99 protein-coding genes, 1 tRNA gene and 1 other RNA gene (2 of these 101 cut by a window edge) are annotated in these 112624 nt (G+C 66.6%); 61 read left to right on the top strand and 40 right to left on the bottom strand.

Annotated features, from left to right (window positions below; genetic code table 11):
• The 14 genes from QOZ81_RS08635 to QOZ81_RS08700 form a co-directional block, all read left to right on the top strand.
• On the top strand, positions 1-1225 hold the 3' portion of the coding sequence (locus QOZ81_RS08635) for a two-component system sensor histidine kinase NtrB (protein ID WP_291198879.1). The gene continues 470 nt to the left of window position 1, outside the view; only the last 1225 of its 1695 coding nucleotides appear in the window; the start codon falls outside the window, past its left edge; its stop codon occupies positions 1223-1225.
• Positions 1226-1420: 195 nt separating this feature from the next.
• Positions 1421-1903, top strand: a complete 483-nt coding sequence (locus QOZ81_RS08640; protein WP_291198877.1) for an LSm family protein — start codon at positions 1421-1423, stop codon at positions 1901-1903.
• A 28-nt stretch (positions 1904-1931) separates the two neighbouring features.
• Positions 1932-3170, top strand: coding sequence for a PdxA family dehydrogenase (locus QOZ81_RS08645; RefSeq protein WP_300714405.1), 1239 nt, complete (start codon positions 1932-1934; stop codon positions 3168-3170).
• Positions 3167-3871, top strand: a complete 705-nt coding sequence (locus QOZ81_RS08650) for an aminotransferase class IV (RefSeq protein ID WP_291198871.1) — start codon at positions 3167-3169, stop codon at positions 3869-3871. Before QOZ81_RS08645 ends, QOZ81_RS08650 begins: the two co-directional genes overlap by 4 nt.
• A 58-nt stretch (positions 3872-3929) precedes the next feature.
• A complete protein-coding gene (gene glmU, locus QOZ81_RS08655) occupies positions 3930-5327 on the top strand; it encodes a bifunctional UDP-N-acetylglucosamine diphosphorylase/glucosamine-1-phosphate N-acetyltransferase GlmU (protein WP_291198869.1) in 1398 nt (465 codons plus the stop codon).
• Between the two features lie 20 nt (positions 5328-5347).
• Positions 5348-6124, top strand: a complete 777-nt coding sequence (locus QOZ81_RS08660; protein ID WP_291198867.1) for an MlaE family ABC transporter permease — start codon at positions 5348-5350, stop codon at positions 6122-6124.
• 4 nt (positions 6125-6128) lie between these two features.
• Positions 6129-6920 carry an ABC transporter ATP-binding protein gene (locus QOZ81_RS08665; RefSeq protein WP_291198865.1) on the top strand — a complete coding sequence of 264 codons (792 nt, stop codon included), beginning with the start codon at positions 6129-6131 and terminating at the stop codon, positions 6918-6920.
• A complete protein-coding gene (locus QOZ81_RS08670; RefSeq protein WP_291198863.1) occupies positions 6917-8383 on the top strand; it encodes an MlaD family protein in 1467 nt (488 codons plus the stop codon). Before QOZ81_RS08665 ends, QOZ81_RS08670 begins: the two co-directional genes overlap by 4 nt.
• On the top strand, positions 8380-9168 hold the full coding sequence (locus QOZ81_RS08675; protein WP_291198861.1) for a DUF116 domain-containing protein: 789 nt from the start codon (positions 8380-8382) through the stop codon (positions 9166-9168). The genes QOZ81_RS08670 and QOZ81_RS08675 overlap by 4 nt, the downstream gene beginning before the upstream one ends.
• Positions 9169-9266: 98 nt before the next feature.
• Entirely contained in the window at positions 9267-10061 is a 795-nt protein-coding gene (locus tag QOZ81_RS08680; protein WP_291198859.1) for a UbiA family prenyltransferase, read from the top strand.
• A gap of 74 nt (positions 10062-10135) precedes the next feature.
• Positions 10136-10975: a serine hydrolase gene (locus QOZ81_RS08685; protein WP_291198857.1), complete on the top strand. Its 840-nt coding sequence runs from the start codon at positions 10136-10138 to the stop codon at positions 10973-10975.
• Positions 10976-10982: 7 nt separating this feature from the next.
• The gene (locus tag QOZ81_RS08690) at positions 10983-11648 is read left to right on the top strand and encodes a polyphenol oxidase family protein (RefSeq protein ID WP_291198855.1); all 666 of its coding nucleotides are present in this window, start codon (positions 10983-10985) and stop codon (positions 11646-11648) included.
• 56 nt (positions 11649-11704) lie between these two features.
• Entirely contained in the window at positions 11705-12064 is a 360-nt protein-coding gene (locus QOZ81_RS08695) for a SpoVG family protein (protein WP_291198854.1), read from the top strand.
• A gap of 57 nt (positions 12065-12121) precedes the next feature.
• Positions 12122-12193, top strand: a tRNA-Gln gene (locus QOZ81_RS08700).
• A gap of 98 nt (positions 12194-12291) precedes the next feature.
• On the opposite strand, the gene QOZ81_RS08705 is transcribed toward QOZ81_RS08700, so the two are convergent.
• Complete coding sequence (locus QOZ81_RS08705) at positions 12292-14196, bottom strand: serine/threonine-protein kinase (RefSeq protein WP_291198853.1); 1905 nt, start codon at positions 14194-14196, stop codon at positions 12292-12294.
• A 126-nt stretch (positions 14197-14322) separates the two neighbouring features.
• Between QOZ81_RS08705 and QOZ81_RS08710 the strand changes: the two genes are divergently transcribed.
• Genes QOZ81_RS08710 through QOZ81_RS08735 form a run of 6 tightly spaced genes read left to right on the top strand, consistent with a single transcriptional unit; the run spans position 14323 to position 18849 of the window.
• Entirely contained in the window at positions 14323-15846 is a 1524-nt protein-coding gene (locus tag QOZ81_RS08710) for a cellulose synthase family protein (RefSeq protein WP_291198852.1), read from the top strand.
• A gap of 22 nt (positions 15847-15868) precedes the next feature.
• Positions 15869-16171, top strand: a complete 303-nt coding sequence (locus QOZ81_RS08715; protein WP_291198851.1) for an EscU/YscU/HrcU family type III secretion system export apparatus switch protein — start codon at positions 15869-15871, stop codon at positions 16169-16171.
• The gene (locus QOZ81_RS08720; protein WP_291198849.1) at positions 16168-17019 is read left to right on the top strand and encodes a PHP domain-containing protein; all 852 of its coding nucleotides are present in this window, start codon (positions 16168-16170) and stop codon (positions 17017-17019) included. The genes QOZ81_RS08715 and QOZ81_RS08720 overlap by 4 nt, the downstream gene beginning before the upstream one ends.
• A 31-nt stretch (positions 17020-17050) precedes the next feature.
• Positions 17051-17449: a response regulator gene (locus QOZ81_RS08725; protein WP_291198847.1), complete on the top strand. Its 399-nt coding sequence runs from the start codon at positions 17051-17053 to the stop codon at positions 17447-17449.
• Position 17450: 1 nt separating this feature from the next.
• Positions 17451-18281: a tRNA pseudouridine synthase A gene (locus QOZ81_RS08730; RefSeq protein ID WP_291198845.1), complete on the top strand. Its 831-nt coding sequence runs from the start codon at positions 17451-17453 to the stop codon at positions 18279-18281.
• Between the two features lie 10 nt (positions 18282-18291).
• Complete coding sequence (locus tag QOZ81_RS08735) at positions 18292-18849, top strand: HD domain-containing protein (RefSeq protein ID WP_291198844.1); 558 nt, start codon at positions 18292-18294, stop codon at positions 18847-18849.
• Here QOZ81_RS08735 and QOZ81_RS08740 read toward each other — a convergent pair.
• From QOZ81_RS08740 to sucC, 5 genes are all read right to left on the bottom strand, one after another.
• Positions 18846-20078 carry a CapA family protein gene (locus tag QOZ81_RS08740; RefSeq protein WP_291198842.1) on the bottom strand — a complete coding sequence of 411 codons (1233 nt, stop codon included), beginning with the start codon at positions 20076-20078 and terminating at the stop codon, positions 18846-18848. The genes QOZ81_RS08735 and QOZ81_RS08740 overlap by 4 nt on opposite strands.
• Positions 20069-20947 (bottom strand): radical SAM protein, encoded by an 879-nt coding sequence (locus QOZ81_RS08745; RefSeq protein WP_291198840.1) that lies wholly within the window; start codon positions 20945-20947, stop codon positions 20069-20071. Before QOZ81_RS08745 ends, QOZ81_RS08740 begins: the two co-directional genes overlap by 10 nt.
• Before the next feature lie 18 nt (positions 20948-20965).
• Positions 20966-21394, bottom strand: a complete 429-nt coding sequence (locus tag QOZ81_RS08750) for an acyl-CoA thioesterase (protein WP_291198838.1) — start codon at positions 21392-21394, stop codon at positions 20966-20968.
• Between the two features lie 88 nt (positions 21395-21482).
• Positions 21483-22355, bottom strand: a complete 873-nt coding sequence (sucD, locus tag QOZ81_RS08755; RefSeq protein WP_291198836.1) for a succinate--CoA ligase subunit alpha — start codon at positions 22353-22355, stop codon at positions 21483-21485.
• A 41-nt stretch (positions 22356-22396) separates the two neighbouring features.
• On the bottom strand, positions 22397-23554 hold the full coding sequence (gene sucC, locus QOZ81_RS08760; RefSeq protein ID WP_291198835.1) for an ADP-forming succinate--CoA ligase subunit beta: 1158 nt from the start codon (positions 23552-23554) through the stop codon (positions 22397-22399).
• Positions 23555-23659: 105 nt separating this feature from the next.
• On the opposite strand from sucC, the gene QOZ81_RS08765 reads away from it, so the two are divergent.
• Positions 23660-25222 carry a type IV pilus twitching motility protein PilT gene (locus tag QOZ81_RS08765; RefSeq protein ID WP_291198833.1) on the top strand — a complete coding sequence of 521 codons (1563 nt, stop codon included), beginning with the start codon at positions 23660-23662 and terminating at the stop codon, positions 25220-25222.
• 4 nt (positions 25223-25226) lie between these two features.
• Here QOZ81_RS08765 and QOZ81_RS08770 read toward each other — a convergent pair whose 3' ends face one another.
• The 6 genes from QOZ81_RS08770 to udk all read right to left on the bottom strand — a co-directional run bounded on the left by QOZ81_RS08770 (position 25227) and on the right by udk (position 29439).
• Positions 25227-26222, bottom strand: a complete 996-nt coding sequence (locus QOZ81_RS08770; RefSeq protein WP_291198831.1) for a polyprenyl synthetase family protein — start codon at positions 26220-26222, stop codon at positions 25227-25229.
• A 4-nt stretch (positions 26223-26226) separates the two neighbouring features.
• Positions 26227-26724: a YajQ family cyclic di-GMP-binding protein gene (locus QOZ81_RS08775; RefSeq protein WP_291198829.1), complete on the bottom strand. Its 498-nt coding sequence runs from the start codon at positions 26722-26724 to the stop codon at positions 26227-26229.
• A gap of 74 nt (positions 26725-26798) precedes the next feature.
• Positions 26799-27866, bottom strand: a complete 1068-nt coding sequence (locus QOZ81_RS08780) for a hypothetical protein (protein ID WP_291198827.1) — start codon at positions 27864-27866, stop codon at positions 26799-26801.
• A 1-nt stretch (position 27867) separates the two neighbouring features.
• A complete protein-coding gene (locus QOZ81_RS08785; protein ID WP_291198825.1) occupies positions 27868-28473 on the bottom strand; it encodes an NUDIX hydrolase in 606 nt (201 codons plus the stop codon).
• On the bottom strand, positions 28473-28793 hold the full coding sequence (locus QOZ81_RS08790) for a rhodanese-like domain-containing protein (protein WP_291198824.1): 321 nt from the start codon (positions 28791-28793) through the stop codon (positions 28473-28475). Before QOZ81_RS08790 ends, QOZ81_RS08785 begins: the two co-directional genes overlap by 1 nt.
• The gene (gene udk, locus QOZ81_RS08795) at positions 28786-29439 is read right to left on the bottom strand and encodes a uridine kinase (protein ID WP_291198822.1); all 654 of its coding nucleotides are present in this window, start codon (positions 29437-29439) and stop codon (positions 28786-28788) included. The genes QOZ81_RS08790 and udk overlap by 8 nt, the downstream gene beginning before the upstream one ends.
• Before the next feature lie 61 nt (positions 29440-29500).
• Here udk and QOZ81_RS08800 point away from each other — a divergent pair, with 61 nt between their 5' ends.
• On the top strand, positions 29501-30124 hold the full coding sequence (locus QOZ81_RS08800) for a hypothetical protein (RefSeq protein WP_291198820.1): 624 nt from the start codon (positions 29501-29503) through the stop codon (positions 30122-30124).
• A gap of 99 nt (positions 30125-30223) precedes the next feature.
• Here the strand turns inward: QOZ81_RS08800 and tdh are convergent, their stop codons facing one another.
• Positions 30224-31255 carry an L-threonine 3-dehydrogenase gene (gene tdh / locus QOZ81_RS08805; protein WP_291198818.1) on the bottom strand — a complete coding sequence of 344 codons (1032 nt, stop codon included), beginning with the start codon at positions 31253-31255 and terminating at the stop codon, positions 30224-30226.
• A 266-nt stretch (positions 31256-31521) separates the two neighbouring features.
• Between tdh and asnB the strand changes: the two genes are divergently transcribed.
• Genes asnB through QOZ81_RS08830 form a run of 5 tightly spaced genes read left to right on the top strand, consistent with a single transcriptional unit; the run spans position 31522 to position 35059 of the window.
• Positions 31522-33234, top strand: a complete 1713-nt coding sequence (gene asnB, locus QOZ81_RS08810; protein ID WP_291198816.1) for an asparagine synthase B — start codon at positions 31522-31524, stop codon at positions 33232-33234.
• 46 nt (positions 33235-33280) lie between these two features.
• Positions 33281-33676, top strand: coding sequence for a PilZ domain-containing protein (locus QOZ81_RS08815; RefSeq protein ID WP_291198814.1), 396 nt, complete (start codon positions 33281-33283; stop codon positions 33674-33676).
• A 23-nt stretch (positions 33677-33699) separates the two neighbouring features.
• Positions 33700-33945, top strand: a complete 246-nt coding sequence (locus QOZ81_RS08820) for a hypothetical protein (RefSeq protein ID WP_291198812.1) — start codon at positions 33700-33702, stop codon at positions 33943-33945.
• A gap of 17 nt (positions 33946-33962) precedes the next feature.
• Positions 33963-34604: a rhodanese-like domain-containing protein gene (locus QOZ81_RS08825; protein WP_291198810.1), complete on the top strand. Its 642-nt coding sequence runs from the start codon at positions 33963-33965 to the stop codon at positions 34602-34604.
• Positions 34601-35059 carry a MauE/DoxX family redox-associated membrane protein gene (locus tag QOZ81_RS08830; protein ID WP_291198808.1) on the top strand — a complete coding sequence of 153 codons (459 nt, stop codon included), beginning with the start codon at positions 34601-34603 and terminating at the stop codon, positions 35057-35059. Before QOZ81_RS08825 ends, QOZ81_RS08830 begins: the two co-directional genes overlap by 4 nt.
• A 40-nt stretch (positions 35060-35099) precedes the next feature.
• Here QOZ81_RS08830 and QOZ81_RS08835 read toward each other — a convergent pair whose 3' ends face one another.
• On the bottom strand, positions 35100-36293 hold the full coding sequence (locus QOZ81_RS08835) for a glycine C-acetyltransferase (protein WP_291198805.1): 1194 nt from the start codon (positions 36291-36293) through the stop codon (positions 35100-35102).
• Between the two features lie 97 nt (positions 36294-36390).
• Between QOZ81_RS08835 and QOZ81_RS08840 the strand changes: the two genes are divergently transcribed.
• Positions 36391-36939: a hypothetical protein gene (locus QOZ81_RS08840; protein ID WP_291198803.1), complete on the top strand. Its 549-nt coding sequence runs from the start codon at positions 36391-36393 to the stop codon at positions 36937-36939.
• Between the two features lie 69 nt (positions 36940-37008).
• The gene (locus tag QOZ81_RS08845) at positions 37009-38370 is read left to right on the top strand and encodes an MFS transporter (protein WP_291198801.1); all 1362 of its coding nucleotides are present in this window, start codon (positions 37009-37011) and stop codon (positions 38368-38370) included.
• 216 nt (positions 38371-38586) lie between these two features.
• On the opposite strand, the gene QOZ81_RS08850 is transcribed toward QOZ81_RS08845, so the two are convergent.
• Positions 38587-39576 carry a hypothetical protein gene (locus QOZ81_RS08850; protein WP_291198799.1) on the bottom strand — a complete coding sequence of 330 codons (990 nt, stop codon included), beginning with the start codon at positions 39574-39576 and terminating at the stop codon, positions 38587-38589.
• 285 nt (positions 39577-39861) lie between these two features.
• Here QOZ81_RS08850 and dnaG point away from each other — a divergent pair, with 285 nt between their 5' ends.
• The 6 genes from dnaG (at position 39862) to QOZ81_RS08880 (ending at position 50552) form a co-directional block, all read left to right on the top strand.
• The gene (gene dnaG / locus QOZ81_RS08855) at positions 39862-41589 is read left to right on the top strand and encodes a DNA primase (RefSeq protein ID WP_291198797.1); all 1728 of its coding nucleotides are present in this window, start codon (positions 39862-39864) and stop codon (positions 41587-41589) included.
• A gap of 136 nt (positions 41590-41725) precedes the next feature.
• A complete protein-coding gene (gene rpoD, locus QOZ81_RS08860; protein WP_291198795.1) occupies positions 41726-43450 on the top strand; it encodes an RNA polymerase sigma factor RpoD in 1725 nt (574 codons plus the stop codon).
• A gap of 100 nt (positions 43451-43550) precedes the next feature.
• Positions 43551-45170, top strand: coding sequence for an MFS transporter (locus QOZ81_RS08865; RefSeq protein ID WP_291198793.1), 1620 nt, complete (start codon positions 43551-43553; stop codon positions 45168-45170).
• A 71-nt stretch (positions 45171-45241) separates the two neighbouring features.
• Complete coding sequence (locus tag QOZ81_RS08870; protein WP_291198791.1) at positions 45242-46213, top strand: serine/threonine protein kinase; 972 nt, start codon at positions 45242-45244, stop codon at positions 46211-46213.
• Entirely contained in the window at positions 46213-50316 is a 4104-nt protein-coding gene (locus tag QOZ81_RS08875) for a translocation/assembly module TamB domain-containing protein (protein ID WP_291198789.1), read from the top strand. The genes QOZ81_RS08870 and QOZ81_RS08875 overlap by 1 nt, the downstream gene beginning before the upstream one ends.
• 14 nt (positions 50317-50330) lie before the next feature.
• Positions 50331-50552 (top strand): MoaD/ThiS family protein, encoded by a 222-nt coding sequence (locus tag QOZ81_RS08880; protein ID WP_291198787.1) that lies wholly within the window; start codon positions 50331-50333, stop codon positions 50550-50552.
• A 502-nt stretch (positions 50553-51054) separates the two neighbouring features.
• Here QOZ81_RS08880 and dnaX read toward each other — a convergent pair.
• The gene (gene dnaX / locus QOZ81_RS08885; protein ID WP_291198785.1) at positions 51055-52671 is read right to left on the bottom strand and encodes a DNA polymerase III subunit gamma/tau; all 1617 of its coding nucleotides are present in this window, start codon (positions 52669-52671) and stop codon (positions 51055-51057) included.
• Positions 52672-52778: 107 nt separating this feature from the next.
• On the opposite strand from dnaX, the gene gltB reads away from it, so the two are divergent.
• From gltB to QOZ81_RS08945, 13 genes are all read left to right on the top strand, one after another.
• The gene (gltB, locus tag QOZ81_RS08890; RefSeq protein WP_291198783.1) at positions 52779-57164 is read left to right on the top strand and encodes a glutamate synthase large subunit; all 4386 of its coding nucleotides are present in this window, start codon (positions 52779-52781) and stop codon (positions 57162-57164) included.
• A 2712-nt stretch (positions 57165-59876) separates the two neighbouring features.
• On the top strand, positions 59877-60176 hold the full coding sequence (locus tag QOZ81_RS08895; protein WP_300714407.1) for a hypothetical protein: 300 nt from the start codon (positions 59877-59879) through the stop codon (positions 60174-60176).
• A gap of 171 nt (positions 60177-60347) precedes the next feature.
• The gene (locus QOZ81_RS08900; RefSeq protein WP_291198781.1) at positions 60348-60779 is read left to right on the top strand and encodes a DUF5991 domain-containing protein; all 432 of its coding nucleotides are present in this window, start codon (positions 60348-60350) and stop codon (positions 60777-60779) included.
• Positions 60780-61734: 955 nt separating this feature from the next.
• The gene (locus tag QOZ81_RS08905; protein ID WP_300714409.1) at positions 61735-62715 is read left to right on the top strand and encodes a hypothetical protein; all 981 of its coding nucleotides are present in this window, start codon (positions 61735-61737) and stop codon (positions 62713-62715) included.
• A gap of 807 nt (positions 62716-63522) precedes the next feature.
• On the top strand, positions 63523-63921 hold the full coding sequence (locus tag QOZ81_RS08910) for a hypothetical protein (RefSeq protein ID WP_300714412.1): 399 nt from the start codon (positions 63523-63525) through the stop codon (positions 63919-63921).
• Positions 63922-64586: 665 nt separating this feature from the next.
• On the top strand, positions 64587-64922 hold the full coding sequence (locus QOZ81_RS16775) for a PF20097 family protein (protein WP_441316728.1): 336 nt from the start codon (positions 64587-64589) through the stop codon (positions 64920-64922).
• A 571-nt stretch (positions 64923-65493) separates the two neighbouring features.
• Entirely contained in the window at positions 65494-66021 is a 528-nt protein-coding gene (locus tag QOZ81_RS08915; protein WP_291198777.1) for a hypothetical protein, read from the top strand.
• A gap of 191 nt (positions 66022-66212) precedes the next feature.
• Positions 66213-66635, top strand: a complete 423-nt coding sequence (locus tag QOZ81_RS08920) for a hypothetical protein (RefSeq protein WP_291198775.1) — start codon at positions 66213-66215, stop codon at positions 66633-66635.
• Between the two features lie 135 nt (positions 66636-66770).
• On the top strand, positions 66771-67001 hold the full coding sequence (locus QOZ81_RS08925) for a hypothetical protein (RefSeq protein WP_291198772.1): 231 nt from the start codon (positions 66771-66773) through the stop codon (positions 66999-67001).
• Positions 67002-67194: 193 nt separating this feature from the next.
• Positions 67195-67986: an alpha/beta fold hydrolase gene (locus tag QOZ81_RS08930; RefSeq protein ID WP_291198770.1), complete on the top strand. Its 792-nt coding sequence runs from the start codon at positions 67195-67197 to the stop codon at positions 67984-67986.
• 682 nt (positions 67987-68668) lie between these two features.
• On the top strand, positions 68669-69148 hold the full coding sequence (locus tag QOZ81_RS08935; protein WP_291198768.1) for a hypothetical protein: 480 nt from the start codon (positions 68669-68671) through the stop codon (positions 69146-69148).
• A 98-nt stretch (positions 69149-69246) separates the two neighbouring features.
• Positions 69247-69894, top strand: coding sequence for a dihydrofolate reductase family protein (locus QOZ81_RS08940; RefSeq protein ID WP_291198766.1), 648 nt, complete (start codon positions 69247-69249; stop codon positions 69892-69894).
• Positions 69895-70065: 171 nt separating this feature from the next.
• Entirely contained in the window at positions 70066-70500 is a 435-nt protein-coding gene (locus QOZ81_RS08945; RefSeq protein ID WP_291198764.1) for a hypothetical protein, read from the top strand.
• A gap of 47 nt (positions 70501-70547) precedes the next feature.
• Here QOZ81_RS08945 and QOZ81_RS08950 read toward each other — a convergent pair whose 3' ends face one another.
• The 6 genes from QOZ81_RS08950 to hemH form a co-directional block, all read right to left on the bottom strand.
• Positions 70548-71378, bottom strand: coding sequence for a tyrosine-type recombinase/integrase (locus tag QOZ81_RS08950; RefSeq protein WP_291198762.1), 831 nt, complete (start codon positions 71376-71378; stop codon positions 70548-70550).
• Positions 71379-71426: 48 nt separating this feature from the next.
• Positions 71427-72317, bottom strand: coding sequence for an SPL family radical SAM protein (locus tag QOZ81_RS08955; RefSeq protein WP_291198760.1), 891 nt, complete (start codon positions 72315-72317; stop codon positions 71427-71429).
• 71 nt (positions 72318-72388) lie between these two features.
• On the bottom strand, positions 72389-72829 hold the full coding sequence (locus tag QOZ81_RS08960) for a hypothetical protein (RefSeq protein ID WP_291198758.1): 441 nt from the start codon (positions 72827-72829) through the stop codon (positions 72389-72391).
• Positions 72830-72856: 27 nt separating this feature from the next.
• Positions 72857-73243: a DUF2914 domain-containing protein gene (locus QOZ81_RS08965; protein ID WP_291198756.1), complete on the bottom strand. Its 387-nt coding sequence runs from the start codon at positions 73241-73243 to the stop codon at positions 72857-72859.
• An 86-nt stretch (positions 73244-73329) separates the two neighbouring features.
• Positions 73330-74586 carry a protoporphyrinogen/coproporphyrinogen oxidase gene (locus tag QOZ81_RS08970; RefSeq protein WP_291198754.1) on the bottom strand — a complete coding sequence of 419 codons (1257 nt, stop codon included), beginning with the start codon at positions 74584-74586 and terminating at the stop codon, positions 73330-73332.
• A complete protein-coding gene (gene hemH / locus QOZ81_RS08975; RefSeq protein ID WP_291198752.1) occupies positions 74583-75530 on the bottom strand; it encodes a ferrochelatase in 948 nt (315 codons plus the stop codon). The genes QOZ81_RS08970 and hemH overlap by 4 nt, the downstream gene beginning before the upstream one ends.
• Before the next feature lie 126 nt (positions 75531-75656).
• Here hemH and QOZ81_RS08980 point away from each other — a divergent pair, with 126 nt between their 5' ends.
• Complete coding sequence (locus tag QOZ81_RS08980) at positions 75657-76172, top strand: hypothetical protein (protein WP_291198750.1); 516 nt, start codon at positions 75657-75659, stop codon at positions 76170-76172.
• An 87-nt stretch (positions 76173-76259) separates the two neighbouring features.
• Here the strand turns inward: QOZ81_RS08980 and QOZ81_RS08985 are convergent, their stop codons facing one another.
• Positions 76260-76661, bottom strand: coding sequence for a hypothetical protein (locus tag QOZ81_RS08985; RefSeq protein WP_291198748.1), 402 nt, complete (start codon positions 76659-76661; stop codon positions 76260-76262).
• Positions 76662-76799: 138 nt separating this feature from the next.
• On the opposite strand from QOZ81_RS08985, the gene QOZ81_RS08990 reads away from it, so the two are divergent.
• Positions 76800-77648: a TIGR02757 family protein gene (locus QOZ81_RS08990; protein ID WP_291198746.1), complete on the top strand. Its 849-nt coding sequence runs from the start codon at positions 76800-76802 to the stop codon at positions 77646-77648.
• On the opposite strand, the gene QOZ81_RS08995 is transcribed toward QOZ81_RS08990, so the two are convergent.
• Entirely contained in the window at positions 77645-78106 is a 462-nt protein-coding gene (locus tag QOZ81_RS08995; RefSeq protein ID WP_291198744.1) for a VOC family protein, read from the bottom strand. The two genes, QOZ81_RS08990 and QOZ81_RS08995, sit on opposite strands and share 4 nt — an antisense overlap.
• 683 nt (positions 78107-78789) lie before the next feature.
• Positions 78790-78885, bottom strand: an RNA gene (ffs, locus tag QOZ81_RS09000) — signal recognition particle sRNA small type.
• A 284-nt stretch (positions 78886-79169) separates the two neighbouring features.
• Between ffs and QOZ81_RS09005 the strand changes: the two genes are divergently transcribed.
• Complete coding sequence (locus QOZ81_RS09005) at positions 79170-82568, top strand: adenosylcobalamin-dependent ribonucleoside-diphosphate reductase (RefSeq protein ID WP_291198742.1); 3399 nt, start codon at positions 79170-79172, stop codon at positions 82566-82568.
• A 187-nt stretch (positions 82569-82755) separates the two neighbouring features.
• On the opposite strand, the gene QOZ81_RS09010 is transcribed toward QOZ81_RS09005, so the two are convergent.
• The 7 genes from QOZ81_RS09010 to mtgA all read right to left on the bottom strand — a co-directional run bounded on the left by QOZ81_RS09010 (position 82756) and on the right by mtgA (position 90206).
• On the bottom strand, positions 82756-85815 hold the full coding sequence (locus QOZ81_RS09010; RefSeq protein WP_291198740.1) for a hypothetical protein: 3060 nt from the start codon (positions 85813-85815) through the stop codon (positions 82756-82758).
• 362 nt (positions 85816-86177) lie between these two features.
• Positions 86178-86444, bottom strand: coding sequence for a hypothetical protein (locus tag QOZ81_RS09015; RefSeq protein ID WP_291198738.1), 267 nt, complete (start codon positions 86442-86444; stop codon positions 86178-86180).
• A 69-nt stretch (positions 86445-86513) separates the two neighbouring features.
• On the bottom strand, positions 86514-87623 hold the full coding sequence (locus tag QOZ81_RS09020) for a WD40/YVTN/BNR-like repeat-containing protein (protein WP_291198736.1): 1110 nt from the start codon (positions 87621-87623) through the stop codon (positions 86514-86516).
• Between the two features lies 1 nt (position 87624).
• Positions 87625-87894 carry a MoaD/ThiS family protein gene (locus QOZ81_RS09025; RefSeq protein ID WP_291198734.1) on the bottom strand — a complete coding sequence of 90 codons (270 nt, stop codon included), beginning with the start codon at positions 87892-87894 and terminating at the stop codon, positions 87625-87627.
• Positions 87895-87960: 66 nt separating this feature from the next.
• Positions 87961-88176, bottom strand: a complete 216-nt coding sequence (locus QOZ81_RS09030) for a hypothetical protein (RefSeq protein ID WP_291198732.1) — start codon at positions 88174-88176, stop codon at positions 87961-87963.
• A gap of 211 nt (positions 88177-88387) precedes the next feature.
• Entirely contained in the window at positions 88388-89374 is a 987-nt protein-coding gene (locus QOZ81_RS09035; protein WP_291198730.1) for a malate dehydrogenase, read from the bottom strand.
• Positions 89375-89486: 112 nt separating this feature from the next.
• Positions 89487-90206 carry a monofunctional biosynthetic peptidoglycan transglycosylase gene (gene mtgA, locus QOZ81_RS09040; protein WP_291198728.1) on the bottom strand — a complete coding sequence of 240 codons (720 nt, stop codon included), beginning with the start codon at positions 90204-90206 and terminating at the stop codon, positions 89487-89489.
• Between the two features lie 112 nt (positions 90207-90318).
• On the opposite strand from mtgA, the gene QOZ81_RS09045 reads away from it, so the two are divergent.
• From QOZ81_RS09045 to QOZ81_RS09060, 4 genes are all read left to right on the top strand, one after another.
• Positions 90319-90693 (top strand): PilZ domain-containing protein, encoded by a 375-nt coding sequence (locus QOZ81_RS09045; protein WP_291198726.1) that lies wholly within the window; start codon positions 90319-90321, stop codon positions 90691-90693.
• Between the two features lie 37 nt (positions 90694-90730).
• Entirely contained in the window at positions 90731-92665 is a 1935-nt protein-coding gene (locus QOZ81_RS09050) for a HEAT repeat domain-containing protein (protein ID WP_291198724.1), read from the top strand.
• A 67-nt stretch (positions 92666-92732) separates the two neighbouring features.
• A complete protein-coding gene (locus QOZ81_RS09055; protein WP_291198722.1) occupies positions 92733-93881 on the top strand; it encodes a hypothetical protein in 1149 nt (382 codons plus the stop codon).
• Positions 93882-94138: 257 nt separating this feature from the next.
• Positions 94139-96073, top strand: coding sequence for a sensor histidine kinase (locus QOZ81_RS09060; protein ID WP_291198720.1), 1935 nt, complete (start codon positions 94139-94141; stop codon positions 96071-96073).
• 12 nt (positions 96074-96085) lie between these two features.
• On the opposite strand, the gene QOZ81_RS09065 is transcribed toward QOZ81_RS09060, so the two are convergent.
• Positions 96086-99301, bottom strand: coding sequence for a S41 family peptidase (locus tag QOZ81_RS09065; RefSeq protein WP_291198718.1), 3216 nt, complete (start codon positions 99299-99301; stop codon positions 96086-96088).
• Positions 99302-99572: 271 nt separating this feature from the next.
• On the opposite strand from QOZ81_RS09065, the gene ilvA reads away from it, so the two are divergent.
• The gene (gene ilvA / locus QOZ81_RS09070) at positions 99573-101108 is read left to right on the top strand and encodes a threonine ammonia-lyase, biosynthetic (RefSeq protein ID WP_291198716.1); all 1536 of its coding nucleotides are present in this window, start codon (positions 99573-99575) and stop codon (positions 101106-101108) included.
• Here ilvA and QOZ81_RS09075 read toward each other — a convergent pair.
• Genes QOZ81_RS09075 through QOZ81_RS09085 form a run of 3 tightly spaced genes read right to left on the bottom strand, consistent with a single transcriptional unit; the run spans position 101105 to position 102723 of the window.
• The gene (locus QOZ81_RS09075) at positions 101105-101812 is read right to left on the bottom strand and encodes a 16S rRNA (uracil(1498)-N(3))-methyltransferase (RefSeq protein WP_366082962.1); all 708 of its coding nucleotides are present in this window, start codon (positions 101810-101812) and stop codon (positions 101105-101107) included. The genes ilvA and QOZ81_RS09075 overlap by 4 nt on opposite strands.
• Positions 101809-102333: a GNAT family N-acetyltransferase gene (locus QOZ81_RS09080; protein ID WP_291198712.1), complete on the bottom strand. Its 525-nt coding sequence runs from the start codon at positions 102331-102333 to the stop codon at positions 101809-101811. The genes QOZ81_RS09075 and QOZ81_RS09080 overlap by 4 nt, the downstream gene beginning before the upstream one ends.
• 3 nt (positions 102334-102336) lie before the next feature.
• Positions 102337-102723 (bottom strand): TfoX/Sxy family protein, encoded by a 387-nt coding sequence (locus QOZ81_RS09085; RefSeq protein WP_291198710.1) that lies wholly within the window; start codon positions 102721-102723, stop codon positions 102337-102339.
• A gap of 52 nt (positions 102724-102775) precedes the next feature.
• Between QOZ81_RS09085 and QOZ81_RS09090 the strand changes: the two genes are divergently transcribed.
• The gene (locus QOZ81_RS09090) at positions 102776-103678 is read left to right on the top strand and encodes a phosphate acyltransferase (protein WP_291198707.1); all 903 of its coding nucleotides are present in this window, start codon (positions 102776-102778) and stop codon (positions 103676-103678) included.
• Here the strand turns inward: QOZ81_RS09090 and QOZ81_RS09095 are convergent, their stop codons facing one another.
• The 3 genes from QOZ81_RS09095 to QOZ81_RS09105 all read right to left on the bottom strand — a co-directional run bounded on the left by QOZ81_RS09095 (position 103679) and on the right by QOZ81_RS09105 (position 107527).
• Positions 103679-104503 (bottom strand): hypothetical protein, encoded by an 825-nt coding sequence (locus tag QOZ81_RS09095; RefSeq protein WP_291198704.1) that lies wholly within the window; start codon positions 104501-104503, stop codon positions 103679-103681.
• A gap of 105 nt (positions 104504-104608) precedes the next feature.
• Complete coding sequence (buk, locus tag QOZ81_RS09100) at positions 104609-106816, bottom strand: butyrate kinase (RefSeq protein WP_291198701.1); 2208 nt, start codon at positions 106814-106816, stop codon at positions 104609-104611.
• Between the two features lie 87 nt (positions 106817-106903).
• Positions 106904-107527, bottom strand: a complete 624-nt coding sequence (locus QOZ81_RS09105) for a hypothetical protein (protein WP_291198698.1) — start codon at positions 107525-107527, stop codon at positions 106904-106906.
• 225 nt (positions 107528-107752) lie between these two features.
• On the opposite strand from QOZ81_RS09105, the gene QOZ81_RS09110 reads away from it, so the two are divergent.
• Positions 107753-109789: an SPFH domain-containing protein gene (locus QOZ81_RS09110; protein ID WP_291198695.1), complete on the top strand. Its 2037-nt coding sequence runs from the start codon at positions 107753-107755 to the stop codon at positions 109787-109789.
• A gap of 66 nt (positions 109790-109855) precedes the next feature.
• Here QOZ81_RS09110 and QOZ81_RS09115 read toward each other — a convergent pair whose 3' ends face one another.
• Positions 109856-110230 carry a hypothetical protein gene (locus tag QOZ81_RS09115; protein ID WP_291198693.1) on the bottom strand — a complete coding sequence of 125 codons (375 nt, stop codon included), beginning with the start codon at positions 110228-110230 and terminating at the stop codon, positions 109856-109858.
• Positions 110231-110392: 162 nt separating this feature from the next.
• Here QOZ81_RS09115 and QOZ81_RS09120 point away from each other — a divergent pair, with 162 nt between their 5' ends.
• The 3 genes from QOZ81_RS09120 to mtnA form a co-directional block, all read left to right on the top strand.
• Entirely contained in the window at positions 110393-111250 is an 858-nt protein-coding gene (locus QOZ81_RS09120) for a tetratricopeptide repeat protein (protein ID WP_291198690.1), read from the top strand.
• 22 nt (positions 111251-111272) lie between these two features.
• Positions 111273-111920, top strand: coding sequence for a class II aldolase/adducin family protein (locus QOZ81_RS09125; protein ID WP_291198688.1), 648 nt, complete (start codon positions 111273-111275; stop codon positions 111918-111920).
• Positions 111921-112022: 102 nt separating this feature from the next.
• A protein-coding gene (mtnA, locus tag QOZ81_RS09130) for an S-methyl-5-thioribose-1-phosphate isomerase (RefSeq protein WP_291198685.1) crosses the window boundary here: on the top strand, positions 112023-112624 show its 5' portion. Its footprint extends 394 nt past the window's final position; 602 of the gene's 996 nt are visible here — the first part of the coding sequence; it begins with the start codon at positions 112023-112025; its stop codon lies off the right edge, out of view.

A 112624-nucleotide genomic window follows, 5' to 3' on the forward strand; every position in this document is an offset into this window, starting at 1 on the left:
CCCGCCCTTCGGTTTGTCCGGCGAACTCGTCGATCCCGACCCCAGTCGGCTCTCGTTCCTGCTTGGCACGGCCTCGTTGCAGGTCTTCGCGGCCACGCTCCTGGTGGTCCTGATCCGACGGAATCTCGACCGGCTCAGGACCGATCTCAGCGTCAGCGAGGCGGCCGTCGACGAGCTCTCGGCCCTCCATCAGCGGGTCGTCGAGTCCATGAACTCGGGGTTGATCACGCTGGATCTGAAGGGCAGGGTCACCTCCGCGAATCCAGCTGCCAGAGCCATCCTGGGCGTTCCCGTGGATCCCGGGATCGCGATCCAGGATCTGCTTCAGCTCGGAGATCCGCTGCCCTGGCGCCAGGGCCGGGAACATCGCTTCGAGGTGGTGCTGAGCGTCCCGGGCCGGGGCCGGCGCATCCTCGGCGGGCACCTGGCCTCGCTGCGCGGGGCCTCCGGCCGGGAATCCGGCCAGCTCCTGCTCTTCCAGGACCTCACGGACCTCAAGGCCCTGGAAGAACGCACGCGGATCAGTGAGCGGCTGGCTGCCATCGGTCAGCTCGCCGCTGGTCTCGCCCACGAGCTGCGGAACCCCCTGGCCTCCATCAGCGGCTGCGTGCAGCTGCTTCAGAAGGAGGGGGCGCCCGAAGACGTCCGTTCCCGGGTGCTGGGCATCCTGGAGCGGGAGACCCAGCGCGTGGGCGACATCGTGTCCGACTTCCTGGATTTCGCCCGACCGGAGCCGCCAAGCGGAGTGGCGTTGCTCCTTCCGAAAGTCATCGAGGAAGTCCGCTCGAGCTGGGAGATGGATCCACGGACCGCGGGCCTGGTCCTGATCACCGATCCCGTCCCGATGGTGAGCCTGCGGTCGGATCCCACCGACCTCCACCGGGCCCTGGTGAATCTCCTCAGCAATGCCCGCAAGGCCGTGAAGGACCGGCCCGATCCCTCTGTCCGGCTGTCCTGCCGCGTGTCGGAGGCCACGATCTGCCTGGCGATCTCGGACAACGGCTGCGGCATGGCCGCCGAGCAGTTGGAGCGACTTTTTGTCCCTTTCGCCGGGAGCTTTGAAGAGGGCTCCGGCCTCGGGATGAGCCTGGTGTACAAATTCATCGAGGCGATGGACTGGCGGATTGAAGTCGAGAGCGCTCCTGGAGCGGGTACCACCATCCGGATCCTCCTGCCCCTCCAACGAGGGGAAGAGTCCGTGGCGTCGCCCTCCGATCAGGCGTAAACTTTTCCCAGCTTTCAAGCATCCAACTCGGCATACACCCTTGCATGGTCCACTTGGCACCTGCCACAGTGGTTCATCCCCTTTCAACGCGTTCAGTCCGCCCCACTTGGGTCTGGCTCCACGGGTCTGAGCGGGGTTCGACTCATGGTCGATGCCTTTGACATCTTTGTACCGCCCGCTGGCCCAGGATTCTCCATGAACCGGAAGCTCATCCGACCGAACCTAAGTGAACTGAAGGACAAGCTAGGCATCCCTGCAAAAGGCGGCGGGGCGGAGGCCATGACTCCGGTGCCCCCGGCCATGACCGCCGGTGGTGAGCCCAACCCCGCGGTGAATCCCGCGGCGGCCACGGCCCCCCAGGGGCTGGGGAGCCCCCGGCGCAAGATCGCTCCGCCCGAGCAGACGAACGCCGAAAGCTTCTACTACCTCAAGCAGATGCAGTCCAAGACCCCGATGGTGATCGTGCTCCAGGACGACGAGAAGGTGCGTGGCGTCATCGAGTGGTATGACAAGCACTGCCTGAAGATCAACCGGGTGAAGGAGCCCAACGTCCTCGTCCCGAAGCACAACATCAAGTACATCTACAAGCAGGAAGAGGAACCCAGGATCCGCCGCAGCCGTGCCGCCAAGAAGGAAGAGACTCTGGCGGCCGAAGTCGAGATCCCGGTCTACGATTGAGCCCCGGCCAGCCAGCGCAGGGAGCCCCATGAGCCGCCGTCCCCACATCATCGTCAGTCTGGGGGACCCCTGCGGCATCGGGCCAGAGCTCCTGCTCGGAAGCCTTCCGGCCCTTCAGCCCTGGGCGGATGTCACCGTCGTGGGAAGCAAGGCGGGGGTGGACCTGCTTGAGGGGCGGCCAGGTGCCCCGGTCGCCTGGCGGTGGCTGGCGTCGACATCCGGCCCACCCACCCCCCCCCTTCCCTGCAAGGTCCACACGCTGCAGGTGCTGGCTCTGGGGGATGCTGCGCCGGAGGTGCTGGGCCAGGCCCTGTGGCTGGACCCCACCCCGGAGATCGGGGCCGATCAACTGCAGTTGGGCCGGGGCTCTGCAGCCTCCGGCCGGGCCACCGTGGAGGCCGTGAGGGCTGCCGCCCTGATGACCATGGGTGGTGCCGCGGATGCCCTGGTGACCTTGCCCATGGCCAAAGCTGCGGCCCACCTGGCCGGGTACGACATCCCTGGGCACACGGAGTTCCTCCGGGACCTCGCAGGAATCGCCATCACCCGCATGGCCTTCCTGAGCCCCCAGCTGAACGTGGTCCTGCACACGGTCCACCAGAGCCTGCGTTCCGTCGTGGAATCCCTTACGGCGGACGGGGTGGCCGATACGCTCATCTTCGCCGCTGACCGGTTCATCCAGCTCACGGGGAAGACCGACCTGCGCGTGGCGCTCTGCGCCCTGAACCCCCATGCCGGGGAGCAGGGGGCCTTCGGCGTGGAGGAGGAACTGCTGGAAGAGGCCATCATGCAGGCCGAGGCCGCCTTCCTGAGCTTCAGCAGCGATCCCACCCCTCCCCGGTCTGCCACGCCGCTCGAGCTTGACCCCTCCCGGCCGGCCGGGTCCCGGCAGCACCGTCCGGTGGGGCAGCGCGGGTTGGAGGTGCTCTCCACCAGCGGCCCCTCGGACGCGCACCCCGCACCGCTGTTCTTCGGGCCGCTCCCCTCCGACAGCGTCTTCCAGCGGGCCTCCAAGGGGGAATTCGATCTCGTGGTGGCCCTCTACCACGATCAGGGGCTGATTCCCGTCAAGCTCCTCGAGCCGACCAGGGCCGTGAACCTGACGCTGGGGCTCCCCTTCATCCGCACCAGCCCCGACCACGGAACGGCCTTCGACAAGGCGGGAAAGTGGATCGCGGATTCCCGCAATTTCCTGGAAGCCGCGGCACTGGCCGTGCGGCTGGCCGGTCGGTCGGGCCTGGGCCTGCCACCTCCCCCCGGCGCATGAAGACCGATCGGTGGTTCGGACCCGACCTGGGCCGCCCTTTCGATCCGCCCAGTCCGACCCAGGTGGCCCTGCCTAGGACGGCCCTACCCGTCCACCGCGGCCTGCCGTGCCACTTGGAAGCCCATCTGCTCCGACTTCAAGCCGGGGCCGCCGCCCTGGGCGCAGAGGTCCCGTGGCTGCCCGGGATCCAAGCAGAGCTTGAGGCCTGGCTGGGGGCAGATGGCCCTGCGGATGTGGCGCTGCGCCTCGTCCTCCACCCGGAGGCCGCCCGGCTCGCGGCCCGCCTGGAACCCCTTCCCACCGTCCTCCACCCCTACCGGCTGAGGGTCCTCCCCCATCCTCTGCAGGCCAGGCGGGGAGATGCCGCCATCGTGCACAAGGGGCTGGCGGGCCCCTGGAACCAGGCCGTGCTGTCCGCAGCCCGGGAGGCGGGTGCCGAGGATGCCCTGCTCCTCTGGAGCGACGGAACCCTGGCCGAAACGGCCATCGCCTCGGTGGCCCTCGAACGGGGGGAGTTCCTGATCGTCCCACCACCCCTGGGCCGGGTGGCAAGTCTGGCGGAGCGCCTGGACCTGCCGGACTGGGCGCGGGCGCGGGAACTCCGAATCGAAGTCGGCAGCCTGCCCCTCGCCTCGGCCCGGGAGGGACGCTTGTGGTGCATGAATGCCCTGCGCGGCATCTGGCCGGCAGTCCTGGCATGAGCGCCTCGTCCCCATGGACCGGACTCGGGGCTGTTGTAGGCTGGATGCGGGAGGTGGCATGTCCACGGTGGCGGTGATCCTGGCGGCGGGCCTCGGAACCCGCATGAAGTCGCGGCTCCCCAAAGTCCTCCATCCCATCCTCGGCGATCCCTCGCTGCTGTGGGTCCTCAGGACCCTTCCCGGGGACCTTGGCGGGGCCATCGTGGTGGTCCACCACGGGAAGGAGCTGGTTGAAGCGGCCCTGGAGGCATGGCAGAAGGCAGGGCTCCTGCCCTGCGCCATCACGACCGTGGACCAGGGAGAGCCTCTTGGCACCGGCCACGCCCTCCAGACCTGCATCCCCGAGCTCGACCGCCTCAAGGCCAGTCAGGTGGTCATCCTCTGCGGCGATGTCCCCCTCACCACCTCCGGCACGGTCTTCCAGCTCTGCGCTGCGGAGGCCCTGCTGCTGGCCATGGACCTGCCGGCGCCGGGGGCCTATGGCCGCGTCCTCCAACATCCAGATGGGCGGCTCGCCGGGCTGGTCGAGGCCAAGGACGCCACGCCCGAACAGCTGGCGGTGCAGCGGGTCAACGGCGGCGCCTACTCCCTGCCCTGGCCCGCCCTCCGCCGGGCGCTCCTGGGACTGACCAACGACAATGCCCAGCGGGAGTACTACTTGACGGATGCCGTGGTGGCGGTGGCCCGGGAAATGAGCGTGGCCGTGGAAGTCTGCGACCCCGAAGAGCTGGCGGGCATGAACTCGCGACACGACCAGGCGGCGCTCCAGGCCGCGGCCCAGCGCCACATCGAGCGGCACTGGATGGCGGAAGGCGTGACCTTCCTCCACGCGGGCAGCACCCTCGTGGGCCCCCGGGTCCAGCTGCAGCAGGACGTGCTCCTGGAACCCGGCGTCCGGCTGGAGGGAGCCGTCGTCGTGGGTGAAGGCACCCGCATCGGCCAGGGCACGGTGATCACGGATTCGACCCTGGGCCCGGGCGTGGAGGTCCGTCCCTACTGCGTCATCGAGCGGGCCCTCGTGGGCGAGGGTTCCAAGATCGGCCCCTTCGCGAGGCTGAGGGAAGGCACTGATCTGGCAGAGAAGGTCCACATCGGGAACTTCGTGGAGACCAAGAAGGCGAAGCTCCACCGTGGCGCCAAGGCCAACCATCTGGCCTACCTCGGGGACACGGAAGTGGGCGAGGGCACGAACATCGGCGCCGGTGTGATCACCTGCAACTACGATGGCGTGAACAAGCACCGCACCCTCATCGGGCGGAACGTCTTCGTCGGGTCGGACACGCAGCTGGTGGCGCCCCTGGTCATCGGAGACGGTGCCCTCATCGGCGCCGGCAGCACCATCACCAAGGACGTTCCCGCCGACGCCCTGGCCCTCAGCCGCACACCCCAGGCCTCCCGCGAGGGTGGCGCCTCGAAGCTCCGGGCCCGGCAGAAGAAGGGGACTGGGTTAAGCTAGTCCTTTAGGTTCGGAGTCCCATGGTCCTGACTTTATTCGACAAGGCCGGCGCAGGCGTGCTCAAGGCCACGGATACCTTCGGTGATTTCGCGGTCCTGGCCGGCCGGACCTTCGCCGCCATCTTCAAGCGCCCCTTCGATGGCAAGAACCTGCTGAACCAGTTCCAGTCCGTGGGGGTCAACTCGATCCCCGTGGTGGCCCTCACCAGCCTGGCCGTGAGCATGGTGTTCGCCGTACAGCTGGCCTACGGCTTCAAGCAGTTCCAGGCGGAGGGGCTGGCCTCCCAGGTGGAGGGACTGGCCATCATGCGGGAGCTCGCCCCCGTCATCACGGGCCTCATGCTGTCTGGCCGCATCGGCTCCGCCATGGCGGCGGAGCTGGGCACCATGCAGGTCACCGAGCAGATCGATGCCCTCGAGTGTCTGGCCACGGACCCGATCCACTACCTGTTCGTGCCACGGCTGCTGGCTTCCATGGTCATGGTGCCCATCCTCACGGTCGTGTCGATCTACATTGGATTCTGGGGCGGCTACCTGATCCTGGTGGGCGTCGAGGGACAGAGCGCCTTCGTCTACGGCAACGAGTTCTACAAGCTCCTGGCCTTCCGGGATCTCCGAATCGCCCTCTACAAGGCCTTCGTCTTCGGCATGATCATCGCGCTGGTGGGCTGCTGGAAGGGCTACCGCACGCAGGGAGGTGCCGAGGGCGTGGGCAACGCCCCCACCAGCAGCGTGGTGACCAGTTCGCTGTGGATCCTCATCTCCGACTTCTTTCTGACCAAACTGCTGCTGGTCTGACGACATGGCCGTGATTGACGTCGTCAACCTCTCCAAGGCCTTCGGGCCCAAGGTCGTGCTGTCCAACGTGAACCTCCAGGTGCAGGAGGGCGAGAGCCTCGTGGTGCTGGGCGGTTCCGGGACGGGCAAGACCGTCCTGCTCCGCAACATCATGGGCCTGCTCACGCCGGACTCGGGTCATGTGGCCGTCGAGGGCAAGATCATCGCGCAGCTCTCGCGCAGCGAGCTCTTCGAGGTCCGCCAGAGCATCGGCATGTGCTTCCAGATGGCGGCCCTCTTCGACTCCATGACCGTCTTCGAGAACGTGGCCTTCGGCCTCCGCCGCCACCACAAGATGTCGGAGGCCGACATCCGCGCCCGGGTGGAGGAGTGCCTGTCCATGGTCGGCATGAAGGAGACCGAAAAGCTGAAGCCGGCGGAACTCTCCGGCGGCATGAAACGACGCGTGGGCTTTGCCCGGGCCATCGCCCTCAAGCCCAAGATCCTGCTCTTCGACGAGCCCACCACGGGCCTCGACCCGGTGATGACCGACGTCATCGGGCGCATCATCCTCGACCTCAAGCACGAATTGGGCATCACCAGCATCACCATCACCCACGACCTCAAGTCCGCCTTCGAGATCGCCGATCGCATCGCCCTGATCTTCCGCGGGGAGTGCATCGCCTGCGAGGCTCCCGCAGACTTCAAGGTCAATCCGCACCCCGTCATCCAGCAGTTCCTCCGGGGCGACGCGGATGGTCCGTTCCTGCAGGACCCTCCCCCCCCCAAGCGAAAAATTCAGGAGGCCCGTTCATGAAGCTCGAAACCAAGGTCGGCCTCTTCTTCACCGGTGGCATCGTCCTCATGGCCGTGCTCATCTTCCGCACGGAAAAGCTGGAATTCGGCGGGAAGCGCAACCAGAACGAGCGCTTCACCTACTTCCAGCAGGTGGCGGGCCTCAACCTGCAGAGCGCCGTGCGCATTGCCGGCGTCAAGGTCGGGGACGTCCGCACCATCGCGCTGGAGGACGGCAAGGCCCGGGTGGTGCTGGGCCTCTCCAACGAAGTCCCAGTCTACGCCGATGCGGTCGTCTCCCTCGGTTCCATCGGCATCCTGGGCGAGAAGTTCATCGACCTCGATCCGGGCCACAGCGCCAAGGGTCCCTTCCCCGAAGGCAAGCCGCTTCCCAGCAAGGCCGGCGTCAGCCTCGACAACCTCATGGAGACCCTCTCCGAGATCGGCACCAACGTGAAGGGCGTCACCCAGGCCCTGAACCAGTCCATCGGTGGTGAGCAGGGCCGGCAGAAGCTCGATGAGATCGTGGACAACATCCGCGTGCTGACCGCCGAGTTCCGGTCCATGGCCCAGGAGAACCACGGGGCCATCAACCACACCATGGCGAACGTGGAGGCCCTCTCCTCCGACCTGCGGGACAAGCTGCCCAAGCTGGCCCAGCAGTTCGAGGCCGTGGGCAAGAACCTCAACGCCATCATCGAGGAGAACCGGCCCGAGCTGAAGGGCGTCGTGGGCGACGTGCGCAAGCTGGCCCAGAGCTTCCAGGGCACCGCCGAGAACCTCAAGATCCTCACGGACCGGGTCAACAAGGGCGAAGGCACCATCGGCAAGCTGCTGAACGATGAGACCACCATCAAGAAGATCAATGAGGCCGTGGACAACGTGAACGGCCTGCTGGGTGGCTTCAACAAGATGGACTTCCGCCTCGACATGAATGCGGCCCAGTGGGAGAAGCGCAAGGACAGCCGGGTGGGACTGGGGCTCGAGATCGTCCCCCGCCCCGACTACTGGTACTCCCTGGGCTTCGCCTCCACGCCCGATGGGAAGCTCAGCGAGAGCTCGCGCACCGTCACCCAGCTCGATCCGGTCACGGGCAAGCCCGTCACGGTGGTGGAACGGACCAAGACCGTGACCACGGACCAGACCTTCACGGCCTCGGCCCAGTTCGCCAAGCGTCTTGGACCCGCGATCTTCTCGGCCGGCATCGTCGAGAACAAGGGCGGCGGCGGCGTGGAGTTCCGAACCATGGATGATGACCGGCTCCGGTTCGGCTTCCTGGCCTATGACTTCACCAAGCGCGACGACAAGCCGAACCCCCGCTACCGCTTCACCAGCAGCTACCAGTTCTGGAAGGGCGCCTACATCCAGGCCGGCGTCCAGGACATCGGCAACAAGGATCTGCGCACGATCTTCTTCGGGGGCGGCCTGCGCTGGAAGGATGACGACCTGAAGAAGATGGTGGGCCTTGCCGGAGCCGCCAAGTGAAGGAACTCCGCGTCCCCGCTCTCTCCGGCCCCCTGCCGGACGAGCGGGGCCTGGCCTTCCTCCTGGTCCGCCGGGGAGTCCCCCTCGCATTGGCCGGGATCTCCTTCCTGGCCGCGGCGCTGCATGCCGCAGGCCGGGGGTGGTGGATGCTGGCGGGCGTCGGCGCCCTGGCGGCGGCCTGGCCCAGTTTCCTCCGCGGCCAGGCCTTCCTTCGGAATCGGGCGGCGATCATGCGCCAGGACAGCCTGTGGGCCAATGCGCTCGTGCCCCTGGCCCGGCGGCTGGGCCTGGAAGACGCCTGGATCCTGGCCTTCTGCGGGTACAACAATGAGCGGGTGCGGCAGGCCTTCGCCGGTCGCCGGGCCAAGCGCGCTCTGATCCTCCTGCCGCACTGCATCCAGATGTCCCGTTGCAAGGCGGGCATCCTCGACGACCTCCAGGCCTGCTACGACTGTGGCCTGTGCCCGGTGGGCGACTACATGAACGCGGCCCTGCTGAACCGCTGGGAGGGACGCATCACCAACCGCAGCCACAAGGCCTACCGCGAGGCCCGGGAATACCGGCCCGACCTGGTCGTGGCCGTGAGCTGCACCGATCGGCTGCTCAAGGGGCTCACCAAGATGCCCGAGATCCCCTGCTACGTCATCCCGCTCATCCTGCCCCACGGCATGTGCGTCGACACGGATTTCAGCGTGCCCCACCTCTTCGCGGCCATGGAGACCCTGGTGGAGGCCAGACGGCCCCCCGGGGATGTCCAGCCGCTCCGGCGGGAAGGCATCGCATGACGGGGAGTCGCTTCCCCATCCGGCGTTTTTTTGAAACGTGGATCGGCTCCGGGGCGATGCCCTACCTGCTGCACCTCCGCCCCCTGGAGTGGCCGATCATGTCCGCCCACTTTCTGCTGGGCACCCTCCTGGCCACGGGCTGGGCTCTGAGTGCTCGGCCCACCCTCCTGGGCTGGTTCATCTTCGTGGCGCTCATGAACGGCGGGACGCTGGCCATCAACAGCGCCTTCGACCAGGACGAGGGGGACATCGGCTACCTGAAGGCGCCTCCAAAGCCTCCTAAGCACCTGGCCGTCTTCTCTGCGCTGTTGCTGGGGATCTCGGCCCTCCTGGGATTCCTCCTCCCCCTGCCCTTCGCCCTCATCAACCTGGGCTGCGTGGTAATGAGCGTTCTCTACTCCGTGCCCCCGCCCCGCCTGAAGGCCAGGGCCGGCTGGGACCTCCTCATCAACTGCGTCGGATTCGGCCTGCTGACCCCCCTGGCCGGCTGGGCCCTGACCGGCCGACCCTTCAGCCGCCCCATCCTGCGGGCATCCGTCGGCTTCGCCTTCCTGTTCGCCACCCTTTACCCCATGACCCAGATCTACCAGGTCGCTGAGGACAGCCGTCGGGGCGACCGGACCCTGGTGATCCAGGTGGGAGTGGGGCGCAGCCTGGGCCTGGCTCTTGTCGCGGCCCTGATCGCCCACGGGTTCTTCCTGGCCGGGGTCCTGGCCAGGCACCGCCATCCGCTGTTCCTCCTCCCCTCGCTGTTGGCCTGGCTGGCCGTCCTCCTGCCCTGGCTGCACGGCTGGCGCACCTGGACCGACCAGCAGCATGAAGCAGGCATGTACTGGGGCCTGGCCGCCTGGGCCATCACCGATCTGAGCCTGCTGGCCCTGTTGTGGCCATGATCCCTTGAGTATTGGACCTCCAGATCCGATAGACTGGGAAGAAGTGATGACAATCGAAATCTTCTGGAGTCGGCATGGCGCTCGACGGAATCAAGGGATGGATGGCAGGCACGCTGGCCGTGATCGGGGTGGCGCTGGGCGCAGCCTCGCCTCAGGCCTCCACGCGTCTTTCCCTTAAATCCGCCTCGGCCCTCGTTCTCGACCAGAGCACGGGCCAGGCCCTAGTGGAGAAGCAGGCCGCAGCCGTGGTGCCCATCGCCTCCCTGACCAAGCTGATGACGGCCATGGTGCTGCTCGACGCCCACCTGGATCCCGCCGAGCTGCTCACCATCACCAGCGATGACAAGGACTCCCTCCGCCACAGCCGCTCACGGCTGCCCGTGGGCACCCGCCTCCCACGAGAGCAGGCGCTCCTGCTGGCCCTGCTGGCCTCGGAAAACCGGGCGGCCCATGCCCTGGGGCGCACCTACCCCGGCGGTCTGGCCAGCTTCGTCCAGGCCATGAATGCCAAGGCCCGGGAGCTCGGCCTCAGCGGCGCCCACTTCGAGGACCCTTCCGGGCTTTCCAGCGGCAACGTGGCCACGGCCTGGGATTTGGCGCGAATCATTCAGGCGGCCTACCGCTACCCGGAGATCCGGGACTTCAGCACCCGGCCTGAGACGACCCTCCAGGCGGGACGGCGCAACATCCAGTTCCCGAACACCAACGCCCTCGTGCGCAACCCCAGGTGGAACATCGGGTTGTCCAAGACCGGCTACATCGAGGAGGCCGGCCGCTGCCTCGTCATGCAGGCGATGCTGGCCAACCGGCCCGTGCTGGTCATCCTCCTGGATTCCTGGGGCAAGTACACCCGCCTGGGGGACGCCAACCGCATCAAGCAGTGGCTGGAAACCCGTTCGGGATCGAAGGGCTGACCTACCGGTGCTGACTCCGGGTGTCCCGACCCCCTTCCCGCTCCACTGGGGTTTTTCGACCCGCCAGGATCCGCCGGATTCTCTGCCGGAGCCGCGCCTGCACCAGGTGCATCGCTGTGGCGTGGTGGAGGCCCCCGATGCCGTGGTCGAGGCGGATGGCCTCTGGACTTCCCGGCCAGGCGTTCGCATCGGCGTGCGGGTGGCGGATTGCGTGCCGGTGCTGCTGGCCGGGCCGGTGGCCGGTGGCACGCCCTGGGTCGCCGCCCTTCACGCGGGTTGGCGTGGTGCCACCGGCCACGGAGATCCTGAGCCCGGGGGCGGCATCCTGCGCCGGGGCGTGGCCAGGTATCGCGCCCTGGGTGGAAATCCCCAAGACTTGGCCTGGGCCTGTGGACCCGCCATCCAGCGCTGCCACTTCGAGGTGGGAACCGAGGTCATCGAAGCCGCCCGCCAGGACCCGGCCTGGCGGGACGACCTGCAGTCCGCGGGACCCAGCGGCAAGGCCCATCTGGACCTGCATGGTTTGCTGAAAGCGCAGGCCCTGGATCTGGGCCTGAATCCAGCCAAGGACGGCAGCATGGGGCTCTGCACCGTCTGTCGGCCCGACCTGTTCCATTCCTACCGCCGGGGTGATGCCACCGGCCGCCAGTGGGGCTGGATCGAGATCGGCTAACCTGGAGCCTGAAGCCCTGAGGCCTGAAGCCCTAGGCCTGAAGCCTGAGGATTGACATGCTCAACATCACCGACATCCGGATCACCAAGGTGGAAGGCGACGACAAGCTGAAGGCCTTTGCCGCCCTGGTGATCGAGGACTGCTTCCTGGTGGGCGACCTCCGCGTGGTGGAGGGTGAGGACGGCTACTTCGTGGCCATGCCCAGCCGCCGCAAGCGCGACGGCAGCTTCAAGGACATCGCGTACCCTTTGAACAACACGCTGCGCGAAGTGATCGAGGAGAAGGTCCTGCTCGCCTACGAGGCGGCCACCGGCCACCGCGCCCTGAGCCGCATCGAGCGGGGTGAGGCCGTCCAAGTGCGTCCCGACCTGCTGGGCGTCGAGGAGTTCGGGTTCACACCGAAGACCAATGCCTGAGGCCTGATCCCGGGGCTTGGGCAGGACGCGAACCCGCGCTATGCTTGCCTTTCCGCCTGGGGAGTAGCCAAGTGGTAAGGCAGCAGGTTTTGATCCTGCGTACCGAGGGTTCGAATCCTTCCTCCCCAACGCAAAGGGCCGCCATCAGGCGGCCGTTTGCGTTGGGGAGCGCTTGAAGGATTCGAAGTCACAGAATCGCTGGCACGGTGCGCAGGTAGGGCTAGTCCTCAGAGCTGGAAACTCAGCAGCTTGTCACCCGTCATGTCCACGGTCTCCGTCTTGGTGCCCTTGGGGCCTCGGACGGTGATGGTGTGGCGGCCCAGGGCGACCTGGATGGGGCTGCTGCCATCGCTTTCGGTGCCGGTGTCCTGACCATCCACGAAGACCTTCCCGGATCCCGGGAAGGTGTTGACGGTGAGGTTGGCCAGTCCCGGTACGGTGAGGGTCACCGTCTGGCCTGCGGTCACCGTGACAGCCCGGACGTCCTTGTAGAAGTGACGGGCGCTGATCAACTCCAGCTGATGGGTGCCGGGAGGCAATGGCAGCTTGGCGCCCGGGCTCAGCTCGCCCAGATCCTTGCCGGCGGCCTTCACGCGGACGCTGAAGCCTCCGGACAGTTTGAGGGCCCCAGGTTCATGGGGATTCAGGGCGGGTTCCTGCCGGGTCTCGGCCGTGGTGGCCTCCTTGAGCTCGAAGACCCGGCCCCCGGGCACCTCGCCCGGCCCAAAATCCGACGCATGGCCCAGCTTGTCCTTGGTGAGGGTCAGGCGATGGGGCTGTCCCTGGTTCCACCGGACGGTGAGCGGCGTCACGCCTTCAAGCGGCTTCTCGTCCAGCACCACCGTCGCTCCCTTGGGGGTCGAGTCGATCAGTTCATCGGTGAGGACGGGTTGGAGGGGGAAGGCCCTTGGGGCTTCCCCGGCCTTGATCTCGTAGGTGACGGGTCGGTGCCCCTTCAGCTCGAGCCGCAGCTTGTCGCCGGTGACCAGGGCCTGGTTCATGGGCGTGGTGCCCACGGCCAGGTCGTTCACGAAGACCTTCGCTCCCGCGGGCTGGGAGTCGATCTGGAGCCGCGTGCCCTTGGGCCCCCGGAAGAAGAACCAGCTCAGCCCCACGGCGGCCACCAGCGTCAAAGCCGCGATCCACGGCCATCCGAGGGACTTTGATTCGGGCCGGGCCACGACCATGGTCTCGTCGAAGGAGGTGGAGACGATCTCAGGTAGCGGTGCCTCGCCGCTCATCCGCATGAGGCCGAGGATCTCCCGTCGATCCTCCTTGCCCAGTTCCACCACCGCATCCAGGAGTTCCCGGGTGAAGGCCGTGCAGGTGGGGTGCCGCTGCTCGGGTCGCTTGGCCAGCACCCGCTCGAACACCCGCCGCCAGCCGTCCGGCAGCATGCCCACCACCGGGGGATGGACTTCGACGGGCGGTTCATTGACGATGCGGTAGAGGATGGTGTTGATGGATGATCCCGGGAACGGCGACTGTCCGCTCATCAGCTCGAAGACCAGCACCCCGAAGCTGAAGATGTCGGATCGGTTGTCGACCGTGCCTTCCTTGATCTGCTCGGGGCTCGCGTAGCTCGGCGTGCCCAGGAAGGTGCCGGTCTGGGTGAGGCTGGCATCCTCCCGCTTGGCGATCCCGAAATCCATGAGCTTGGGCCGCCCGTCCTCACTGACCATCACGTTCCCGGGCTTCACGTCCCGGTGGACGATGGCCTTGGCGTGAGCGTGATCCAGGGCCTCGGCGAGCCCGACGATGATCTTGAACTTCTCCTTCATGGTCAGGGCGGGCCCGGCCTTCATGATCCCGTCCAGGGGGCGGCCCGCCACGTACTCCATGGCCAGGAAGGGGCCGTGGCCCTCCACCTCGCCCACGTCGTAGATGGCCACGATGCCGGGATGGTTGAGGAGGCCCGACACCTCCGCCTCGCGCTGGAACCGGGCCAGGTATTCATGCTGATCGGCCTCGGTCCGGACGGCGTCCAGCTTCATGAGCTTGATGGCCACCTTCCGCTTGATCCGGGGGTCCTCGGCCAGGACGACGCTCCCCATGGCCCCCGAACCGAGCAGGCGCAGGACCTGGTAGCGGCCGATCATTCTGGGGAAGTTGAGGTTGTCGAGGTCGCCCATGTCAGCATCCTACCGAACCCATCGGAGATGAGGCGGTAGATTGTTAGGTTTTTCATGGATTTTCCAAGATCCTGTGACACAATAAAGCAGGCCCACTGACCTGGGCTGTGGAGGGTCTGTTCCGTGATGGAAGTCGTCAAATCCGTCGTACTCGTCACCTACTTCACGTTGCTCACCATCCTGAGCATCTACGGGGCGCACCGCCTCTGGATGCTGCTGCTCTACTACCGCCACAAGAAGGACGTGCCCCAGCCCCAGGGCGATGAGAGCTACCTTCCCGTGGTCACGGTGCAGCTGGCCGTGTTCAACGAGATGAACGTCATCGAGCGGCTCATGGACTACGTCGTCAAGATGGACTGGCCCAAGGAGAAGCTCGAAATCCAGGTCCTGGACGACTCCACGGATGACACCGTCAAGGTGGCCAGCGCCGTGGTGGATCGATACAAAGCCCTGGGCTTTGACATCCACTACCTGCATCGGACGGACCGCACGGGCTTCAAGGCCGGCGCCCTGTCCGAAGGCCTCAAGGTCGCCAAGGGCGAGCTGGTGGCCATGTTCGACGCCGACTTCCTCCCCACGGTCGACTTCCTCCGCAAGGCCGTGCCCCACTTCGCGGATGGCAAGGTGGCGTTCGTGCAGGGCTGCTGGGCCCACCTCAACCGCGAGTTCTCCCTGCTGACCCAGGTGCAGGCCATCCTGCTCGACGGCCACTTCGTGTTCGAGCACACCGCCCGCAACCGCTCCAAGGCCTTCTTCAACTTCAGCGGCACCGCCGGCATGTGGCGCGTCTCGGCCATCGCAGACGCCGGTGGCTGGGAGCACGACACCATCACCGAGGATGCCGACCTGTCCTACCGCGCCCAGCTCAAGGGCTGGAAGGGCGTCTACCTCAAGGATCTGGTGGTCCCCGCCGAGCTGCCCGTCGAGGTCAACGCCTTCAAGAGCCAGCAGCACCGCTGGGCCAAGGGCAATGCCCAGGTCATCCGCAAGCTCATGAAGACCATCTGGAAGTCCAACGAGAGCCTGCACACCAAGCTGGAGTGCTGGTTCCACCTGACGGCCAACTGCAACTACATGCTGATGGTGGTGCTCTCCATCATCATGGTGCCCGCCATGATCTTCCGGGCCGGCACCCCCATCCACATCCTGCTGCTGACCGACGGCCCCTTCTTCCTCCTGAACGCCGTCAGCGTGGGTCTCTACTTCGGGCTCTCCCAGAAGGAGCTCACCGACAACACCGGCTGGACCCGCCGCCTGAAGTACATCCCCGGCCTCATGGGCCTGGGCATCGGCCTCGCCCTGAACCAGGCCAAGGCCGTGCTGGAAGGCTTCTTCACCGACGACAAGGAGTTCAAGCGCACCCCCAAGTACGGCGTGGACGCCAATGGCAACTCGGTCACCAAGCGGGCCTACAAGGTGCCCAAGAGCCTCATGACCTTCCTGGAGCTGGGCTTCGCCATCTACTACTTCGGCGCGGTGCTGGTGGCCATCTACATCCGCAAGTGGGCCTCCGTGCCCTTCCTCTGGCTGTTCTTCAGCGGCTTCTCGTACATGAGCATCCTGTCCCTGGCCGACGTGAAGCTGTTCCGCCGCCTGGCCATGGATGAACCCGCCGACGACGCGCAGAGCGCCTCGAACTTCGTCCAGTAGCCGAAGCGTCCGATAAGGGACCATGGCTCGTCCAGCGGCCCGCCCCGGATCCTCCCGCCCCCGTGCCGCCGCCCTGCGGTACCGGCCGGAGGTGCCGTTCCAGGATGCCGCGCCCCGGCTCGTCGCGAAGGGCCAGGGGCTCTTGGCCGAGCGCATCCTGGAGCTGGCAAAGCAGCACGGGGTGTCGATCACCAAGGATCCGGACCTGCTGGCGGCCCTCGAGCCCCTGGACCTGGACCGCCTCATCCCGCCTGACCTCTTCCAGGCCGTGGCCGTGCTGCTGGCTGCGCTGTACCGGGCCAATAAGGAGCTTTCCCCCAAGTGATTGATCTCCACTGCCACACCCTCCATTCCGATGGCACGGACACCCCGGAGGGCTTGGCTCTGCTCGGCGAGGCCGCACGCCTGTCGGCCCTCTGCCTCACCGACCACGACACCCTGGGGGGGATCCCCCGGTTCCTCGCCATGCAGCCCCAGGTGAAGGTGCGGCTCCTGGTGGGCACCGAGCTCAGCTGCCGCTTCCTGGGGCAGTCGCTGCACGTCCTGGGACTGCTGGTGGATCCGGAGGATGGAACGTTTCAATCCCGGCTGGTGGAGCTCCGCGGACGCCGCGAGGACCGGAACCGGCGCATGATCCTGCGCCTGGCGGAGCTGGGTTGCCCCATCACCCTCGAGGATGTCCAGGCCCAAGCGGACACCCCCCTGCTCTCCCGAGTCCATTTCGCCAAGGCCCTGGCCACCCGGGGCTTCGTCCGGCGGGCTCCGGAGGCCTTCGAGCGGCTCATCGGGGATGACTGCCCGGGCTTCGTGCCCCGGGAGGAGCTGAGCCCCAGCGAGGCGGCCCGGTGGATCCGCGAGGCCGGCGGCGTGCCCGTGGTGGCCCACCCCGGCCGCTTCATCGGAGGCGGTTTTCGTTGGGACGACGCCATGGCGGACCTGCAACGGCAGGGGCTCGAAGGCCTGGAAGGGTATTACGGCGAGTACCGCGGCTCCGAGCAGAAGTATTTCGTGACCCTGGCCGCCCGGCTGGGCATGGTCGTCACCGGTGGCAGCGACTACCACGGAGCCAACAAGCCGGGGCTGCGCCTAGGCCGCGGCCGCGGCGGCCTCCAGGTCCCCGATGACCTTCTCGATCGATTGGAAACCCAGCAAAGAATTGGCAGTTACCACTGACTGCCGATAGGCTGGGAAGGCCGAGGCGTTCATGTCCAAACGGATCCTCCTGGTGGAGGACGACCCCATCAATGTGAAGTTCATCCAGACGGTGCTCACCAAGAAGGGTGGGTACGAAGTCCTGGTATCGGAGGAAGTGGACGAGATCCTCCGCCTGGCCCGCGAAGCCGATCTCGCGGCCATCATCATGGACGTGAGCCTCTCCCGCTCCAGCTACGAAGGCCGCAAGGTGGACGGGATCTTCATCACGCAGCTGCTGAAGAAGGACGAGATCACGCGCCACATTCCGGTCCTGCTGGCCACGGCCCACGCCATGTTCGGCGACCGGGAGAAGTACCTCGAGCTGACCGGAGCCGAAGGCTACATCGCCAAGCCCATCCATGACCCTGCCACCCTGATCACGGCCGTCAAAGCCGTCATCGAGCCCTGACATGGCCCTGAAAGTCCCGCCCATCGCCGCCTTCCGGCTGCTGCTCGAATACGACGGAAGCCGCTTCCAGGGCTGGCAGAAGCAGGGCGCCAAACAATCGCGGGAGGGCGTCCGCACCGTGGCGGGAAGCCTCGAACACGCCATCCACGAGGTGGGCCTGCGCCTGGTGCATCTGGGCGGTGCCGGCCGCACGGACGCCGGCGTCCATGCCCTCGGCCAGGTCGCGCACCTCCACCTGGAGGCCAAAGGGGCGCCCCGCCCCGGTGAGCTGCGGCGCGCCCTGGACGCCGCGCTACCCCAGGACATCGCCCTCCGCGACGTGCGCACCTGTCCACCCCGGTTCCACGCCCGCCACGATGCCGTCGACCGCACCTATCTGTACCAGATCAGCCGCCGGCGCAGCGCCTTCGGCAAACCCTGGATCTGGTGGGTGAAACGCAACCTGGATCTCGATCGTCTCAGCCGGGCCTGGGCTGCCTTCGAAGGGGACCAGGACGTGTCCGCCTTCGCCGACCTGGACACGGAAGAGGACGGCCGGGCCCGCATCCTCCGCTGCGAGGTGGTCGAAGCGGGTTCTCTGGTCCTGCTCCGGGTCCGGGCCACGCACTTCTTCCGCCGGCAGGTGCGCCGCATGGTCGGTGCCTCCGTCGCCTGCGCCCTGGGCGAGGAGGAACCACGCCGGGTGCTGGAGGATCTGCGGAATCCCACTGAAGCCGCCAACCTCTACTGGGGCGCCAAGGCCGCGCCGTCCTCGGGCCTGTTCCTGGAGGCTGTCCGCTATTCCGGGGACCCCGAGCCCGGACCGCCGAGGCCCACCCTGTTCATCCCCTGAGGTCCCTCCAATGCTCACCCGCGACGAAGCCTGGCAGCTGCTCTGCGACTGGACGCCTTCCGAGAAACTGCGCACGCATGCCCGGGCCGTGGAGCTGGTGATGCGCGATCTTGCGGCGGGCCTGGGCCAGGACGTGGAGCGTTTCGGCCTGGCGGGTCTTCTGCATGATGCGGACTACGACTCGTGGCCGAGCGAGCATCCGAAGCGCATCGTCGCCTGGCTGCAGGAAAGGGGCGACGAGGACCTGGCCCACGCCATCAGCGCCCACTACACCCGCTGGAACGTCCCCTACGACAGCCTGCTGGACCAGGCCCTGCTGGCCTCGGATGAGATCACCGGCTTCGTCATGGCCTGCGCCCTGGTGCGCCCCACCCGCACCGAGGGGCTGGAGCCGAAGAGCGTGAAGAAGAAGCTCAAGGACAAGGCCTTCGCCGCAGGCGTGGACCGCCATGAAGTGGCCGAAGGGCTGCGCATGCTGATCGAGGCCGTAGGCGGCACCGAGGATGAGCACTTGGCCCGGATCATCGCCGTGCTGCACGGGCACCGGGTGGAGCTGGGCCTGGCCTAGGGCACGAAGGCCTCGCCCACGACCTCGGCCACCCGCCTCCGGCGCAGGATGAGCGTGCGGAGGTACTCCTGCTTTTCGAGGATGGCCTTTCGGCGCTGGGCCTCCTCCTGCGCCGACTTCGGAGCCTCCCCCACAGCGGAGAGCTGGCCCAGCTCGGCCCGGACCCTGGCCTCGGCAGCGGCCACCCGGATGACGCGGATCTCTCTGCGGCCGGAGGATGCACCCCAGTTGTTCTCGGTCCAGAGGGGCTCGACCGCAGCCTCGGCGAGCAGCACCCGCTCCCTGCCATCGGGGCCGGGCCTGCGTTCGAAGCGGACCCTCAGCGCGGCCCCGTCACGGCTGTCCCCCCCGGCCACGGGGAAGAGATCCGCCCGGTACATGCGGTCCTGGTTGCTGATGAAGTTGCCCAGCGAGTAGACCACCAGGGCCTTCCGGCCGCTGGATTCCAGCAGCTCCACGGGCTGGAGCACGTGCGGATGATGCCCCAGGATCAGGTCGCAACCAGCATCGACGAGGGCCCGGGCGATGTCCCTCTGCCGCTTCGTGGGGGTGTGCTGGTACTCGTTGCCCCAGTGCAGGCTGACCAGCACGAGGTCGGCCCGGCTCCGGGCCTCGCGGACCGCCTGGAGGGCCGGTTCGAGGTCCAGGGGGCGCACCCAGGGCTCGGTGGCCTTGCGGTTGAGGTCGAGGTTGAAGAGGTCGGTGAATCCGAGGCAGGCCACCCGGAGTCCCCGGCATTCGAGGATCGGCACGATCTCCGCCTGGACCCGGTCCTCACCGCTGCCGAGGGCCACCAGCCGCTCGGCCCGCAGGCGCTCCAGGGTCTCCCGGACGCCTTTGGGGCCCTGATCGAAAGCGTGGTTGTTCGCCGTGGCGAGCACGGTGAAACCACTGGCCCGGAGCGCGGCGGGCAGAGACTCCGGAGCGTTGAACTGGAAGGGCACGCCCGGCCTTCCGGTCCGCGGGGCGATGGGCGATTCCAGGTTGCCGAAGGAAAGGTCGGCCCCCTTGAACAGCGGGATCAGGTCGCCCCAGAGGGAGGGGAAGCCGTTGGGATCCACTTCGGCGGCCCGTTTTACATCCTGGTGCATGAGGATGTCGCCCACGGCCACCACCGTGAGGCTCGCCGGGGGCGCCGGTGGTGCGTCCACCTTACGCGAGCGGCAACCCACCAGGCCGAGCCCGAGCGCGAGCAGGGCCCGGAAGTGGCGCAGGCGCATCAGGCCCATTCCTCCGGGCCGTAGTACACCTCGACCGGCAGACCCGGGAGGCGACCGCGCAGGCTGGCCGCGATGGCATCCATCTCGAGGTGCCAGAGGGGCCTCGCATCCGGCTCCGGGGTGGGGCGGGCCACCGTATAGAGCTGGACGGCCTGCAGCTGTCCCCCGTGGTCGAGGATGTGCTCCAGCCTTCCGCAGTAGGCCTCGAGCTCGGCCTCGCTGGGGCCCTGTCCCTTCCAGTCGAGGAACAGGGTCTGGATCAGGATCGGCCAGCGGCGGGCCGTGGCCAGCAGGTTGTCGAGGATGCGCTGGAAGGGGATCTGGCTCCGGCAGATCTCCCGATAATAGGCCTCGGTCCCCGCATCCAGCTTGGCCCAGACTTCGCCCTCGTGGGCCATGAGGGTCTCCAGGCCCGTCACCACCTCGGGAGCCTGGAGCCGGCTGGAGTCCGTGATGAGCACCAGCTTCACCAGATCCAGACCCCGCTGGACCTTGAGACGGGCCACCCGGTCCACCACCGCGGCGAATTCCCGCGCCGTCGTGGGTTCGCCATCCCCGCTGAAGGCGATGTCGTTGAGGCGGCGCTGCTCCGGCCGCGCAGAGTCGAAGGGTGGGATCTGGTAGATCTCACCGCTGGTGGCCAGGTCGAGCAGCAGGCCCAGTTCCTCCACCAGCAGGTCCAGGTCCAGATCCTTCCGCTTGGGGGGCGTAAGGCGATCCACCTCGCAGTAGACGCAATCGAAATTGCAGACCTTGTCCGGGTTGAGGTTCACGCCCAGGCTGACCCCTCGGCTCCGGCGCGAGATCACGGGGTAGCAGTAGTCGAAATCCCGCCACACGCGCCGATGATCCAGGTGGGCCTTGATGAGATCCGTCATGCCACCAGCATACGCGAATCAGGACCTGTCCGCCCGCAACCCGGGGGGCCCATCGTGAGTCCCAGCCGCCGCCTGGACCATGTCCGGTTTCCAGAGAATGGGTTCCGGTCGAAGGGCCTCATCCACCGCCACCATGACGAATTCGCCACTGGTCACGTCGCGACGCAAGTCAGACACGGGCTCATAGACCTGCACGTTGATCTGCAGCGTCATGCTCGTGTTCCCCTGTCGGGCGATGGTCGCGAAGAACTCGATGATCTCCCCGGCCCGCACGGGGCTGTGGAAGCAGAGCTCGGATACCTTCAGCGTGAGGAAGCGCCGGTTGCGGGACATCAGCGACGCCGTGATGCCGGCCACCTTGTCCATGCGGGCCATCATGTCCCCGCCGAACATCGCCTCGTTCAGGGCGATGTCCATGTTCAGGACCATTTCGCGGGAGATCAGCATGGGGCGAGTACAACACGAACACCGCATCAGGACAGCAAAAAGGGCACCGGAAATGCACCGGTGCCCTTTTTGATCGGAAAGGACTTCGCTACTTCAGCCGCTCGGCCAGGGCCTTGCCCATGTCGGCGGGGCTCTGCACGACGGTGATGCCGGCGGCGGTGAGGGCCTTCATCTTCTCGGCGGCGGTGCCCTTGCCCCCGGAGATGATGGCGCCGGCGTGGCCCATGCGGCGGCCCGGAGGGGCCGTCTGGCCGGCGATGAAGGCCACCACGGGCTTGGTGACGTACTGCTTCACGAACTCCGCGGCCTCCTCCTCGGCGCTGCCGCCGATCTCGCCGATCATGATGATGGCGTGGGTGTCCGGATCGTCCTGGAACAGGCGCAGGGCATCGATGTGGCTGGTGCCGTTGACGGGGTCGCCGCCGATGCCGATGCAGGTGCTCTGGCCGATGCCCAGCGCCGTGAGCTGGCCCACGGCTTCATAGGTCAGGGTGCCGGAGCGGCTGACCACGCCCACGTGGCCCTGCTTGTGGATGCGGCCGGGCATGATGCCGATCTTGGCCAGGCCGGGGCTGATGATGCCCGGGCAGTTGGGGCCGATGAGGCGGCTCTTGGGGTAGTCGGGCAGGACGCGCTTCACCTTCACCATGTCGAGGACGGGAATGCCCTCGGTGATGCAGACGATGAGCTCGATGCCCGCTTCCAGGGCCTCCAGAATGGCGTCCGCCGCGCCCACGGGGGGCACGAAGATCATGGTGGCGTTGGCGCCGGTCTTGGCCACGGCGTCCTTCACGGTGTTGAAGACGGGGAAGCCCTCGATCTCGGTGCCGCCCTTGCCGGGAGTCACGCCGCCGACCACGTTGGTGCCGTAGTCGCGGGATCCCTTGGCGTGGAAGAGGCCTTCGCGGCCCGTGATGCCCTGGACGATGAGCTTGGTGTGGTTGCCCACGAGAACAGCCATGTCATACCTCTCTAGATTCGAATTCCGGTTCCGTGGATGGGCTACTTGATCGACGCCACGACTTTTTCGGCGGCATCCTTCAGGTCGGCGGCGACGATGAGGTTCAGGCCGCTCTCGGCCAGGATCTTCTTGCCCTCCTCGACGTTGGTGCCCTCGAGGCGCACCACCACCGGCACCTGGATGCCGATCTCCTTGGCGGCGTTGACGATGCCCGCGGCGACCACGTCACAGCGCATGATGCCGCCGAAGATGTTCACCAGCACGGCCTTCACGGCAGGATCCTGCAGGATGATCCGGAAGGCGTTCTTCACGGCATCCTCGGTGGCTCCACCGCCCACGTCCAGGAAGTTCGCAGGCGAGCCACCGTGGTACTTGATGATGTCCATGGTGCCCATGGCCAGGCCGGCGCCGTTCACCATGCAGCCGATCTGCCCGTCCAGCTTGATGAAGTTCAGGTTGAACTTGCTGGCCGCGATCTCCTCCTCGGCCTCTTCGTTGAGGTCCCGGAAGGCGAGCACGTCGGGGTGGCGGAACAGCGCGTTGTCGTCGAAGCCGATCTTGGCATCCAGCGCGGTGACCTCGCCGGTCTTGGTGATCACCAGGGGGTTGATCTCCACCATGGAGCAGTCCTTCTCCATGAAGAGCTTGTAGAGGTTCTGCAGGAACACCACGCCCTGCTTGAACGTGTCGCCTTCGAGGCCCAGGGCGAAGGCCACCTGGCGGGCCTGGAAGCCACTGAGGCCCAGGGCCGGGTCCACGGCCACCTTGACGATCTTCTCGGGGGTCTTCTCGGCGACCTCCTCGATCTCCACGCCACCCTCGGTGGAGGCCAGGATGGTTACGCGACTGGAGCCGCGGTCCACCAGGAAGCTCAGGTAGAGCTCCCGGGCGATGTCCACGGGTTTGGAGATGAACACCGTGTGGACCTTGCGCCCCTCGGCGCCGGTCTGCTTGGTGATGAGCTGCATGCCGAAGATGGCCTTGAACAGCTCGGCGGCCTTGTCGGGATCGTTCGCGAACTTCACACCCCCACCCTTGCCACGGCCCCCGGCATGGATCTGGGCCTTCACCACGCTGGCACCACCGTATTCCTTGGTGATCATGCGGGCCTCTTCCGCGTCCTGGGCGACCTTGCCGTCCGGCGTGGCCACTCTGTAGAGCCGAAGCAGTTCCTTGGCTTGGTATTCGTGGATGTTCATGCTCTCTCCAGGAAGGGTCGATCAACAGTTTACAGGCTGGATGCCCTAGCCCGAACCCCGAAGGCTGTGACCCGTGGCATCCTTTGAAGCTGGGGAAATACCGCCATGGCCCAATTGGATCGTCTGCTCACCCAGGTCATCACGAAAGCCGGCAGTCGCCTGGAACTGAAAGCCGACAAGAAGCCCCGCCTGGAACTGAAATCCGGCGAGGCCATCGATCTGCTGCCCAACCCCTTGCCCGCCGTGATGGTCGACGTGCTGGCTGGAGACGTGGTCCCTTCCGAACTCAAGGCCGCCTGGCAGAAGGACGGGCAGGCTGAGTTCGACCATGACCTGTCCGGGCAGTCCTTCCGGATCCGCCTCAGCCGGTACATGGACACGCCTCAGATCCAGGCGGAGTACCAGGGTCCCTCGCGCACTCCGGCCGCCCCGGCCCCCAAGCCCGCCGCAGCCATGGAGGTGGCGCCTGCCCCGAAGGCGCCTCCCGCGGTTGCTCCGGCCCCCACCGCAGCGCCCCGGCCCCAGGCCCCGAGAGTTGAGCCCATGTCCCGGAAAGCGCAGATTCACCCCCTGGCCGAGAAGCTCTTCGCGACCCTCCTGGAGAAGCAGGGCTCCGATCTGCACTGCACCACCCATGAGCCTCCCCTGGCCCGCATCCATGGCGACATGAAGGAGCTGGAGGGCTTCGGCAGGCTGGATTCCGCCACGCTCTTGGAGATGATGGAGGCCCTGGCCACGCCGGCCGTCTGGCAGCGTTTCGAGGAACACCACGATGCCGACTTCGCGTATGGCTACGAGGCAGGCGGCTGCCGGCTCCGGGTCAACTACTTCCACGACCGGGTTGGCCCCGGCCTGGTCTGCCGGGTCATCCCCAACCAGCTGCCGGACCCCGACAAGCTGGGCCTGTCAGACCCGGTGCGGCGCCTGGCCACCCTGTCCAAGGGACTCGTGCTGGTCACCGGCCCCACGGGCAGCGGCAAGTCGACCACCCTGGCGGCCATCGTGGATCTGGCCAACCAGAAGCGGAAGGACCACATCCTCACCATCGAGGATCCCATCGAGTTCGTCCATCCCCGCAAGGGCTGCCTGGTGAACCAGCGGGAAGTGGGCACCCACACGGACAGCTTCAAGAGCGGGCTGCGCGCGGCCCTCCGCGAAGATCCCGACGTGGTGCTGGTGGGCGAGATGCGCGACCTCGAGACCATCGCCATCGCCCTGGAGACGGCCGCCACCGGACATCTGGTCTTCGGCACCCTGCACACGAGCAGCGCCATCGGCACCATCGACCGCATCGTGGACCAGTTCCCCTCCGACCGGCAGCAGCAGATCCGCGTGATGCTTGCCGACGCGCTGAAGTGCGTGGTCAGCCAGGTCCTGCTGAAGAAGATCGGGGGCGGGCGGGTGGCGGCCCTGGAGACCCTCTTCGTCACCCCCGCCATCGCGAACCTCATGCGCGAGGGGAAGAATTTCCAGATCCCCAGTGCGATGCAGACGGGCCGCAGCTATGGCCAACGCCTCATGAACGACGCCCTGGTCGACCTGATCCAGGGGCGGAAGGTGGAGCCCATGGAGGCCTACCTCAAGTGCCCCGACAAGGAGACCTTCATCGCTGCCTGCAAGCGGGCCGGCATCCCCTTCGATTTGAGGCTCGGAGAGGTCGAGAGCTGAATCGCTACATGCTGCGCGAGAGCAGGGCCTCGGGGATCTCCCTCAACAATTCACCGGTGGCAGGTTCGCCCTGGACCCCCGTCACGTGGGCCACCGCATTGCCCGAGGCGCGCGTGGCCAGCTCCCGGGTCTCGGCCAGGGCGTCGTGCTTCTCGATGAGGGCGCGGAGCTTGATCTCCTCCACCTCGGGGATGGGCACCTCCTCGCCACGGTCCCAGATGGTGCGGATCAGGGGGCGCACCTCGTCCGGCGCCTTCTCCAGCAGGGTGAGCATGGGCAGGGTGAGCTTGCCTTCGCGCAGGTCGCTGAAGGCCGGCTTGCCCAGCTGGGCGCTGGTGGCCGTGTAGTCCAGCAGGTCGTCGATGAGCTGGAAGGCTCGCCCCACCTCCAATCCGTAGCCACGCATGGCCAGGCAGTCGGCCTCGCTGCGGCCCGTGAGGACCGCTCCGGTTTCGGTGCAGCCGCTGAAGAGCAGCGCGGTCTTCCGCTCCTGGATGTCGAAGTAGTCCTTGCGGCTGGTATCGAGCTTGAAGAGCACGTCGTTCTGGATGAGCTCGCCCTCGGTCATGCGCGTGGTGACCTGGGCCAGGATCTCCATCATCCGCCAGCTGCGGCAGGCGATGGCCTCGTCCATGGCCACCAGGTAGAGCAGGTCGCCGAAGAGCACGGTCAGCGTGTTGCCCCAGAGGCGGTTGAGGGTGGGCATGCCGCGGCGGAGCTGCGCGTGGTCGATGACGTCGTCGTGCACCAGGGTGGCCGTGTGGATCAGCTCGAAGACGGCTCCGAAGCGGACGTCATCGTCGCCCTGCGCGCCGCAGAACCGCGAGGAGAGCATCACCAGGGCCGGCCGCAGGCGCTTGCCCTGCCCGCCCCGCACGTGGTCCGCCAGCTTCTGGACCACCTCCACGTCGCTCTGCAGGATGCGCTGCAGCTCCGCCTCCACGCCCGCCAGCTTGGGGGCGATGGGCAGGAAGTAGCGGGAGAGGTCGAGCCGTGACATCAGGTCAGCCGCGGTAGTTGGTGAACTGCAGGTCCAGGCCCTGGTCGTCCTTCTTGAACAGGGCGATGACCTCCTGCAGGTCGTCGCGGCTCTTGCCGCTCACCCGCAGCTGGTCGCCCTGGATGCTGGCCTGCACCTTGATCTTCGAATCCTTGATGGCCTTGATGAGCCCCTTGGCCTTCTCCACCGGGATGCCCTGCTGGATGGTGACCTCCTGGCGGACGCTGCCCTTGGCCGCGGGCTCGAGCTTGCCGTAGGTCATGCTCCGGATGCTGACGCCACGCTTGTGCAGCTTGGTCTGCAGCACGTCGATCACGGCCTTCAGCTTCACCTCGTCGTCGCTGTTGAGGACGAGCACCTTGTCGTCCTTCAGCTCGATCTTCGAGACCGACCCCTTGAAGTCGTAGCGCTGGCCAATCTCCTTCATGGCCTGGGAGACGGCGTTCTTCACCTCGTCCAGGTCCACCTTGCACACGACATCGAAGGAACATTCACTGGCCATGGGGCGCTCCTCAACTGGATCCAGCACTCAGACTAGCGCCTCGGCTGTGTTTAGGAAAAGGCGGGGACGGGAACTCACGGCTTCGCCCCACCGCCGAGGCTCCGGAAGAAGGCCACGGTGCTGAGGCGGAAGCCCACCAGCATCACGGCCTCGTCCTTGCCGTGGGCGCCCTTGTTGACGGATCCCTCCATGTAGAAGTCGCCGCTGGCCCCCTGGGAGCCGAACTGCGTGAGCACCACCCGGCCCCTCATGTAGATCCGGTCCTGGTAACGGAACAGGGGATCGCGGAGGTAGGACCACTCCGCGAAGGAGCCCTTGAAGGCCCCCTCCTCCTGGCGCGTGGTGACGCCCACCTTGAAGCGGTTCCGGAACTCGTCCCGCGAGGTGGCATTGAGATCCGACTGGTTCACGGGCTGGCTGAAGCCCACCACGCCGGCGGAGCCCACCACGCCCCAGCTCACCCGCTCCGTCAGGGTCTTCATCCACCAGAGCCCGACCTCCCCATGGAAATGCCCGCTCGACGTGATGACGTTGAGGGTTTCCGACGTCTCGAAGCTGGAGGACTGGAAGGCCAGGGTGCTGAACACCTCCCACCAGGTGTCCTGGGCCGGCCGGCGGAAGGTCTGGCGGATGTCCAGGGCCACGAAGGGGCGGGACTTGGAGAAGAAGGAACCCTTCTGGTCCTGCTCGCTGAAGAGGCTGGAGAACTGGAAGCCGCCGTACAGATCCACCTTGAGCTCGTCGGCGTCGAGCTTCAGGGGGTCATCCTCCCAGCGCCTCCGGGCGATGACCTTGTCCATCTCGCGGAAGTCGGCCAGCATCCGGGCCTGGCCGTCCACCAGGGACTGGGCCTGGAGCAGGTTCGCGGAGCCTTCCCGTTCCAGCGTGTTCCGCAGGGACTGGGCCTGCTGGAGACCCCGCTCCACCTCGAAGATGCGCTGCTGCAGCTCCCGCTGCTTGGCGCGCAGGGACTTGAAGAAGGCCTTGCGATCCGGTCCGGCCAGCGCCCGGACCGCGGCATCCAGCTCGGCTTCGAACCGGGTGTTGGGAGCCCCCGCGATCTGGCATGGGGGAATGGCGGGCATGGGTGCCTGCGCCATCAGCAGCGTGGCCCCGAGGCCAAAGAGGGCGCGCCGGATCACGTCAGGCCTCCAGTCTTCGCAGCAGGTCGGGCCAGCCTTCCCAGAGGCTGAGGAACTGGAAGGCGCTCAAAACCAGGGCATGGTGGATCTCGCCGCGCCGCATGAGGGCCTGCCATTCCGGCCAGGAACAGGCCCAGACCTGGAGTTCCTCCGCCGGATCCAGCTCGAGATCCCCGGCCGGGTCGCAGTCCAGCGCCAGGAAGGTGTGGCAGCGGTTGTTCTGGGTGGCGGGATTGGGGGTGCAGGCGCCCAGGGCCACCCAGTGCTCCGAGGCGAAGCCCGTCTCCTCCCGGAGCTCGCGCCGCGCGGCCTCTCCCGGAGCCTCACCGGCATCGCAGCCACCGCCGGGGATCTCCAGGGTGGCCGCGTCGATGCCGTGCCGGAACTGCTCGACCACCAGGAGCTCACCCGCCCGCGTGAAGGCCACGACGTTGACCCAGTCAGGGCCCTGGAGCCGGTAGAAGGCATGCTCGCGGCCGGTGTGGGGGCTCCGCCGCTGGGCGACGATCTGGCGGAAGAGCCGGGAATCCTGGCGCACGCTCTCCGATTCCTGGACCCAGGGCACGGCCGGATCGAACCCCTCGGGATGGCGGTGCAGCAATTTCATCAGTACCTCGGCACCGTGGGATCCATCCGGCTGTAGGCATCGATGCCACCGGCGAGGTGCGCCAGATCCGCAAAGCCCACGCCCTTGAGGAAGCGCAGGGCCTGCAGGCTGCGCATGCCGTGGTGGCAGTAGGCGGCCAGGGGCCGGCCCGGATCCAGCTCCGCGACGCGATCCGCCAGCTCGCCCAGGGGGATGAGCAGCGCCCCGGGCAGGTGGGCCCGGTCGTACTCCCAGGGTTCCCGCACGTCGAGGATCTGCACGAGGGCGGGATCCAGGGCCTTGAAGGCGGCCGGGTCGAGGTGGGGGCCGGCCTCAAACACGGGAGAGCCCCTCCCGGTTCAGGACCCGGCTGCAGATGTGGTGGGTGATGATGTCCAGGGCCGTGCGGTTCTCCACGCCCGTGGGGACGATCAAGTCGGCCCACCGCTTGCTGGGCTCGACGAACTCGAGGTGCATGGGCCGCACGCTGTTCTCGTACTGGTCCATGACGCTCTCCAGGCTCCGTCCCCGCTCGCGGGTGTCCCGCCGGATGCGCCGCAGGATCCGGATGTCGGCGTCGGTGTCCACGAAGACCTTCACGTCCAGCAACTCCCGGAGTTCCTGCAGCGCGAAGAGTAGCAGGCCCTCCAGGATGACGACCTGGCCCGGCGGGATCGGTTCCTCCCAGCCGGTGCGGTCCGACAGGGTGAAGTCGTACCGGGGTTTGCGGATGGGTTCCCCCCGGTGTAGCGCGGACAGGTGGGCGGCCATCAGCTCCAGGTCGAAGGCGTGGGGGTGGTCCCAGTTCACGGGCCTGCCGTCGAAGCGGCCCTTCACCACCTCCAGCGGCGCGTAGTAGGCGTCCATGTCCTGCAGCATCGCGGCGACCCCCTGCTCCCGCAGCCGCTTCACCAGTTCCGCTGCCACGGAGGTCTTGCCGCTGCCGGACCCCCCAACGATGCCCACCAGCATCGGCCTGTCCGTCATGACGCCCCCCTTGTTCCCATCCTACTTCAAGCCGGGCCCGAGCTCTGCTATGGTTCGGACCATGCGCCATCGCCGCTTCGCCCCTGCCCTGGCCCTCCTGCTGCTGGCCACCGGGTGCAGCTCCGAGGATCCCAGGCTGCCGGCCAACCTCTACGAAGAGGCCCGGAAGCTCAACCTCGAAGGCCGGAGCCTCGAAGCCCGGGCCATGATGAAGCAGCTGGTCGAGCGCTACCCCGAATCCGAAGCCGCCCAGCAGGCCAAGCGGGACCTCTACCTCATCGAGGCCTTCGTGAACCGGGACATGGCCGACCGCCAGAAGCAGGTCCGCGCCGCCATGAAGCGCATCACCGATGCCCTGATCCGCTACCGTACCAAGCGCAGCGAGTACCCCCTGGCCCTGGGGGAGCTGGTGCCCGAATACCTCGACCAGCTGCCGGAGACCCCCTGGGGGCATCCGTTCCTCTACCGGCCCTACGTCACCCGCCCCATCGAGGAACTCCAGGTCAAGCGGGGGCCGGCGAAGCAGAAGTTCAACACCAAGCTCGACGGCTACTACCTGCTCTGTCTCGGCACCGACCTCCAGCCCGGCGGCGAGGGCATGGCCGCCGACATCCTCATCAAGGATGGGGCCCTCCTGAGCGAGAGCGCCTTCCCCCCCATCCCGCAGCCGCAGCCTATTCGCTGAGGTTCCAGTCAGCCATGAGACATGACTGCGCACTTTGTGCGCAGTTATCAAAATGCGGCCGATCGGCCGCATTTTGCAGGTGTTGCCCCGGCGTTGGGTCTACTTCACTCCCCAATCCAGGATCACCTTCCCGCTCTGCCCGCTGCGCATGGCATCGAAGCCCTTCTGGAAGTCGTCGATGCCGTAGTGGTGGGTGATGACGGGGGTGATGTCCAGGCCACTCTGGACCATGGCGGCCATCTTGTACCAGGTCTCGAACATCTCCCGGCCGTAGATGCCCTTCAGGATGAGCCCCTTGAAGATCACCTGGCTCCAGTCCACGGCGCAGTCACCGGGCAGGATGCCCAGCAGGGCGATGCGGCCCCCGTGGTGCATGGCCTCCAGCATGGATTCGAAGGCGTTGCGGTTGCCACTCATCTCCAGGCCCACATCGAAGCCCTCGGTCATGCCCAGGTCCTTCATGACCTCGGGGAGGCTCTTCTTGATGGGGTTCACGGCCACGGTGGCGCCCATCTTCCGGGCCAGGTCGAGCCGGTACTCGTTCACGTCCGTGATGACCACGTGCCGGGCGCCCACGTGCTTGGCGATGGCCACGGCCATGATGCCGATGGGACCGGCGCCGGTGATCAGCACGTCCTCGCCCACCAGGTCGAAGCTGAGGGCTGTGTGGGCGGCGTTGCCGTAGGGATCGAAGATGGCGGCCACGTCATCGGGCACGTTGTCCGGCACCTTGAAGACATTGAAGGCGGGGATGGAGAGGTACTCCGCGAAGGAGCCCGTGCGGTTCACGCCCACGCCGAAGGTGTTGCGGCAGAGGTGGCGCTTGCCCGCGCGGCAGTTGCGGCAGTGGCCGCAGGTGATGTGGCCCTCGCCGCTGACCCGGTCCCCGGGCTGGTAGCCCTCGACCTCGGCCCCCACCTGCTCGATGACGCCGACGTACTCGTGGCCCACCACCATGGGCACGGGAATGGTCTTCTGGGCCCATTCATCCCAGTTGTAGATGTGGACGTCCGTGCCGCAGATGGCGCTCTTGTGGACCCGGATCAGCACATCGTTGGGTCCCACCTCCGGCATGGGGGCCTCTCCCATCCAGATGCCTTCCTCGCGCTTGGTCTTCAACAGGGCTCGCATGCGGACCTCCAACCGGACCATTTCATCATCAAGATCAAGCCGGACCAACTTTTGCCATTCCAACCTTGACGATCCGTGAAAGTCGCCGATAAGGTTCTATCAGGCCATCCCATGACCCTTTCCCACCAGCGGTTCAACCGCAATACCAATCGGCTCCCTCGCGCGGATCGCGCGTGGGCCGGCAAGGGTCTCTCCTAAGATTCCTGACACCCCGGACCACCCCGATTCGCGAAGGCGGATCGGGGTTCTTTCTTTTTGGAGCCAAGATGTGCGGCATCGTCAGCATCCTCAACCTGGACCCCGTCAAGTCCCCCCTGGCCGACCTGCGCCGGCAGGCGCTGGCCATGGCCCGCAAGATCCGCCACCGGGGCCCGGACTGGAGCGGCATCTTCAGCGATGACCACGCGATCCTCGTCCACGAGCGCCTCTCCATCGTGGATGTGGAGCACGGGGCCCAGCCTCTCGTCGACACCCTCCAGGGCACGGTGCTGGCGGTCAACGGCGAGATCTACAACCACCAGGAGCTGCGGCACGGCCTGCGGGAGACCCACGACTTCCAGACCCTCTCGGACTGCGAGGTGATCCTCTACCTCTACGACGAGCTCAAGCCCCGCGACTTCCTCAACCGCATGAACGGGATCTTCGCCTTCGTGCTCTACGATCCCAAGCGCGAGACCTACCTCATCGCCCGGGATCCCATCGGCGTCATTCCCCTCTACGTGGGCTGGGACCGCCACGACCACCTCTACGTCGCCTCGGAGATGAAGGCCCTCGTGGGTCACTGCGAGCGCATCCGCGAGGTGCCGCCAGGCCACTACTTCCTGGGTCACGAGGCCGACAAGGGGTTCCAGCGCTACTACGAGCCCGACTGGGCGGCGCCGGGCCATGTCCCCTCGGAGCCCTACGACCCCGCTAAACTCCGCGCCGCCCTGGAGGCCGCCGTGCGGCGCCAGCTCATGTGCGACGTGCCCTACGGCGTGCTCATCTCCGGCGGCGTGGATTCGTCGCTCGTCTCGGCCATCGCCGCCCAGTACCGGGAAGGACGCGTGGAGGAGGGCGGCTCGGCCCCGGCCTGGTGGCCCCGGATCCACTCCTTCGCCATCGGCCTGAAGGGCGCGCCGGACCTGGCTCCCGCCCGGCTGGTGGCCGAGCACATCGGCGCCATCCACCACGAGATCCACTTCACCGTGCAGGAGGGCCTGGACGCCCTCTCTGACGTGATCCACCACGTCGAGACCTTCGACGTCACCACCATCCGGGCCTCGACGCCCATGTACCTCCTCATGCGGAAGATCCGCGCCATGGGCATCAAGATGGTGCTGTCCGGTGAAGGCGCGGACGAGATCTTCGGCGGCTACCTCTACTTCCACAAGGCGCCGGACGGACCGGAGCTCCATTTCGAGACGGTGCGCAAGCTCCAGAAGCTGCACCTCTACGACTGCGCCCGCGCCAACAAGTCCAGCGCCGCCTGGGGCGTGGAGGCACGCGTCCCCTTCCTGGACCGGGAGTTCCTGGACGTGGCCATGCGCATGGATCCCTCCGTGAAGCTGCCCCGGAACGCCGCCCGCCCCCGCCCCATCGAGAAGTTCCCCCTGCGCCAGGCCTTCGACGGCTTCATCCCCGACGAGGTGCTCTGGCGCCAGAAGGAACAGTTCTCCGATGGCGTGGGCTACGCCTGGATCAACGCCCTCAAGGCCACGGCCGAGCGGGAGATCAGCGACGGCATGATGGCCGGGGCCGCGGAGCGCTTCCCCGTGAAGACCCCCGAGACCAAGGAAGCCTACTTCTACCGCCAACTTTTCGAACATCACTTCCCCAGCGCCACCGCCGTGAACTGCGTGCCCTACGAGCGCAGCGTGGCCTGCAGCACGGAGACGGCCCTCCGCTGGGACGCCTCCTTCGCCAAGATGACCGATCCCTCCGGCCGGGCCGTCATGGACGTCCACGATCAGGGCTACCAGGAGTCCGGGAAGGCGTGAGGCAAGCGCGGAGCCGCGCTATCATGCCCCACACCGGATCGCACCCATGACCCATCCCCCCGAACAACGCCGCTACCGCCGCGTCCCCATCGCCTACGAAGTGAAGCTGATCGTCGAAGAACGCATGATCAGCTTCCCTTCTGCCATCGACCTCAGCCTGGGGGGCATCCTGGTGGACGGGCGCAGCCCGCTGCCCGTCGGCACCAACTGCGGCGTGGCCATCCTGCTCGGGGCCGGGAGCCCAGGGAAGCGGATCGTGACCCGGGGTATGGTGGTGAGGGCCGATGACCGGGGCATTGCCATCGCGTTCTCCAAGACCCTCGATCCCGGCAGCGTGGAATCGCTCAAGGCCCTGATCCATTCCCTGGACCCGGGTGCGGAGGAACCCTGCGGACCACCGGAACACCCCGCCCCACCCCGTCCCGGCCTGCGAAACCCGTAGGCGCACCGGCCATGGAGAAGAACATGCTGGCCCCTGAGATTTCGCTGGCCCACCTGCTGGACCGGATCAAGCCCGGCTCGTCCCGGCACGCCGACATCGTCGAAGGCTGGGAGCCCCCGGCCTTCGAGGACTACGAGGCCATCCGGCTCTGGCTGAGGGAATCCGTGATGAGCGCCACCCTGTTCGAGCGGTTCCCGGACGGGCGCTGGACCATCCAGCTGCTGCTGAAGGAGCAGAATCCCGGCACCTACCGGTACATCGTGCTCTGATCCGGATGATGCGACCCGTGCCCTCCAAGCTCAGCGCCACCTCGGCCCGCATGCTGGCCCTGGCCGGGTTTGCGGGCCTGGCGGCCCTGCTGTCCAATGCCCTGCAGCCGCCCTCCCGGCACCTGGCCTGGTCGGGGTTCCGTCCCCCCAGCCCGATTTCACCACCAGGAAACGTGGCCCCCCCCGAGCCGCCGGTGCCCGCCAAGGCGCCGACCCTGCCCCTGAGCCCGACCCCTCCCATCCGCCCTGCGGCGCTCCCCATTCCCAGACCAGGCGTCGAAGCAGCCCCACCACCCGCGGCCCCCTCGAGCCCCATCCAGGAGATCACCAGCCAGGAGGCCTGGAAAGCCTTCCAGGCCGGCCTGCCCTTCCTCGATGCCCGGCGGAGCGTGGACTACGCCGCCGGCCATGTCGCCGGAGCCTGGTGTTCCCCAGTCTGGGAATCGGATCTGGAGGACCGGCTCCTCGCCTTCAAGGCCGCCCGGCGGCCGGGTCCCGAGGATCCCATCGTCATCTACTGCAGCGGCGGGGACTGCCGGGATTCCCACCTCCTCGCAGAGCGACTCCTGGGCGAGGGCTACTTCCACCTGCTCATCTACCGGGATGGTTTCCCCGACTGGGTGGCCCAGAAGCACCCGGTGGAGAAGGGCCAGCCATGAGGGCCTGGCTGCGCCATCCCAGCGTGACCCTGGCCGCCCGCCTCATCCTCGGCCTGGTCTTCATCGCCGCCGCCCTGCCCAAGCTCGCGGATCCGCCGGCCTTCGCCAAGGCCATCTGGGGTTATGCCCTGTTCCCGGGCTGGAGCCTGAGTCCGCTGGCCCTCGTCCTGCCCTGGCTGGAGATGTTCTGCGGGCTGGCCCTCTGCCTGGGCATCTGGACCCGGGCAGCCGCCCTGTGGCTCGGGGCGCTGCTCCTGTCCTTCTGCCTGGCCCTCGGTTTCAACCTGGCACGCCGCCATCCGGTGGACTGCGGCTGCTTCGGCGGGGCCGCCCCCAAGACCGAGACCGAGCGCCTCGCCGACATGCGCTGGCTGATCCTGCGCGACGCGGCCCTGCTCCTGCTGGTCGCACACCTGCTCACGGCGACCCGGAATAGAAAAGGAATGGGGAATTAAGCGGAGAAACCTCCGCTTATCACATTCCTTTCCCCTCCAACTACGAGATGACGCCCAGTTCGCGGCCCACCTTGGTGAAGGCGGCAATGGCATGGTCCAGGTCGGCGCGGGTGTGGGCGGCGCTCATCTGGGCGCGGATGCGGGCCAGGCCCTTGGGCACCACGGGGAAGAAGAAGCCGATGACGTAGACGCCCTCGTCGAGCAGGCGCTTGGCGAACTCCTGGGCCAGGGGGGCCTCGTAGAGCATGACGGGCACGATGGGGTGCTCGCCGGGCAGCAGCTTGAAGCCGGCCTGCTCCATGCCAGCCCGGAAGTAGCGGGCGTTCTCGTGCACCTGCTTGATGAGGCCCTGGCTGTTCTTGAGCAGGTCCAGCACCTTCAGCGTGGCGGCCACGATGGTGGGGGCCACGGAGTTCGAGAACAGGTACGGACGGGCCTTCTGCCGCAGCCAGTCGATGGCCACCTGCCTGCCGGCGATGTAGCCGCCCGAGGCGCCGCCGAGGGCCTTGCCGAAGGTGCCCGTCATGAAGTCCACCCGGCCCATGACCCCGCAGTGTTCGTGCGTGCCGCGGCCATTGGCGCCCATGAAGCCCACGGCATGGCTGTCGTCCACCATCACCATGGCGCCGAATCGCTCGGCCAGGTCGCAGATCTCGCCCAGCTTGGCGATGTAGCCGTCCATGCTGAACACCCCATCGGTCACCACCAGCTTGAAGCGCGCGCCCGCCTCGTCGGCGGCCTTGAGCTGGGCTTCCAGGTCGGCCATGTCGGAGTTGGCGTAGCGGAAGCGCTTGGCCTTGCAGAGGCGGATGCCATCGATGATGGAGGCGTGGTTGAGGGCGTCGCTGATGATGGCGTCCTCCTCCCCCAGCAGGCCCTCGAAGATGGCGCCGTTGGCATCGAAGCAGCTGGAGTACAGCTGGGTGTCCTCGAAACCCAGGAAGGCGGCCAGCTTCTGCTCCAGCTCCCGGTGGATGTCCTGGGTGCCGCAGATGAAGCGCACCGAGGCCATGCCGAAGCCGTGGGCGTCCATGACCCCCCTGGCCGCCCGGATGACCTCGGGGTGGTTGGCCAGGCCCAGGTAGTTGTTGGCGCAGAGGCAGATGACGTCCCGCCCGTTGGCCTGCATCTGGGGCTGCTGGGGCGAGGTGATGACCCGCTCGGTCTTGTAGAGCCCGGCCTCCTTCAGCAGCTCGATCTCGCGGTTGAGGTGGGTCAGGTAGGCGGAATTCACGGGGATCTCCTATCATCAGAGGCTTGATAGGATACTGCGGGGTTGTGTGACGGCGAGGCCGTCGTCCCAACCTCTTTGCGAACTGGAAAGGAATCCCATGCGCCGCCTCGTGCTCCTCCCCGTCCTCCTGCTCACCCTCGCCTGCAGCTCCAAGCTGGAACGCAGCAAGGCCGAGGACCTGATCCGCAAGGACTATCCGGTGGTCGTTCCGGTGACGGTGCCGGAAAAGGCCACGGCTGAAAAGGGCTCCCCCGCCCACCTGCGGCTCACGACCCTGAAGGAGAACCTCGAGGCGAGCGGCTGGTTCACCTGCGAGCTCAGGACCGAGGGAGGCCAGGAGGTTTTCACCTTCCGGCTGAAGCCCGATGCCCCCAAGGCCATCAAGGCCGCGCCGAAGGGCGGGTTCATCATGCCGGCGGCCGAAGCCACCTTCGTCCGCGTCACCAAGATGGACCCCACCCGGGAAGGGGTCCGGGTCATGTACGAGATCCGCCTGGAGAAGCCCACGGCCCAGTTCTCCCTCTTCCAGGCCCTGCACCAGGACGTGAAGGTGGGCCAGACCAAGATCCGCTACGCCACCTTCGAGAAGAAGAAGGGCGCCTGGGAGCTCACGGGCACCGACGAGGTCTTCCGCAAGGCGGAGTGACCGGCGTTACAGCCTCGTGACTTGGGAGATCCCCTGGCCTCCAGTAGCCTTGAGACCATCGAGGTTCCTTTGGATCACAGTCCCGCCTTTCGTCTGCGCCGGTTTCTGAACTGGTTTCCCCTGGGGCTGACTTATGCGGCCATGTACATGGGCCGCTACAACTTCAACATCGTCAAGAACGACATCGGCGCCTGGTACCACCTGGACAAGGCGCAGATGGGCCTCATCGCCTCCGCGGGGTTCTGGACCTACGGCCTGGCCGTGGCCCTCAACGGCCCCATCGCCGACCGCATCGGCGGCCGCAAGGCCATCCTGGTGGGCTCCCTCGGCGCGGCCCTGCTGAACCTGCTCATCGGGTTCATGTTCCTGAACGGGGACGCGTCCAAGGTGCTGGTCAGCATGAGCCTGCTCTGGAGCCTGAACATGTACTTCCAGAGCTTCGGGGCCCTCTCCGTGGTCAAGGTGAACAGCACCTGGTTCCACGTGCAGGAGCGCGGGGTCTTCGGCGGCATCTTCGGCATCATGATCAGCTCGGGCTACTTCCTGGCCACCACCATCGGCGCCTGGCTCCTGGCCAGCTTCCGCAGCTGGACGGTCATCTGGTTTGTGCCCGCCGCCGCCATGACCACGATGTTCGTCATCGACTGGTTCCTGGTGCGCAACCGTCCCAGCCATGCCGGCCAGGCGGACTTCGACACCGGCGACGGCTCCAACGCCGCCTCCGCCGAGGACGCCCCCCTGCCCCTGGGCGACCTCTTCCGGAAGGTCTTCCACAACCCGGTGATCGTGGCCCTGATCTTCGCGGAGTTCTGCACGGGCTTCGTGCGGCAGGGGGTGATGCTCTACTTCACCGAGTACCTCCAGGAGGTCTACCACCTCGGCAAGAAGGACCACCTCTTCTGGTGGACCGGCATCGCCTTCATGGGCGGTGGCATCCTGGGCGGCCTGCTCTGCGGCTGGATGAGCGACAAGCTGTTCCAGTCCCGGCGCCCCCCCGTGGCCTTCCTCTTCTATCTGGTGCAGGTGGCCATGCTGGGTCTGCTGGGCATGACGCTGGGCCAGGGCAGCACGGGTGGCCAGGTCTGGGCCGTGATCCTGCTGGGCCTCACGGCCATGTTCATCTTCGGTGTCCACGGTATGCTCAGCGGCACCGCCAGCATGGACTTCGGCGGCCGCAAGGCGGCGGCCTCCGTGGCCGGCGCCCTGGACGGCATCCAGTACATCGGCTCGGGCCTCACGGGCTTCGGCCTGGGCTGGGTCCTCAAGACCTACGGCTGGGACGGGACACCTCTCCTCGCAGGGGCGGGCACCCACGGCCACCAGCCTGCGAATGCCTGGATCTGGGTGGGCTGCATCATCCCCTTCAGCCTCATCGGCGCCTTCATCATGACCCGCATCTGGAACGCCAAGGCCGGCGCCGGGGCGCACTGAAGCCAAATAATTAACCGCGAATGACGCGAATCTCCCTTCGGTCGCGCGAATGGCGAACCATCCTGCTTTCAACTCCGTTTAAGGGGCCACAGGCCCAGGCGGCCCATCCCCGCCGTTTTCGCGCCCATTCGCGCCATTCGCGGTTCCAATGCTTTCAGCCCGTGTGGTGCCCCGCTCCAGGGGCATGGATCCTGCGACTAATGGAAAAGGTTCAAATTACCTCGTCGCCAGCTGATCGAAGGCCGCCTTCAGCCCGCCATGGATGGCCTGCACGTCGGCGGGCTTCCACTGCTTCTGGTCTTCGCGGACGAAGGTGGTGAGGTCGCCGCGGTTGTCGAAGCGGGCCACGGGCAGGTGGTAGACCTTCGTCTCGTAGCGATCACCGGCCGGCACGATGCGCTCCACGCGGATGGTACCGGGGCGGTCGCTCTGCTCCATGAGCCAGGCCATGTCGTCGGTGCCGTACTGGCCCAGCATCACCTCCATGGGCACGCTGTGGTGCAGGATGCTGCCCTGGCCGTCGGGACGCCCCCGCTCGATGTTCTTGCGGCGGCTTTCCGTGGGATCCACCCAGACGTAGAGCACCGCCGCCTTCTCCAGGATGGCGGGCGAGAGCGTCTGGAAGGCCGTGTCGTAGCCGTGGGGCGGGCAGAGGGGGAAGGCGGAGCCATGGGCGCCGCCCCGGGCGGCCTCGATGACCAGGGTGCGCCCGGTCTTGTCCTGGGCGTTCTGGCGGTTCAGCACGTCCAGCTCGGCCCGGCACTCGGCCTCCAGGGCCTCGGCCATGCGCACCCGGATGCGATGCGGGATGTCCCCCAGGGGCTGGGACAGGCCCACCTTGGCATGCGCCGCATCCAGGCGGTCGAAGAGGTGCTGGGCGGCGCTGGACACTTCGACCTGGCGGCTGGCCATGAGGTTGGCGTAGTCCTCGTTCAGCAGCTCGATGAGCACGGCCCAGGTCCAGTTGTCGCGGAAGGGGCGGTTCGGCCCGTGGTAGTAGGCATAGCCCAGACCGTTCGCCTTCAGCTCGTCGTCGATGCGGTGCATGAGGTGCACATACGGGTAGTCATCCAGCTGCAGCGTGGGTCCCATGTGGAAGTCGTCCCGGCACTGGTCCGGCGTAAGGCTGGCCAGGTAGCGGCGCACCTCCGACTTGCCCGAGGCGGGCAGGCTGAAGAGCAGGATCGTATCGAGCAGCTGGGTCATGGGGCTCCACCGTGCGAATCCTCAAGCATGCCATGGCTCGAACGAACAGAAATCACGGAAGCAAGGAACCCGCGGAGAAGGTTGAGAGCGCAGAGAAAACCCCATGCTCTTTTAGCCTCCGCGATCTCCGCGTCTCCGCGTGAATTCCAGTGAGTTTTCTTTCACGCGGAGACGCGGAGGCCGCGGAGGAATGTTTCATGGGAAGGTATGCTGTTCGAAGGTATATGCCCTGCACCCAAGCCACCTCCGCGAGCGTGGTTTCTTTTTTTCAGGAATTCCCCACCCATGCGTGACCGCGAAATCGTCGAGCGCGTCCGGGACGCGACGGACCTGCTGGCCCTGGTGGGCTCGGCGGTGAAGCTGCGCAAGCAGGGCTCGGCCCACGTGGGCCTCTGCCCCTTCCACGCGGAGCGCAGCCCCAGCTTCCAGGTGGTGGCCAACCGGGGCTTCTACCACTGCTTCGGCTGCGGCAAGCACGGCGATGCCTTCGCCTGGCTCATGGAGCGCGAAGGCATGACCTTCCCCGAGGCCCTGGAGCAGCTGGCCCGGGCCGCGGGCATCGACCTGCCCCAGCGCCGCGAGCGGCCCTCGGCCGAAGTGGATCTGGAGACCCGCATGCGGTCCGCCCTGGACGCGGCCCAGACCTTCTTCGAGACCCAGCTCACCCGCCACGAGGGCGCCCGGACCTACCTCCGGGACCGCGGCTACGAGGGCCCCTTCCTGGCCGAGGCCGGTTTCGGCATGGCCCCGGACGCCTGGGACGCCCTGGTGAACCACCTGCGGGGGCTGAATTTTTCGGGGGAGCTGCTGGAGCAGGCGGGCCTGGCCAGCCGCAGCGAGCGGGGCACCCAGATCGACTTCCTGCGGAACCGCCTCACCATCCCCATCCACGACGCCCGGGGCCGCGTGGTGGCCTTCGGCGGCCGCATCATGGGCGAAGGGCAGCCGAAATACCTGAACACTCGGGACACGCCCCTCTTCCACAAGGGCGGCACCCTCTTCGGCTTCCACCGCGCCAAGGGCGCCATGAAGGACGGGGCCCTGGTGGTGGAAGGCTATTTCGACGTGCTGCAGCTGCATCAGCACGGCATCCACCAGGCAATCGCGCCCCTGGGCACGGCCCTTACTGACGAGCACCTCAAGGCCCTGGGCCGCTTCACGCGCCGGGTCATCCTCTGCTTCGACGGCGACTCGGCCGGGCGCCGGGCCATGGAGAAGAGCCTGCGCATGGCCCTGCCCCTGGGCTTCGAGGTGCGCCTGCTGGAGCTGCCCCAGGGCGAGGACCCCGACACCTGGTGCCTCAAGCTGGGCGGCGAGGCCTTCCGGGAGCTCCTGCGCGCCGCGCCGGACTGGACCGCCTTCATGGTGGACCGGGCCATGGAGGGCAAGGACCTGCGCCGCATCACGGACCGCATGGGGGCCTTCAAGGACCTGCTGGACTTCCTGCCCTACCTGCCCCGCACCACGGAAAGCCGCGATCTCTTCGCCAGCCTGGCCCACCAGCTGCAGGTGCCCCTGCAGGAGCTGGACCGCGCCGTGAAGGGCCGGGCCGTCCCCGCCCATCCCCAGGAGGCGGACGCCCCCCTCTCCCCGGGACTGCCGGAGCTGGACGACCTGATCCGCTCCCTGCTGCTGCTGAGCACCGCCGGTGAGTGGCGCCGGGTCCAGGAGGCCCCCCCCGCCTGGTGGGAGAGCCTGCAGGGCGCCCCCCTCCTCCAGGCCCTGCTGGATGCGGAAGGCGAGGTCAGCCTGCTTCCCGAGGGTGCCGTGGCGGCCCTGCGCCACCTGGAGGCCCAGGCCAGCCGGCAGGATGAGGCGGGCCGGGATGCCGATTCCCTCTTCGCCAGGCTCGAAGGGCGCTACGTGGACCGGGAGATCCAGGCCAACAACCGCCTGCTGCAGGATCCTGCCACCATGGTGGACGCGGCCCTGATGAACCGGGTCATGACCCGGCAGAACGATCTCCTGGCCCGCCAGAAGGAGCTTTCCCGCCGGCGCAGGGCCTCCCGCTGAACCCGGCCCTTGCCTGAATCCCTGGATTCCGTATACTGAAAAGTTCCGGATTCGGCCGGTACATTGGCCGAACTCTGCACAACCCTCGGCCACCGGGTCCCCCGGTCCGACGTTCGCAGCGCTCTTTGAGGTACGAATGGTTCCGACGCCGCACCTAGATACCTACTACACCCTGACCAAAGCCCTGATCTCCATCGGAAGGAAAAACGGATTCCTGCTGGTCGACCAGCTGAATGACTTCCTCCCCAACACCGCCTCCAGTCCCGTGGACCTGGAGACGGTCATGGCTCTGTTCGCTCGGTTGGGTGTGGGCATCGGTGCCACCGAGGAGGAGGCCCAGGCGGCCCGCGAGGCCATCGAGCCCGAATTCGTTCTCATCGAGGGCGGCGGCAAGGGCGACAAGGATCTCGAAGTCGAGATCGACAGCCCCGACAGCGACAAGTTCAACGACCCGGTCCGCATGTATCTCAAGGAGATGGGCACCGTGCCCCTCCTGAAGCGCGAGGACGAGGTCGAGATCGCCAAGCGCATCGAGGTGGGTGTCCGCAGCGTCATGCGCGCCCTTTCCCGGTCCCGCCTGGCCGCCAGCCTGCTCATCGACATCGGCCGCATGCTGAAGGAGAACCCCGGCAAGATCCGCGAGGTCGTGGGCCTCTCCGACGAGGTGGATGACGATGAGGATGCCGAGAGCACCTCGGCCACCCAGCACGTCCACCACCAGTTCGAGAAGCTGCTGGTCTTCGACCAGGCCCTGCAGGACCTGCTGGAGCTCAAGGTGCAGGTGGACGCCGGCACCAAGACCCTGCCCAAGCGCCGCAAGCTGGGCCGCGAGATCCTCCAGGCCCGCGGCCGCCTGTCGCGGCAGATCCGCAAGCTGGGCCTCAACAGCCTGGCCGTCACCCGCCTCATCGACCGCATCACCCACCAGCACAGCCAGGTGATGGCCGGCGAGCGCAAGTGCCGCGAGCTGCGGGACCGGCTCAAGAATCCCGCCTTCGCCAAGCTCAAGGACAAGTACAAGGACGAGCTGGCCCACATCGAGAAGACCCTGGCCGACTTCTTCATCAAGTACGAGACCACCAGCGAGCAGTTCCACAAGGACTTCAACGGGCTCAAGGGCGCTGAGAGCATCAGCCGCGCCGCCAAGGCGGAGCTGATCGAAGCCAACCTGCGCCTCGTGGTCAGCATCGCCAAGCGGTACACCAACCGCGGCCTGCAGTTCCTGGACCTCATCCAGGAGGGCAACATCGGGCTCATGAAGGCCGTGGACAAGTTCGAATACAGCCGCGGCTTCAAGTTCTCCACCTACGCCACCTGGTGGATCCGGCAGGCCATCACCCGCGCCATCGCGGACCAGGCCCGCACCATCCGCATCCCCGTGCACATGATCGAGACCATCAACAAGCTCATCCGCACTCAGCGCGAGCTGGTGCAGAAGCTGGGCCGGGAACCCTCCAGTGAGGAGATCGCCCACGCCATGGACATGCCCGTGGGCAAGGTCCGCAAGGTGATGAAGATCGCCCAGGAGCCCATCTCCCTCGAAACGCCCATCGGCGAGGAGGAGGATTCCCACCTTGGCGATTTCATCGAGGACAAGACCGTGGTCTCCCCCGTGGAGCAGGTCGTGCAGCAGCGCCTCAAGGAGACCGTCCGCAACGTCCTCAACACCCTCAGCGAGCGCGAAGAGCGCGTCCTCCGCATGCGCTTCGGCGTGGGCGACGACGGCTCGGAACACACGCTGGAGGAAGTGGGCAGTGAGTTCGCCGTCACCCGCGAGCGCATCCGGCAGATCGAGTCCAAGGCGCTGAGGAAGATTCGCCACCCCCGCTACTCGAAGACGCTGAAAGCGTTCCTGGGATAGTGACCAGCCACACCGAGGCCCGCACGGCATGCCGTTGCGGGCCTCGTCGCGTACGGTTCTGACGGTGTCCCTCTACCCCAAGTGCGGCTAGCCTGAGTCTGTGACCGATGCCAAAAGCCCCTTCGCCCCGCTCCGCAGCCACCTCTTCCTGGCGATCTGGATCGCGGCCATGGCTTCCAACGTGGGCACCTGGGTGCAGAGCGTGGGCGAGAAGTGGCTCATGGCTGAGATCACGCGCTCGCCGCTGCTCATGAGCCTCATCGAGACGGGCTCCACCTTGCCCATGCTGATCCTGTCCATGCCGGGCGGGGCCATCGCCGACATCGTCGACCGCCGGCGGCTGCTCCTGACGACGCAGGCCTGGATGCTCCTGGCGGCCTCCGCCATGGCCATCTTCTCGGCGCTGCACCTCGTGACGCCCGGGCTCCTCATCACCATGTCGCTCCTGCTGGGGGTCGGTGCGGCGCTCAACGCCCCGGCCTGGCAGGCCTCCGTGCCGGACCTGGTACCCAAGGACCAGATTGCCGCCGGCGTGGCCCTCAACAGCGCCGGCTTCAACGTCAGCCGCGCCGTGGGCCCGGCCCTGGGCGGCCTCGTGGTGGGCTGGCTGGGCCCCACCTGGGCCTTCGCGCTCAACGCCGTGTCCTTCGTCGGCGTCCTGGTGGTCCTCAAGGGCTGGAAGCGGCAGCCCGTCACCACGGATCTGCCGGCGGAGCGCTTCAGCGCGGCCATGAAGGTGGGTCTCCGCTACACCCGCCACCGGAAGGAGCTCCAGGTCATCCTGGTGCGCGGCGGAAGCTTCGTCTTCTTCGGGGGACCGATCTTCTCGCTCCTGCCCACCCTGGCCATCCATCACCTGAACCTGGGCTCTTCGGCGTTCGGATTGCTCCTGGGCTGCGTGGGCGTGGGCGCGGTCGCCTCCACCCTGGCGCTGCCCACCCTCCGGGCGAAGGTCACGCCCAACCAGCTCCTGGCCCTGGCCACGGCCATTTTCGCCACGGGCCTGCTGGTGCTTGCCTTCGTGGTCCGGGTCATCCCCGTGGCCCTGGTGCTGCTGGTCTGCGGTGGGGGCTGGCTCACGGTACTGAGCACCTGCAACACCGGCGTGCAGCTCTCGGTGCCCTCCTGGGTCCGGGCGCGCGCCCTGGGCGTCTACATCACCGTGTGGGGCGGTGCCATGGCCGGCGGCGCGGCCTTCTGGGGCTGGGTGGGCGAGCACTGGGGCATCCACACCGCCTTCGCCTGGGCCGGCGTCGGCATGTTCCTGATGCTCGCCCTCACCGCACGCCTGAAGATCCAGGCCCTGCACGAACCCATGGACCTGAGCCCCCACCGCCAGCAGGCCCATGCGCCCGAACCCATCCATCCGGACGAGGGGCCCATCCTCACGGTGCTGGAATACCGCGTGCCCGAGGAGCGCAAGGCCGCGTTCCAGGAGGCCATGCGCGAGGTGCGGCGCATCCGCATCCGGGACGGCGCCGTGCGGTGGTCGCTCTTCCACGACCTGGCCCCGCCGGAGCCTGGCCAGCTCCGCTTCGTCGAGAGCTTCCTCAGCTCCAGCTGGGGCGAGCATCTGCGGCAGCACCACCGCGCCACCGTGGAGGATCGCGCCGTCTTCCGGCGCGCCTACGCCCTCGGGATCGAAGCGAAGCCGAGGATCCGCCACCTGGTCGGCGCCTGGGAGGACCGCGACTCCCTCCTCGATCGCATCTTCGAGTAGGTGGCGCACGGAGGCTAGGAGGCGCGGGCGGTTTCGGTCATGCTGGAGCCATCGCATCGGAGCGGATTCGCGTGCTTTCCAAGGACCAGACGCTGGGCAAATACCAGATCCTGGACCGCCTGGGTTCGGGCGGCTTCGGAGCGGTCTACCTGGCCATGGACACCTGGGTGAACCGCAAGGTGGCCCTCAAGGTGCCGCACCAGCAGCAGGAGGAGATCGTCGACCTGCTGAAGGAGCCCCGCATCATGGCGGGCCTGAAGCACCCCAACATCGTCGAGCTCATCACCGTCGAGCGGAAGAACGGCATCTTCTTCATGGTGCTGGAATACGTGGAGGGCGAGGGCCTGGATCGCCTCATCCGCCGCGAGCGCGCCCTGCCGCCCACCCGCGCCCTGGAGATCGGACTCGACGTCTGCTGCGCCATCGCCTTCGCCCACGGCCACCAGATCCTCCACCGCGACCTGCGCCCCGCCAACATCCTGGTCAACCGGGACGGCGTGGCCAAGGTCACGGATTTCGGCACCTCCCGCGTGCTGGAGATGCAGCACGTGCCCTACGCGCCCACGCGCATCGGCTCCCCGCCCTACATGGCGCCCGAGCACTTCCGGGGCCGGGCCGTGTTCCAGTCCGACCTCTGGTCGCTGGGCATCACGCTCTACGAGATGCTGACGGGCACCGTGCCCTTCTATGACGCCGATCCCCTGAAGATCGCCCAGGCCTTCACCACCCAGCAGATCGTGGCGCCGCACCTGCGGAATCCCATCGTGCCCAAGGCCTTCTCCGAGGTGGTGATGAAGGCCCTGGCCGTGAACCTCGGCGAGCGCTACCTCTCCGCCCAGGCCCTCCTGGAGGCCCTCCGCCGGCTCAAGGAGAACGTGGCCCGGGAGACCCGGCCGCTGGGCAACGCCGTGCTCTCCACCTCCACCTCCGGCCCCCACCCCACCTTGCGGGCCGCCACGCAATCCCGGCTCTGCCGCTTCTGCTACCGGCAGTTGCCCCGCATGGCCATGGTGTGCCCCAACTGCGGCGAAAAGACCACCTGATGGACTGGCATCCCGCCAAGGACGCGGTGCGACGGCTCTGGCGCCGACGGTGGGTGCGCCGCGTCTCCTATGCCCTGGTGGGCGGCGCCACCCTCGCCACCGTGACGCCCTGGATCGCCTCCCGGCCGGCCGTCCTGCGCTGGGTGGTGGATCGCGCCGATGCGCTGGTCCGCGAGGAGACGGGACTCCCCCTGGCCATCGGCCGCATCGAACTCCATCCCATGCTGGGCTCCCTGGTGCTCCACGACGTCCAGCTGGGCGGCGACCTCCTGACCATCCGGCGGGTCGAATTGCGGGCTGACCTGTGGTCCCTCCTGGGACCGACGCGCCGCATCTACCGCGTCCAGGTGGAGCATCCCCACCTGCGCCTGACCGAGGCTGGCCTCGCGGCGATCAAGCTCAAGGAGCACCCGCCCCGGAAAGGGCCCCTCCCCCAGTTCCGCCTCGACAGCTTCAGCCTGACCGGCGGGGAGGTCGACGTGCCGGAGCCGGTGAGGGGGATCCCCGCCCTGCACTGGCTGTTCGAGGCCAAGGCCACGGGCCTGGGACCGAACCACCTGCGCATCGAGCTGGCCGGGGCCCAGCTGTCCGTGAAGGGCCCCCAGGGCTGGGAGAAGGGTCGCCTGGATCTGAACGGCGAAGTCTCCGAGCCCGCCCTGGTGGTCCATGAAGCCTACCTCCGGCTGGGCGACAGCCAAGCCCGCCTGATCGGCCGCTTCGAGCCCAAGACCCCCACCACTGCCGACCGGGTCGAGGCCCGGCTGTCGGGACTGCTGGACCTGGCCCAGGCCGGTCGCTGGGGTGGCGCCACCAAGCCCCCCCTGTCCGGCAGCCTGGACCTCCTCGCCACGCTCCGGGGCTCCCTGGCCCACCCCACCTGGACCTTCACGGCCGAAGGACAGGACCTGCGCCCCGGCCTGGCCACCTTCGTGCCCGGCAACCTGGACCTCAAAGGGAGCGGCAGCCTGGACCAGGCCCGGCTGGAGCACCTGCGCTGGGCCTCCCCCCAGGGCGACCTCGAGCTGCAGGGCAACTGGTCCCGCAGCGCCCCGGTCCAGCTTGACCTCCAAGGGAAGAACGTCGACCTGGACGCCCTCACCAGCATCCTGCGGCTCCAGGAGTTCCGCGGCACCCAGGCCAGCGTCCAGGCCAAGATCCAGGGCCCCCAGCCAGGCTCCCCGCTCGAACGCCCCGACCATTGGCAGGCCAGCCTCCAAGTGGGGATCGCCCAGAACGGCCGGGAGGCCGGTGGGTTGTCGGCCAGCCTCGACCGGGGACGGGCCACGCTGGATCAGCTGAAGCTGGATCTGGACACGCTGAAGCTCGACGGCACGGGTTGGGCCACCCTGGATGCCCGGGGCCTGGTCCAACTCGAAGGTGAAGGCCACACCGAGGTGGGCGCGGAACAGGTGGCCCGGGCCCTCCAGGCCTGGAAGATCGTCACCCTGGACATGGAGGGCCGGACCAGCGCCCAGGCCAAGGTGCGGTGGAGCCGGGCGAATGGCCTGGAGCTGGATGGGTCCGGCCAGGTGGACCACCCCCGCTGGCACGGGGCAAGGGCTGACCAGGTGCTGGCCAAGGTGGTCGAGATCAGGGGCTCCGACCTCCGGATCAGGAACATCGAGCTCACCAAGGACCAGGGCACCGGGGGCGGGGAGCTGTGGCTGACCTGGGCCAGGACCGCCCCCGGGCAACCCCAGATGGACATGTGCTACACCGCCCACCGGCTGCCAGTGGCCGAGGGCCTGCGGGCCGCCGACCTCAAGGACGAGGCCGGGAAGGACCTCCCCATCACCGGCATCGGCAGCGGCTGGGTGCGGCTCCATGGCCCCTACGCCAACCTTGCCATGTACGGATCAGCCCAAGCCGAGCAAGGTGAAGTTTACGGAATAAGAATTCCAGCGGCCTCTGCCGACTTTTCCATGGACATCGAGACCCTCCAGATGAAGCTGACGGGGGTCCGGGTGGCCGAGCGACCGGACCTGCTGGGTCACGGTGAGGTCCCCCCGGAGGGCGTCCTGGCCCTCCAGGGACAGGCCGACATGGACTTCCAGCGCTGGACCTGGTGGGTGGAGCTGGGCGGGCGCCTGGATTCCCAGCTGCTGACCCTGCCGGGGCCCCGGTTCCAGGCCCAGGTGGAGGCCCGGCTTCTCGGACCCATCACCCGCCCCTTTGGCGGCTACGACCTGCCCGAGGGACGGATCCAGCTGAGCCGGGGCCGGATCTTCTTCGGCGACCGCAGCGTGGAGGGGCTCCAGGGCCGGGCCACCCTGGACAGGGGCGCCCTGGAGGGCCAGCTCGGCATCGAAGGCATGGCCAGTCCCCTGCTGGATCTGCGCGTCCACCAGGAGGGTCCCGACCTGGCCGGTGACCTGAGCCTCAAGATCTCCCCCGAGAGCGCCCGCACCGAGCTGCTGGCCCGGGGCCTGACGGATGACCTGCTGGAGGACCTGGCCCTGTCCGCCACGGCCAAGGGCCGTTGGACGAACGGCCGGGACCTGGCCTGGAGCGGCTCCCTGGATCGGCTGGCGGCCCAGTTCGGCGCCTTCGAGCTGCACCAGACCGGTTCCTCCATGCTGCGGGGCAACGCGCTCGGCGCCACCGTGGACCTGAGCCTCGAAGGCGGCGCCCGCGGCCCGGTCAGCGGGGTGAATCCCCAGGCGGCTCACGTCCACCTGTCGGGCACGGTCCCCTTCTCCGGCTCGGCGCCCCTGGCGCTCAAGGTCCAGGGCTCGGCGGACCTGGCGCACATGAAGGCCATCCTCGACCGGTTCATGGAAGTGGACGACTACAGCCTGCTCTCCGAGCTGACCGTGCAGGGCACCAGCCGCTTCGACACCCTGGCCCATGGCACCTACCTGGAACCGCTCCTGGACGGGGTGGTCTCCCTGGACAAGGGGCGCATGAACCTCCGGGGCTACCAGGGCGCCGAGGACATCCAGGCCGAGGTGGTGCTGAAGGACCGGACCGTCACCATCGCCGAGGACCACCCCGTGCGCGGCACCCTGGCCCACGGCGAGCTCAGGGCCAGCGGCGCGATCACCTGGCGCCCGGGCGGGCTGGACACCTATGCCCTCAAGGCCCTGCTCACGAACTTCCAGCTGCGGGACGTGCCCGACGGCCTGGACCTCCAGGGCACCCTCGAGGCGAACCTCACGGGCACCGAGGAGGGCGGCCTCCTCAAGGGCCGGCTGCGGGCGGACCGCCTCAGCTACCAGAGCGAGGTGAAGCTGTCGGACCTGATCCTGCGCAGCGCCCTCAGCGACAGCGGCGGCCTCACGGGCCTGGACCTGGATGATCCCCTCGAGCGCATCCGCCTCGACCTGGAGCTGGACCTGCGGACGCCCTGGAGCTTCGACACCAACCTCCTGAAGCTCGAGGGCCGCACGGATGGACCCTTCCAGGTGCTCGGCACCCTGGGCCACCCGGTGCCCAAGGGCACCATGGTCTTCCAGGCCGGTGGCCGGGTCACCAACATCTTCCCCGCCGGCGACATGGTCGTGGACCGGGGCTCCCTGAGCTTCTCCGAGCTGCGGGCCCTGGATCCGATCATCAACATGCAGGGTAGCGTGAGCTCCATCCCCGGCTACACCGTGAACCTCGACATCCACGGCACGCTCAGCAACCTCACCATCCTGCCCAGCTCCACCCCCAGCCTGCGGCAGGACGAGATCGTGGCCATCCTGATCAACCCCGGCAACGTGGCCAACGTGGGCACGGCCGGAGGCTCCTCCGGGGCCACCCAGGGCGCGATCACCTCCGGGCTCGCGAGCGCCGGCTCCGGGCTCATCACCACCCTCGCTTTCGCGCCCTTCCAGGAACAGCTGCGCCGCACCCTGGGCCTGGACCGGGTGAACGTGGCCGTGCGCACTACGACCCTGGGCAGCACCGAGACCGAAGTCACCCTGGGCAAGAGCATCAGCCTGCTGGGCCAGCGCAGCGCCTTCGTCGTCTCCCACAAGAAGAGCGGCGAGCTGAGCATCACCTCCGGCCAGGTGGAGTGGCGCTTCGGCAACCTCATCCTCCAGCTCGGCGCCAGCAAGGGCGGAGGCACCGGGGTCAACCCCTCCGGCGAGATCCGACACACCTGGAGCCCCAAGTAGCAAAGGAGCTGCGCATGATCACGGTGAAGGCCTTCGCACGGTACCGGGCCCTGCTGGGCTTCAGCGAGCTGAGTCTCCCCGCGGCGCCCACCCTGGGCGACCTGCTGCTCGACCCGCGCCTGGCCCCCCTGCCCCAGGAGGCCCTGCTGGCCGTCAACCAGAGCTTCGCCGACCGCGCCACGCCGCTGCAGGATGGTGACGAAGTGGCCCTCATGCCGCCGGTGTCCGGGGGGTGAGCATCCGTGCTGGATTTGATGAAGGGAATTTCATAAGCGGAGGAGAGCTGAGGGGCGGAGGAGAGCGGAGAAAGACCACATGGCTATCGGCGAGGCTCAGCCTGAACGCTTCAAGATCAACAGCGGAAACCGCAGATGGCACAGATGGCCGCCGACACCATGCGCATGGGCCCGCCGCAGGCGGCCTCCGGCATGGCCGGAGGTCAGTGGGGGCGCCGCGTCCGAGCCCCCAAAAAGGCGCGGCTGCGGCGCCCCCACTGAAGCCCATGCTGGCGAAGCGATACCCCCCAAACAAACCTGCGAGTGTTTTTTCAATCTGTGTGAATCCGTGAAATCTCTGGACCGATGGCCTTTCCTGCGGCCATCTGCGACATCTGCGGTTTCAGTCTTTCAGGCTGAATCTCGCCGATGTCCAGGAAAGACGAACGGGAGTTCTTCTCAGCTTTCCTCAGCTCTTCCGCTTTCCTCCGCTTCTTTCCCCATTCCTTGACCCACAAGCCGCTCAGCCCTCGCGGCGGATCTCCAGGACTTCGCCGCCGCTGAGGCGCAGCAGCTCCTGGAAGGCGGGCTCGCGACGGAGGCGATCCTCCGGGCGCTCGGTCTGCGGGGCGCCGTCCTCCTCGAAGCGGACGTCGAGTTCCTTCAGCCCCGGGAACACCGCGCCCAGAGCCGCCAGCAGGTGGGGGTTGGCACGCTCGCGCTCGAGATCCTGGAGGGTCTGCCGCACGTTGCCAGGGAAGGCGAGACGGAGCACGGGCGGCTCCCAGTGCAGGTCCGTGGCCAGCTGGGGGGCGGTGCCCAGGGCCCGGAAACCCGGGACGCGACCCATCGCCTCCGCGCAGGCCTGGCGCCACTGGGAAGACGGAGGCGGCCCGCCCGCCGGGGAGGGGCGGAACGCGGGAGCTGGCGCGGGGGCGGGAGCCGGCCGCCTCGGCCCCTCAGGCGCCGGCGCGACCTGGGGGGCCTTGGGAGGGACCGGCGGCGGACCTGCGGGCGAAGCTGGGGGCGGACCCAGGGGCCGGGGCGACGCACCGGCCGTGGCCGTGCCGGAGACCAGGGCATCCAGCGGCGCCAGGTGGGGCAGCTGGGCGGCCGTCACCAGGGCCAGCTCCACCACCACGCGCGGGAGGCTGCTGTCGCGCAGGTCGCGCTCGCGGCTCAGCAGCAGGTTCAGCATCCGGGCCCAGCGCAGCAGGTCCTGGGGCCCACGGCCCGAACGGGCCTCCTGCTCCAGGCGGTCGCGGAAGGCCAGCACCAGCTCCCGCCAGAAGGTGGCCCAGTCGGCGCCCTGCTCCGCCAGCTCGCGGCAGGACTCCACCAGGGCCGCCGAATCGCCGATGGCCAGGGCCGACATCACGCCCTGCACCAGATGGGCGCTGACGATGCCCAGCTGCTCGCGGACGGCCTCCTCCTGGACCTTGCCGTCCCCCGCGGAGATGACGCGGTCGAGGATGGTGAGGGCGTCGCGCATGGAGCCCTGCCCCGCCTCGGCCACCAGGCGCAGGCTCTCGCCCTCGAAGGTCACGCCCTCCTGTTCGCAGACATGCTTCAGGCGGCCCTCGATGAGGCCCACGGGAATGAGGCGGAAGGGGAAGATCTGCACCCGGCTCTTGATGGTGTCGGGCACGTCCTGCAACTCAGTCGTGGCCAGCACGAAGATCGCGTGGGGCGGCGGCTCCTCGATGACCTTCAGCAGGGCGTTGAAGGCCTCGGTGCTGAGCATGTGCACTTCGTCGATGATGTAGACCCGGTAGCGGCAGAAGGCGGGGCGGGTCTGCACCTGCTCGCGCAGGGCCCGCGCGTCGGCCACGCTGGCGCGGCTGGCCGCGTCGATCTCGACGATATCCAGGCTGCTGTCCGGCTGCTCGGCGGCCCGGCAGGGGTCGCAGACGCCGCAGGGCGTGGCGGTGGGCCCCTCCGCGCAGTTCAGGGCCCGGGCCAGGATGCGGGCGGTGCTGGTCTTGCCCGTGCCGCGCACCCCCGCGAAGAGGTAGGCCTGGTGGATCTTGCCGCTCTCCTTGGCCCGCTTGAGGGCGTTGGCCAGGGCCTTCACGCTGCCCTCCTGCCCCACGAGGTCGGACAGGAGTCGGGGGCGGTATTTGAGGGCGAGGGTGGTCATGACGGAACCAGTCTCCCACAGGGCGGCAGCACCCGTCATAAGCAAGTCTTGGGATCCCATAGGCCGGGCTTTCGGGGTACTCTGCTCCTCATCCCGAAGGACATCCGATGCGCGGAGCAGCCCGGAACGAGCACGATGCGTGCGGGGTTGGCTTCATCGCCAGCCGCACCGGCGAGGCCTGCAACCAGATCCTCAAGGACGCCCTCCATGCGCTGAAGTGCGTCGAGCACCGGGGCGGCTGCGCCGCGGACCAGGTGTCCAGCGATGGCGCGGGCGTCATGACCGACATCCCCTTCGAGCTGCTGGGCTACAAGCCCGGCGAGATCGCCGTGGCCAGCCTGCTGGCCCCGCCGGACCTGCTGCGCCTCCAGGAGTCCCTCTCCATCTTCCGGTCCACCTTCGACTTCTTCGACCTCAAGGTGCTGGCCTTCCGCGAAGTGCCCGTCGCCCCCGCGGTGCTGGGCGAGGACGCCCGCCGCACCCTGCCCGCCCTGCGCCACGCCATCATCCGCCGCCCCGCCCACTGCCGCACGGACGCCTCCTTCGAGAAGCTGCTCTACAACGCCAAGCAGGTGCTGCGCACCAAGCTGTCCGAGGCGGGCATCAAGAACGAGTTCTTCTTCGCCTCGCTGTCGGCGCGGACCATCGTCTACAAGGCCCTCACGCGGTCCGCCGACCTCGACCGCTTCTACCTGGACCTGCAGGATCCCCGCTACGCCACCCGCTTCGCGCTGATCCACCGCCGCTTCAGCACCAACACGCGGACCTCCTGGGACAAGGCCCAGCCCTTCCGGCTCATCGCCCACAACGGCGAGATCAACACCATCGCCGGCAACCGCTCCCGCGCGATATCGCGCGAGATGTCCATCGGGCTCAAGGCCGACCAGCTCGTCACCCACGGCTCCATCAGCGACTCCGGCAGCCTCAACGAGATCGCCGAGGCCCTGCTCTACCGCAGCAGCATCCCGAACATGGAGGACATCCTCGCCATCATGATGCCGCCTGCGGAGGGGCAGAACGACTTCTACACCTTCTGGAGCCGGGCCATGGAGCCCTGGGACGGCCCGGCCATCATCATGTTCTCCGACGGCATCACCGTGGGCGCGCGGCTCGATCGCAACGGCTTCCGCCCCGCGCGGTGGACCCTCACCGACGACCGCTTCATCCTCGCCTCCGAGGCCGGCGCCTTCCCCGTGGACGAGGCCCGCGTCGAGAAGAAGGGCATCGTCTACGCCGGCACGGGCGTGAAGCTCACCCTGGCCACGGGCAAGGTGAACTTCCGCGACGCCAGCCAGTCCCGGGAGAACCGCTACGCGGCCTTCGATCCCCGCGCCACGCCCATCGGCTCCCTGCCCGACGAGCAGGCCCCGGAAGGCCCCGTCAGCGTCTTCCGGAAGACCCTCTTCACCTGCTCCCGGGAGGAGCTGGAGAAGATGATCTATCCCATGGTGGCCACGGGGAAGGAGGCCATCGGCTCCATGGGCGACACGGCCCGGCCCAACGTCTTCTCCTCGCAGCCCCGGCCCTTCTTCGACTACTTCTACCAGCACTTCGCCCAGGTCACGAACCCGCCCCTGGACTACCTCCGCGAGGGCAACATCACGGACCTGCGGGTGTTCCTGGGGCGGGCGCCGAACATCTTCTTCCCCAAGGACCTGGTGCCCCTGCGGGAGGCCCTGGAGCTGCCGCGCCCCATCCTCGACCTGGGGCAGATGCGCTTCCTGAACCGCATGCAGACGCTGCGGCCCTCGGAATCGCAGATCATCCCCCGCAGCTTCCCCATGCTGTTCCGGCGGGTGGACGGCATCCGGGGCTTCCACGCCGCCATCGAGCAGCTGGCCGCCGACGTGCGCCGGGCCGTGGAGACCGGCACCACCGTGATCATCCTGAGCGACCAGGATGCCACCGTGGAGCAGCCGCCCATCCCGGGCCTCATCGCCCTGCGGGCCGTGGTGCACACGCTCAACGAGTCGGGTCTGCGCCTCAACGCCTCCATCGTCATGCAGACCTCCGAGGCCCGCACCTCGCACCACGTGGCGGCCCTCATCAGCTTCGGCGCCTCGGCAGTCTGCCCCTCCCTGGCCCTGGAGATCGCCCGCCGGGACGAGCATCCCTCCTTCGCCCACCTCGCGCCGGACCAGCGCGAGCAGAACCTCATCGCCGCCCTGGAGTCGGGCCTGCTCAAGATCATGGCCAAGTGCGGCATCTCGGTGGTGCAGAGCTACATGAGCGCCAAGCTCTTCACGGCCGTGGGCCTGGGCCCCGAGCTGATGGAGATCTTCTTCCCCGGCCATGCCAGCCCCATCGGCGGCATCGGCTACGAGGAGCTGGCCGGCGACGTGCTGCTGAAGACCGGCTTCGCCGCCCAGTCCGGGTTCCAGGACAAGCTGCTCCACACCCACCAGTTCCGGGAATCCGGCAAGCCCGGCGAGGGCGAGAAGCACGGCATGACGTCGGCGCGGTCCCGCATCGTCCACCGGCTGGTGGGGCTGGACCCGGACCTGCCCGAAGCCGCCGAGATCTTCCGCGAGTACCTGGCCTCCCTCAAGGAGGATGAACCCATCAACCCCCGGCACCTGCTGGCCTTCCGCGAGGCGGCCGAGCCCCTGCCCCTGCCGGAGGTCGAGCCCCGCTCGGAGATCCTGGCCCGCTTCGGCGCGGGCGCCATGTCCTTCGGCGCCGTGAGCGCCGAGAGCCAGCGCGACCTCATCCTGGCCATGGAGGCCGCGGGCGGCCGCAGCAACAGCGGCGAGGGCGGCGAGAACCCCTACTACTGGACCGACGGCCTCACGGCCAGCACCAAGCAGGTGGCCTCGGCGCGCTTCGGCGTCACGGCCGAGTACCTGGTCTCGGGGCAGGAGATCCAGATCAAGGTGGCCCAGGGCGCCAAGCCCGGCGAGGGCGGCCAGCTCATGAAGGTGAAGGTGGACGCCACCATCGCCAAGGCCCGCTTCTCCCTGCCCGGCGTGGACCTCATCTCCCCGCCGCCCCTGCATGACATCTACAGCATCGAGGACCTGAAAGAGCTCATCTACGAGCTGAAGCAGGTGCACCCCGCCGCCAGGATCAGCGTGAAGCTGGTCTCGGGCACGGGCATCGGCACCATCGCCATGGGCGTCGCCAAGGCCGGCGCCGACATCATCTACATCGCCGGCGGCGATGGCGGCACCGGCGCCGCCACGCTGGGTTCCATGAAGCACGCGGGCCTGCCCTGGGAGTTCGGGCTCATGGAGGCCCACCGGGCCCTGCGCGAGAACCGCCTGCGCGACCAGGTGGAGCTGCGGGTGGACGGCGGCCTGCTCACGGGCAAGGACATCGTCACCGCCGCCATCCTGGGCGCCCAGGGCTTCGAGTTCGGCAAGCTGCTGCTGGTGGCCGAGGGCTGCATGATGGCCCGCATCTGCGAGAAGAACACCTGCCCCGCGGGCATCGCCACCCACGACCCCAAGTTCAAGGCCCGCTACACCGGCAGCCCCGAGGCCGTCCTGCGCATGCTGACCCACCTCGCCGAGGACGCGCGCCGGCACCTGGCCGTCCTGGGCCTCGGCAGCCTCGCCGAGCTGCAGGACCGCACGGACCTGCTGACCATCGCCCCCGCCCATGCCACCTTCGTGCATGACCGGAAGCTGGACCTCTCCGCCTTCCTGGAGGCGCCCGCCGCGGAGGCCGGCGACGCCATCGTGGTCGTCCCCGAGGGCGTGGGCCTGCTCAACCGGCAACTGGTGGAGGCCGCCCGGCCCTTCCTGGACCAGGGCGGCGAGCATGAGCTGGCCTTCCCCATCGGCACCGAGGACCGCGGCGTCCTGGCCACGCTCTCCGGCGAGATCGCCCAGGGCATCCGCGAGCGACGGCGCACCGGCGCCGATCCCGCCGTACCGGGCGGACTCCGGATCACCTTCCGCGGCAGCGCGGGCCAGGGCTTCGGGGCCTTCCTCACCGAGGGCCTGCACGTGAAGCTGCTGGGCGAGGCCAACGACTCCGTGGGCAAGTCCATGTCCGGCGGCACCCTCGTCCTGCGGCCCGGCCCGCTGTCCAAGTACCTCCCCGAGGAGAACGCCATCCTCGGCAACGGCGCCCTCTACGGGGCCACCGCGGGCCGCTTCTTCGCCCGGGGCCTCGCGGGCGACCGCTTCTGCGTGCGCAACAGCGGCGCCACCGCCGTGGTGGAGGGCGCGGGCCACCACGCCTGCGAGTACATGACCCGCGGCGCCGTGGCCATCCTGGGCCAGGTGCTGGCCAACGCCGGCGCCGGCATGACCGGCGGCGTCCTCTTCCTGCGCCGCGAGCACGAGGCCCGCGTGAACCGCGACTACCTGGCCGGCATCCCCTGGCGCGCCGAGGAGGAGGCCCAGTTCCGCAGCCTCCTCGAAGCCCACGCCCTCGAGACCGGCAGCACCACCGCCGCCACCCTCCTGGCCGACTGGAAGGGCACGCTGCAGACCTTCAGCCCCTTCGTGCCCGTGGCCGTGGCCGCCGACTTGACGACCCGCTAGGGCCTGTTCTCAACGTGGAGTACCGCCGGGCCAAGCGCAGGCCCCCTGCGGGACCTGCGATCCCCGGAGCCACACGCCCGCCATCGGCCACGCCGATGCGGCCCCATCCGCTTCGCAGCTGGGGAACGATGTCCTGCCTGGCCCCGTGGCCGGCGCCGCGGCTCACCCCCACCCTGGACCAGACCCCAGATCACCCACCTGCCCCCCGGCGGGCGGCCCCCAGGCACCGGCTCCCGTCCGTGCCGTACCGGTCTGCCTATCCTTTCGATACCCCCACGGCATTTTCAACACTTAGCTCCTGCGAGACCCTGATTAGGCGAACCACGAACCCTCTCGTACTGAACGCCTAATCCGGGCCGTCCCCCTCCCGGCCCTCCCTCCGGCACCCATCGGGCGACCTGCGCCAGGGCGCATGGCCCCGAAAGAACCGGCTGGAAGCCTGACACAGCGCGCCCTGGCCCCCCTCCACGCCCCACCCCGCATCCATTCGAACCACCCGCCAGGCCCCAGTTCACCCTAAAATTTAGTCCTGCATCGCCAGCCAAGGTATCGGTCCCCAAAAACCCCCGTCCGTCCGCCCATCACCGGTCTGCCTATTCAGGCCCAGTACTTCAATATCCCCGTGGTCGGTTCAACACTTACCTCATCCCCCTCCCCCGGATAGGCGTACCCACCCCCCCAAGCGGACGTCGTCCAATTACTAGTTAGGCAACATTTTGGAAGGCACCTAATGACTTCAGGATATTGGAAGAAGGTGGCAGCAACTGCCCTGATAATTAGTCTGGTGATCTGCAAGTCCTCTTGGGTATTCATGTTTCTTTCTTGGGGGAGCTTTTCTGACTCCTTCTATAATGCTCACATCAATGTTGTTAACTGGCCGAGTGTAAAACTTGGATTGCTTCCATATTTCACTGACGCCGTAGGCAATAAGGGCATTGATATGGGTGCTGCGTTAGTAGGGCCACGTTCAACCCTGGTTGATACATTGGCCTGGCTTCCGGTTGGATTTGCTGTGGCTCATTTATTTTTCAAATTCAAGTCAAGGAATGTTGCCTAACCTCTCGCTCTACTCGGGCCCCGCCTCTATTGGCTGTTCCAGTTCGAGCGGGGCTCAATTCAAGGCCCGTCACTGCCTAACCTCTCGCTCCACTCGGACCCCGCCTGCATTGCCCTTCGCTCTCTCTCAACTTCTCGCTTCCTCGGCTTCGTTCAGCGCCTCGGTGCAGGCGGTGCCGGTGAGCTTCTTTCGTTAGGCATCGCCTTCCCAAACCTCTTACTCGGTTCTTTTTCATCCGCTCCAGTACTCGGTTTCAGCCAGGTTTCGTCGGGGCTGTTTGGGCCAACCTTCTCAATTCGGCTCATACTGGGGCCTCTTGGCCAACCAGCATTTTGAACTTCACTTCCCAGGGGCTCGGCCTAACTTCCCGCTCAAGTCGGACCCCGCCTGCATTGCCTTCCGCTCTCTCTCAGCATCTCGCTATCTCGGCTCCGCTCAGCTCCTCGGTGCAGGCGTGGCCGCTTAGCTTCTTTCGTTAGGCCGCTCTATAAGATTTCGGGTTTCTGCTTCATTGCAGGTTTCTTTGAATCCCAGCGTCTTTCTCGGGCAGCTCGAAGGGCAGCCTGGTTCTTCGTGGCCCACCAGTTCACGGTCTGGTTGAGTTAGGCATGCTGGTACCCTGGGTTGGTCAACCAGCTGTTCTCATTGTCCAAGCCCGCAAGCTCAAACTTCCAAGTTCGCTGCCTAACCTCTCGCTCAAGTCGGACCCCGCCTGCATTGCCTTCCGCTCTCTCTCAACATTTCGCTACCTCGGCTCCGCCCATCGTCTCGGTGCAGGCGTGGCCGCTTAGCTTCTTTCGTTAGGCCTCTCGCATGAACTCGCGCTGGCGATTCCTCACACCATTGGTCCTCGGAGTTCTTACCGGGGTGGCCATTCATGCCTTCATTGAGGGGCCTTCTGTCTGGCGCTACACCTCAGGCGCGGAGCTTGGGTTTCCAACAATTCCAATCATGAAGTACAACCTCGTCACCCGAAGTGTATACATTCAGCGAAATGGTGGTTGGGTTCGGCTTTCCCCAAACCCTCCATTGCCGGGCGACCATGATTTCCACCCTGGCCAGTCTCAATCACTAGGTCAACCTGTAACTAAATGATCCTATTCATCGGCCTAACCCTGCGCTGCACTCGGACCCCGCTTGCATTGTCTTTCGCTCTCTCTCAGCTTCTCGCTTCCTCGGCTTCGTTCAGCGCCTCGGTGCAGGCGGGGCCGGTGAGCTTCTTTCGTTAGGGCGCCTACCCAATGCCAGAAGTCACCATCAGAGTGTTCCGGTGTGTGGATGACCAACGCGAATTGGTCCGTTCTCTGAGGGTCCAGACAGAGTCAGGGAAGAAAATGACCGCTTCCCGCGCTTTGAAGATCCTCCTTGCTCAGTTCCCTGAACTTGGTCATGTCCACCGTCTCCTCCCATCGCCGGAAGGGTGGTATTACTTTCGAGCCATCGAACCAAAGCCGAACTGCTCGTTTCACTACAAATGGGAACACTACTATGTCTCCCCGTCGCCCTAACCCTCCGCTCAACTCGGACCCAGCCGCAAGCGGCCAGGTCCTCCCGCCCTGGCAGTTCTTTCACCCGTTATCCGCCAATCGTTTCAGCCGCGGCTGGTCCGGTTAGCTTCATTCGTTAGGCGCCATCCACTCCCATGGAGAAATGCTATGAGTTCTGGTTCAGAAATTCCGCTTATTGCCGCAGCAGCAGCTGCCTCTTCGACCATGAATGCAATCAAAGCTTTTGGTGTCATTGTCCGAGTTGACGCAAACGATTTCGCTTCAATTCTCCGAAAACAGGAAGCCCCCTTGGTTGTTGTCTCGGGTTCCTTCTTCGGTCGGTCCAAATTTCTTTGCAGCTACAAAGGGTTGACCTTCTTCTGCAAGGCTAAATCGAATCAGAGCGTTGAATTTCCGCCTAACACTGAAATCATCAATAGTTCATCTATCTCCATGCCGTATCTCTAATCTATAGGTTAGTCCGAGCTACTACATGTAGGCCCTTCAGCCTAACCCTCGGCTCAACTCGGACCCCGCCTGCATTGCCTTCCGCTCTCTCTCAGCTTCCCGCTTACTCGGCTCCGTTCAGCGCCTCGGCGCAGGCGGGTCCGGTTAGCCTAATCCGTTAGGCGCCACACCATGAGAACTGCAATTCCCTTGATGCTCGCAGGTGCTGCCTTACTCGGGCAGGCTCCTAGTACTAAGCCAATTGAATGGGTTGGAACCTGGGAATTCCAAGAAACTTGGCCCGGTCCTCAGGAAACGACGAACTGCGTTGTCTACAAAATTCATATCATGCGCAGAGGTGTGGGACTCGGCGCTCAAATTGAATCAGATGGCTACATGACATTGGGCAGAGTCCTGGCGACAGCAAAACAAGAAGGCGGCACCATCCGTTTGTATTTCTTGAAAGCCCAAAGCGATGACCGTTCCCCACAATACAAGCCTGGTGAACTACTCCTTGAATTGTCTAAATCCAAAGGAAAGACCATCACGACTTGGCATGCCTTCCTGCCAACTCTCGACAAGTTCCAATCCCCAGGTGAATACTTCCAGCAAGCCCTCCCGTAGCGCCTAACCCTCCGCTCAACTCGGACCCCGCCTGCATTGCCTTCCGCTCTTTCTCTTCGTTCCGCTTCCTCGGCTTCGTTCAGCACCTCGGTGCAGGCGTGGCCGGTTAGCTGCTTTCGTTAGGGCCATCCCCATGCAAACGATAAAAGTCTTCATGGCCCTCCTGTTAGCCACTGGGACTTTGTCAGCGGAGAACGCTCCGAATCATCTAGAGCCACCGCCGCTGTTCTTTGCGAATGGCCTCTCTTCTGCAATCAAGGTGCTTCTTCCTGGGCGTTCCAGCGAACTATGGATGATTGGGGCTCCAGCATTCGGTCCTGACTACTCAATAAACATTGTTAATATTTCTATTGGTTACGAAAGGCCAGTTTTTGAACTTAGGTACCACCAAGCAACCAAAAGTTATCTCCTTCCCGCACCTCCGCCACCTCCTCCTCCACCTGGTGCTGAGAGTGAAACTGAACAATCAGAACCGGAATCACCCAAAGAAGTGGTAAGAACTGTTCCTCTGGAAACATCTTTCGTGAAGCCAATTTCAAAAATATGGCGCCGGGTTATCAGACGCACAAGGTACGGCGCGGACCAACCAATGCATATGGGTCACGATGGTTGCCTGTTTATATTTGGCTCAGGCTGGTACACAGGGGCAACTTGGTCGCCATCCCGACAGATCCCTGGCAAATTGGTTGAGCTTTCTGATTTGTTGGTCGAATTGAGCAAATCCACCCACCATCCTGATACCACCCTCCAGTCAAAAATCTTGGGTATCTGCAAAGAACTAGCCCACGCGTTAGATACGGAGCCTGCTCCCCGATGGCCCTAACCCCTCGCTCAAGTCGGACCCCGCCTGCATTGCCTTCCGCTCTCTCTCAGCATTTCGCTATCTCGGCTCCGCTCGCCGTCTCGGTGCAGGCGCGGCCGCTTAGCTTCATTCGTTGGGCGCCTGAAAGTAGATATGTTCACCCACCCAGATTTTGAAGTGATCCCTTTCGAAGAGGTCCCGCTGGATCGAGATGTGTTCTTGATGGGAGAACAATGGCTCAAGGATTACGAGTCCGCCATGATCTCCATGTTTGACGGAGGTGAATATCCGAATGTTGGATATATCGCATACGCGGCAGTGCGACGGGTCGGCGAGAGTGCCCTCGAGATTTCCTGGTACCCCAATATTCATGACAGATTTCATGAGGTCAGTGTTTTTCTCCCCCGTGATCAGGTTGTCGTTTCTGTCGAGTCATCACAATACGGAGAAAAGGTTCATATTTTTGTAAAAGATGAATGGCTTGATTCACTCTATTCAAGACCCTATTCACTATTTGCTTTGTTTGATGTGATCGGGGTAAAAAAAGCGATCAGGTCTGGTCAACTCTCAAATGAGCGTCTTGCCAACCTTCGTAACCGAATTGATGACTTAGCGAAGACTCACCCAGAAGTGGCATTCATAACTTATGCAGACAGTCTATTGATCAAAAGCCAGTGGAGAGCCGGCTTCTTCGAGAAAAAGGTAAAGTACCAATATGAGCCAGAGGCCTTGGTGCTCCTTTATCCAGAGATCGCATCGATTTATGGTGAAGTATTAGGCATGCCCATCTACGGAGTATTCGTTCAAGGCCAGAATGAATACTTCGATTCATCCTTGCTTCACATTTCCTCATCAGGAAACCATGTTTGCCTGAATAGTCTCGGCCTTCCCTTTGCTCAGTTAATGGCTATCGATTCCGCCGTCCGGAATGCATTAAAATCAGGCTCTCATCCAAAATGCGAACTCTACCTTGAAGAACACTTCTATCACTCAATTCGATTCCGCCATGAATTTGATAAAACAGGCCAGCCAACCGCCTTATACGAATCCCCGCTCACTGGGGACGACAGAGGTTATTACTACTGTTCCTTTGAATCTATCCTTTCTAATTTAACAACAGGTAATGGGTCATGATCACGGCACGCCGCCCAACCTCTCGCTCAAGTCGGACCCCGCCTGTATTGCCTTCCGTTCTCTCTCAACATTTCGCTATCTCGGCTCCGTTCAGCGTCTCGGTGCAGGCGTGGCCGCTTAGCTTCATCCGTTAGGCCTCCCGAATGCTCCCCGAATCCCACGTCTGGATATTTAACTTCGTTCGTTAGGGCTCCCCCATTGATCCCCATTCTCCGAGTGTTCCTCGTCGCTTCGGCAGTAACCATTGCCTGCGCTGCGGGAGAAGCCCCAATCAGAGAACAGCAGGCGGCACTTCTCAAGAGCCTCGAGTCCCTTTTCATCAGGCGTGACCTGGGCTCGCTTCACAACCCAGGGGGAAAGAAAGTTTCAATTCTGATTGTTCATTCACTGATTGAGCCGCCAAAGGGCATTGAACAAGCTAGGTTCCGTTCCTTCAAACAGATTGAACAATGGCTTCGGTCACATGAGCGATTCCACGACGAGTCAATCAATGAGCACCACCCATTCCGTGAAGTTCGAAAGGGGCAATTCTCAGGGCCGGACCGGTACGAGTACGACAACATGGGCATTAATCACAACACATGGTACTTAAGCCAGGTCGACTTCACCCAAACAAATGGTCGGGTCACTATCTCCAAGATCGTAATCTACGATGGTGATTGAATCGCTCGCCCTAACCTCTCGCTCAAGTCGGACCCCGCCTGCATTGCCTTCTGCTCTCTCTCAGCATTTCGCTATCCCGGCTTCGCTCATCGCCTCGGTGCAGGCGTGGCCGCTTAGCTTCATTCGTTAGGAGTCCCACCCGTCATGAGCCATGAAGAGGCGTTCGTGAAAGCATTCATCACGTCTGAAAAGCAGGCGCGATGGGCTCAATTCCTCTCAAGCTCTAAACGTCGAAAGGAAATTCTTGATCGTTTGAACCACAATCTTCCCTACATTCCCGCACTCGGCACCGAGGTTCCAGGCAACCAGGATTTCCCTGCTGAACTCGAGAAGTTGCTCAAGGCAAAAGGGGCAGGCCCCACCTGCCACGTGATCGTGGATGGATTGAAGATCGATGGTCAAGAACTCCCGCTCTCCGAGGCACTTACCCAGATTTGCATGCACGAATTCGGGGCAGTCCTTTCGTGCATCCCCGGGCGTCTCGCATACTACAAACCGGAGTCCCCAAACCGAGGCGTCATCCTCGAACGGCTCTCCCGATGACTCCTAACCCTCCGCTCAAGTCGGACCCCGCCTGCATTGCCTTCCGCTCTCTCTCAACTTGTCGCTATCTCGGCTCCGCTCAGCGTCTCGGTGCAGGCGTGGCCGCTTAGCTTCATCGTTAGGCCTCTCGCATGAACTCGCGCTGGCGATTCCTCACACCATTGGTCCTCGGAGTTCTTACCGGGGTGGCCATTCATGCCTTCATTGAGGGGCCTTCTGTCTGGCGCTACACCTCAGGCGCGGAGCTTGGGTTTCCAACAATTCCAATCATGAAGTACAACCTCGTCACCCGAAGTGTATACATTCAGCGAAATGGTGGTTGGGTTCGGCTTTCCCCAAACCCTCCATTGCCGGGCGACCATGATTTCCACCCTGGCCAGTCTCAATCACTAGGTCAACCTGTAACTAAATGATCCTATTCATCGGCCTAACCCTGCGCTGCACTCGGACCCCGCTTGCATTGTCTTTCGCTCTCTCTCAGCTTCTCGCTTCCTCGGCTTCGTTCAGCGCCTCGGTGCAGGCGGGGCCGGTGAGCTTCTTTCGTTAGGCCGCCGATGTCCACACCCGAAAGTGGCGATCCACAATCCCTTGCTGGCTCGCCAGCCATGTTGCCGTCCATCTCAGATTGTCCCTGGTGCAATTCCTTGTTAGATCCAGGCGTCATTATGTGGAAACTGACAAAACTGGTCTGGCACAAACCAAATGCATCATGGATTGCCAAGAACTGGCTCTTTTCTGGTGATTCCATTGCCTATGGCCAAAACCTGGTGAGGTGTCGCCAATGCTCGACCGTAGTGCTTGATGGAACAACCTCATCCTGCCCCAGATGTCATGGCAATTTTGAATCTGGTGCAATCTTTGGTAATAAGCTTGGGTGTTTTTGGAATTCAAAGGGCCAGAAGGCCTCAGTTTTTAAAGGCGAATACTTGGGCGTTGAGTTCTCGGCAAAGCACTGCCGGAGCTGTAAGCGCTATATTCTAGAAACGCCCAACCAGGCATGAACAACTCGGTCGGCCTAACCCTCCGCTCAAGTCGGACCCCGCCTGCATTGCCTTTCGCTCTCTCTCAACTTTTCGCTATCACGGCTCCGCTCATCGTCCCGGTGCAGGCGTGGCCGCTTAGCTTCTTCCGTTAGGCCGCCTCCGGAACACGCCGTATGCAACCACACTGGGTTCTAGCTGATTTCAATGGTCTCTTCGGCGATCTACTCTGCCTCTCACACGCCGACACTGTCACCAACCAAGCAGGGGAAGTAATTCAGTTGAAAGCCGGAATGGAAATCACAGCCTATGACCTGGATGCAGATGATGAAGGTAAACCAGACGACCTTTTCGCTACCGGTACGGTCGAACCATCTCCAGAATGGCTTCAATGCAACGGTTCCAAATGGGCCTTGCGCCTCAATTCAAATGGCTGCCGGCATGAGTCAGACATGCCGTCGGCCTAACCCTCCGCTCAAGTCGGACCCCGCCTGCATTGCCTTCCGCTCTCTCTCAACTTCTCGCTATCCAGGCTCCGCTCAGCGCCTCGATGCAGGCGTGGCCGCTTAGCTTCTTCCGTTAGGTGCATTCCATGCGGCCTACCCTACTTCTTCCCTCACTGCTGATCGCATGTTCGATCGCCTGTGAATCAACCAAAGTTGTTGAGTTGCCTCCAAATGCCCCACTGTTCCTAGAGGTAATTGGCCGCAAACATGTTGTCGGCCAGCCTGTTTTAGTTAAGATCACGCTCCAGAACACGAGCCAAACACCCATCATGTTTAACTCGCGCATGATCCTTAACTCAAAAAATGCCGCAGCCTATGCCCGTGAGTTATCTCTAGTCATCCTGAATTCAAAAGGGGTCGACGTCCCTTTTACGTCAAAACTCAATGTGCTCCTGTCTGAACCAAGCGACTACAAGACAATTTCACCCAAGGCCTCTTACGCTGTAACACACGAGATCGCGCAGGATTTCTCACTCTCAACTCCAGGCACTTATTCCATCAAGGCATACTACAAGGACGGATGTGATACCCCTCCAAAAGCACCCGCTGGTACAAAGTTACTAACTGAGGAACTAGAATCAAATATCGTCAAGCTCACCCTTCATTCCCAATAGAATTGCCAGTTCCGTCAACTGCATTGTTAATAAATTACTTAATGAATTTTCTCCAGATGCACCTAACCCTCCGCTGCACTCGGACCCCGCCTGCATTGCCTTTCGTTCTCTCTCAACTTCTTGCTACCTCGGCTTCGTTCAGCGCCTCGGCGCAGGCGGTGCCGGTGAGCTTCATTCGTTAGGCCAATCCCATGGGCTTCCTCTCAAAGCTGTTCACTAAATCCAACGACGATTCCGATCTCTCCTTTGAGGCTAGATTCGGCTCCTGGCTCGGTCGAATCTCATCAACGGAAGCCCCTAATCCACAGGTAATGGCTTTCAACATCGGTCTTTTCGAATCCGAATCAGGATTCCAAGCCTATTTGTGTGGCTCAACCCACTATTCAGTGGATGACAACGACTGGGCTTGCGAGGAGGCGTTCACTCCTTCAGAACGCTACTTCCCAATTCCTGCCGCATTCGCGTCCGGCAAAGATTGGCAAGAAATTCAATCAGCAGTCATCTCCGCGACTAAAGCGTATTTGGCTTCCTCGGGTGCCCGTGACTCATTCCTCAACAAAGCCAACGTCGTCACAGTAGGCTTTGACGAAGGCGATCTCGTCCGTGTCGCATGATTGGCCTAACCCTCCGCTCAAGTCGGACCCCGCCTGCATTGCCTTTCGTTCTCTCTCATCTTCCTGCTTTCTCGGCTCCGCTCAGCGCCTCGGTGAAGGCGTGGCCGCTTCGCTTCCTCCGTTAGGCGCCAACGCATGACCATCCTGAAATCCATCCTGTCTAATCGCTGGACAAAGATCGGACTGATTCTAGTGGCGCTGGGTTGGGGCCCACTCTTCGCAATCATCCTTCTTTCAAAATTTGGCATGTTGTCGGATCCAAACCCCAATCCGATTGGTTGTGGATTGCTTTTCGCCATCACGTTCTTCCCTGCCATGATTTGCCTTGCTATCGGTTCATTCCAATCTTTCCGGCGACGATCCTGATTAAGTCTGCGCCTGACCTCTCTCTCAACATCTTGCTATGTCATTTCGTTAGGCGGCGCGACATCTTCAACCTCCCCAAGATGAAAGGTCAATGATGAAGGCGACGGCTTTTCTCCTGACGATGCTTCTGCCAGCTGCCGTCGTGGCGCAGCAGCACCCAAGGACTGGTTACGCCCCAGTGAATGGACTCAAAATGTACTACGAAGTCCACGGTAGCGGCGATCCGGTGGTCCTGCTCCACGGCGCGTTCATGACGATCACCAACAACTGGACCGGATGGATCGGCGAGCTCTCCAAAACGCGGAAAGTGATTGCCGTCGAAATGCAGGGCCATGGGCGCACGGCGGACATCCCACGCGACATCACCGCCGAAAACCTCGCCGACGATGTGGCGGCGCTGCTCGATCACCTGAACATCCCACGCGCGGACCTCATCGGCTACAGCATGGGCGGCGGCGTGGCAATGCAGTGCGCGATCCGACATCCGGACAAAGTGCGAAAGGTGGTCGTCATTTCGTCCATGCTCCGCCGTGACGGCGTGGTCAAGGAAGGGCAGGACGCGCTCGCGACACTCACAGCGGACGCGTTCAAAGACTCGCCAATTGAAGCCGAGTACAAGAAGCTGAACCCGGCCCCGGATGACTTCCCGAAGTTCGTCAAGCGGCTCCTCGCCATGGATTCAAAAGGGCAAGACATCGGGGCCGATCAACTGAAGGCCAGCACGGCGCCGATGTTCTTCATCCACGGCGACTCGGATGGGATAAGGCTCGAGCACGTCGCGGAAATGTTCCGCCTGAAAGGCGGCGAAATCCACGGCGACATCAAGCCGCTCTCCACATCGCGATTGGCCATCTTGCCCGCCACGACGCACGTGACGCTGATGCAGCGCATGCCCGTCATTGTCCCGATGGTGAACGACTTTCTCGGCGCCAAGCCACCAAAGCCAAAAGGGAAGCCCACACCTCGAACCCCTCAGTCCAAATAGTCACCTTGATTCCATCTCGCAGCCTGACCTTGCGCTCACCTCGGACCCCGCTGGCATTGCCTTCTGCTCTCTCTCAACAATTCGCTACCTCGGCTCCGCTCGTCGCCTCGGTGCAGGCGTGGCCGCCTAGCTTCTTCCGTCAGGTGCCTTCCATGCGCTTCGGAATACCGCCTGTTGTTGCCCTTTCGCTCGGTCTATCACTCATTGCCTGCCGTAAGCCTCTGATACTGGCTCCAGTGGTTTCCGGCTCCCTCATCACCGAGGGGTCCGTCGGCCTGCGAAGATTAACCCAAGCCCAGGTCAAAGCACTTGAATCATGGTTTTACGCAAACAATGTTGGTTGGCACCAATCCCCGGCTTCATATCTACCTTCCGATCGATTCAGCCTTTTCCATAAAGGTGGTGGCGTGACTGAAGTAAACGTCCTCCCGAATGGGCTCGTCGTGGTGAACACGCCTTCAGGCCAGTTTGTCAGGCAATTTAACTCCAACGAGATTGCGCAACTCCTATCCATTGCAAGGTTCTAGCAGTGTCCCCCGGCGCCTAACCCTCCGCTCAAGTCGGCCCCCGCCTGCATGGCCTTCCGTTCTCTTCTTCCGTCAGGCGCCACGGTAGGGGCGGCATCAACCTTTGTTAAGCCAGACGGTTCTATACCAGTGAATGTCCAACCCTGGAGGAAGTCATGAAAGGCCCATTCATCGGCAGCTTCAAATCCATGATCGTCGGACTATCCTGCCTCGCTCTGTCAGGCCAACAAGCGCCTCTCCTGCCCCCGGCAGGGAATGCAAATCCGGCCGCAGACATCTATACCTCTAGATCAAAAGATCTGGCTGGGCACCCATTTCAGGTTGGAAATTGGGTCATCAACCTTGATATCAGCACTCCTTTAATTGGAAAAGGCGGGCGAGTAACGCTTCGAGTCCAGAATGCCTCGAATACCTTCCAAGAATTCAATCCGGCCAATCTGATTCTGGTAAACAGCTCAGGCCTGCAGATTCAGCTCCGGGAGGCTCAGCTGGGCGAATCCACGTCCTTCCTCCCCACTAGAATCGCGCCTCAGGCCTTTATCATTCGGAACCTATCAGCAGCCAACACAGAAAGTTTAAGCCCAACCCTTCGGGTCTACTTTGGCGATAGCCTCCTTGCCAAAATCACTGATTGACTATTTATCACAGCGCCTCACCCTCTGCTCATCGTCTCGGTGCCGGCGCAGCCGCTCAGCTCATTCCGTGGCGGCAGTTCTCAGTCAGGAGGAACTCAATGTCCAAGCTTCGCGTAGAGAGTTTCACCATTTCCCTGGATGGCTTCGGCGCCGGCCCCAGCCAGGATCTCAACAATCCGCTTGGCGTGGGAGGTACCGCCCTGCATGAATGGGCATTGGCCACGCAGACATTTCAACGGAAACTCTTCGGCGGCAGCGGGGGAGAGACCGGACTCGACGATGATTTCGCAGCGCGTGGGTTTCACAACGTCGGAGCCTGGATCCTGGGCAGGAACATGTTCGGCCCGGTCCGTGGGCCCTGGCCGGACGAGCGCTGGCGCGGATGGTGGGGCGAGAATCCGGTGTATCACGTCCCCGTATTCGTACTGACCAACCACGCACGCGCACCCCTTGTCATGGATGGCGGAACCACCTTCCACTTCGTGACGGAGGGCATCACCCTCGCACTTGAGCGCGCCCGTGAAGCCGCAGGAGGCAAGGATGTGCGACTGGGTGGCGGAGTCAATGTCATTCAGCAGTATCTTCGGCAGCGCCTCATCGACGAAATGCACGTTGCCATCGCGCCGGCCCTGCTTGGCTCGGGTGAGCGGCTCTTCCAGGGAATCGACCTTCCAGCCTTGGGCTACGCCTGCACGAAGCACGAAGCCTCGCCAAGGGCCACGCATGTGGTCATATCTCGTCAGTGACGAATCTGGCGCCCAGGCCCCCGCTTGACCCAGGCCCCGCCTTCGCTGCCTTCCGCTCTCTCTCATCCACCCGCTGTTTCCTCAACACCTCCATGCAGGCGTGGCCGGACAGGTCCATCCGCCAGGCTGACACTTCGTGCTCAGATCGACAAAATGGTCCGAGGAGAAGCGATGAACGTACAAGAGCAAATCAACGCGTATATCAGTAGCCAGCCTGAACCAAAATCCAGCGACATGCAGATGTTGCACCGCGTCATTCTGCATGTCATGCCAGCATGCAGATTGTGGTTCTTGGATGGCAAAAACAGTGAAGATAAAATTGTTTCCAATCCCAATATAGGATATGGATTTCAAACCATAGAATATGCTGACGGAAAAACCAGAGAGTTCTATCAGATTGGCATCAGTGCAAACAAAACCGGAATCTCTGTCTATATCCTTGGCATCAAGGACAAGAAATACCTAGCCCAGACGTATGGGGAAAAACTCGGGAAGGCGAGTGTGAGCGGATATTGCATCAAGTTCAAGACATTGAAAGATATAAATATTGACATACTTGAAGCGGCAATAAGATTTGGGGCTTCGGCTCAAAATCAAACAAGTTAAATCAAGAAAATCGCCAATAATAGAATGGTACTCAGCTGGCCATCCCTTCACTCGGGCATTTGATCCAGCGGGTTCGGGGCCTGGGCCATCAGCCGGGTGGAGACCTGCAGGTAGTGCTCGGTGGATCGGATGCTGGTGTGGCCCAGGAGGGCCTGGATGACGCGCAGGTCGGCGCCGGCCTCCAGCAGGAAGGTGGCGTAGGTGTGGCGCAGGGCGTGGGGCGTCGCCCGCCGGGCCAGGCCTGAGGCCTGGCAGGCGGCGCGGAAGACGCGGCGGGCGTGGTCGGGATCGAGGGGCCGGCCGAGCCGCCCGGTGAAGAGCCAGGGCGCCACGGGGCGTGCCTCGCGACAGTGCCGCCGGAGGGCCTTGAGCAGCTTCGGGGGCAGGGCCACCTGCCGCTCGGCCCCGCCCTTCCCCACGGTGCGGATCACGCCCCGGGCGGGGTCCAGATCGCAGATCCGCAGGCGGCAGGCCTCCCGGATGCGCAGGCCCGTGGCCACCATGGTGCGGAACAGCATCCGGTAGGTCTGGTGGGGCACGGCCTCCAGCAGCGCCGTGACCTCCTTCAGATCCAGCACCACGGGCAGCTTCCGGGGGATCTTGGGCCAGGCGAAAAAGGAGACGACCTCGGGCCGCCCCAGGGTCTTCCGGTAGAGGAAGGCCAGGCCCGAGAGGTGCTGCCGGAACCGCTGGGGGCTCATGGTCATTCCGCGCAGGTGGTCGACCCAGGCCCGCACCTCTGCCTGGCCCATGTCTTCGGGGTGGCGGCCATGGAAGGCCGCGAAGGCCCGCGCCGAGGACAGATACACCCGGGTCGTGAAGGGCGCGCGCCGCGCGAGGGCCAGATCCTGTTCCATCCACTGCCACAGCAGGTCCATGCCCGCCTCCCGATCCGCGGCGTCCGGCCGCCCGAACCAGGAGGCGCCCTACCCCACCCGATCGAACAGCCCCGGTTGCCGGGGCAGGACGGCCACGGCCATCGGCGCGGCCTTGGGCTTGGCTTCGCGGGTGCGCTTCCGCGCGGGGAAGGCCTCCTGGAAGGCGGCGCGGATGCCGTCCTTGTAGTCGGGGTCCAGCACCTTCAGCCAGCCGTGGTCGGCCAGCAGCTTGTAGAAGGGATCCTGCTGGAGCAGGCGCAGGCCACCCACCCAGGCGTTGGCGGCGCCGCTGGCCCGGGCGCGACGGGCGAAGGCCCTGGCGTCATGCACGGCCAGCAGGGGCGCCACGCCGATGGTGACGGCGATGCCCGCCGCCGCCAGGCGCTCGGCGGCGGCCCAGCGGCTGGGGATGGCGGGGGCGTGGGGCTCCACCACCTGGCGCACGGTGTCGTCGTCCGTGGGGATGGAGAGGCCCACGGAGAGCCGGTCGCCGAAGGCCTTCAGCAGCTCCAGGTCCTGCAGCACCAGGGGCGAGCGGGTATGCACGATCACCTCGGTGGTGGGACAGAGCAGCAGCACCTCCAGGCAGCGGCGGCTCAGCCGGTACTGCCGCTCGAGGGGCTGGTAGGGATCCGTGGCGGAGGCCATGAAGACCCGGGCATCGTGGAGCTTGTGCCGCTGGGACCAGAGCAGCTCCGGTGCGTTCAGCTTGGGCGCCACCCAGCCGCCCCAGTCCCCGGGCTGGTGGAGCGCGTTGGGATAGTCGCGCACATAGCAGTAGCGGCAGCCGTGGCCGCAGCCCCGGTACGGACTCAGCGCGAAGCCGAAGCCGTAGCGCTCATCCTTCTGGGGCCGCAGGATCGAGCGCGCCTCCTCCGGCTCCACGAGCAGCCCCTGGAAGAGCGGCGGGGGATCCGAAGGTGGTAGGAGGGGTGTCATCCTCCCAGTGTTCGCTTTTTATTCGTCTCGTCAAGCGCCTGCGATCCTTTTTGTGATCAGCGGGATCCGAATCAAGGCTTGGCGTCGTTTTTATAGTTTTCGATGAGTTTCTGAAGCAACGCATCCTGCGCTTCGAGGTGCTTCTGGATCTCGATCGCCTCATGCAGGATGGCTTCGGCATCCTTGTAGGTGTCATCGGCCCGGACATCGGCGGCCGCGCCCTCGACCTTCTGGCCGACCATGATGATGGACAGCAGCACCAGCTGCAGGAAGGTCTGCGCGATCCAGGATATGAGGGCGCTCTTGCCCGTGTGGATGGCCTCCGGAAGGCTGATGAAGGCGATCAGGGCGAAGGCGTAGGCGCACCACATGGTGCCCACGCTTCTCGTGATCCGCTCTCCCAGGAACGCGTTGAAGCGGGCCACCGAACCCCCGGGGACGGCCCTGGGCTTGGGGGCGCGCTTCTTCCGGGACTCCACGTGGGGGTGGGGAATGTGCTCGTAGATTTTCATCGTCGCGCCTTGGATCGGAGCCCGTGCCTACTGGAGCTCGACCTTGAAGGTGGCGCTTCCGAGCACCGCCTCCTGGTCGCCGATGAGCGTCACGGTCCACTCGCCCTCGTCGCCCTTGCGGAAGGTGCGGTAGGCATGGGTGCGGTAGGGCGAGCGGGGCACCTTCAGCGCCTGCTTCGAGGTCTTGTCGCCCTTGGTGAAGACGAAGGTCACGGTGGTGTCGGCGGCGCCCATGACCTTGGCCCAAACGAAGATCTTGGAGCCCGCGGCCACCTTGAAGGCGGCGCTCTCGCCGACGATCTCCATCTTCTCCACGGCGGTGCCGGTCTTCAGCTCGGCGTGGGGCCGGATGGGCGTGCCCTGGGCGAGGAGCAGGGTCGGGCACAGGAGGGTGGCGAGGAAGAGGCGGCGCATGGGATCTCCGGGGAAACTGGCCCCATTCTGGGCCGGATCCCGGCGGCTGTCACGATTCCCGCGAAGGAACCCGTCCTCCGGGGAGATCAGGTCCAGGCTTCGAGGCCTTCGAGGATGTCGCGCACGCCCGGCCCGAACCGAGCATTGCTCAGCCAGTCCACGCCGGTGGGCAGGCCTTCCAGCGCGGCCTTCACCCGGGCGCGGTGGCCCAGCTCGGGACGCGGGATGGCCCGCTCGGCACGCTCGTGGCGCACGGCGCTGGCCTCGCCGAGGGTGGGGATCCAGTGCTTCAGGCGGGCGGCGATGCCCTCCCAGGCGTCCAGGTCCGCGGGCTTGCCGAAGGCGCCGCCGATGAAGCTGCGCAGCTGCATGAGGCCATCGGGGGCGCTCTGGGGGTCCATCCAGGAGGGCACCAGGGAGCCGAGGTAGCCGCGGCCCTCCGGTGGATGGATGAGGAAGCCGAAGCTGTCCTTCAGGGCGGGCAGCGGCGCGTGGCGGCTGTGCCAGAGGTCCACCGAGGTGTAGGGGATGGCCGCCAGGGCCTCGGCGCTCTGGGGGGCCACCGCACCCAGCAGCAGCGCTGCCTCGAAGGCCGGGAGGGCCAGCACCACGCGGTCCGCCTCGCGCACCTCGCCGCCGCCACTGGCCCGCCAGCGGTTGCCGGGCAGGGCCTCCAGGCGCTCGGCGCGCAGGCCCGTGCGCACGGCCGGCAGCTTCGCGGCCAGCCGGATGGGCAGCTGGCCCATGCCGCCCTCGGGCACCACCATGTGGCTTACGCCGCTCTTGCGGATGCCGTTCACCAGGCTGCCCGTGGCTTCCCACTGGCGCAGCTTGGGGATGGCGTCCACCGAAAGGATCTCCGGCGGCGCCGCCAGCACGCCCGCCACCATGGCCGGCAGCAGCTCCGTGGCCACTCCTTGGCCGAGGCGGCGCGCGATGAAGGCGCTGAGGCCCTCCTCGGGTTCCGCGGCCCGCACGGGCTGGAAGGGCTCCAGCACCATGCGCAGCTTGGCGCCCAGCGACATCAGGGGCGAGAACATCAGGGCCGGCGGGGAGGCGGGCACGGGGATGAGACGCCCGCCCTTCCCCACCCAGCGGGCGCCGGTGCCCGGGGATTTGAACGGCAGCTCGATGGCGCTGAAGAGGCGATCGACCGCGGTGCCCTTCTGCCAGAGCACGCCCTGGGGGCCGGTCTCGACGTGGCCGCCCTCCCAGGGCAGCGTCTTCATCCAGCCGCCGACGCTGGCGCCGGCCTCCCACACTTCCACGGCTTCGCCGCGCTGCTGCAGGTGCCAGGCCGCGGCCAGGCCCGTGACGCCACCGCCGAGGATCAGGGTGCTCATGGGAGGATCTCCAGGACGCGCCGGGTGAGGCAGCGGATGTACGAAGGGTCGGTGCCCGGGGCGGCCACGCGGCGGTAGGTGCGGATGCCGGCCTGGTCGGCCACGTGGCGGTACTCGATGTCGAGCTCGTGGAGGGTCTCGATGTGCTCGGTGACGAAGCTGACGGGCACCACGATGACGTCCTTGCCGCCCATGGACTCCAGCACCGTCTTAAGGGGTGGCTCCAGCCAGCGCACGGGTCCCGTGCGGCTCTGGTAGGCCAGCAGGTACCCGCCGGGCAGCTCGCCGATGCGGGCCTGAAGCGCCTCGCAGGTGGCGTGGATCTCCTTCTCGTAGGGATCGCCGGCCTCGATCTGCCGCACGGGCAGGCTGTGGGCGCTGAAGATCACCGTGGCGCCCGGCAGCTCCTGGAGGGCCGCGCGCAGGGGCCGCTCCAGCGCATCCAGGTAGTCGGGATCCGTGGCGTAGTGGTCCACGCCCGGCAGCAGCTCCATGCCGACCTTCGCGGCCTCGACGGCCAGCTCGCGCAGGCTCGAGCCGGTGGTGGCGCGGCAGTCGTGGGGGTAGAGCGACACGGGCACCAGCTTCCGGATGCCCTGGCGCTTGAGGGCCTGCAGCAGGCCCTTGGCCCGGGGGGCGGTGCAGCGGAAGCAGAGCTTCACGGCCTCCTCGCGGCCCGCGGCGCGCAGGGCCGCCCGCAGCGCCGAGGCCTGGTAGGCGCTCTCCGCCAGCAGGGGCGAGCCGCCGCCGATCTCGGCGTAGCGGCCCTTGGCGCTGGGGGCCCGCAGGCGGGCGATGAGCCGGGCCAGGGGCGGCTGCAGCCAGGCCGGCCCCGGCAGCTTGATGAGGTCCCGGTCCCCGAAGAGGGCCGCCAGGAAAGGCTCCACCTGGCCCAGGTTCACGGGACCACCGAGGTTGAGGAGGAGAAGGGCCGTATCACGCATCGTCCTCCACCTTACGCGAGGGAGCCCGTCACTTTCGTCACGGAAGCCTGGACGCGGCGTGACAGAGGCGGGCATGGCCGCGGGACCGCCGGCATCCCATAGACTGTTCCGACACCTGGAGTGCCCATGCCCGTTTCTGCCGACCTGTCCGCCTTCGCCACCCTGCCCGATGAGGCCCGGCTCTGGCTGCTGGCCCTGACGCACGACACCGAGGCCTCGGTCCTGGCTCCGGAGGTGGAGGCCCTGCTGGGGCGCTGGCGGCACAAGGGGGTGCAGTACCAGGGTGCCTGGGCGCTCCTGGAGCGCCGCATCCTCGCCGTGGCGGAACCCACCCTCGCCGCCCAGCCTTCCGGCTGTGCCATCGACGGCATGCTGCGCGGCGTGAACCAGCTCACGGCAAAGCTGGGCTTGGCCCTCGAAGACCCCCAGGCCGTGATCGTGCGGCTGGCGGACGGGGTCCACGCCCTGCCCCGCACCGACCTCGAAGCGCGGCTGGGGGATGGCACCCTCGACGGCGCCACGCCGGTGCTCGACCTGGCCCTGCTGACCCTCGGCGACCTGCGCCAGGGCCGCTTCGAGCGGCCTCTCGCGGCCACCTGGATCGGGCGGAAGTACTTGAGGCCTGTCGGCAGTGGCCTGTAGCCGCGCGGGGCGTTCCGCCCCGCGTTAACAAAAACATGGCGGCCCGAGGCCGCCATGTTTTTGCTGTCGAAGCGTGGGGAGTAGAGCCTAGAAGATCGATTCACCGGGCTTGCGGCGCCAGGCCTCGGAGCGCTTCTGGCCTTCGGCCTTGGGCTTCGCGTCCTTGGCGGCGGCCAGGGTCTGCAGCAGGGAGCCGCCCAGCAGGGAGGCCACGTTCTTGGCCAGGGCCGGCGCGGCGGGCACCACGGGGGCGCTCACGGGGCCGGAGGCGGATTCCTCGGCGGGAGCGGCCTTCGCGGTGATCTCCTTCAGGCGCTTCTCGTACCAGACCTTCCGCTTGGGATCGATGACCCGGATGTTCCCGGCCTTCTCACCCTTCTTGAGAACCTTCGGCTTCGGCTTTTCACGGTCTTCCCGCAACACGGAATCAGGCTTTGCGGCTTCTTCGAGGATCTTCGCCAGGTTGCCAAGGCCACGCAGGTTCATCATGTGCGGTTGTTTCTCCAGAGGGGCCACGGGCCACCGCTCACCAGACTAACGGGAAGTGCTTCATCTACATAGTGATTTTAGGCACGAGGCGGGGTTTTTCCCGGGCCGTGACGCTGGCGATCCTGGGACACTGGCCCCATGGCGACCTCGACCACTGCCCTGAAGGCCCGCCTGGACGGCCTCTGCGTCCGCTACGACACCGCCGGGGCCCTCGGGAGCGACCCCCTCAGCGTCGTCCTCGCCTACGAGTCCCCCCTGGACCGGGAGGTGGCCGCCTTCGTGGCCGCCCACCTGGCCTATGGGCGGGTGGAGCCCATGATCCGGGCCGTGAAGGGCGTCCTGGCACCCCTGGGCGCCCGGCCAGCCGACTGGCTGCGGGAACGCAGCGTCACGGCCGCCCGGAAGGGGCTCACCCGCGCCCTGGCGGACTGGACCTGGCGCTTCCACACGGGCCCGGACCTGGCGGCCTGGCTGCTGGCATGGAAGCAGCTGGATGCGGAAACCGGGGCGGGCCTGGAGGCCCAGCTCCTGCCTCGCCCAGGGGAACAGCCGGACGAGGCCCTCTCCCGCCTGGTGCAGCGGCTCCGCGTGGAGCTACCGGCCTCGTACGGGGCCCGGTTCTCCCTGCCTGATCCCCTGGAAGGGGCCGCCTGCAAGCGCTGGCGCATGTTCCTGCGCTGGATGGTGCGCACCAGCTGGCCCGATCTCGGCCTCTGGACCCGCTACCCCGCCCACGGGCTGGTCATCCCCCTGGATACCCACGTGGCCCGCGTGTCGCGGTTCATCGGCCTCAGCCGTCGCGCCACCCCGGACGGGAAGATGGCCAAGGAGATCACCGAGGCCCTGCGCCGCCTCGATCCCGCCGATCCCCTGCGCTACGACTTCGCCCTCAGCCACCTGGGCATCCTGGGCGACTGCCCGGGCGTGCGCAAACGCAGCACCTGTGCAGCGTGTCCGTTGTATTCGGTGTGCCGGGCAGGCTCCTAGGCCTCCTCGTAGGCCTTCTCCAGCGCGGCCACGTCCAGCTTCACCATCTCCATCATCGCTGCCATGACCCCCTGGACCTTCCTGGGGTTCGGGTCGGCGATCAGCTCCATGAAGCGCCGGGGGACGATCTGCCAAGTGACACCGAAGGGATCGGTGATCCAGCCGCACTGGGACGGCGTGGCTCCCGCAGCGATGAGCCGGTCCCAGTACCGGTCGACCTCGGCCTGATCCTCGCAATCCACGAAGAGCGAGAAGCCCTGCGAGAACGTGAAGTACGGCCCGCCGTTGTAGCCCATGAAGGCCTGGCCGCCGACGACGAACTGGGCCGCGGTGACAGGACCGTCCGAACCCGCGCGGGACAGCTGCCGGACCTCTGAATCCGGGAAGGTGGCGGTGTAGAACGCGATCGCAGCCTCGAGCTGATCGTTGAACATCAGGAAGGGGGTCACCTTGGTCATCGTCGGCTCCTGTTCATTCCCAGCTCCGGCGGGGCGGTCGCGGCCACCCCGGTTTCCGGACTGAGGCAGGGAAGTCCACTCCGGGGCCAGGGGGCACCCAGAGCAGGTTGGTCGGAAGGGGGTGGTGCCAGGCCAATCGGGTCCATGACTGGAAGGCTAGGTGCACCATTCGCCCTGTCGAGCCCCCGCTGGGGTGGATTCTCGAATCCGCGGGCCAGGAATCGACACGATCGGCCGCTCCCTGCCGGGCGATCTCCTCAACCACGAATCCGCTGCGCGGCCTCGTGGGCTGCGGCCCTCCATGGATCGGCTCGCGGAGCGAGCCTCCCACTCGCTCCGCTCGTGGACATGGAGCCTCCCTTTTGCTGGCCAACGCTGCCCCGCAGCGTCGGCCACGCGCTACGCGCTCCATGCAAAAGAAGGGCCGGGCTGACCATGTGCGCGACCAAAGTGGGTCGCGGAGCAGAGCCCGGGGGGCTCTGCGGAGCGGGGACCCACTGGGAGCGCAGGCCAGTGCCGATTCGCCCAGCCAAGCCGAAGGCGCCGCGATCAGCCGCTCCCTGCCGGGCGATCTCCTCAACCACGAATCCGCTGCGCGGCCTCGTGGGCTGCGGCGATTCCTTTTACTGTCGAACGCGGCATTTAGCCGCGTCCGACTCGCGCTTCGCGCTTGACGTAAAAGGAGGGGCCGGGCTGACCACGGCACTCGGGGGAACGACTTAGGGCTGCTTCTTCCGACCTGACCCGGTTCATCGCACCCCGATGCATGGGGCCCGGCTTGAAATCAGCCTAGCCGCGATGACCCCGCGCACACCAGCGGAAGGGAATGGCGCAAGCGGGCATCCCTGCTCAAAGTCCCTGATTTCCGGGGTCTTTTTAAACGATGGAAAAATCCGGTTACCACCCCTTGACACCCCTACATCTTGGGGCCATCCTTTTCTCCCGGCACAACCCATAGAGGTTACCTCGAAGTCCCCCACCCCCCGGGGAGGGCTTTGTACGCCTCGCGGAAAAGCCATGTCTTTCGATCCGTCCTTCTCCACCCACTGCGCAGGACAGCCACATGAAGATTGCCCGCCATTTCACCAAGGCAGGTCACGATCCCCTGGAAGGAATTCCCTTCGTCCCGCGCACCAGCCGCATCTCCAAGCTCGACGGCACCGTGGTGTTCGAGGCCAAGGACGTGATGGTGCCCGAGACCTGGTCCCAGGTGGCCGTGGACATCCTGGCCCAGAAGTATTTCCGCCGGAAGGGCATCGACGCCCAGAACAATGGCGAGAAGGACGCGCGGCAGGTGTTCCACCGGCTGGCCGGCTGCTGGCGCCACTGGGGCGAGACGCACCACTACTTCGACACCACCGAGGACGCGCAGGCCTTCTGCGACGAGCTCACCTACATGCTCGCCAACCAGATGTGCGCGCCCAACTCGCCGCAGTGGTTCAACACGGGCCTGCACTACGCCTACGGCATCAGCGGACCGGCCCAGGGCCACAGCTTCGTCAATCCCGTCACCGGCGGGCTCGAGAAGTCCACCTCGGCCTATGAGCGCCCCCAGCCCCATGCCTGCTTCATCCAGAGCGTGGCCGACGACCTCGTGAATGAGGGCGGCATCATGGACCTGTGGACCCGCGAGGCGCGCATCTTCAAGTACGGCTCCGGCACGGGCACCAACTTCTCCAAGGTGCGCGGCTCCGAGGAACCGCTGTCGGGCGGCGGCCGCAGCTCGGGCCTCATGAGCTTCCTGGCCGTGGGCGACCGCGCCGCCGGCGCCATCAAGAGCGGCGGCACCACGCGCCGCGCCGCCAAGATGGTCTGCCTCGACCTGGACCACCCCGACATCGAGGCCTTCATCGACTGGAAGGTCACCGAGGAACGCAAGGTGGCCATGATGGCCGCCGGCAGCGCCGTGGTGCGCCGCCACTGGGATGCCATCTGCAAGTCCGTGGAGGGCTCCACCACCAAGGATGCCGATCCCAAGACCAACGAGGCCCTGCGCAAGGCCCTGGCCCGCGCCAAGCGCGAGGGCGTGCCCGCCGCATTCCTCACCCAGTGCCTGGGCCGCCTGGCCGAGGGCGACTTCGCCCGCGATCTCGAGGGCTACGACACCTCCTGGGATGGCGAAGGCTACCTCACCGTGGGCGGCATGAACTCCAACAACTCGGTGCGCGTGCCCGATCCCTTCATGCGCGCCCTGGAGATGGATGGCGACTGGGAGCTGAAGCGTCGCATCGACGGCAAGACCAGCAAAAAGCTCCGCGCCAAGGACCTCTGGGAGAAGGTGAACCGCGCCGCCTGGGCCTGCGCCGATCCCGGCATCCAGTTCAACACCACCATCAACGACTGGCACACCTGCCCCGAGGACGGCCCCATCAACGCGAGCAATCCCTGCTCCGAGTACATGTTCCTGGATGACACGGCCTGCAACCTGGCCTCCCTGAACCTGTGCACCTTCCTCACCGAGGACGGCGGCTTCGACCTGGTGGGCTACCGCCACGCCATCCGCCTCTGGACGGTGGTGCTCGAAGTCAGCGTGCTCATGGCCCAGTTCCCCAGCGAGGCCATCGCGCAGCTCAGCTACGACTTCCGCACCCTGGGCCTAGGCTACGCCAACCTGGGCGCCATGCTCATGCGCATGGGCATCCCCTACGACAGCGTCGAGGGCACCCAGTGGTGCGCGGCCCTCACCGCCATCCTCACGGGCGACGCCTACGCCGCCAGCGCCGAGATGGCGCGGGAGCTGGGGCCCTTCCCCGGCTACCAGCGCAACGCCGACCACATGCTGCGGGTCGTCCGCAACCACCGCCGCGCCGCCTACAACGCCCCGGCCTCGGAGTACGAGCAGCTCTCCATCCGCCCCCAGGGCCTGCATGGCGCCGGCGTGCCCAAGCGCATCGTCGAGGCCGCCCGCGAGAGCTGGGACACGGCGCTCACCTACGGCGAGCAGTGGGGCTTCCGCAACGCCCAGGTGACGGTGCTGGCCCCCACGGGCACCATCGGCCTGCTCATGGATTGCGACACCACCGGCGTCGAGCCCGACTTCGCCCTGGTGAAGTTCAAGAAGCTGGCCGGCGGCGGCTACTTCAAGCTGGTGAACCGCGCCATCCCCGAGGCCCTGGCGCGCCTGGGCTACAGCCCGAAGCAGATCCAGGAGATCGAGCGGCACGTGGTGGGCTGGCTGCAGATCACCGACGAGACGCCCGGCATCACCCGCAGCATGCTCAAGGGCAACGGCTGGGCCGACGAGGAGATCGCCCTGGTGGAGCAGAAGCTCCCCACCGCCTTCGATCCCGCCTATGCCATCGACGTGGATCGCCTGAAGAAGGACTTCAGCTCCGAGCAGGTGGAGGCCTTCCTGCTTGGCCTCAGCGGCTCCATGACCGTGGAGGGCGCGCCCCACCTCAAGGATGAGCACCTGCCCATCTTCGACTGCGCCAACCGCTGCGGCCGCACGGGCCGGCGCTACATCGCCCCCATGGGCCACCTGCGCATGATGGGCGCGGCCCAGCCCTTCCTCAGCGGCGCCATCAGCAAGACCATCAACCTGCCTGCGGAAGCCACCGTGAACGAGATCGGCGGCATCTACGAGGCCAGCTGGCAGCTCATGCTGAAGGCCGTGGCTCTCTACCGCGACGGCTCGAAGATGAGCCAGGCCATGGCCACCAACCTCGACCTGCTGGACGGTGCCGACACGCTCATGGACGACCAGGCCACCGCCGCGGAGAAGACGCCCGCCGTGGCCCAGGCCCTCACGAACCAGCTGGTGCGCACCTACCGGCGCCGCATGCCCAACCGCCGCGGCGGCTACACCCAGGCCGTGAGCGTGGGCGGCACCAAGATCTACCTCCGCACCGGCGAATACGAGGACGGCAGCCTCGGCGAGATCTTCCTCGACATCCACCGGGAAGGCGCCGCCCTGCGCGCCATCCTCAACTGCTTCGCCATCGCCGTGAGCATGGGCCTGCAGCACGGGGTGCCCCTGGAAGAGTTCTGTGATGCCTTCCTGTTCACCCGCTTCGAGCCGGGCGGCATGGTCATGGGCAGCGACACCATCAAGATGAGCACCAGCCTCATCGACTTCGTCTTCCGCGAGCTGGCCATCAGCTACCTGGGCCGCTACGACCTGGCCCACGTGGACGCCGACCAGGTGGTGAACCCCACCACGGGGCTGCGGCCCAGCAGCCAGGCCCCCGGCCTCGCCGCCGCCATGCCCAGCCTGCCCACGGGCACGCCCCTGCCCTTCCCCGAGACCACGGGCACCGGCGCCCCGTCCAGCCCCGCCCCGGCACTCGAGCCCGTGCTCGTCGCCGTCTCCGGCGCCAGGACCGCGGTCAGCGCCGCCCAGGCCGCCCGCGAGAAGGGCTACACCGGCGATCCCTGCCCCGAGTGCGGCCACCTCACCCTGGTGCGCAACGGCGCCTGCATGAAGTGCCAGACCTGCGGGGCCACCACGGGCTGCAGCTAGTCAACACACCCGACCCAAGGCAGAGGGCGGGAGCAATCCCGCCCTCTGTGTTTCAGCCTTGGGCATTCGCGTTTGCCCGTGGTCGCGCCAGCTTTCCCGCCGCAAGAGACCTTCATACCCGATCCTCTCGCCCCCGCCACCCTCGACCTGGCCGGGCGATTTCGTCCGGGTCAGCTGACCGCCCCCCTCAACACTGGATCTCCAACTTGCAGATCCGGAGCTCATGGTGGGAGTGCCCTTCGGTGTGGATCGTGAGCCGCAGCCCCTCCTTGCAGGCCCGGAGCACGATCGCCTCGACACCGCGGTGGCGGCAGTGGAAGGTCTGGCTGCCGCAGCAGTCGGCCAGCACGAATCCCTCGAAATCGCCGAAGCAGTCGAAGCACACTTTGCAGACCTTGCCGGTATAGGTGTGTTCGGTTTCCTTCCCCGGCTGCTTGACGGGAACGCCCGTGGGGGAGGGGAGCACGCCCTTGGAATCGCCACCGAGGCCATCCACGCGGGCCGAGATGTAGGTGATGTACCGTTCAAGCACCGGATACCAGCGACTGGACGGGGCCATCTGGAGGAGCCGCCACTTCATGATGGCCAGCGTGTTCTCCTCCGGGCGCAGCATGACTTCGGCGGTGGTGACGGGGATCTTCACGGAGAAGGTGCCCACCACGTAGCGCCAGCTGCGGGGCTGGACCGAATCCTGCCCAGGCTTCACCTCGGGGTGTCGGCCGGTCTTCAGCTTCGCGCCCTTGGCATCCTCCTCCAGGCTTGCGGGCATGGAGTGGGTCCGGAGGTTGATCTGGGGGTCTTCTCGGGTGGTGATCCTGCGCACCACCACATCGAATTCCTGCCCGGTCACCACCGTGGTCGGGAGGTCCACCGTGAACAATCCCGCGAAGTTTTCGGTTCCACCGGCCGGGATCGGCACGTAGGTCACGCCTCCCGTGACCTTGCATTGGAGGGTGTGGCTGTCCGAGGCGGAGAGCGTGTGCGTGCTGTACAGCTGGGCCGCGAGGGCCACCACGTCGGAGGCCTGGACCTGTGGCCAGTAGATGGAGGCTACACTGCCCACCGGGATGCCGCCCCAGTCGATCATCAGCTCGTCCGGCCGCGAGGCGAATCCCACGGCCCCGCTGGGACGCAAGTCGAAGGTCTGCGGGATGCGATGGGTCGAGGCGGGACCGGGGTTGTCGGAGCGCGTGACCTGGAGGTTCCGCTGGGCCAGCTTGTCCGTGTTCTCGGGGCTGGCGCCGGGGATGACCGGGGCATCGTCATCGGCGATCTGGGCGACGATGCAGTGGTGGGTGCCATTCAGCCAGGCCTGGAGCGGTTTCCCGTCGATCACGTAGCCGGTGTCGTAGAGGTTGAGGAAGCAGCCGTAGTAGGCCCAGACGCTGTCCTGCCCGGCGGGCACGGTCGGGATCTCGATGTCGCGGATGTTGGCGCCGCCCGTTCCGTAGTCGGTATTCGCGTTGAGGTTCCCACTGGCGAAGCAGGGAAGCGTGTGGTGGTCCGTGCCCACCAGGGGCGAACCCGGCAGGCCCTTGCCATCCGGCGTGAAGGGATAGGTGGAGCCGGTCTGGTAGTCCGTGTCGGCGGTCTCGGTGGACCAGAGCCGGAAGAAGACCCGCACCCCCGATGCCTTGCCCGTGGATCCCGCCGTGCCCCGCAGCCGCACCCGGGCCAGGGCGAAGTTGTAGTTGTTGTAGATCGAGAAAATGGGCGGGAAGCCACCCCCGAGTTCCACCGTGAGAGGGGTCACGGAGGAGTCGCCATCCAGCGCATTCCCCGGCTGGGGGATGACGCCGGAGGCGAACGGATCGTTCGAGCCATCCGTGAAGTGGTTGGCGGGATTGTTGAGCCAGGCCAACAGGTTCTGGATGTAGCTGTAGGCCCCCGCCACGCTGTCGGTGGCGAAGGTGGGCCCCCCGGCCACGGGGGTGGGGTTCTTGCCCGGGATGGCCGTGAAGACCCGCAGATCCTGGCTCAGGTAGAACACGTTGTTGTGGGCCGGGTCGATGTTGGTGAAGTAGGGATCCGCGCCGGCCAGCAGCTCGAACTGGGTCGAGGTGTTCGAGCCCGGGACCTTGGTTCCGCCCGCGGCAAGCCAGGCATCGAGTTCGAAGGTCAGGCTTCCCGTTCCCGGGAAGTGGGTCAGGGCCTGGCTGGTGAACTGGATGTCGAAGGGGATCCGGATGCGCTGGGGCGCCTGGGGATTGGCCGCGTTCTCGAAATCGATGTCCGGATTCTGCGAGATCGTAATGCCCGAGAGCCCGGCGAAGGGCCCAGTGGGTGCGGGGATGGCCACCCCCAGGGCATTGAAGGAGTTCTTGCTGAAGCCTTCCACCACCAGCCAGAAGGCCTTGGGCCAGTTCCCCCCGCTGGTGTTGATCACATCCTGGACCTCGTCCTTGCCGAAGGTGTTCTTGTTCATCCAGAAGGACAGCAGCCCGAGGGGGAAGGGATTGTCGACGACCGGACCGGGGATGGCCGCGGTGCCAGAGGAGGGATAGGTGTGCTCCAGCAGGGCCGAGAAGAAGGGATAGGGATCGCCGGCATCGCCCGTCAAGGTGCGATAGGTGGTCGCGAGGTTGGAAGCCCCGGCGGCGAGGATCTGGTTGATGCTGAAGCCCAGCTGCGTGTTCAGGTAGTAGATGAAGGCGAGGGCGCAGCCGAAGCTCGGGATGTCCGTGTCAGTGGCCTTGGTCTGGTTGACCCAGTCCTGGCGGGGCTGCTTGTTCAGCCACTGGTCCACCCATGAGCCGTAGTAGTTGTAGTGGCCGGTCTGGAAGCGCACGATGCCGCAGTACTGGGACAGGCCCTCGCCGCTGCTGTCGCCGGCATTCCATTTCCCGCTGGAGAGGGACATCAGGATCTCGACCCACTCGTTCATGAACACCATCTCGACGCGCCCAGCGGCGGCGCTCGCGGTGCCAGGAATGTTCTGCGCATCCAGGTTGATCGCGCTGCCGTAGCCACTGTTGTTCGCGCCCGGGAAACTGATGCCGGTGGGGGTCGTCGTGTCGCCCAGGTTGAGGTTCACCACCTGCCGGTGGCCCGTGCCGAATTTTCCTCCGGGCGTATTGAACCACCCGGTGGTGACGGTGAACTCGGTCTCGATGACCGAGAGCAGGGCGTTGGCATTGGCGATCACGGTCGCCTGGTTGGGCAGGGTGTCCTCGTACTGCACCAGGAAGTTGGTGGTTTTCCCGGCGCCCTGGCCGATGTCCGTGAGTCCGTCACTCTTCAGTGCCATGGTCGTGCCTCCCGTGGATTTCGTGTCTCGCGCCAGCCTTTCCTGGCACCGGTCCAGAAAACGCCGCTCCGGCCCCACGTGCAGGGCCAGAGTCACACGCTCCCAAACAAGTCCCATGCCATTCGAATGATGCTTTTAACTTATTTATTATAAATATTTAAAATTTTGCATTTTTAAAATCAAAGACTGTTTTTCCTTGTTTCATTTGCGAGACTCATTTGCAAACCATTGGTCGTCACGACCTTGGCCTCCGGCCGGCCCCCGGGGTCACGGCCGGGTCGGAATTCACTCATCTGGGGCAGAACCGACCCGTCATCGGTGCGGACCAGCAGCCCTTCCTCCGCGCCTGACTGCCTCTACGTCTAGTGGCGATCGTGGTCCTTGCGCTCACGTCCCTCGCGCCGGTCCCCATCCTCGTGCTTGCGCTGCCCCTTGTGCTTGCCGTTGTCGTGATGACCTTCGCGCCCGGGCTTCCGCTCGACGCGGCGGCCCTCCCGCTGACGGGGAGTTGGAGCCGGCTTCTTGGACAGGCCCAGGGGATCCGGCAGGTTCAGCGGATTGGGGAGCTGGGCCATCAGCAGCGAACCGCCGAACAGCATGGCCACGAGGGTGCGGGTGAAGCGGGTCATGGGGTCCTCCCTCGGCGGGGTCTGGCAGAGTGCCGAATCCCCGCCGCGATGAACCCTGATCCTACTCCCTCACACAAAAGTCACGGCATGCACCGGCGGCAGGTGCTCGGCCAGGGTGAGCCAGTCGTCGCCCTGGTTCTCGCTGATCCACACCGAGCCCGTGGTGGAGCCGAAGGCCAGGCGCTCGCCGCTGGCATCCAGATCCAGCGCATGGCGGTAGACCAGGTCGTAGGCCCAGCCCTGGGGCAGGCCCCGGTGCAGGGTCTCGAAGCTGCGGCCGCCGTCCCGGGTGCGGTTCACCACCACCCTGCCCTCCACGGGGATCCGCTTCTCGTCCTTGATGGCGGGCACGAACCAGGCCGTATCGGGATCCTTCGGATGCACCACCACGGGGAAGCCGAAGACCGAGGGCTGCACCTCCGTGATCTCGGTCCAGCTCATGGCGTCGTCCGTGCTGCGGAAGATGCCGTTGTGGTGCTGCACCCACCAGTGATCGGGCTGCGCGGGGCACTGCACCAGGCGGTGGGGATCCTGGGATTCCGGGGCCTCCACCAGCTCGGGCGGCGCGTAGTCCGCCCGCATGCCCTTGGTGTGCGCGGTCCAGGTCTGGCCGCGGTCCGTGGTGTGCCATACGCCGCCGCTGGAGACGGCCACCACCACGCGGTCGCCGTTCCGGGGATCCACGCAGACGGAGTGGATGCCCGGCACGTCGGCGCCGCCCCCGGCCCACTTGCGACGCTCGGGCATGGTCCAGAGCGATTCCACCATCTGCCAGGTGGCGCCCAGGTCCTCGCTCCAGAAGAGGCCGCCCGGCAGCGTCCCGGCCCAGAGCAGGCCCGGCTGCGAGGCGAGGCCTGGCGTGAGGCACCAGAAGCGGATGAGGCGCCAGGGGATCTCGCGGCCCAGGAAGTCCTTCTCCACGTGGCCTTCGGGCGGCGTGGGATAGGCGGGCACGCCGATCTCCTCCCAGGTGGCGCCGCGGTCCCGCGAGCGGTGCAGCTTCGCGCCGAAGTGGCCATGGTCCAGGGCCGCGTACCAGGCGCCATCGCGGGGATCCCGCATGCTGAGCGACACGTTGTCCCCCAGGAAGAAGGCCTCGTCCAGGGCCCAGCTCCCCTTTCCCTTGCGGCGGGCGGAGAAGAGTCCCTTGCGGGTGGACACGAGCAGCTGGTCGGACATCTCAACCTCCAGACAGGGCCTGCATGACGAAGATCTCGGCACCCTCGGGCACGGGGTCCGCAAGCCCCTTGCGGTCCGCGATGGGCACGCCATCCACGTAGATGGACATGTGGAACCTCAGCGCACCGTGCTCATCCAGCACGTAGCCCTGGAGCCTCGGGTAGAGGGCGAAGGCCGCCTCCAGGCTCTCGCGCACGGTCGCGCCCGCCACCGCGCAGGGCGGGCAGGCCACGTGGCGCTGGAGGTTGCGGGTGAACGCGACGCGGGGCATGGGGCTCCGGGAGGGCCCTGCCACTGTGTCTCCGGCAAACCTTCCTGTCAAGACAGGCTAGTCGGGCTAATCGAACCGGGTGGGATCGTCCCAGCGCTCCATGTGCGCCAGGATCTGCTGCTTCTCCCGCTCCCGCTGCCTCTGGGCCTCGAGGAAGTCCTCGTCCTCGAGCCGGGTGGGATCGGGAAGGGGGTGCCCGTCCAGGACATGCACCGGCGCGGCGCGCCGTTCCACCCCGACGATCCTGCTCCACGTCTGACGCCGTTCCACGGGACTCATCATGGTCCACCTCCGGCTGCTAACCCAGGATAGGTCGAGCCCGGGGCGACGCCACCCAGGCCTCCCCGGAGGCCTGACGGACCAGCCGAAGGTGGAGGACGCCGCCCAGCCAGGCACAGGGCAGGGCCGTGAGCACGAGGGCGATGGGGCTCACCGCGGCCAAAAAAAACGCAGGGGGTCGCCCCCCTGCGTGGTCCGGTCCGGCTGGATCGGCCTAGATGAGGCCCAGCTGCTTGACGGCCTGGCGCTCCTCGTCGAGCTCCTTGGCGGTGGCGTCCATCTTGGCGCGGCTGAAGGCGTTGATCTCCAGGCCCTTCACGATCTCCACCTGGCCGTTCTTCACGGTGACGGGGAAGCCGTAGACCAGGCCCTCGGGCACGCCGTAGCTGCCGTCGGAGACGAAGGCCATGCTGGTCCACTCGCCCTCGGGGGTGCCCATGGCCCAGCTGCGCATGTGGTCGATGGCGGCATTGGCGGCGCTGGCGGCGCTGCTGAGGCCGCGGGCCTCGATGATGGCGGCGCCGCGCTTGGCGACGGTGGGGATGTAGCTCGTATCGTACCAGGCGTGGTCATTGACCAGGTCGTAGGCGTTCTTGCCGTCCACGGTGGCGTGGTAGAGGTCGGGGAACTGGGTGACGCTGTGGTTGCCCCAGATGGTCATGTTCTTGATGGCGGTGACGGGCTTGCCGGTCTTCTCCGCCAGCTGCGAGATCGCGCGGTTGTGATCCAGGCGCACCATGGCGTGGAACTGGGTGGCCTTGAGCTTGGGGGCATTGGACAGGGCGATGAAGGCGTTCGTGTTGGCGGGGTTGCCCACCACCAGCACCTTCACGTTGCGGCTGGCCACTTCGCTGAGGGCGTTACCCTGGGGCTTGAAGATGCCGCCGTTGGCGTTCAGCAGGTCGGCGCGCTCCATGCCGGCCTTGCGCGGCAGGGCTCCCACCAGCAGGGCATAGTCGGCATCCTTGAAGGCCACCATGGGGTCGTCGGAGGTGACGATGCCGGCCAGCAGGGGGAAGGCACAGTCGTTCAGCTCCATGACGACGCCGTTGAGCGCCTTCAGGGCCGGGGTGATCTCCAGCAGCTGGAGGATCACGGGCTGGTCGTTGCCCAGCATCGCGCCGCTGGCGATGCGAAAGAGCAGGCTGTATCCGATCTGACCGGCAGCGCCGGTGACGGCCACGCGAACGGGGGTCTTCATACTCGATCCTCCTGGGAGATTTGGCTCATTCTATACCCCGCGCCAGATCTGGAAACCAGCGGGTCGGTAATCGTGACCAAGGTCCCTCCGGCACTCCAGTGGAGAGTCGCCCTCAGGCTTCAAGGTCCTTCACCACCTGATCGCCGCCCAGCTGGCGCATCTGGTTGAGGATCCAGCCCTGCCGTCCGCGAATGTACTCGCTGGGGGCGTTCGCCTTGAACTTGCGGGGGTTGGGGAGCACCGCCGCCAGGAGGGCCGCCTCCGAGGGCGTCAGCCGCCTGGCGGACTTGCCGAAGTAGGTGCGCGCGGCGGCCTCCGCCCCGTAGATGCCATCGCCGAACTCCACGATGTTCAGGTAGACCTCGAGGATCCGCTTCTTGGACCAGCCGGCCTCGATGAGCAGCGTGAACCAGGCCTCCAACCCCTTCCGCGTCCAGGAGCGGCTGTTCCACAGGAAGAGGTTCTTGGCCGTCTGCTGCGAGACCGTGGACGCGCCCCGCTTGCGGCGGCTCTTCTCGTTGTGCTGCACCGCCTTCTCAATGGCCTGCCAGTCGAAGCCGAAGTGGTCGGTGAAGTTCTGGTCCTCCGCCGCGATGACCGCCACGCCCAGGCTGGGGGCGATCTCCTCCAGGGGCACCCAGCGGTGACGCGAGGCATAAGGCTTGCCGCTGGACCAGGACTCCACCCGCCGCTGCACCATCAGCCCCGAGGTCGGCACCGGCACGAACCGGAACACCAGCACCAGGATGATGTTCAACGCAAGAAAAAGGCCCAGGGCCCAGGCCAGCCCCACCAGGATCCGCCGCTTCCACCCCCGCTTCTGCTTCGCCATGCCGTCCCATCCCATTCTTGCAATTCAGTCTGCCAGCCCCGGGGCCGATAGGTCTGCATCGGGCCCTGTGGAGCCACCCCTCCGCAGGGTCGGGGCCTGGAGATCCACCGGCATGACCATGGAGCAGGACAAGCGGAGGTACCCTCGGCTGAGCACCACCGGCGGCGAGTACGGCGTGCGGTTCAGGACGAAGGACGCCGACATCCTCGACGCGAACCTGGCCAACCTCAGCGCCGGCGGCTGCGGCCTGGAGGTGCAGCTCCACGAGGCGGCCCACCTGGACGTGGGGGACGCCATCGAGTTCCTGGTGCTCGACCATCCCGACCTGCCCTTCGTGCCCCTCACCGCCACCATCCTGCGGATGCTGGGCAAGGTGGCCGGAAAGACCACCGGCTACGTGCTCATCGGGGTCGAGTTCCAGGACATCACCCCCTTCGTCCGGGAGCTCATCGCGGGCCACGTCACCGCCGAACTGGCGCGGGAGTAGGCATGACCGTCGGCATGCTCAGCGGGAAGGCTCGGCCATGAGGCAGAACCCCTTCGAGATGTTCCTGGACCGCCTGGACCCGACCTGGCGCGGGGATCAGCTGGCCTTCTTCCGCACCCTCGCCGACGTGGGCCGCGGGGCCGTGCCCGAGCTGGCCGAGCGCGTCCTCAAGGCCTCCTGCCCGGCCGCCATGCGGCAGCTGGTGCTCGAGGCCAGCTTCTACCGCCCCTGGCCCGAGTGGATCCCCATCACCAGCCGCCTGCTGCGCCACGAGAAGGATCCGGCCATCTTCGAATCCGGCGCCCGGGCCCTGGGCCGGATGGGCACGCCGGAGGCCCTGGCGGCGCTGCGGGAGCTGGCCCAGACCCGGGCCACCCAACCTTTCCGCGACATCCTCGACCTCGTGCTCCGCGAGTCGGATCCCACCGAGGCCTTCCACCACCACTTCGCCCGCCTGCTCCAGGGCAGCGCCCAGCCCGCCGACGCCAACGAGGGCGCCCACCAGCTGGCGAAGCTGCTCAGCCCGGAGGCCCTGGAATCCATCCGCACCTTGGCCAGCCATCCGGATCTGCTGGTCTATCGCCACGCCCTCCGGCTGCTGGGGCAGATCCAGTCCCCGGAGGCCGCGGACTGCCTGCTCGAGCTGCTGGAGGAGGCCCACCAGGACGCCCTGGCGGACCGGGAGGTGCGCACCCAGCTCACGGCCTTCCGTTCCATGGCCCGGCCGGACGTGCAGGCCCAGGTCATCCAGCTGCTGGCCCAGCGCTGGGAGGCCAGGGATCCCGCCATCGCCGTGGACCTGGGCTCCGACCAACCCGATCGGGTCCAGAGTGCGATCCGCACGATCCGCGACGGGGAGCCCGGGCTCTTCGACACTTTCCTGCTGGACACCCTGGTGGCCTCGCAGGAGGAGAAGCCGGCCCACCTCGCCCGCCACCTGGGCCAGGCGGGCGAGCAGGCTGCCCAGCGCGCCCGGCGCCTGGAGTTCGCCCTGGATGCGACATCCCAGGGGCTGGCGGATCTCGCCGACCAGGGCTGCATCGATCCCCAGCGGCTGCTGAATCCCCTGGCCGAGTGTCTCCGAAGGAACACCGGTCGGGCCGGGGTCGCCTCGGCACTGGCGCGCCTGGTGCCGGTGACGTCGGAGGAGCTGCTCGACCTGCTCGTGCAGGAGCCGGACGGCGCCCTGCGGGTGGCGGCCCTGGAGGTGCTGGGCGAGCGGCGGGATCCCGCCCTGCGGGCCACGCTCCTGAAGCTGCGGCGGGATCCCATCTCGGACCTGGCCCAGCGGACCCTCTGGCACCTGGGCCAGCTGCCGGATCCCGAGGGCCTGGCCCTGGATCGCCTGGCCCTGGCCGATCCCGAAGAGGTCAAGGTGGGGCTGCGCTTCATCGCCATGCACCAGCTGGATGCGCTCGTGCCCAGGCTCCTTGACCTGGTCAGCTCCGAGCCCCAGGAGGTGATCCTGGTGGCCACCCTGGAGACCCTCGGCGCCCTGGGTTCCGCCCAGGCCGTGGATCCGCTCCTGACCCTGCTCCACTCCGGGCAGAGCGCCCGCGTCCAGGTGGCCCTGGCCCAGGCCCTGCGCGACCTGGGCGATCCCGCCGGGGCCATCGCTCTCTGTGGCAAGGCCGTTGAACTGAACTCGCCGGAGCTCCACACGCTGGCCGTGGAGGCCCTGGCCCGGGCCCACGCCACCGCCCAGCAGCCCCTGCCCCTGACCCAGACCCGCGCCCTGGATGGGGCGGTCCGCGCCGCCTGGAATGCCCGCAACCCCTCCTGGTCGCTGCGCCGCCGGCTCGGGGACGCCCTGGTGGCCCTGCAGCTGGAACACCGTCCCTCCTGGGTCGATTTCGCCAGCCTCATCCAGGAGACGCTGCACGAGAAGCGGCCCTCCGGTACCGTGCCCACCGAGGATCTCGCCCCCCTGCAGACCGCCGCCCGGGCCCTCGCCCAGAAGGCGAATGGCTGAGGGTTCCGCAGCCTGACGGCTCGACAGCCGGCACCGGTCCACGGCATCCTCCCGGTGGGAGGACGGCATGACGGAGCAGTTGAGCGGCATGGAACTGGTGGCCCTGGTACAGCGGGTGTTCCAACCCCAGCCGGGCGAACGGGCCCTGGCCATCCTGGTGGACCTGCCCGATGCCCGGGTGCCGGACGAACCGAGCTGGGCCGAGCGCCGCACCATCGCCGCCCAGTGGGTGGAGGAGCTCCAGGCCCACCGGTCCGAGCTGGGCCTGGACACACACCTGGTGGTCTATCCCAACGTCCACACCAACAACGGCGACCTGCCGGAGCGGGCCTGGCTCCACGGAGGCGGCCCCCTGCCCTCCACCGAGGCGCTGGATCCGGCGGCCTCCATCAGCTTCGCGGACCTCTATGCGACGCACCCCATCCTCATCGCCATCACCAAGTTCTCGGCCACGGCGCCCCTGAAGCTGGCCGCGAAGAAGCACCCCATCCGCGCCGCCACCATGCCCGGCTTCCGGGCCGACATGATCCCGGCCCTGCGCCTGGACTACACCGAGGTGAACCGCCGCGTGAACCTGCTGAAGGACCTGCTGGATCGCGCCGAGGGCGCGGACTTCCGCTTCGCCACCCCGGCGGGGCCCTGTGAGCTGCACGTGGACCTGCGCCACCGCACGGGCCACGCCTCGGGCGGCCTCCTGCCCCAGCCCGGCGTGGCCGGCAACCTGCCCTCGGGCGAGGCCTACATCGTGCCCTACGAAGGCGAGCTGCCGGAGGACCCCAGCCGCACGGCGGGGGTGATGCCCGTGCAGTTCGGCGCGGAGATCGTGCGCTACCGCATCGTGGCGAACCAGGCCCTGGAGGTGCTCAGCGAAGGGCCGAAGTCCCGCGAGGAGGCCGCCCTGCTCGCGAAGGAGCCCGCCTACGGCAACCTCGCCGAGCTGGGCCTGGGCGTGCTCTCGGCCTTCGGCGTGAAGCCCATCGGCGAGATCCTGCTGGACGAGAAGCTGGGCCTGCACCTGGCCTTCGGCCGCAGCGACCACTTCGGCGGGCAGGTGGGACCCGCCCAGTTCTCCGGTCCCGACGCCGTCATCCACATCGACCGCGTCTACGTCCCCGAGACCCAGCCGGACGTGAGGGTCCTGGGTGTGGACCTGACCATGGCCGATGGCGGCACGGTCGCGCTCATGCGGGATGGCGAGTACGCAGTGGGATTCTGAGCCTGAGGAGGCGATGGGTCGCTTTCATGACACCGGGCAGCTGATCGATCGGTCCATGTGTCGATATCAATTTATAAATGTTGCGTTTTCAAACCAATAAGCCAACCCTTGGCGAAAATAACAATTGGTAATATCTAACAAATTTCCATCTTTTTCCTGTTCCGTTTTGCTAGCCTGGATCGAATGCCTGACCACCGTGGACCTGAAGGAATCAGGAGCCTGGAGAGAAGGATCCGTTTCCCAGGGAGGCCATCGGAATGTCCCGGCTCAAGAGCATGGTGCTGTGGAAGTCGATCCTTCTGACCACCCTTTGCGCCCTGGCCATCTTCGGCCTCTGGTGGTGGGGGCTCGTCCACTCCGTGGAGACCCAGGGCCAGGCCCGCGCTGAGGGCTCCCTGGCCCAGGTCCAGCAGATCATCACCCGCGAGTTCCTGAGGGCCGAAGAGACCGGAACCGCCTTCGGCCTGTGGTGGACCCGGGAGGAGGGCCGCCTGGATGGCCCCGGCAGCCTCCAGAGCGTCATCCCCTTCCTGGAGAAGGGCGCCATCATCACGAACCTCATCCTCAGCCGCGAGGATGGGGATTCCGCCTGCGTCGTGCGGAAGGACGGGGCCTGGAACCTGGTGCTCTTCAAGGGCGGCCGGAATCCCAGGCGCTACCTGGTGCAGCAGGGCCGCTGGGTGCCGGGCCCCATCGACGGACGGGAGGTCTACGAGGCCCGCGAACGCCACTGGTACCGGTTCGGGGCGGCCCAGACGGCCCCGGCCTGGACCCCGGAGGCCTACCGGTACTACACCTCCACCGTGGCGGGGTTCACCTTCACGGTCCCCGTCCGCAATGCCCGGGGGGCCCTGGTGGGCGTCGTCGGCGTGGATGTCTCCCTGGAGGAGCTGACCCACCTGATCTGGGAGAACCGGCCCACCCCGGGTTCCCGGATGATCGCCACGGACCCCGCCGGCCGCCTGCTCGTGCCCCCGCGCCTGCCCGGGATGCTGGATCAGGGCACCCGGTTCCGGAACCAGCTGGCCGCCCTCTCCCCGGGGCCCAGGGGCGACCTGCTGATGGGGACCGTGGCCGCGCCGCCCGGGGAGGGGCTCACCTTCCTCGATGCCGGCAAGTCCTATGTGAGCGCCTCGGGCACCTATGCCACCAAGGGAGAGCCCCGCATGAACCTCCACATGGCCATCCCAACGGAGGATCTCTTTCCCGGCCAGCGGCGCTTCGCGGTCTTCACCTTCCTCCTGGCCCTGGCCGCGGTCCTCGGCGTGGCCTGGACCATGCTGGACCTCCACCAGCGCGTGGTGCGACCCATGAGCCAGCTGGCCAAGTCGGCGACCTCGTCCCCGGGGGATTCCGCCGAGGCCATGGACTTCGATTCCGACATCTGGGAGCTGCAGCGCGTCGGTGAGAAGCTGCGCCTGGCGGGCCGGGCCGACCGCGAGCGGGAGCGCCTGCTGCATCAGGTGGAACACAGCCAGCGCGTGGACTCCGTGGGGATGCTGGCCCCGGGCATCGTCCATGACGTGAACAACCAGCTGACCATGGTGCTGGGCCAGATCACCATCTGCCAGACCCTCCTCGAAGCCCACCCCGAGCTGCAGCCGCACCTCCACGCGGCCGAGGGCGCCACCATCAAGTGCGCAGAGGTGCTCCGCGCGCTCATGGATTACAGCCGGCCCGACCTGGGCCGCCGGGAACAGCTGAGCCTGAACGTCGTGGTGCAGGAGGCAGCCGCGCTCCTGCGGCGGGTGCTGGGGAGGGCCGTCCGGATCGAGACGGAGCTTGCCCCCGACCTTCCCCTGCTGTTCGGCGAGCCGGTGAAGCTCCAGCAGGTGCTGGTGAACCTGGGGCTGAACGCCCGCGACGCCATGCCCGATGGCGGGCTGCTCCTGCTGCGGACCTGCCGGGCCGGCGACGGCGCCTGCCTGGAGGTGAAGGACGGCGGCTGCGGCATGAGCGAAGAGGTGAAGCAGCGGGTCTTCGAGCCCTTCTTCACCACCAAGGAGGCGGGCAAGGGCACGGGCCTGGGGCTATCCATGGTCGCCAACATCGTCGCCGCCCACGGCGGGCAGATCCAAGTCGAATCCGAACCCGGCACCGGCACCCGCTTCCGCATCGAATTCCCCCCTTCCCTGCGCAAGCGGTCAGGCTTGGCAGGCGAGGTGGCGGATCTGGAATCGACCGGGGCCTAGACCCGGTACTACTCAGCGCTTGGGATAGGCCGGCACCGCCGGGAAGGCCGGGGTGGGATTCTCCTTGAGCTGCTTGAGGAGGGTCGCGATGCCCACTTCAAGCTGCGGGTCGCGGCCCTGCATGAGGCTGGCGGGATCGTTCTCCACGGTGAGGTCGGGGTCGGCGCCATGGTTCTCCACCCACCACTTGCCTTCGCGGCCGTAGAAGCCGTTGTTGCTCTGCTCCACGGTGCCGCCATCCAGCGTGAACTGGGTGTTGATGATGCCCACCAGGCCGCCCCAGCTGGGGACGCCCACGATGGTGCCCAGGTTGCGGGCCTTCACGTGCATGAGGAAGGCCTCGCCGTCGCTGCCGTTCTGCTCGTTGGTGAGGAAGACGTAGCGGCCGTCCGAGGCGGTGTTGGGATAGCGGAAGGGCTCGACGCCGCGCATGACGTTGAAGCCCACCTGCTTGCGCTCCAGCTTGTCGATCATGAAGTATTCGGTCCAGCCGCCGCCGTTGCCGCGCACGTCGATGACGATGCCCTTCTTGTAGCGGAAGGCGCGCCAGTACTTGTCGAACTGGCCGATGTTCTGGTCGCCCATGGCCGTGATGTGCATGTAACCCAGCTGGCCGTTGGAGGCCTTGTCCACGGTGGCGATGTTGCCCGCGATCCAGCGGTGGTAGCGCAGGTCCCAGTCGTTCGGCACGGGCTCCACCTCGACGGTGCGGGCGCCTTCCATCGTGGGCCTGGCGTTCACGGTGAGCGTCACCTTCTGGCCCTTGATGACCTGCAGCCGGGCCTGGATGGCGTCAGGGGCGCGCAGGGGCTTGCCGTCGATGGCGAGCAGGTACTCGCCCTCCTTCACCTTGGGCGCGGGGTCCGCCAAGGGGGCCTTGAGGTCCCGGGCATAGGCCGTGGGGCCATACACCTTGGCGAACTTGTAGACGCCGTTCTCTGCGGTGAAATCGGCACCCAGCAGGCCCGGGAAGACCGGGTTCGGCAGGGGCCGGCCCGGACCGGCGTCGCCGCCGCCCACGTAGGTGTGGCTCACGCACAGCTCGCCCACCATCTGGCTCAGCAGCCAGTTCAGCTCCTGCCGGGAGTTCAGCTCCGGCAGCCAGGCGCGGAACTTGGCGCCGATGGCGTTCCAGTCGTTGCCGTTCATGTCCTTGTCATAGAAGAAGTCCCGGTACCAGCGCCAGGTGTCCTCGAAGATCTGCTTCCACTCGGCGCGGGGATCCACGGTCATGGTCATGCGCTCCAGGTCCAGCTTCTCCGGCAGGACCTTGGTGGTGAACACGGCGGCAGCCTCGCCGGTGTGGAAGTTCGGGCCCTTGCGGATGAGGAGCCGCTTGCCTTCGGCGTCGAAGACCCAGTCGCTCACGGGCTCCACCAGCACGGCCTCCTTGTCCTTCTTGGCGGCGGGATCGTAGAGATGCAGCTTCCACTTCTCCGCGCCGCGGGGTCCGTAGAGCTCCTCCACCACGCTGTCGTCCCAGCCCTCGACCTCGTCCCAGCCCACGAGGCCCCTGCCGGCCTTGAGGTGGAACAGGTTGCCGGGCTTCACGGGCAGCGGCGCGATGCGCTCCGCCAGGCCGGCCACGTCGATGCGGAAGGCGTTGCTGGCGGACGCCGAGGACGCAGCCTTGTCCTCGCCGGCCTTCAGCTTCACGGCCATGACCTGCACCGGCGCGGACTGGATGTGGTTGTCCTGGCTGGGGTCGAGGCGGGTCTGGAAGTTGCTGTAGCTGAGGAAGTAGAGGGTGCTGCCATCGAGATCGAAGCGGGGGTTCAGGCAGTCGTAGAACCCGTCCGTCAGGGTGACCTTCTGCTTCGAGGCGAGGTTGAAGAGGTGGATGCGGCTGTTGTGGTTGGGTTCCACGAAGCTGTAGGCGACCCACTGGGAATCCGGCGCCCAGGCGTAGTCGCTTGCTTCCCAGGTGAACTGGTCGTTCTTCAGCTCATGGGACTCGTCCACCTTGGTGAGCTTCTTCGTGGGCACGTCCATGACATAGAGGGCGAAGCTCTTGTCGCCGAAGAGGACCTTGGTGCCGTCGGGGCTCCACTCCAGGTGGTAGAGGGCGGTCTTCAGGCCCGTGGGGATGCGCTCCGCGACGCCGTCCACGGGCTGGACAACCAGGTCGTAGTCGCCGCTGGCATCGCTGAAGTAGGCCACGCGCTTGCCGTCCGGCGACAGGCGGGGCATGCGCTCCCGCACCCCCGGCGTCTTCGTGAGGTTCTGGGCGGGCTTGGTCGCATCCGTGGGCAGGAGGAACACCTCGCCCCGGGCCTCGAACACGGCCTGCCCGGCCGCGAGGCTCATGGCCTGGATCCAGTCCTTGGGATTCACGGGCCGGGGCGCGGCCTTCCAGCCGTCGCTGCTGGTGGTCACGGGCACGAGCCGCACGGCCTTGGTGGCCAGGTCCAGGGCCTGCAGGTGGCCGCCCTGCACGAAGACCACGGTACGGCCATCGGTGCTGGGCTGCTGGGCGTCGAAGTCCTTGAGGTCGGTCAGGGGCTCCACGGCCTTCGTGGCGGGATCCACCGCGTAGAGATTGGTGATGCCGGTGGTGCCGCGATCGGATTCGAAGATGACCTTGCCGCCGGCCCAGATGGGGGCGCCGTTGCGGCCCACGAAGTCCGTGAGCTTCTCGAAGCGCCCGCTCTTCAGGTCCGCCAGCCACAGGTCCGGATGGTCGCCGCCCTTGTAGCGCTTCCAGTAGTACTCGGCCCGCCCCTTGGCGTTGTAGGCGAAGCGCTGGCCATCGGGGGACAGCGTGCCCGAGGTGCCGCGCGGGATCGGCAGGGCCTCGGGCTGGTGGCCCTCGAGGTCCACGGTGAAGAAGCGCTCCACGGGGCGGCGGTCAAAGTCCGCGACGGTCTTGAAGAGCACCTTCTTGCCATCGGGCGTCCAGCCCTGCACGGTGGCGCCGCCACCCCAGGTGAGACGCTTCGGTGCGCCGCCCTCCGCGGGCATCACGTAGACCTGGTTGCCGCCGTCGTACTGGCCGGTGAAGGCGATCCACTTGCCATCGGGGCTGAACCGGGCGGCGGTCTCCACGCCGGGATGGGTGCTGAGGCGCCGCGCCGGGCCGCCTTTGAGGGAGCCGAGCCAGAGGTCGTCCTCCCAGGTGAACACCACGCGGTCGCCGTTCACGTCCGGTGAGCTGACGAAGCGGGGGGTGCGGTCCTGGGCCACGAGACCACAGGCGAGGACCAGCAGGAGGGAAGCGCGGCTCAGCATCAAAGACTCCGAGAACGGGTCCACCACTATACATCGTTTAACGAGGAGCCAGCTCTCCGGCTCGCCCCACCTTCCGCCCCAGCCTTGTGCAACCCCGGGGCCGGTGCTAGCTTGGCTGATCCCAGTAGCCGCCATGACACCTTCCGCCCGCCTCATCCCTGCCGCCATCGCGATTATTTCGCGCGAGGGGGCATAGGCCGGATCTCATCCCGATTCCAAGCCACCCCCCGCACCATCAGGTCGGGGGGTTCTTCTTTATGCGGAGCCACCCTTGAATCAAGCCCCAGCCCCTTCCCGAGAGATCCTCGAACGCATCCTCACGGCCCTGGTCTACGACGTGGCCATCGAATCGCCCCTGGAAGCGGCGCCGAAGCTGTCCGGCCGCGTGGGCAGCCCGGTGTGGCTGAAGCGGGAGGACCTGCAGCCGGTCTTCTCCTTCAAGCTGCGGGGGGCCTACAACAAGATGGCCCACCTCACGCCGGCGGCGCGGGAGCGGGGCGTCATCGCCGCCTCGGCCGGCAACCACGCCCAGGGCGTGGCCCTGGCGGCGCGGAAGCTGGGCTGCCAGGCGGTGATCGTCATGCCCGTCACCACGCCCGGCATCAAGGTGGACGCGGTGCGGACCCTGGGGGCGCAGGTGGTCCTGCACGGCGACTCCTTCGAGGAGGCCTATGCCCACTCCCAGGCCCTGGCCCAGTCCGAGGGCCGGGTCTACATCCACCCCTACGACGACCTCGATGTCATCGCCGGCCAGGGCACCATCGGCCTGGAGCTGCTGCGCCAGATGCCCCGGGGCATGCAGGCCGTCTTCGTACCTGTGGGCGGGGGCGGCCTCATCGCGGGCATCGCCGCCTACCTCAAGCGCCTGCAGCCGGGCATCCGCATCATCGGCGTGGAGCCCGTGGATGCCGACGCCATGAGCCAGTCTCTGGCGGCGGGCCGCCGCGTGCGCCTGGACCGGGTGGGGCTCTTCGCCGACGGCGTGGCCGTCAGCCAGGTGGGTGAGCTCACCTTCGACCTCTGCCGCCAGTTCGTGGATGAGGTGGTGCTGGTGAACACGGACGAGATCTGCGCCGCCATCAAGGACGTGTTCGAGGAGACGCGCTCCGTGCTGGAACCCGCCGGGGCCCTGGCCGTGGCGGGGCTGAAGGCCTGGGCCGCGCGCCAGGGGCCTGACACAGACACCGGCAACCTGGTGGCCATCCTGTCGGGCGCCAACGCCAACTTCGACCGCCTGCGCTTCGTGGCGGAGCGTGCGGAGCTGGGCGAACGGCGCGAGGCCATCCTCGCCGTCACCATCCCCGAGCGGCCCGGCAGCTTCAAGGCCTTCTGCGAGCTCATCGGCCACCGCTCCATCACCGAGTTCAACTACCGCCTGGCGGACCCGCAGCAGGCCCACATCTTCGTGGGCCTGCAGATGGCGGACCGCTCGGAGCTGGAGCCCCTGCTGGCCCGCCTGCGGGCCGAGGGACTGGAAGCCCAGGACCTCAGCGACAACGAGATGGCCAAGCTCCACGTGCGCCACCTGGTGGGCGGCCGGGCGCCTGCAGCGACGGACGAGCGCATCTACCGCTTCGAGTTCCCGGAGCGCCCCGGCGCCCTGCTGCGCTTCCTGGAGCGCATGAGCCGCGGCTGGAACATCTCGCTCTTCCACTACCGCAACCACGGCGCCGACTACGGCCGCGTGCTGGCGGGCATCCAGGTGCCGCCCGGGGACCAGGCGGCCTTCCAGGCCTACCTCGACGGCCTGGGCTACCGCTTCGTGGACGAGGGGGAGAACCCCGCCTACCGCTTGTTCCTGGCCTAGAACAACCTTCCCACCAACGTCGCCAGCGCGGTCTCGGTGCGGAGGATGCGCGGACCCAGGTCCAGGGGCTGCAGGCCCGCGTCCAGCAGGCTCTGCACCTCGGCGTCGATCCAGCCGCCTTCGGGGCCGATGGCCAGGGTGATGGGAGCGGCCAGGGCCTTGGGGGCGGTCCCGCCGGTGCCCGGGTGGGCCAGCAGGCCCGTGCCGCCCGCCAGCAGGGCGGGCAGTTCATCCTCCACGAAGGGCCGGAAGAGCCGTGCCAGGCGCAGCTCGGGCAATACCGTGTCCTTGGCCTGCTCCAGGCCCAGGAGCAGCTGGTCGCGCAGGTTCTCGGGCCGCATCTTCGGGCTGGTCCAGTAGGCCTTCTCGACCTTCCAGGCATTGAGCAGCACCATGCGGGCCACGCCCAGGCTGGCGGCGGCGGCCACGACGCGGTTGAGCACCTTCGGGCGCGGCACGGCGAGGACCAGGGTCAGCGGCAGCTTCGGGGGCGGGGTCAGGTCCAGCGTCAATGCCAGGTCCAGGACTCCCTCCTCCAGTCGCAGCACCCTGCCCCGGCCCATGGCCCCACCCAGCAGACCCACGGCCAGGTCGTCGCCGACCTGCGCGCGGTGCACCTCGCGCACGTGCTCGAGGCGCCGTCCGGTCAGGTGCGCCCGGTCCGGAGCGACCAGGTCCTCGGGGAGCAGCAGCACCAGGTTCAGGAGAGGTCCTTGACCAGGATCAGGTCCCGGTCGATCTGCTGGCCGATCTGGAACACGTGGTCGCCCGCCTCGCGGAAACCCTGGCGGGCGTAGAAGGCCAGGGCCCGGTCGTTGTGCTCCCAGACCCCCAGCCAGAGCACGTCGGCGCCCCAGGCCCGGGCCTGGATCACCGAGGCCTCCATGAGCGCGGCACCGAAGCCGCTGCCGTGAGCCTCGCGCAGCACATAGATCCGCTGCAGCTCGACAGGGCGGACGCCGGTGACGCAGGGCTCCCGGTGGCCCAGGCGGAGCTGGGCGAAGCCGACGGGCCGCCCCTCGGCCTCCAGCACCAGGGCGGGACGGAAGGGATCCGCCAGTTCCGTGCGCTGGATGGCGTCGCCGTAGGCGTCCGCCAGGAAATTCGCCAGATCCTGGGACGAGCAGATGGCCTCGAAGGTCTCGCGGAAGGTCTGCGCACCCAGTGCCGCCAGGGTCGGCGCATCGTCCAGCGTGGCGGGTCGGATGGTGAAGTCGGAGACCATCGGCTACCTCTCCTTGGCGGTCTTGGCTTTGGACTTGGCTTTGGACTTGGCCTTCGGCTTCGCCTTCATGGCCACGGCGATGGCCCTGGCCATCCACTGGGCCAGCGCCTCCGGGTCCTCCAGCACTTCTTCGGGCAGCTCGTAGTACTGCATGGGCCGGTCCGGATCCCCGAAGGGCAGGAAGGGCCCCTTGCCCGCCGCCACGAAGTCCGGGCGGTTGCTGTCGTCCACCTTGAAATAGATCACGCCATCATCGGCCAGGGCGAAGGCGCGGCCCTCCGCAAAGAAGGTCAGACCGCCGAACATGGGTCGGGTGGTGATCGGACGGATCTGCCCCAATTGCTCGAGGAGGTATGTGCGGAAGCTCACTGAGACGGCCATGGCGACCATGCTACCTTCCCTGAAGCTGGGCTGTCCCGGCGTCTTTTGACAGGATCCAGCCATGCGGATCAACACGCTCGACGAGCTGCTCCTTGCCGTGAAGGATCGCCCCCGCAAGCGCCTGGTGGTGGCCTGGGCCAACGACGCCCACACCCTGGAGGCGGTGAACGCCGCCGTGGAGGCGGGCCTGGTGGAGGCCTTCCTGGTGGGTGACGAGCCGGTCATGGCCAGGGGCTGCCAGGAGCTGGGCCTCCCGCGGGAGCGCTTCCGCATGACCCACGCCGCCACGGATCGCGATGCCGCAGCCAAGGCCGTGGCCATGGTCCGCTCGGGCGAGGCCGACCTGCTCATGAAGGGCCTGCTCAGCACGGAGCTGTACATGCGGGCCATCCTGAACAAGGAGCAGGGCCTCCTGGATCCCGGCGCCATCCTCAGCCACGTGACCGTGATGGAGCACCCGGGCCATCCCAAGCTCCTCATCGCCGGCGACGTGGCCGTGATCCCCGAACCCGAGTTCAAGGAGAAGGTGGCCATCCTGGGCTACCTGGTGAAGACCGCCAAGGCGCTGGGGATCGAGACGCCCAAGGTCGCGGTGCTGTCGGCCTCGGAGCAGGTGCAACCCAAGCTGCGCTCCAGCGCCGAGGCGGCCCTGCTCTCGAAGATGGCGGACCGGGGCCAGATCAAGGGAGCCTTCGTGGACGGCCCCATGGCCCTGGATGGTGCCATCGATCCCGATTCCGCCCGCATCAAGAGCATGGGCGGCCCCGTGGCCGGGGACGCGGACTGCCTGCTCTTCCCGAACCTCGAGGCGGGCAACACCTTCTACAAGGCCGGCACCAAGCTGGGCGGCGCCGAGATCGCCGCCGTGGTGGCCGGGGCCCGGGTCCCCTGCGTCCTCAGCAGCCGCGGCGACAGCGCCAAGACCAAGCTCAGCTCCATCGCCCTGGCGGCCCTCCTCGCCTAGCTATTTCCCCTCGGCCTTCAGCTCCGTGAAGGCGAAGGTCATGCGCTCCTTCCGGCCCTGGGTCCAGACCGTGACGTCCAGGTTGGCCGGCACGGGCATCCCGTCGAGCGCCTGGTTCACGATGAGCACCTTCAGGGTCATCGCGGCGCCGCCGTTCTGGGGCGTGAAGTCGGCGTCGTAGCCGGTGAGCACGAAGGTGCCCGCCTGCCGGTCGAAGGTGGGACGGATGGCGGCGTGGAAGGCCGGTGCGATCACCTTCATCTCCGTCACCGCGAAGGTGCGGTCCAGGCGCAGATCCACGCTGACGCCGCCCCGTTCCTCCCAGTTCAGCTGGAAGTGGGTGCCCAGGTCCTCGGCCTTGCAGGGCGCGCCGGAGGGCGGAATGGGAGAGTGCACCATGAAGGGTGCCCAGGTCTGGAAGAAGCCGTTGATGGCCTGCTCCACGCCCTGGTTGACCTGGTTCAGGCCGCTGGTGGCGCCTTCGTTGGGGGCATCCACGAAGTTGTGGGTGACCTGGGACTGGCCGTGGGCGCCCACCCGCCCCTCGTAGCGGATCTGCTTCAGGAGCTTCACCGCGGCCTCGTAGCCGGCGGGGTTGGTCTTGGCCAGCTCCACCAGCGTCAGGGGCCAGTCGGGGGTGACGGCAAAGCGGTAGCCGCGGAAGCCCTTGTCCGACAGGCCGACATAGGCCCCGCGGGCCTGGCTCAGGATGGCCTCGGGCTGGACCTTCGCCTTGGCGGGAGGCTCAGCCTGGGCGGCCTTCAAGGTCGGCGCGGCGAGGCCGACGAAGCCGGTGAGAAGCAGGGTGGCGAAGCGGCATCGCATCACGGCATTCCTCCAGGGACACAGCAGGACGGGGATCCGACCAGTCTAGACGGTCGGGGACCGGACCGCCGGATCCTTGGTGGTCCGGCTCCGACCAGGGGTGCCTCAGGCCGGCGGGTAGTCGCGGGCGGTCTCCCGTCCGGAGAGCACGCGCAGGGCGCCCTTGGCGAGGGCGGCCATCTCGTTCTCGCCGGGGTAGACCTTGACGCCGCAGCCCAGGGCCGCGGTGAGGCGATCCAGCTCGGCGACCAGCTTCGCGGAGCGGGCCATGCCGCCGGTCAGCAGGATGGCGTCGATGGGCTCGCCTTCGAAGGCCGGCGCCAGAGCCGTGATGGCCTTGGCAATCTGGTAGGTCAGGGCTGCGTAGACCAGGCCGGCCTCGGCATCCCCGGCCTCCACGCGGCGCTCCACCTCGCGCATGTCGGCGGTGCCCAGCAGGTCGATCATGCCGCCGCGGCCCTTGTTGAGAAGCTTCAGCTCGGCCTTGGTGTACTTGCCGGAGAAGCAGAGGTCGATGAGCTGGCCCGGCGGCAGGCTGCCCGAACGCTGGGGCGAGAAGGGTCCCTCCCCGTCCAGGCCGTTGTTCACGTCGATGTAGCGGCCCTTGCGGTGGGCCCCCACGGTGATGCCGCCGCCCATGTGGGCCACGATCACGTTGACGCGCTCGTAGAAGGTCTCGTGCTCCTCGGCGTAGCGCCGGGCGGTGGCGATCTGGTTGAGGGCATGGCTGATCACCCGGCGGGGCAGCTCCTTCAGGCCCGTGATCTTGACCTTGGGATCCGCCTCATCCACCACGACCGGATCCACGATGTAGGCGGGCTTGCCCGTGCCCGCCACCAGCTCGGAGGCGATGAGGGCGCCGAGATTGCTGGCGTGCTCGCCGCGCTTCCCGGCCATCAGGTCCTCCAGCATGGGGGCCCCGACATTCCAGGTGCCGTGCGGGATGGGGCGCAGCAGGCCACCGCGGCCGGCCACGGCGTCCAGATCCTCCTGGCTGAGCCCCTTCCCGGCGAGGAAGCGCAGCACGGCCTCCTTGCGGAACGTGAACTGCTCCGTGATCGGGCGGCCCTCGAAGGGCTTCATCTCTTCGGCGGTGTGCTGGATCTCCTCGGTGCAGCGCTCCTCGTCGCCCTCGAAGACGGAGGTCTTGGTGGAGGTGGAGCCGGGATTCAGCACCAGCACGCGGTGGCGGCGGAAGAAGGTGTCCTTCGGGGTGCGCTTCCACTCGCCGTAGTGATGCAGGCGCATGACCGAGGCCTTCACGGCCAGGCGGATGTCCTCGGGCGTGCAGTCCATGGGCAGGTCCACGCCCTGGAACCAGAGGCCGAACATCACGGGGAATTTCTTCGCATCCGGGAAGCGGGTGGAATACAGGTGGTAGAGCAGGTTCCCCATGTCCAGGTTGGGGCAGACGATGACGTTGGGGCCGCCCTCCCAGGGCAGGCCGTCGGCGTGGTAGAGGTCTGCCGAGCGGCGCGACAGCGCCACGCTCACCTTGATCTCGCCACGGATGTGGATGGTGCCGTACCGGGCGGCGTGCTTGACGCGCTCGGCCAGGATGCCGGGCACCAGGTCCGCCGCCTGGCGCACCAGCTCCGGCGAGGGGCCCTCGTCGCTGCCGCGGTTGGAGTAGGAGACCATGGCGCAGCGGATCTCGGGAAGCACGTCCTCGGGGATCAGATCCCGCGCCACGGCGCAGGTGCCTACGGCCACCTCGGCCAGGGTGCGCGGGTTCATGGAGGCGTTCACGCCCACGTCGCCGAACACCACGATGTTGTGGGGATAGACGTCATCCGGATGGGAGTCCGGCAGCACGAACACGCCCGCCTCGCAGGCCACGCTGCGCTGGGCCAGCAGCTCCACCATGGGCCGGAAGAAGGCCTTGGGCTCGTGGATGGCGCCGCCCACCACCATGTCGGCATGACCCAGCTTCACGGCCCAGATGCCGAAGAGACAGGGATCGGCCATGCTGCCCCGCACCTCCTCCAGGCTCTGGTAGCGACCATGGCTGTGCCCCCACTCCACGCAGGCCGTGGCGAAAGTGGTCAGGAGGTCGGGGCGAGAGGCCGGGTCGACGAAGGCACTCTCGGACAGGGTGTAGGCGACCCGGTCCTCGCCCAGGTGCGCGAGCTGGCTGGCCGCCAGGGCCCGCACCTCTGCTTCGGGTGCGAGGAAGACGGGGCGGATGAAGCGCGCCAGGAAGCACACCGCCTCCAGCGTGCGGGGATCCAGGGCCTCGGGAAACACCACCGTGGGGCGGTTCCGGGGCTCCGCCAGCAGGCGGCTGTCGAGGGAGGCTTCGATGTCAAACATGGGACTCCAAGACCATTCAGGGGCCTTCGCCCGCCGAGTCTATCAGGGCTCCGCAGCCGCTTTTCTACCTGATGGTCATATGTGACCTCAGCGGTCTGCGCTGCCCACGGATTCGACCCAGACCACCTCGCAGGAACCATCCCCGGTATCCGTCCGCGTGAGGCTGCTGACCCAGTGCCAGCCGTCCGGCCCATCGGCCCGCACCAGCTGCCCGCGGAGCGCCACGAGCTGGCCGGGCCGCACGGACAGCAGGCGCCGTTCCACCGCCGCCGTCGCCGGGATCAGGTGCATGTTCGCCGCGTGGATCATGACTTCGGAGGCGGGGATCGACAGATGCTCGGCACTCCAGAAGAACCAGCGGTCCCGCTGGGTGACGGTGATGTCCTGGAGGACCCGGGAATCGGACATGGGGCCCCAGCCCAGTGCGAAGTCCACCGGCGACAGCTCTGCGGGGCGATCGAAGCGGTAGCGTTCGACGCCCAGCACCCGGGCCCGGAGCTCGAAGCGGGCGAGGGGTGTGATCGTGTGGTTCCGGAAGGTCCACGGGGCCGCGGGTTCCGCGGCGGTCTGCAGGGGCTCCTCCGGCGCCAATACGCCAGCGGGCTGGACGAGGGGACGCCCCTGCCACCACCAGAGGCCCATGCCGACGGCGGCCACGCCCAGGGCCAGCAGTCCCCAGCGTTCCCTCAGCCACTCCCGGAGATCGTCCATCCCGCCAGCATACCTGCCGGAGAATGGTGATGCCCGTCACGGCGCCGGGGACAGCCCAGCCTATCTTTCGAGCCTTCGTATGGTTCTTTTCCCCCTGGATCCAAGCCGCCCGCTCCTAGCTGAAACAGCTGAGCCGGGGCGCCGGACCAAGGAAGAACCCCAGTATCCGGGCGGGACGGCGCCTCGGACCGGTTTACACACCCAACCCCGTCCCCTGGAGTCCTCATGGACCTCACCTGGCTTTCCGCCAACCCCGGCCTGACCCTGCTTGCCCTGCTCGGCACCGCCTTCGCGGTGCTCCTGCTCAGCAAGTGGATCCGCTACATCCCCAACAACCGCGTGGGCATCGTCGAGAAGCTCATCAGCGGCAAGGGCTCGGTCAAGACCGGCCTCATCGCCCTGGGCGGCGAGGCGGGCTTCCAGCCCCAGCTCCTGCGCGGCGGCTGGCACCTGCTCACGCCCTTCCAGTACCGCATCCACAAGATGCCCCTGGTGACCATCCCCCAGGGCAAGATCGGCTACATCTTCGCCCGGGACGGCAAGGACCTGCCGCCCACCCAGACCCTGGCCAGCAACAGCCACGGGGCTGACTTCCAGGATCTGGTGGCCTTCCTGCAGAACGGCGGCCAGAAGGGACCCCAGCGGCAGATCCTCCGCGAGGGCATCTATGCCATCAACCTGGCCCAGTTCGTGGTGCTCACCGAAGACCAGCTCTACTACCTGCCCCTGGACAAGAGCGAGCTGGAGACCTTCCAGAAGATGAGCGCCATCATCGCGGAGCGCGCCGGCTGGCGGCCCGTCATCATCCGCGGCGCGGACGACGCCGTGGGCATCGTCACCGTGCATGACGGCCCGAGCCTCCAGAGCGGCGAGATCATCGCCTCCACCGTGGGCGAGGATCCCCAGAAGGCCTCGACCTACCACAACAACTTCCAGGACGCCGACAAGTTCCTGGTGGCCGGGGGCCAGCGGGGACGCCAGTACCAGGTGCTGGTGGAAGGCACCTACTACATCAACCGGCTCTTCGCGACCGTGGAGATGATTCCCAAGACCGTGGTGGAAGTGGGCACCGTGGGCGTGGTGGTGAGCTACACCGGCGCCATCGGCGCCGACATCAGCGGCCAGGAGTACCGCCACGGCGAGCTGGTCACCAACGGCCAGCGCGGCGTCTGGAGCGATCCCCTGCTGCCGGGCAAGTACGCCTTCAACACCTACGCCGGCAAGGTGCTCATGGTGCCGACCACGAATTTCATCCTGAAATGGACGAAGGGCGAGGTGGGCAGCCACAAGTTCGACGAGAACCTCTCCGAAGTGAGCCTCATCACCAAGGACGCCTTCGAGCCGAACCTGCCCCTCAGCGTCGTGGTGCACATCGACTACCGCAAGGCGCCCCTGGTCATCCAGCGCTTCGGCGACATCAAGAAGCTGGTGGAGCAGACCCTCGATCCCATGGTCAGCGCCTACTTCAAGAACGTGGGCCAGACCCGCACCCTCATCCAGCTCATCCAGGACCGCAGCGCCATCCAGGAGCTGAGCGGCGTCCAGATGAAGGAGAAATTCACCCAGTACAACCTGGAACTCCAGGAAGTGCTCATCGGCACGCCCACCAGCGGCGCCCCCGGTGGCCAGATCGAGCAGATCCTCGTGCAGCTCCGCAGCCGCCAGATCGCCAATGAGCAGGTGGAGACCTACAGCCGCCAGGAGAACGCCGCCGTCAAGGAACGGGAGCTCCGGGAAGCCGAGGCCAAGGCCAAGCAGCAGACCATGCTCACAGAATCTGCCATCAGCATCGAGGTGCAGAGCAACCAGGGCAAGGCCGACTACGCCAAGGCCCAGCAGCAGGCGGCGCAGATCCAGACCCTCGCCGGCGCCGAAGCCGAGAAGGTGCGCCTCATGGGCGAGGGCGAGGCCAAGCGCATCAAGGTCATGGCGGAAGCCCAGGCCGAGCAGGCCGCCCGGGTGGGCATCGCCCAGGCCATGGCCATCGAAGAGCAGGTGCGAGCCTACGGCGGCCCGCAGTTCCAGCTGGTGCAGCAGGTCATGAACCGCTTCGCCGAGGCCATCGAGAAGTCCCAGGTGGACGTCGTTCCCAAGATCCACATGGGTGGTGGCGACAAGGGCGGCGGCAGCCTCATCGAAAGCCTGCTGGGCCTCCTGCTCAGTGAGAAGGCTGGTCAGCTGGCGGGTGTGGTACCCACCACCGCACCCAATGCCGAGGCCGAAGCCCTGAAAGCGGCGCTGCGGCAGAACCTGACGAAATAGATCCCTTACCCACGCAGCCCCCGGTGGCAGGCTCCCCTGCCCCGGGGGCTGTTCCCGGCTGCTGCCTTACTGCGCGAGTGGTGTGGCAGTCCGGGTTTCCGCCTGCTCCTCGGCGCAGGCCTTCCGGCTGCTCCACACCAGCCAGGCGGCCCAGGCGTTGAACAGCGCCACGCCGCCCAGGATGGCCGCCAGGCGGATGAAGGGTTGTTCATAGGCCATGCGCAGCTCGACCCGCATGACGGTCATGACGGTCCAGATCAGCGTGCAGAGGCCCAGGACGCCCGTCATGAGGAAGCGGATCTCCGCCCAGGGGATGAACAGCGCCACCATCAGCATGCCGGTGAGGGGCACGATCATGATCAGCGGGAAGCCCAGGCGCATGGCCAGCACGGCCATCAGGAGCAGGCAGAACTGGGCGGGCAGGATGCGGCGGAAGGACATGGAACCCCCTGCGAAAAATAAATCATACCAAATTGTCTTAAATATTTGATCACAACCGGAGTGGTAGCCTATAGGCTCTTCCATTCCTGCTTTTCCAATCAAAATGAGCCAGCCTGGACGTGGGATTCCACCGACCGGCGCTCCCCCGATCCGGATCCCCGCATGCTCACCTACCTGCTGCTCCTGATGCCCACCCAGATCCAGACCCAGGGCTTCGCACCCACCCTGCCCCCGCAGGCCGAGGCGCTGCTCAAGGCCAAGGATTGGGCGGGACTCGCGGACTGGTTCGAGACGGTCCCGCCTGCCACCCGGGGAACCTTCTATGAGCAGTGGATCCAGAGCCTCAACCGGAGCCAGCGCTGGGCTCGCCTCCTCACGGTGTGCGAGGCGCTGCAGCCCCAGCTGGAGGCGAAATCCGGTCCCCGTCTCGGCACCTACCGCCTGTACCGGGCCCAGGCCCTCGGCCAGCTGGGGCGCCACGGAGAAGCGGCCATCGCGCACGCCGAGAACGCCCGGCTCGGGTACGCCCCCGGCTTCGCCCAGGCCTGCACCGAGGCCCGGCTGGCCCAGGAGTGGCCCACCCTGCTGGCCTGCTCGGAGGAACTGCTGTCCAGGCAGGCCGAGGACGCGGACGGCATGGCCTGGAAAGGCGAGGCCCTGGCCCGCCTCCATCGGCTGGACGAAGCCGAACCGATGCTGCGGGCCGCCCTGGCCAAGGATCCGAAGATCGCCTACGCCTGGAACAACCTGGGGCGCTGCCTCAATGAGAAGAAGGCCTGGGCCGAGGCCTGTGAGGCGCTGGACCGGGCCCTGGCCCTGGAGCCCAACCAGCTGGAAGCCCTGTTCAACCGCGGCCGCTGCCTCTTCGAATTGAAGCGCTACAAGGAGAGCCGGGATGACTTCCGGGCGGCCCTTGCGCTCCAGCCGGACAACCTCCTGCTGGTGGAAAACCTGCGGCAGGCCGAACGCTACGCCGCCCTGCCGGCGCCGAAGCCCGCGCCGGCGCCCAGGAAACGGTAGCCGGATCTCCTACACTGGTCGCATGTCCGACGCCCTGCTCCACGATCTTCTCGATGCCTGCCGCCGCCTCCATGCCGGGGGCCTGCTGGCGGCCTCGGACGGGAACCTGTCCATGCGCCTGCCCAACGGCCTCATCGCCATGACGCCCAGCGGCGTGCCCAAGGCGAAGGTGCAGCTGGGCGACCTGGCCTACCTGCAGCTGGACGGCACCATTCAAGCAGGCCGGCCCAGCAGCGAGCGGGCCATGCACCTGGCCATCTACCGGGCGGTGCCTGAGGCGAAGGCCATCGTCCACGCCCACCCGCCCACGGCCATCGCCTGGTCCCTGGCCCGGCCTGAGCTAGAGGAGCTTCCTTCCGACGGTCTGCCCGAGGTGATCCTCGCCGCGGGCCGCATCCCCATCGTGCCCATGGCCCTGCCCGGCACCGAGGCCATGGGTGCGAATCTCCTGCCCTTCCTGCCCGCGCACCGCCTCATGATCCTGGCCCGCCACGGCGGCCTCTGCTGGGGCGGGCACATGGACGAGGCCGCTGGTGGCATGGAACGCCTGGAGCAGGTGGCCACCATCCTCTGGAAGGCCGAGACCCTCGGTGGCGCCAAGCCGCTCTCTGTCCCTGAGCTTGAGGAACTGCGGGCCTTGAGGGCCAGGCTCGGGCCAAAAATCATTTGATTTGAATCCGCAGATGGCGCAGATGACGCAGATTGAATTCACGATCATCCAGCATTTCATCTGCGAAATCTGCGTCATCTGCGGTTAAAGAAAAGGCTTTCCATGAATCCCTTCGAATCCCTCGGTCTCCGGCACGACGGCCGCACCCTCTGGGTGCTGGACCAGACGCAGCTTCCCGACGCGGAGGTCTGGCTGGATGGCAGCGAGCCTGAGGCCATGATCGCCCTCATCCAGCGGCTGGCGGTGCGGGGCGCGCCCCTCATCGGCGTGGCGGCGGCGGCAAGCCTGGCCACCTTCGCGCACCGGGGCGCCCCGGCCACCGAGTACGCCGCCGCCTGCGGGGCCCTCCGCGCGGCGCGCCCCACGGCCGTGAACCTCATGTGGGCCATGGACCGCATGAGGGGCGCCGCCGATCCCGTTCGCGAGGCCCAGGCCATCTTCGAAGAGGACGTGCGGCTCTGCGAAGGCATGGCGCGGCACGGGGCGGAGCTCATCCAGGACGGCGAGGGCCTGCTCACCCACTGCAACACCGGCGGCCTGGCCACTGCGGGCATCGGCACGGCCCTGGGCGTCATCCGCCGGGCCCACGAGCAGGGCAAGCGCATCCACGTGTACGCGGACGAGACCCGCCCGCTGCTCCAGGGCGGCCGCCTCACGGCCTGGGAGCTGCGGAAGCTGGGCATCCCCTCGACCCTGATCACCGA

This window comes from Geothrix sp. (assembly GCF_030219325.1).
GTDB lineage: Bacteria > Acidobacteriota > Holophagae > Holophagales > Holophagaceae > Geothrix.

Excerpts from the sequence above, each read along its gene's own strand:
- QOZ81_RS08920 (WP_291198775.1), top strand. The coding sequence starts at position 66,213 with ATGGGCTTCCTCTCAAAGCTGTTCACTAAATCCAACGACGATTCCGAT.
- QOZ81_RS08775 (WP_291198829.1), bottom strand. The coding sequence starts at position 26,724 with ATGGCCAGTGAATGTTCCTTCGATGTCGTGTGCAAGGTGGACCTGGAC.
- QOZ81_RS08970 (WP_291198754.1), bottom strand. The coding sequence starts at position 74,586 with ATGAGCACCCTGATCCTCGGCGGTGGCGTCACGGGCCTGGCCGCGGCC.
- QOZ81_RS08895 (WP_300714407.1), top strand. The coding sequence starts at position 59,877 with ATGAGTTCTGGTTCAGAAATTCCGCTTATTGCCGCAGCAGCAGCTGCC.
- QOZ81_RS09015 (WP_291198738.1), bottom strand. The coding sequence starts at position 86,444 with ATGACCCGCTTCACCCGCACCCTCGTGGCCATGCTGTTCGGCGGTTCG.
- QOZ81_RS08640 (WP_291198877.1), top strand. The coding sequence starts at position 1,421 with ATGAACCGGAAGCTCATCCGACCGAACCTAAGTGAACTGAAGGACAAG.
- hemH (WP_291198752.1), bottom strand. The coding sequence starts at position 75,530 with ATGCGTGATACGGCCCTTCTCCTCCTCAACCTCGGTGGTCCCGTGAAC.
- QOZ81_RS08965 (WP_291198756.1), bottom strand. The coding sequence starts at position 73,243 with ATGCGCCGCCTCTTCCTCGCCACCCTCCTGTGCCCGACCCTGCTCCTC.
- QOZ81_RS08915 (WP_291198777.1), top strand. The coding sequence starts at position 65,494 with ATGCGGCCTACCCTACTTCTTCCCTCACTGCTGATCGCATGTTCGATC.
- QOZ81_RS09125 (WP_291198688.1), top strand. The coding sequence starts at position 111,273 with ATGTCCGACGCCCTGCTCCACGATCTTCTCGATGCCTGCCGCCGCCTC.
- tdh (WP_291198818.1), bottom strand. The coding sequence starts at position 31,255 with ATGCGAGCCCTGTTGAAGACCAAGCGCGAGGAAGGCATCTGGATGGGA.
- QOZ81_RS08650 (WP_291198871.1), top strand. The coding sequence starts at position 3,167 with ATGAAGACCGATCGGTGGTTCGGACCCGACCTGGGCCGCCCTTTCGAT.
- QOZ81_RS09065 (WP_291198718.1), bottom strand. The coding sequence starts at position 99,301 with ATGCTGAGCCGCGCTTCCCTCCTGCTGGTCCTCGCCTGTGGTCTCGTG.
- QOZ81_RS08660 (WP_291198867.1), top strand. The coding sequence starts at position 5,348 with ATGGTCCTGACTTTATTCGACAAGGCCGGCGCAGGCGTGCTCAAGGCC.
- QOZ81_RS08730 (WP_291198845.1), top strand. The coding sequence starts at position 17,451 with ATGGCCCTGAAAGTCCCGCCCATCGCCGCCTTCCGGCTGCTGCTCGAA.
- QOZ81_RS08905 (WP_300714409.1), top strand. The coding sequence starts at position 61,735 with ATGTTCACCCACCCAGATTTTGAAGTGATCCCTTTCGAAGAGGTCCCG.
- QOZ81_RS08880 (WP_291198787.1), top strand. The coding sequence starts at position 50,331 with ATGATCACGGTGAAGGCCTTCGCACGGTACCGGGCCCTGCTGGGCTTC.
- QOZ81_RS08945 (WP_291198764.1), top strand. The coding sequence starts at position 70,066 with ATGAACGTACAAGAGCAAATCAACGCGTATATCAGTAGCCAGCCTGAA.
- QOZ81_RS09080 (WP_291198712.1), bottom strand. The coding sequence starts at position 102,333 with ATGGTCTCCGACTTCACCATCCGACCCGCCACGCTGGACGATGCGCCG.
- QOZ81_RS08670 (WP_291198863.1), top strand. The coding sequence starts at position 6,917 with ATGAAGCTCGAAACCAAGGTCGGCCTCTTCTTCACCGGTGGCATCGTC.
- QOZ81_RS08935 (WP_291198768.1), top strand. The coding sequence starts at position 68,669 with ATGAAAGGCCCATTCATCGGCAGCTTCAAATCCATGATCGTCGGACTA.
- QOZ81_RS08735 (WP_291198844.1), top strand. The coding sequence starts at position 18,292 with ATGCTCACCCGCGACGAAGCCTGGCAGCTGCTCTGCGACTGGACGCCT.
- QOZ81_RS09060 (WP_291198720.1), top strand. The coding sequence starts at position 94,139 with ATGTCCCGGCTCAAGAGCATGGTGCTGTGGAAGTCGATCCTTCTGACC.
- QOZ81_RS08740 (WP_291198842.1), bottom strand. The coding sequence starts at position 20,078 with ATGGGCCTGATGCGCCTGCGCCACTTCCGGGCCCTGCTCGCGCTCGGG.
- asnB (WP_291198816.1), top strand. The coding sequence starts at position 31,522 with ATGTGCGGCATCGTCAGCATCCTCAACCTGGACCCCGTCAAGTCCCCC.
- QOZ81_RS08785 (WP_291198825.1), bottom strand. The coding sequence starts at position 28,473 with ATGAAATTGCTGCACCGCCATCCCGAGGGGTTCGATCCGGCCGTGCCC.
- QOZ81_RS08745 (WP_291198840.1), bottom strand. The coding sequence starts at position 20,947 with ATGACGGATCTCATCAAGGCCCACCTGGATCATCGGCGCGTGTGGCGG.
- QOZ81_RS08900 (WP_291198781.1), top strand. The coding sequence starts at position 60,348 with ATGAGAACTGCAATTCCCTTGATGCTCGCAGGTGCTGCCTTACTCGGG.
- QOZ81_RS16775 (WP_441316728.1), top strand. The coding sequence starts at position 64,587 with ATGTGGAAACTGACAAAACTGGTCTGGCACAAACCAAATGCATCATGG.
- QOZ81_RS08830 (WP_291198808.1), top strand. The coding sequence starts at position 34,601 with ATGAGGGCCTGGCTGCGCCATCCCAGCGTGACCCTGGCCGCCCGCCTC.
- QOZ81_RS08710 (WP_291198852.1), top strand. The coding sequence starts at position 14,323 with ATGGAAGTCGTCAAATCCGTCGTACTCGTCACCTACTTCACGTTGCTC.
- QOZ81_RS08985 (WP_291198748.1), bottom strand. The coding sequence starts at position 76,661 with ATGATGAACCTGCGTGGCCTTGGCAACCTGGCGAAGATCCTCGAAGAA.
- QOZ81_RS08960 (WP_291198758.1), bottom strand. The coding sequence starts at position 72,829 with ATGAAAATCTACGAGCACATTCCCCACCCCCACGTGGAGTCCCGGAAG.
- QOZ81_RS09085 (WP_291198710.1), bottom strand. The coding sequence starts at position 102,723 with ATGGTCGCCATGGCCGTCTCAGTGAGCTTCCGCACATACCTCCTCGAG.
- QOZ81_RS08765 (WP_291198833.1), top strand. The coding sequence starts at position 23,660 with ATGGCCCAATTGGATCGTCTGCTCACCCAGGTCATCACGAAAGCCGGC.
- QOZ81_RS08750 (WP_291198838.1), bottom strand. The coding sequence starts at position 21,394 with ATGCTGATCTCCCGCGAAATGGTCCTGAACATGGACATCGCCCTGAAC.
- glmU (WP_291198869.1), top strand. The coding sequence starts at position 3,930 with ATGTCCACGGTGGCGGTGATCCTGGCGGCGGGCCTCGGAACCCGCATG.
- gltB (WP_291198783.1), top strand. The coding sequence starts at position 52,779 with ATGCGCGGAGCAGCCCGGAACGAGCACGATGCGTGCGGGGTTGGCTTC.
- QOZ81_RS08770 (WP_291198831.1), bottom strand. The coding sequence starts at position 26,222 with ATGTCACGGCTCGACCTCTCCCGCTACTTCCTGCCCATCGCCCCCAAG.
- QOZ81_RS08950 (WP_291198762.1), bottom strand. The coding sequence starts at position 71,378 with ATGGACCTGCTGTGGCAGTGGATGGAACAGGATCTGGCCCTCGCGCGG.
- QOZ81_RS09095 (WP_291198704.1), bottom strand. The coding sequence starts at position 104,503 with ATGCGATGCCGCTTCGCCACCCTGCTTCTCACCGGCTTCGTCGGCCTC.
- QOZ81_RS09035 (WP_291198730.1), bottom strand. The coding sequence starts at position 89,374 with ATGAAGACCCCCGTTCGCGTGGCCGTCACCGGCGCTGCCGGTCAGATC.
- QOZ81_RS08995 (WP_291198744.1), bottom strand. The coding sequence starts at position 78,106 with ATGACCAAGGTGACCCCCTTCCTGATGTTCAACGATCAGCTCGAGGCT.
- QOZ81_RS09005 (WP_291198742.1), top strand. The coding sequence starts at position 79,170 with ATGAAGATTGCCCGCCATTTCACCAAGGCAGGTCACGATCCCCTGGAA.
- QOZ81_RS08725 (WP_291198847.1), top strand. The coding sequence starts at position 17,051 with ATGTCCAAACGGATCCTCCTGGTGGAGGACGACCCCATCAATGTGAAG.
- QOZ81_RS08715 (WP_291198851.1), top strand. The coding sequence starts at position 15,869 with ATGGCTCGTCCAGCGGCCCGCCCCGGATCCTCCCGCCCCCGTGCCGCC.
- sucC (WP_291198835.1), bottom strand. The coding sequence starts at position 23,554 with ATGAACATCCACGAATACCAAGCCAAGGAACTGCTTCGGCTCTACAGA.
- QOZ81_RS09120 (WP_291198690.1), top strand. The coding sequence starts at position 110,393 with ATGCTCACCTACCTGCTGCTCCTGATGCCCACCCAGATCCAGACCCAG.
- QOZ81_RS08930 (WP_291198770.1), top strand. The coding sequence starts at position 67,195 with ATGTACTACGAAGTCCACGGTAGCGGCGATCCGGTGGTCCTGCTCCAC.
- QOZ81_RS08980 (WP_291198750.1), top strand. The coding sequence starts at position 75,657 with ATGCCCGTTTCTGCCGACCTGTCCGCCTTCGCCACCCTGCCCGATGAG.
- dnaG (WP_291198797.1), top strand. The coding sequence starts at position 39,862 with ATGCGTGACCGCGAAATCGTCGAGCGCGTCCGGGACGCGACGGACCTG.
- QOZ81_RS08815 (WP_291198814.1), top strand. The coding sequence starts at position 33,281 with ATGACCCATCCCCCCGAACAACGCCGCTACCGCCGCGTCCCCATCGCC.
- QOZ81_RS08800 (WP_291198820.1), top strand. The coding sequence starts at position 29,501 with ATGCGCCATCGCCGCTTCGCCCCTGCCCTGGCCCTCCTGCTGCTGGCC.
- QOZ81_RS09105 (WP_291198698.1), bottom strand. The coding sequence starts at position 107,527 with ATGGACGATCTCCGGGAGTGGCTGAGGGAACGCTGGGGACTGCTGGCC.
- QOZ81_RS08925 (WP_291198772.1), top strand. The coding sequence starts at position 66,771 with ATGACCATCCTGAAATCCATCCTGTCTAATCGCTGGACAAAGATCGGA.
- QOZ81_RS08645 (WP_300714405.1), top strand. The coding sequence starts at position 1,932 with ATGAGCCGCCGTCCCCACATCATCGTCAGTCTGGGGGACCCCTGCGGC.
- QOZ81_RS09050 (WP_291198724.1), top strand. The coding sequence starts at position 90,731 with ATGAGGCAGAACCCCTTCGAGATGTTCCTGGACCGCCTGGACCCGACC.
- QOZ81_RS08680 (WP_291198859.1), top strand. The coding sequence starts at position 9,267 with ATGTCCGCCCACTTTCTGCTGGGCACCCTCCTGGCCACGGGCTGGGCT.
- buk (WP_291198701.1), bottom strand. The coding sequence starts at position 106,816 with ATGTTTGACATCGAAGCCTCCCTCGACAGCCGCCTGCTGGCGGAGCCC.
- QOZ81_RS09110 (WP_291198695.1), top strand. The coding sequence starts at position 107,753 with ATGGACCTCACCTGGCTTTCCGCCAACCCCGGCCTGACCCTGCTTGCC.
- QOZ81_RS08955 (WP_291198760.1), bottom strand. The coding sequence starts at position 72,317 with ATGACACCCCTCCTACCACCTTCGGATCCCCCGCCGCTCTTCCAGGGG.
- QOZ81_RS09030 (WP_291198732.1), bottom strand. The coding sequence starts at position 88,176 with ATGATGAGTCCCGTGGAACGGCGTCAGACGTGGAGCAGGATCGTCGGG.
- QOZ81_RS09090 (WP_291198707.1), top strand. The coding sequence starts at position 102,776 with ATGCGGATCAACACGCTCGACGAGCTGCTCCTTGCCGTGAAGGATCGC.
- QOZ81_RS08695 (WP_291198854.1), top strand. The coding sequence starts at position 11,705 with ATGCTCAACATCACCGACATCCGGATCACCAAGGTGGAAGGCGACGAC.
- QOZ81_RS08840 (WP_291198803.1), top strand. The coding sequence starts at position 36,391 with ATGCGCCGCCTCGTGCTCCTCCCCGTCCTCCTGCTCACCCTCGCCTGC.
- QOZ81_RS08990 (WP_291198746.1), top strand. The coding sequence starts at position 76,800 with ATGGCGACCTCGACCACTGCCCTGAAGGCCCGCCTGGACGGCCTCTGC.
- QOZ81_RS09045 (WP_291198726.1), top strand. The coding sequence starts at position 90,319 with ATGACCATGGAGCAGGACAAGCGGAGGTACCCTCGGCTGAGCACCACC.
- QOZ81_RS08850 (WP_291198799.1), bottom strand. The coding sequence starts at position 39,576 with ATGACCCAGCTGCTCGATACGATCCTGCTCTTCAGCCTGCCCGCCTCG.
- QOZ81_RS09115 (WP_291198693.1), bottom strand. The coding sequence starts at position 110,230 with ATGTCCTTCCGCCGCATCCTGCCCGCCCAGTTCTGCCTGCTCCTGATG.
- QOZ81_RS08685 (WP_291198857.1), top strand. The coding sequence starts at position 10,136 with ATGGCGCTCGACGGAATCAAGGGATGGATGGCAGGCACGCTGGCCGTG.
- QOZ81_RS08665 (WP_291198865.1), top strand. The coding sequence starts at position 6,129 with ATGGCCGTGATTGACGTCGTCAACCTCTCCAAGGCCTTCGGGCCCAAG.
- QOZ81_RS08820 (WP_291198812.1), top strand. The coding sequence starts at position 33,700 with ATGCTGGCCCCTGAGATTTCGCTGGCCCACCTGCTGGACCGGATCAAG.
- QOZ81_RS09020 (WP_291198736.1), bottom strand. The coding sequence starts at position 87,623 with ATGTCCGACCAGCTGCTCGTGTCCACCCGCAAGGGACTCTTCTCCGCC.
- QOZ81_RS08910 (WP_300714412.1), top strand. The coding sequence starts at position 63,523 with ATGAGCCATGAAGAGGCGTTCGTGAAAGCATTCATCACGTCTGAAAAG.
- QOZ81_RS09055 (WP_291198722.1), top strand. The coding sequence starts at position 92,733 with ATGACGGAGCAGTTGAGCGGCATGGAACTGGTGGCCCTGGTACAGCGG.
- dnaX (WP_291198785.1), bottom strand. The coding sequence starts at position 52,671 with ATGACCACCCTCGCCCTCAAATACCGCCCCCGACTCCTGTCCGACCTC.
- QOZ81_RS09025 (WP_291198734.1), bottom strand. The coding sequence starts at position 87,894 with ATGCCCCGCGTCGCGTTCACCCGCAACCTCCAGCGCCACGTGGCCTGC.
- QOZ81_RS08940 (WP_291198766.1), top strand. The coding sequence starts at position 69,247 with ATGTCCAAGCTTCGCGTAGAGAGTTTCACCATTTCCCTGGATGGCTTC.
- QOZ81_RS09010 (WP_291198740.1), bottom strand. The coding sequence starts at position 85,815 with ATGGCACTGAAGAGTGACGGACTCACGGACATCGGCCAGGGCGCCGGG.
- QOZ81_RS08705 (WP_291198853.1), bottom strand. The coding sequence starts at position 14,196 with ATGGGCGACCTCGACAACCTCAACTTCCCCAGAATGATCGGCCGCTAC.
- QOZ81_RS08875 (WP_291198789.1), top strand. The coding sequence starts at position 46,213 with ATGGACTGGCATCCCGCCAAGGACGCGGTGCGACGGCTCTGGCGCCGA.
- mtgA (WP_291198728.1), bottom strand. The coding sequence starts at position 90,206 with ATGGCGAAGCAGAAGCGGGGGTGGAAGCGGCGGATCCTGGTGGGGCTG.
- sucD (WP_291198836.1), bottom strand. The coding sequence starts at position 22,355 with ATGGCTGTTCTCGTGGGCAACCACACCAAGCTCATCGTCCAGGGCATC.
- rpoD (WP_291198795.1), top strand. The coding sequence starts at position 41,726 with ATGGTTCCGACGCCGCACCTAGATACCTACTACACCCTGACCAAAGCC.
- udk (WP_291198822.1), bottom strand. The coding sequence starts at position 29,439 with ATGACGGACAGGCCGATGCTGGTGGGCATCGTTGGGGGGTCCGGCAGC.